General features: G+C 59.0%; 96 protein-coding genes, 1 tRNA gene and 1 pseudogene (1 of these 98 running past the window's edge). 44 read left to right on the top strand and 54 right to left on the bottom strand.

Going from position 1 to position 115,343, the window contains the following annotated elements:
• From QRN31_RS14570 to QRN31_RS14550, 5 genes are all read right to left on the bottom strand, one after another.
• On the bottom strand, window positions 1–2,350 hold the 5' portion of the coding sequence (locus tag QRN31_RS14570; RefSeq protein WP_285432679.1) for a TonB-dependent siderophore receptor. Its footprint begins 77 nt before the window's first position; the window shows 2,350 of its 2,427 coding nt (coding positions 1–2,350); its start codon is at window positions 2,348–2,350; the stop codon falls past the left edge of the window.
• A gap of 230 nt (window positions 2,351–2,580) precedes the next feature.
• A complete protein-coding gene (locus tag QRN31_RS14565; protein ID WP_285432677.1) occupies window positions 2,581–3,552 on the bottom strand; it encodes a FecR domain-containing protein in 972 nt (323 codons plus the stop codon).
• A complete protein-coding gene (locus tag QRN31_RS14560; protein ID WP_285432676.1) occupies window positions 3,549–4,067 on the bottom strand; it encodes an RNA polymerase sigma factor in 519 nt (172 codons plus the stop codon). The genes QRN31_RS14565 and QRN31_RS14560 overlap by 4 nt, the downstream gene beginning before the upstream one ends.
• Before the next feature lie 222 nt (window positions 4,068–4,289).
• The gene (locus QRN31_RS14555) at window positions 4,290–4,997 is read right to left on the bottom strand and encodes a 3'-5' exonuclease (protein WP_285432675.1); all 708 of its coding nucleotides are present in this window, start codon (window positions 4,995–4,997) and stop codon (window positions 4,290–4,292) included.
• On the bottom strand, window positions 4,994–6,928 hold the full coding sequence (locus tag QRN31_RS14550) for a putative nucleotidyltransferase substrate binding domain-containing protein (protein ID WP_285432674.1): 1,935 nt from the start codon (window positions 6,926–6,928) through the stop codon (window positions 4,994–4,996). The genes QRN31_RS14555 and QRN31_RS14550 overlap by 4 nt, the downstream gene beginning before the upstream one ends.
• Before the next feature lie 261 nt (window positions 6,929–7,189).
• Here QRN31_RS14550 and QRN31_RS14545 point away from each other — a divergent pair, with 261 nt between their 5' ends.
• A complete protein-coding gene (locus tag QRN31_RS14545; RefSeq protein ID WP_285432673.1) occupies window positions 7,190–7,654 on the top strand; it encodes a response regulator in 465 nt (154 codons plus the stop codon).
• Window positions 7,655–7,712: 58 nt separating this feature from the next.
• Here QRN31_RS14545 and QRN31_RS14540 read toward each other — a convergent pair whose 3' ends face one another.
• Window positions 7,713–9,890 carry a malate synthase G gene (locus QRN31_RS14540; RefSeq protein WP_285432672.1) on the bottom strand — a complete coding sequence of 726 codons (2,178 nt, stop codon included), beginning with the start codon at window positions 9,888–9,890 and terminating at the stop codon, window positions 7,713–7,715.
• 546 nt (window positions 9,891–10,436) lie between these two features.
• Here QRN31_RS14540 and QRN31_RS14535 point away from each other — a divergent pair.
• Window positions 10,437–10,955 carry a glycine cleavage system transcriptional repressor gene (locus QRN31_RS14535; protein WP_285432671.1) on the top strand — a complete coding sequence of 173 codons (519 nt, stop codon included), beginning with the start codon at window positions 10,437–10,439 and terminating at the stop codon, window positions 10,953–10,955.
• A 215-nt stretch (window positions 10,956–11,170) separates the two neighbouring features.
• On the opposite strand, the gene rarD is transcribed toward QRN31_RS14535, so the two are convergent.
• The 5 genes from rarD to QRN31_RS14510 all read right to left on the bottom strand — a co-directional run bounded on the left by rarD (window position 11,171) and on the right by QRN31_RS14510 (window position 16,997).
• The gene (gene rarD / locus QRN31_RS14530) at window positions 11,171–12,058 is read right to left on the bottom strand and encodes an EamA family transporter RarD (RefSeq protein WP_285432670.1); all 888 of its coding nucleotides are present in this window, start codon (window positions 12,056–12,058) and stop codon (window positions 11,171–11,173) included.
• Between the two features lie 203 nt (window positions 12,059–12,261).
• Window positions 12,262–13,236, bottom strand: coding sequence for a serine/threonine protein kinase (locus tag QRN31_RS14525; protein WP_222588735.1), 975 nt, complete (start codon window positions 13,234–13,236; stop codon window positions 12,262–12,264).
• 206 nt (window positions 13,237–13,442) lie between these two features.
• On the bottom strand, window positions 13,443–15,344 hold the full coding sequence (locus QRN31_RS14520) for a PhoX family protein (RefSeq protein ID WP_285432669.1): 1,902 nt from the start codon (window positions 15,342–15,344) through the stop codon (window positions 13,443–13,445).
• A gap of 58 nt (window positions 15,345–15,402) precedes the next feature.
• Complete coding sequence (locus QRN31_RS14515; RefSeq protein WP_285432668.1) at window positions 15,403–16,167, bottom strand: TOBE domain-containing protein; 765 nt, start codon at window positions 16,165–16,167, stop codon at window positions 15,403–15,405.
• Window positions 16,168–16,256: 89 nt separating this feature from the next.
• The gene (locus tag QRN31_RS14510) at window positions 16,257–16,997 is read right to left on the bottom strand and encodes a ComF family protein (RefSeq protein WP_285432667.1); all 741 of its coding nucleotides are present in this window, start codon (window positions 16,995–16,997) and stop codon (window positions 16,257–16,259) included.
• A 92-nt stretch (window positions 16,998–17,089) separates the two neighbouring features.
• Between QRN31_RS14510 and bioB the strand changes: the two genes are divergently transcribed.
• The 7 genes from bioB (at window position 17,090) to QRN31_RS14475 (ending at window position 24,178) form a co-directional block, all read left to right on the top strand.
• Window positions 17,090–18,145: a biotin synthase BioB gene (bioB, locus tag QRN31_RS14505; protein ID WP_285432666.1), complete on the top strand. Its 1,056-nt coding sequence runs from the start codon at window positions 17,090–17,092 to the stop codon at window positions 18,143–18,145.
• 156 nt (window positions 18,146–18,301) lie between these two features.
• Window positions 18,302–19,480, top strand: coding sequence for an 8-amino-7-oxononanoate synthase (gene bioF, locus QRN31_RS14500; RefSeq protein WP_285432665.1), 1,179 nt, complete (start codon window positions 18,302–18,304; stop codon window positions 19,478–19,480).
• Entirely contained in the window at window positions 19,473–20,204 is a 732-nt protein-coding gene (locus QRN31_RS14495; RefSeq protein ID WP_285432664.1) for an alpha/beta fold hydrolase, read from the top strand. Before bioF ends, QRN31_RS14495 begins: the two co-directional genes overlap by 8 nt.
• The gene (gene bioC, locus QRN31_RS14490) at window positions 20,197–21,009 is read left to right on the top strand and encodes a malonyl-ACP O-methyltransferase BioC (protein WP_285432663.1); all 813 of its coding nucleotides are present in this window, start codon (window positions 20,197–20,199) and stop codon (window positions 21,007–21,009) included. The genes QRN31_RS14495 and bioC overlap by 8 nt, the downstream gene beginning before the upstream one ends.
• Window positions 21,006–21,686, top strand: coding sequence for a dethiobiotin synthase (gene bioD, locus QRN31_RS14485; RefSeq protein WP_285432662.1), 681 nt, complete (start codon window positions 21,006–21,008; stop codon window positions 21,684–21,686). Before bioC ends, bioD begins: the two co-directional genes overlap by 4 nt.
• A 111-nt stretch (window positions 21,687–21,797) precedes the next feature.
• On the top strand, window positions 21,798–22,094 hold the full coding sequence (locus QRN31_RS14480; protein ID WP_285432660.1) for a pyrroloquinoline quinone biosynthesis protein PqqE: 297 nt from the start codon (window positions 21,798–21,800) through the stop codon (window positions 22,092–22,094).
• 278 nt (window positions 22,095–22,372) lie between these two features.
• Window positions 22,373–24,178 (top strand): phenylacyl-CoA dehydrogenase, encoded by a 1,806-nt coding sequence (locus tag QRN31_RS14475; protein WP_285432659.1) that lies wholly within the window; start codon window positions 22,373–22,375, stop codon window positions 24,176–24,178.
• A 75-nt stretch (window positions 24,179–24,253) separates the two neighbouring features.
• Here QRN31_RS14475 and QRN31_RS14470 read toward each other — a convergent pair whose 3' ends face one another.
• Entirely contained in the window at window positions 24,254–26,029 is a 1,776-nt protein-coding gene (locus QRN31_RS14470; RefSeq protein ID WP_285432657.1) for a hypothetical protein, read from the bottom strand.
• 1,129 nt (window positions 26,030–27,158) lie between these two features.
• On the opposite strand from QRN31_RS14470, the gene QRN31_RS14465 reads away from it, so the two are divergent.
• From QRN31_RS14465 to QRN31_RS14450, 4 genes are all read left to right on the top strand, one after another.
• Window positions 27,159–29,285 carry a cytochrome-c peroxidase gene (locus QRN31_RS14465; RefSeq protein WP_285432655.1) on the top strand — a complete coding sequence of 709 codons (2,127 nt, stop codon included), beginning with the start codon at window positions 27,159–27,161 and terminating at the stop codon, window positions 29,283–29,285.
• A gap of 146 nt (window positions 29,286–29,431) precedes the next feature.
• Window positions 29,432–30,721 carry a GGDEF domain-containing protein gene (locus QRN31_RS14460; protein ID WP_285432654.1) on the top strand — a complete coding sequence of 430 codons (1,290 nt, stop codon included), beginning with the start codon at window positions 29,432–29,434 and terminating at the stop codon, window positions 30,719–30,721.
• A gap of 90 nt (window positions 30,722–30,811) precedes the next feature.
• Window positions 30,812–32,608 carry an acyl-CoA dehydrogenase C-terminal domain-containing protein gene (locus QRN31_RS14455; RefSeq protein WP_285432653.1) on the top strand — a complete coding sequence of 599 codons (1,797 nt, stop codon included), beginning with the start codon at window positions 30,812–30,814 and terminating at the stop codon, window positions 32,606–32,608.
• A 187-nt stretch (window positions 32,609–32,795) separates the two neighbouring features.
• Window positions 32,796–34,574, top strand: a complete 1,779-nt coding sequence (locus QRN31_RS14450) for an acyl-CoA dehydrogenase C-terminal domain-containing protein (protein WP_285432652.1) — start codon at window positions 32,796–32,798, stop codon at window positions 34,572–34,574.
• 227 nt (window positions 34,575–34,801) lie between these two features.
• Here the strand turns inward: QRN31_RS14450 and QRN31_RS14445 are convergent, their stop codons facing one another.
• Window positions 34,802–35,731, bottom strand: a complete 930-nt coding sequence (locus QRN31_RS14445) for a LysR family transcriptional regulator (protein ID WP_285432651.1) — start codon at window positions 35,729–35,731, stop codon at window positions 34,802–34,804.
• Between the two features lie 169 nt (window positions 35,732–35,900).
• Between QRN31_RS14445 and QRN31_RS14440 the strand changes: the two genes are divergently transcribed.
• From QRN31_RS14440 to QRN31_RS14430, 3 genes are all read left to right on the top strand, one after another.
• Window positions 35,901–37,133, top strand: coding sequence for an aspartate aminotransferase family protein (locus QRN31_RS14440; RefSeq protein WP_285432650.1), 1,233 nt, complete (start codon window positions 35,901–35,903; stop codon window positions 37,131–37,133).
• Between the two features lie 251 nt (window positions 37,134–37,384).
• Complete coding sequence (locus QRN31_RS14435; protein ID WP_285432648.1) at window positions 37,385–37,705, top strand: helix-turn-helix domain-containing protein; 321 nt, start codon at window positions 37,385–37,387, stop codon at window positions 37,703–37,705.
• Window positions 37,706–37,788: 83 nt separating this feature from the next.
• Entirely contained in the window at window positions 37,789–37,947 is a 159-nt protein-coding gene (locus tag QRN31_RS14430) for a YqaE/Pmp3 family membrane protein (RefSeq protein ID WP_007904205.1), read from the top strand.
• Window positions 37,948–38,062: 115 nt separating this feature from the next.
• On the opposite strand, the gene QRN31_RS14425 is transcribed toward QRN31_RS14430, so the two are convergent.
• The 10 genes from QRN31_RS14425 to QRN31_RS14380 form a co-directional block, all read right to left on the bottom strand.
• On the bottom strand, window positions 38,063–39,895 hold the full coding sequence (locus tag QRN31_RS14425) for an alpha/beta hydrolase family protein (RefSeq protein WP_285432647.1): 1,833 nt from the start codon (window positions 39,893–39,895) through the stop codon (window positions 38,063–38,065).
• Entirely contained in the window at window positions 39,861–41,003 is a 1,143-nt protein-coding gene (pqqE, locus tag QRN31_RS14420; protein WP_285432999.1) for a pyrroloquinoline quinone biosynthesis protein PqqE, read from the bottom strand. The genes QRN31_RS14425 and pqqE overlap by 35 nt, the downstream gene beginning before the upstream one ends.
• Window positions 41,004–41,007: 4 nt before the next feature.
• On the bottom strand, window positions 41,008–41,283 hold the full coding sequence (gene pqqD / locus QRN31_RS14415; protein WP_285432646.1) for a pyrroloquinoline quinone biosynthesis peptide chaperone PqqD: 276 nt from the start codon (window positions 41,281–41,283) through the stop codon (window positions 41,008–41,010).
• Entirely contained in the window at window positions 41,280–42,032 is a 753-nt protein-coding gene (pqqC, locus tag QRN31_RS14410) for a pyrroloquinoline-quinone synthase PqqC (RefSeq protein WP_285432645.1), read from the bottom strand. The genes pqqD and pqqC overlap by 4 nt, the downstream gene beginning before the upstream one ends.
• A 139-nt stretch (window positions 42,033–42,171) precedes the next feature.
• A complete protein-coding gene (gene pqqB / locus QRN31_RS14405) occupies window positions 42,172–43,083 on the bottom strand; it encodes a pyrroloquinoline quinone biosynthesis protein PqqB (protein WP_285432643.1) in 912 nt (303 codons plus the stop codon).
• Between the two features lie 73 nt (window positions 43,084–43,156).
• On the bottom strand, window positions 43,157–43,231 hold the full coding sequence (pqqA, locus tag QRN31_RS14400) for a pyrroloquinoline quinone precursor peptide PqqA (protein ID WP_009045898.1): 75 nt from the start codon (window positions 43,229–43,231) through the stop codon (window positions 43,157–43,159).
• Window positions 43,232–43,386: 155 nt separating this feature from the next.
• Window positions 43,387–45,813, bottom strand: a complete 2,427-nt coding sequence (gene pqqF, locus QRN31_RS14395) for a pyrroloquinoline quinone biosynthesis protein PqqF (RefSeq protein WP_285432642.1) — start codon at window positions 45,811–45,813, stop codon at window positions 43,387–43,389.
• 48 nt (window positions 45,814–45,861) lie between these two features.
• Complete coding sequence (locus tag QRN31_RS14390; RefSeq protein ID WP_208671164.1) at window positions 45,862–46,656, bottom strand: carbon-nitrogen hydrolase family protein; 795 nt, start codon at window positions 46,654–46,656, stop codon at window positions 45,862–45,864.
• Between the two features lie 13 nt (window positions 46,657–46,669).
• Entirely contained in the window at window positions 46,670–48,352 is a 1,683-nt protein-coding gene (locus QRN31_RS14385) for a flavin monoamine oxidase family protein (RefSeq protein WP_285432640.1), read from the bottom strand.
• Between the two features lie 206 nt (window positions 48,353–48,558).
• Window positions 48,559–49,020 carry an Lrp/AsnC family transcriptional regulator gene (locus tag QRN31_RS14380; RefSeq protein ID WP_090179061.1) on the bottom strand — a complete coding sequence of 154 codons (462 nt, stop codon included), beginning with the start codon at window positions 49,018–49,020 and terminating at the stop codon, window positions 48,559–48,561.
• A gap of 174 nt (window positions 49,021–49,194) precedes the next feature.
• Between QRN31_RS14380 and QRN31_RS14375 the strand changes: the two genes are divergently transcribed.
• Window positions 49,195–51,549, top strand: coding sequence for a glucose/quinate/shikimate family membrane-bound PQQ-dependent dehydrogenase (locus QRN31_RS14375; protein WP_285432638.1), 2,355 nt, complete (start codon window positions 49,195–49,197; stop codon window positions 51,547–51,549).
• A 146-nt stretch (window positions 51,550–51,695) separates the two neighbouring features.
• Window positions 51,696–52,346, top strand: coding sequence for a zinc metalloprotease (locus QRN31_RS14370; RefSeq protein ID WP_285432998.1), 651 nt, complete (start codon window positions 51,696–51,698; stop codon window positions 52,344–52,346).
• 41 nt (window positions 52,347–52,387) lie between these two features.
• Here the strand turns inward: QRN31_RS14370 and QRN31_RS14365 are convergent, their stop codons facing one another.
• Both QRN31_RS14365 and QRN31_RS14360 read right to left on the bottom strand, forming a co-directional pair.
• Entirely contained in the window at window positions 52,388–52,828 is a 441-nt protein-coding gene (locus tag QRN31_RS14365) for a transcriptional regulator (protein WP_090179064.1), read from the bottom strand.
• A 266-nt stretch (window positions 52,829–53,094) separates the two neighbouring features.
• On the bottom strand, window positions 53,095–53,406 hold the full coding sequence (locus tag QRN31_RS14360) for a DUF3077 domain-containing protein (RefSeq protein ID WP_285432635.1): 312 nt from the start codon (window positions 53,404–53,406) through the stop codon (window positions 53,095–53,097).
• A gap of 447 nt (window positions 53,407–53,853) precedes the next feature.
• On the opposite strand from QRN31_RS14360, the gene QRN31_RS14355 reads away from it, so the two are divergent.
• Window positions 53,854–54,048 carry a hypothetical protein gene (locus QRN31_RS14355; protein ID WP_222588712.1) on the top strand — a complete coding sequence of 65 codons (195 nt, stop codon included), beginning with the start codon at window positions 53,854–53,856 and terminating at the stop codon, window positions 54,046–54,048.
• Window positions 54,049–54,701: 653 nt separating this feature from the next.
• Here the strand turns inward: QRN31_RS14355 and QRN31_RS14350 are convergent.
• The 5 genes from QRN31_RS14350 to rpsU form a co-directional block, all read right to left on the bottom strand.
• Window positions 54,702–54,778 (bottom strand) — tRNA-Ile (locus QRN31_RS14350).
• A 15-nt stretch (window positions 54,779–54,793) separates the two neighbouring features.
• Window positions 54,794–58,540 carry a bifunctional diguanylate cyclase/phosphodiesterase gene (locus QRN31_RS14345; RefSeq protein WP_285432634.1) on the bottom strand — a complete coding sequence of 1,249 codons (3,747 nt, stop codon included), beginning with the start codon at window positions 58,538–58,540 and terminating at the stop codon, window positions 54,794–54,796.
• Between the two features lie 124 nt (window positions 58,541–58,664).
• On the bottom strand, window positions 58,665–60,512 hold the full coding sequence (gene rpoD, locus QRN31_RS14340) for an RNA polymerase sigma factor RpoD (RefSeq protein WP_285432633.1): 1,848 nt from the start codon (window positions 60,510–60,512) through the stop codon (window positions 58,665–58,667).
• A 67-nt stretch (window positions 60,513–60,579) separates the two neighbouring features.
• Complete coding sequence (gene dnaG, locus QRN31_RS14335) at window positions 60,580–62,559, bottom strand: DNA primase (protein WP_285432631.1); 1,980 nt, start codon at window positions 62,557–62,559, stop codon at window positions 60,580–60,582.
• A 481-nt stretch (window positions 62,560–63,040) separates the two neighbouring features.
• Window positions 63,041–63,256 (bottom strand): 30S ribosomal protein S21, encoded by a 216-nt coding sequence (gene rpsU / locus QRN31_RS14330; protein ID WP_002551877.1) that lies wholly within the window; start codon window positions 63,254–63,256, stop codon window positions 63,041–63,043.
• Between the two features lie 199 nt (window positions 63,257–63,455).
• On the opposite strand from rpsU, the gene tsaD reads away from it, so the two are divergent.
• Complete coding sequence (gene tsaD / locus QRN31_RS14325; protein WP_285432629.1) at window positions 63,456–64,481, top strand: tRNA (adenosine(37)-N6)-threonylcarbamoyltransferase complex transferase subunit TsaD; 1,026 nt, start codon at window positions 63,456–63,458, stop codon at window positions 64,479–64,481.
• A 23-nt stretch (window positions 64,482–64,504) separates the two neighbouring features.
• On the opposite strand, the gene plsY is transcribed toward tsaD, so the two are convergent.
• Window positions 64,505–65,074, bottom strand: a complete 570-nt coding sequence (plsY, locus tag QRN31_RS14320; protein WP_285432627.1) for a glycerol-3-phosphate 1-O-acyltransferase PlsY — start codon at window positions 65,072–65,074, stop codon at window positions 64,505–64,507.
• 74 nt (window positions 65,075–65,148) lie between these two features.
• Here plsY and folB point away from each other — a divergent pair, with 74 nt between their 5' ends.
• Together folB and folK are read left to right on the top strand one after the other, a co-directional pair.
• Entirely contained in the window at window positions 65,149–65,505 is a 357-nt protein-coding gene (gene folB, locus QRN31_RS14315; RefSeq protein ID WP_008051601.1) for a dihydroneopterin aldolase, read from the top strand.
• A complete protein-coding gene (folK, locus tag QRN31_RS14310) occupies window positions 65,496–66,023 on the top strand; it encodes a 2-amino-4-hydroxy-6-hydroxymethyldihydropteridine diphosphokinase (RefSeq protein WP_285432624.1) in 528 nt (175 codons plus the stop codon). The genes folB and folK overlap by 10 nt, the downstream gene beginning before the upstream one ends.
• 75 nt (window positions 66,024–66,098) lie before the next feature.
• Here the strand turns inward: folK and QRN31_RS14305 are convergent, their stop codons facing one another.
• The 11 genes from QRN31_RS14305 to QRN31_RS14255 all read right to left on the bottom strand — a co-directional run bounded on the left by QRN31_RS14305 (window position 66,099) and on the right by QRN31_RS14255 (window position 80,288).
• The gene (locus tag QRN31_RS14305) at window positions 66,099–67,328 is read right to left on the bottom strand and encodes a multifunctional CCA addition/repair protein (protein ID WP_285432622.1); all 1,230 of its coding nucleotides are present in this window, start codon (window positions 67,326–67,328) and stop codon (window positions 66,099–66,101) included.
• Between the two features lie 63 nt (window positions 67,329–67,391).
• The gene (locus QRN31_RS14300; protein ID WP_222588704.1) at window positions 67,392–68,954 is read right to left on the bottom strand and encodes a SpoVR family protein; all 1,563 of its coding nucleotides are present in this window, start codon (window positions 68,952–68,954) and stop codon (window positions 67,392–67,394) included.
• A complete protein-coding gene (locus QRN31_RS14295) occupies window positions 68,951–70,222 on the bottom strand; it encodes a YeaH/YhbH family protein (protein WP_010467159.1) in 1,272 nt (423 codons plus the stop codon). The genes QRN31_RS14300 and QRN31_RS14295 overlap by 4 nt, the downstream gene beginning before the upstream one ends.
• 200 nt (window positions 70,223–70,422) lie before the next feature.
• Window positions 70,423–72,345 carry a PrkA family serine protein kinase gene (locus QRN31_RS14290; RefSeq protein WP_084318392.1) on the bottom strand — a complete coding sequence of 641 codons (1,923 nt, stop codon included), beginning with the start codon at window positions 72,343–72,345 and terminating at the stop codon, window positions 70,423–70,425.
• A gap of 296 nt (window positions 72,346–72,641) precedes the next feature.
• Complete coding sequence (glpE, locus tag QRN31_RS14285) at window positions 72,642–72,971, bottom strand: thiosulfate sulfurtransferase GlpE (RefSeq protein ID WP_285432619.1); 330 nt, start codon at window positions 72,969–72,971, stop codon at window positions 72,642–72,644.
• A 33-nt stretch (window positions 72,972–73,004) separates the two neighbouring features.
• On the bottom strand, window positions 73,005–73,889 hold the full coding sequence (locus tag QRN31_RS14280; protein ID WP_285432618.1) for a symmetrical bis(5'-nucleosyl)-tetraphosphatase: 885 nt from the start codon (window positions 73,887–73,889) through the stop codon (window positions 73,005–73,007).
• On the bottom strand, window positions 73,889–74,269 hold the full coding sequence (apaG, locus tag QRN31_RS14275) for a Co2+/Mg2+ efflux facilitator ApaG/CorD (RefSeq protein WP_285432616.1): 381 nt from the start codon (window positions 74,267–74,269) through the stop codon (window positions 73,889–73,891). Before apaG ends, QRN31_RS14280 begins: the two co-directional genes overlap by 1 nt.
• A 122-nt stretch (window positions 74,270–74,391) precedes the next feature.
• Window positions 74,392–75,210, bottom strand: coding sequence for a 16S rRNA (adenine(1518)-N(6)/adenine(1519)-N(6))-dimethyltransferase RsmA (gene rsmA / locus QRN31_RS14270; RefSeq protein ID WP_285432615.1), 819 nt, complete (start codon window positions 75,208–75,210; stop codon window positions 74,392–74,394).
• Window positions 75,207–76,196: a 4-hydroxythreonine-4-phosphate dehydrogenase PdxA gene (pdxA, locus tag QRN31_RS14265; protein ID WP_285432613.1), complete on the bottom strand. Its 990-nt coding sequence runs from the start codon at window positions 76,194–76,196 to the stop codon at window positions 75,207–75,209. Before pdxA ends, rsmA begins: the two co-directional genes overlap by 4 nt.
• Window positions 76,193–77,509, bottom strand: coding sequence for a peptidylprolyl isomerase SurA (gene surA / locus QRN31_RS14260; RefSeq protein ID WP_285432611.1), 1,317 nt, complete (start codon window positions 77,507–77,509; stop codon window positions 76,193–76,195). Before surA ends, pdxA begins: the two co-directional genes overlap by 4 nt.
• On the bottom strand, window positions 77,490–80,288 hold the full coding sequence (locus QRN31_RS14255) for an LPS-assembly protein LptD (RefSeq protein WP_285432609.1): 2,799 nt from the start codon (window positions 80,286–80,288) through the stop codon (window positions 77,490–77,492). Before QRN31_RS14255 ends, surA begins: the two co-directional genes overlap by 20 nt.
• 130 nt (window positions 80,289–80,418) lie before the next feature.
• Here QRN31_RS14255 and QRN31_RS14250 point away from each other — a divergent pair, with 130 nt between their 5' ends.
• From QRN31_RS14250 to QRN31_RS14240, 3 genes are read left to right on the top strand one after another with little or no spacing between them, the layout of a single operon-like run.
• Window positions 80,419–81,438 (top strand): aminoglycoside phosphotransferase family protein, encoded by a 1,020-nt coding sequence (locus tag QRN31_RS14250; protein WP_285432607.1) that lies wholly within the window; start codon window positions 80,419–80,421, stop codon window positions 81,436–81,438.
• Window positions 81,435–82,106: an N-acetylmuramate alpha-1-phosphate uridylyltransferase MurU gene (murU, locus tag QRN31_RS14245; protein WP_285432606.1), complete on the top strand. Its 672-nt coding sequence runs from the start codon at window positions 81,435–81,437 to the stop codon at window positions 82,104–82,106. The genes QRN31_RS14250 and murU overlap by 4 nt, the downstream gene beginning before the upstream one ends.
• A 1-nt stretch (window position 82,107) precedes the next feature.
• Window positions 82,108–82,875, top strand: coding sequence for a TerB family tellurite resistance protein (locus tag QRN31_RS14240; protein ID WP_285432604.1), 768 nt, complete (start codon window positions 82,108–82,110; stop codon window positions 82,873–82,875).
• Between the two features lie 141 nt (window positions 82,876–83,016).
• Here the strand turns inward: QRN31_RS14240 and QRN31_RS14235 are convergent, their stop codons facing one another.
• Window positions 83,017–84,009 (bottom strand): alpha/beta hydrolase family protein, encoded by a 993-nt coding sequence (locus QRN31_RS14235; protein WP_285432603.1) that lies wholly within the window; start codon window positions 84,007–84,009, stop codon window positions 83,017–83,019.
• 73 nt (window positions 84,010–84,082) lie between these two features.
• On the opposite strand from QRN31_RS14235, the gene QRN31_RS14230 reads away from it, so the two are divergent.
• The 10 genes from QRN31_RS14230 (at window position 84,083) to trpE (ending at window position 96,510) form a co-directional block, all read left to right on the top strand.
• Window positions 84,083–86,479: a PAS domain S-box protein gene (locus QRN31_RS14230; RefSeq protein WP_285432602.1), complete on the top strand. Its 2,397-nt coding sequence runs from the start codon at window positions 84,083–84,085 to the stop codon at window positions 86,477–86,479.
• A gap of 164 nt (window positions 86,480–86,643) precedes the next feature.
• Window positions 86,644–87,273 (top strand): response regulator, encoded by a 630-nt coding sequence (locus QRN31_RS14225; RefSeq protein ID WP_458508544.1) that lies wholly within the window; start codon window positions 86,644–86,646, stop codon window positions 87,271–87,273.
• 341 nt (window positions 87,274–87,614) lie between these two features.
• Entirely contained in the window at window positions 87,615–88,739 is a 1,125-nt protein-coding gene (locus QRN31_RS14220; protein ID WP_285432600.1) for an ABC transporter ATP-binding protein, read from the top strand.
• Between the two features lie 47 nt (window positions 88,740–88,786).
• Window positions 88,787–89,830 (top strand): ABC transporter substrate-binding protein, encoded by a 1,044-nt coding sequence (locus QRN31_RS14215; protein ID WP_222588693.1) that lies wholly within the window; start codon window positions 88,787–88,789, stop codon window positions 89,828–89,830.
• 169 nt (window positions 89,831–89,999) lie between these two features.
• Window positions 90,000–91,247, top strand: a complete 1,248-nt coding sequence (locus QRN31_RS14210) for an ABC transporter permease (protein ID WP_285432598.1) — start codon at window positions 90,000–90,002, stop codon at window positions 91,245–91,247.
• Between the two features lie 12 nt (window positions 91,248–91,259).
• Window positions 91,260–92,084 (top strand): ABC transporter permease, encoded by an 825-nt coding sequence (locus QRN31_RS14205; protein WP_090179144.1) that lies wholly within the window; start codon window positions 91,260–91,262, stop codon window positions 92,082–92,084.
• A gap of 142 nt (window positions 92,085–92,226) precedes the next feature.
• Window positions 92,227–93,375, top strand: a complete 1,149-nt coding sequence (locus tag QRN31_RS14200) for an iron-containing alcohol dehydrogenase (protein WP_285432597.1) — start codon at window positions 92,227–92,229, stop codon at window positions 93,373–93,375.
• Window positions 93,376–93,467: 92 nt separating this feature from the next.
• On the top strand, window positions 93,468–94,142 hold the full coding sequence (gene rpe / locus QRN31_RS14195; RefSeq protein WP_008035979.1) for a ribulose-phosphate 3-epimerase: 675 nt from the start codon (window positions 93,468–93,470) through the stop codon (window positions 94,140–94,142).
• The gene (locus QRN31_RS14190) at window positions 94,139–94,957 is read left to right on the top strand and encodes a phosphoglycolate phosphatase (RefSeq protein WP_285432596.1); all 819 of its coding nucleotides are present in this window, start codon (window positions 94,139–94,141) and stop codon (window positions 94,955–94,957) included. Before rpe ends, QRN31_RS14190 begins: the two co-directional genes overlap by 4 nt.
• A gap of 71 nt (window positions 94,958–95,028) precedes the next feature.
• Window positions 95,029–96,510 (top strand): anthranilate synthase component I, encoded by a 1,482-nt coding sequence (gene trpE / locus QRN31_RS14185; protein WP_285432595.1) that lies wholly within the window; start codon window positions 95,029–95,031, stop codon window positions 96,508–96,510.
• A 172-nt stretch (window positions 96,511–96,682) separates the two neighbouring features.
• On the opposite strand, the gene estP is transcribed toward trpE, so the two are convergent.
• Window positions 96,683–98,593 carry an esterase EstP gene (gene estP / locus QRN31_RS14180; protein ID WP_285432594.1) on the bottom strand — a complete coding sequence of 637 codons (1,911 nt, stop codon included), beginning with the start codon at window positions 98,591–98,593 and terminating at the stop codon, window positions 96,683–96,685.
• A gap of 407 nt (window positions 98,594–99,000) precedes the next feature.
• Here estP and QRN31_RS14175 point away from each other — a divergent pair, with 407 nt between their 5' ends.
• The 4 genes from QRN31_RS14175 to QRN31_RS14160 all read left to right on the top strand — a co-directional run bounded on the left by QRN31_RS14175 (window position 99,001) and on the right by QRN31_RS14160 (window position 102,289).
• Window positions 99,001–99,594 (top strand): aminodeoxychorismate/anthranilate synthase component II, encoded by a 594-nt coding sequence (locus tag QRN31_RS14175; RefSeq protein ID WP_285432593.1) that lies wholly within the window; start codon window positions 99,001–99,003, stop codon window positions 99,592–99,594.
• Window positions 99,595–99,603: 9 nt separating this feature from the next.
• On the top strand, window positions 99,604–100,653 hold the full coding sequence (trpD, locus tag QRN31_RS14170) for an anthranilate phosphoribosyltransferase (RefSeq protein WP_090179161.1): 1,050 nt from the start codon (window positions 99,604–99,606) through the stop codon (window positions 100,651–100,653).
• Window positions 100,650–101,486 (top strand): indole-3-glycerol phosphate synthase TrpC, encoded by an 837-nt coding sequence (trpC, locus tag QRN31_RS14165; RefSeq protein WP_285432592.1) that lies wholly within the window; start codon window positions 100,650–100,652, stop codon window positions 101,484–101,486. Before trpD ends, trpC begins: the two co-directional genes overlap by 4 nt.
• A 101-nt stretch (window positions 101,487–101,587) precedes the next feature.
• Window positions 101,588–102,289: a lipoate--protein ligase family protein gene (locus QRN31_RS14160; protein WP_285432591.1), complete on the top strand. Its 702-nt coding sequence runs from the start codon at window positions 101,588–101,590 to the stop codon at window positions 102,287–102,289.
• A gap of 9 nt (window positions 102,290–102,298) precedes the next feature.
• Here the strand turns inward: QRN31_RS14160 and crp are convergent, their stop codons facing one another.
• Window positions 102,299–102,943, bottom strand: coding sequence for a cAMP-activated global transcriptional regulator CRP (gene crp / locus QRN31_RS14155; protein ID WP_201116036.1), 645 nt, complete (start codon window positions 102,941–102,943; stop codon window positions 102,299–102,301).
• 233 nt (window positions 102,944–103,176) lie between these two features.
• On the opposite strand from crp, the gene QRN31_RS14150 reads away from it, so the two are divergent.
• Together QRN31_RS14150 and speD are read left to right on the top strand one after the other, a co-directional pair.
• Complete coding sequence (locus QRN31_RS14150; RefSeq protein WP_007941657.1) at window positions 103,177–103,599, top strand: OsmC family protein; 423 nt, start codon at window positions 103,177–103,179, stop codon at window positions 103,597–103,599.
• A gap of 238 nt (window positions 103,600–103,837) precedes the next feature.
• Window positions 103,838–104,632 carry an adenosylmethionine decarboxylase gene (gene speD / locus QRN31_RS14145; protein WP_222588682.1) on the top strand — a complete coding sequence of 265 codons (795 nt, stop codon included), beginning with the start codon at window positions 103,838–103,840 and terminating at the stop codon, window positions 104,630–104,632.
• A 67-nt stretch (window positions 104,633–104,699) separates the two neighbouring features.
• Here speD and coq7 read toward each other — a convergent pair whose 3' ends face one another.
• The 6 genes from coq7 to hemJ form a co-directional block, all read right to left on the bottom strand.
• Window positions 104,700–105,347, bottom strand: coding sequence for a 2-polyprenyl-3-methyl-6-methoxy-1,4-benzoquinone monooxygenase (gene coq7 / locus QRN31_RS14140; RefSeq protein ID WP_090179176.1), 648 nt, complete (start codon window positions 105,345–105,347; stop codon window positions 104,700–104,702).
• 135 nt (window positions 105,348–105,482) lie between these two features.
• A complete protein-coding gene (locus QRN31_RS14135; RefSeq protein ID WP_047534088.1) occupies window positions 105,483–105,821 on the bottom strand; it encodes a histidine triad nucleotide-binding protein in 339 nt (112 codons plus the stop codon).
• A 73-nt stretch (window positions 105,822–105,894) separates the two neighbouring features.
• Window positions 105,895–106,683 carry an SDR family NAD(P)-dependent oxidoreductase gene (locus tag QRN31_RS14130; protein WP_285432590.1) on the bottom strand — a complete coding sequence of 263 codons (789 nt, stop codon included), beginning with the start codon at window positions 106,681–106,683 and terminating at the stop codon, window positions 105,895–105,897.
• Between the two features lie 62 nt (window positions 106,684–106,745).
• Complete coding sequence (locus QRN31_RS14125; protein WP_285432589.1) at window positions 106,746–107,723, bottom strand: DUF805 domain-containing protein; 978 nt, start codon at window positions 107,721–107,723, stop codon at window positions 106,746–106,748.
• Between the two features lie 92 nt (window positions 107,724–107,815).
• Complete coding sequence (locus tag QRN31_RS14120) at window positions 107,816–108,784, bottom strand: NAD(P)H-dependent flavin oxidoreductase (protein ID WP_285432588.1); 969 nt, start codon at window positions 108,782–108,784, stop codon at window positions 107,816–107,818.
• A gap of 27 nt (window positions 108,785–108,811) precedes the next feature.
• Complete coding sequence (hemJ, locus tag QRN31_RS14115) at window positions 108,812–109,240, bottom strand: protoporphyrinogen oxidase HemJ (protein ID WP_090179192.1); 429 nt, start codon at window positions 109,238–109,240, stop codon at window positions 108,812–108,814.
• Between the two features lie 135 nt (window positions 109,241–109,375).
• On the opposite strand from hemJ, the gene argC reads away from it, so the two are divergent.
• A complete protein-coding gene (gene argC / locus QRN31_RS14110; RefSeq protein ID WP_222588679.1) occupies window positions 109,376–110,410 on the top strand; it encodes an N-acetyl-gamma-glutamyl-phosphate reductase in 1,035 nt (344 codons plus the stop codon).
• A 168-nt stretch (window positions 110,411–110,578) separates the two neighbouring features.
• Entirely contained in the window at window positions 110,579–110,929 is a 351-nt protein-coding gene (gene erpA, locus QRN31_RS14105) for an iron-sulfur cluster insertion protein ErpA (RefSeq protein WP_007947969.1), read from the top strand.
• A 67-nt stretch (window positions 110,930–110,996) separates the two neighbouring features.
• On the opposite strand, the gene QRN31_RS14100 is transcribed toward erpA, so the two are convergent.
• Together QRN31_RS14100 and QRN31_RS14095 are read right to left on the bottom strand one after the other, a co-directional pair.
• Window positions 110,997–112,088 (bottom strand): anhydro-N-acetylmuramic acid kinase, encoded by a 1,092-nt coding sequence (locus QRN31_RS14100; RefSeq protein ID WP_285432587.1) that lies wholly within the window; start codon window positions 112,086–112,088, stop codon window positions 110,997–110,999.
• 3 nt (window positions 112,089–112,091) lie between these two features.
• The gene (locus QRN31_RS14095) at window positions 112,092–113,516 is read right to left on the bottom strand and encodes a peptidoglycan DD-metalloendopeptidase family protein (RefSeq protein ID WP_285432586.1); all 1,425 of its coding nucleotides are present in this window, start codon (window positions 113,514–113,516) and stop codon (window positions 112,092–112,094) included.
• Between the two features lie 212 nt (window positions 113,517–113,728).
• On the opposite strand from QRN31_RS14095, the gene tyrS reads away from it, so the two are divergent.
• A complete protein-coding gene (tyrS, locus tag QRN31_RS14090; RefSeq protein WP_285432585.1) occupies window positions 113,729–114,928 on the top strand; it encodes a tyrosine--tRNA ligase in 1,200 nt (399 codons plus the stop codon).
• 122 nt (window positions 114,929–115,050) lie between these two features.
• Here the strand turns inward: tyrS and QRN31_RS14085 are convergent.
• Window positions 115,051–115,343, bottom strand: a pseudogene (locus tag QRN31_RS14085) (hypothetical protein); the annotation flags it as partial.

Genomic DNA, 115,343 nt, shown 5'->3' with positions numbered 1-115,343 from the left:
TGTAGTCCTTGTCCAACAGGTTGGTCGCGTTGAGGGCCAGCGATGCGCCTTTCAGGCTGTTGTCCAGACGACCGAGGTCGTAATGAACCGCGGCGTCGAACACGGTGTAGGCGTCGGCCTTGCCCAGGAAGGTGTTGGCCTGGTCGCCATAGGTGTTGCCGGTATAGCGGGCGCCGGCACCGAGGCCAAAGCCGTCGAGCACGCCGTTGTGCCAGGTGTAATCGGCCCACAGCGACGCTTGCTGGTTAGGTATCAGTTGCAGGCGATTGCCTTTGAAATCGCCTTTTTGCACTTCGGACTTGGCCAGGGTGTAGGCGGCGATGATTTTCAGGTTGTCGGTCACATCGGACACCGCTTCCAGCTCCAGGCCCTTGACCTTCACTTCGCCGGTCTGGCTGGTGATCGGCGTGGAGCCGACGGTGGTGGTGACGGAAACGTTTTTCTGCGTCAGGTCATACACCGCCGCGCTGAGCAGGGTTTTGCTGCCCGGTGGCTGATATTTCACGCCCAGTTCCCACTGCTTGCCTTCGGTTGGCTTGAACGATTCGGTGGACGAGGCCAGGGCGCCGGTGGTTGGCTGGAAGGATTCGGCATAAGACAGGTACGGCACAAACCCCGAATCAAACACATAGCTGATCGCCGCGTTGCCGCTGAAGGCCTTGTCGCGCTCGGTGTTGGTGGCGTCGCCCTTGTTGAAGAATGTTGTGCCGGTGTGAACCCAGTCCTCACGGCCGCCGAGGGTCAGGCGCCATTGGTCGAGGGCCATCTGGTCCTGCACGTACACGCCCGTCTGGTGGGTTTTTTGGTCGTAGTCGTAGAACGCGGAGGAACGCGGTGGACGAACGATTGGCTGGCCATAAATTGGGTTGTTGACGTTGGTGATCAGCCCGTCACCGAAAATCGAGGTGTAGTTGGTGTTGCTGCGTTGGTGGTCGAGACCGAGCAGCAGGGTGTGGCGCACATCGCCGGTGGCAAAGTCAGCCTGGAAATTGTTATCCACGGCGAACTGGCTGATGTCTTCGTCGACGGTGGTGCTGGTGCGCCCGACGTTTCCTTGATTATCCACCTGCGTAAACGGGTAAGAGCCGACGGTGAGTGCCTGGAACGACAGGTCCGATTTGGTGTAACGCAGGTTCTGCCTGAATTGCCAGACATCGTTCAGGCGATGCTCGAACGCATAACCCAGCGCGTAGTAGGTGCGGTCGTAGAATTCCCAATCCGGATCGCCCAGGTTCTTGTGATGGGACACCTTGCCAAACGGCATATCGATCTTGGTCCCTTGCACCGGCAGGAACTGGCTGGTGATGCCGGTATCGTCGCGGGTGAATTGCGTGAGCAGGGTGAACGAGGTGTCGTCGTCGATGTTCCAGGTCAGGCTCGGCGCAATGTTGTAGCGCTTGTTGTCGACGTGGTCGATCTGCGTGCCACTGTCGCGCACCACACCGCTCAGGCTGTAGAGAAACTGGCCTGCGTCGTCGATCTTGCCGGTGCTGGCGAAGTTGATCTGGCGCTGGTTGTCGCTGCCGTATTGCAGCTCGATCTCATGGCTGTCTTGCGCGGTGGGACGGCGGCTGACCATGTCCAGCAGGCCGCCCGGCGGGGTCTGGCCGTACACCGATGAAGCCGGGCCGCGCAGCAGGGCGAGGCGCTCAAGGTTCCAGGTTTCCTGTTTCGGGTTGGCATACACGCCTTTGGGCAGTGGCAAGCCGTCCAGGAACTGAGTCGGTTCGAAACCACGCACGCGCAACCAGTCGGCGCGGGTGTCACTGCCGTAGCTGCTGGCGACGATGCCGGGCATGTAGCGCACGGCGTCATCGAGGTTCTGTACGTTGCGATCGTCCATCTGCTGGCGGGTGGCAATCGAAATCGAGCGCGGCGCTTCGACCAGCGCGGTGTCGGTCTTGGTGCCAGCGGCGGTGCGGGTCGCCAGGTAGCCGTCCACCGGACCCCAGGCACTTTCGGTGTTTTCGACGCCGATGACGGCGGTTTCCGGCAGGGCCAGCACGCCCTCGGGAATGGCGACCAAACTGTAGGTGCCAGCGCTGCTTTGTTCCAGTTGCAGACCGCTGCCACGCAAGGCTTCACGCAGCGCGCCGGCGGCGTCGAACTGACCCTTCACCGGAGCCGAGGTCTTGCCCGCCGCCAGCGATGGATTCAACGACAGCGCCAGGCCGGCCTGGCTGGCGATCTGATTCAGGGTGCTGGCCAATGGCGCGGCCGGCAGGTCGTAGGCGCGAACGCTGGACGCCTGTTCTGCGGCGATCAGAGGGCTGCTGGCCAGAGGGGCACAAAGGGCAATGGCGACTGCCAGCAAGCTGGGACGCAACAGGGTGTCGAGCGAACGGGACATACAGCGGCTCCTGAATGGAAATATTTCTCAATTGCCTAGGTGCCGCACGAGATTCCAAAAGTGATAGGGCTGGATGAAAATAATTTGTATTTAGATAGCGATCGTTCCCACGCTCTGCGTGGGAATGCAGCCCGTGACGCTCCGCGTCACAGCCCGAAGCGGACGCAGAGCGTCCATTGATGCATTCCCACGCAGAGCGTGGGAACGATCATCATCAGGCGCAACAGCTCTCAGGGCCGGGTGTCAGCCTTCGCCACCGTCACCCACCACGGCGTGTGCTGTTCGATCTGCACCGGCAAGGTCGGCAGCAGCGCGTTCAAGGCCTTGTCGGTGTCGTGCAGCGGGAAGCTGCCGGTGATTCGCAGGTCGGCGATCTCCGGGTCCAGCCCCAGATGCCCGCGACGGTAGCGAGCGAGTTCACGCACCAGGTCTTCCAGCCGCGCGTTGTCCACCACCAGCATGCCGCGAGTCCAGGCATCGGCACCGAGGTTGAGCGCGGTGATCGGCCCCAGGCCATTGCCGCGCATCAACACTTGCTGGCCCTCACGCAGAATCTGCTCTTCGGAACTTGATTGCGGATGCGCGGCCACCGCTGACTGCAGCACGCTCAATCGCGTGCCGTCATCTTCGCGCCGGACGAGGAAGCGAGTGCCGAGTGCGCGCAGGCTGCCTTCGCGGGTCTCGACGATAAATGGCCGGGCATCGCCATGGCCGGTCTCGACGAGAATTTCCCCATCCTGAAGGACGATCAGCCGCTGCTTTTCATCGAAGCGCACGTCGATGGCGCTGTGGGTGTTGAGGTTGATCAGCGTGCCGTCAGTCAGGCGCAGGGTGCGTTGCTCGCCGGTGGCGGTGCGTTGGTCGGCCAGCCAATAGTCGATGGGCAGAAAACGATCACCGGCGAATAGCGCCAATCCGATCACTGCAACAAGGCTGGCCACGCCGCTGCCCAGTTTGCGAACCCGGCGGCGAATGCTTTCGCGCGACTGCAACAGTGCCGTGCGGGCCGGGCCGCTGGCGACGCTGAAACGCTGGTCGAGCATGCCCAGTTGGTGCCAGGCACGAGCATGTTCTTCGTGGGCAGCGTGCCATTTGGCAAATTCTTCGCGCTCCACCGGGTTGCCGGAATCGAGGGACAATTGCCAGGCAATCGCCGCGTCCAGCACATGGGCGGACACCGGTTTGGAACTGACCGGATTCATACCGGTTCACCGTACAACGCGATGTAGCACTGACGAATGCCTTGGGCCAGGTACTGGCGAACCCGAGGCACCGACACGCCCAGGCGTTCGGCGATGTCGGCATGGCCGAGGCCGTCGAGACGGTTAAAGAGAAACGCTGCCCGCGCCTTGCTCGACAGTTTGCCGAGCAGGCGGTCGATGTTTTTCAGGTCTTCGAGAATCAACAGCTGTTCTTCCACCGACGGTTGTTCGCCTTCGGGGATCAGCATCAATTCGGTGAGGTAGGCCTGTTCCAGCGCTGCGCGGCGAAAGTAGTCGAACAGCAAGCCTTTGGCGATCGCCACCAGAAACGCCCGCGGTTCGCGAGGTTCCTTCAGCCCATCACGGCCCAGCAACCGCACGAAGGTGTCCTGACTCAGGTCTTCGGCCCGTTGCGGACAGGCCACGTTGCGTCGTAGCCAGGCCAAGAGCCAACCGCGATGGTCGCGATATAACGCACCAACGAGCTCACTCTGAGGGCTTTGGACTGACGACACGCGGCATCACCGATTGGGAAGTATTAACTAACGAGAATTATTCGCGATTGTGGCAGAGGCGGGGGAGGTAAGCAATTGGCCACTGGTCAGGTGGACTGCGTTATCGTTCTTCGCGGCGATCCGACAAGCCACGCGTTGTGTCGATTGCAAAATTGGCGAACGACACAATCTCCCCTGTGGGAGCGGGCTTGCCGCGAAGGGGCTGGAACAGGCACAGACAATCTAAAAGGAAGGCGCGCGCTGCCGACGTTTCCACTGATTCACCCGCTGCTGCAAATTCAGCGGACTGTGAATCTGCTGCTGCCGCGCCCGGCTGAACAAAATCAACGCCAGCTCGGCAGTGGCCAGTGCATCGGCGCTGGCGTTGTGGCGTTCGAAGACTTCCAGCTTGAACCAGTCGATCCAGTCATCCAGCCCGGCGTCGCGAATGTGCGCCTGAGGGCACAGCAGCGGTGCGATGTCCGCCACATCCAGAAACGGATGTTGCAACTTGTAGCCCAGATGGTCTTTGAGCGCGCGTCCGAGCATGTGCTGATCGAACGGCGCATGAAACGCCAGCACGGGACTGTCACCGACGAACTCCATGAAATCGAGCAGCGCCTGCGCCGGATCGCTGCCAGCGGCAATCGCGCTGGGCCCCAGGCCATGAATCAACACGCTGGGGGCCAGTTTCAGGTCGGCGCATTGCAGCGTGCGTTCGAACTGCTGGCTGAAATCAATCGCGCCGTCCTCAATCACCACTGCACCGATGGACAGCACGCGATCCTTGTTCAGGTTCAACCCGGTGGTTTCCAGATCCAGCACCACCCAGCGTTGCTCGCGCAGGCTGCACTCACCGAGCTCCCGGGCCGAAGGCAACCGTTGCAGGCGTTGCTGAAGTTCTCCGGGAAGGCTTGGACCCGCCGGACGCAGCCATGAAAACAGGCTCATAGCTGATACCGCAGGGCCAGGCTGCTTTGCAGGCGTTGAGCCTGGCGCAGGGATTCACGCAGGATCCGTCGGTCCAGATGATTGAGGCTGTCCGGGTCGACACGGTTGGAGTAGGGCAAGTTCTCCCGGGTTTGCAACTGATGCTGTTGCATACGGGTTTGCTGGATGAAGTGGTAAGCCTCTTCATAGGCCGCGCCGTCCAGTCGTTCGATGACTTCCTTGGCGACCAATTGGCGAAAACGCTCCAGGGTATTGTTCGCCTCGATGCCGTGGGCCAATGCCAGTAATCGGGCGGCATCAACGAAGGGCGTCAGCCCTTGGACTTTCAAGTCCAGCGTGGCTTTCTCGCCATTCTTGCGCGCCAGCACAAACTCGCGGAAACGTCCTACCGGCGGCCGGTTGCGCAACGAATTCTCGGCCATCATTCGCTGGAACAATCGATTGTCGGCGACCTGATCGAGAATCCCTTTGCGCAATTGCTCGCAACCTTGCTCATCGCCCCAGACCACGCGCAGGTCGAAATAAATGCTCGATCCCAGCAGGTTCTCAGGTGTTGCCTCGCGGATAAAGGCTGCAAAACGCCGCGCCCATTCAGCACGCGACAAACACAACTCGGGGTTGCCGGCCATGATGTTGCCTTTGCACAGCGTGAAGCCACACAGCGCCAGGCTTTGGTTGATCTGCTGGGCGATGGGCAGCAATTTGCCACGAATCTCCGCCGCGTGAGCCGCGTCCCGGGCTTCGAACAGGATGCCGTTGTCCTGGTCGGTGTGTAACGTCTGTTCGCGACGGCCTTCACTGCCAAAGCACAGCCAACTGAACGGCACGCCCGGGTCGCCTTTCTCCGCGAGGGTCAGTTCGATCACCCGGCAAACCGTATGGTCGTTGAGCAGGGTAATGATGTGAGTGATCTGGGTCGACGAGGCGCCGTGCGCCAGCATGCGCTCGACCAATTGGCCGATCTCGCCGCGCAGCGCCACCAGGTTTTCCACTTTCTGGGCACTGCGAATGGTCCGCGCCAGGTGCACCAGATCCACCCGTTGCAGGGAAAACAGATCCCGCTCGGACACCACGCCGCACAGGCGATGGTCTTTCACCAGACAGACGTGGGCGATGTGCCGTTCGGTCATGGCGATCGCCGCATCGAAGGCACTGTGGTCCGGCGTCAGGAAAAACGGCGCCCGGGTCATGTGGCGCTCGATGGCCTCGTTGAAGTCATTGATACCGTCGGCCACTACATGACGCAGGTCGCGCAGGGTGAAAATGCCCAACGGCGCTTTATGCTCGTCGACGATCACGATGCTGCCGACCTGTTGCTCGTGCATCAGGGTCACGGCTTCACGCAACGGCGTGGCGCAACCACAGGTTACCGGGTGACGCATGGCCAATTCGCCCAGGCGTGTGTTCAGCGAGTATTGAGTGCCGAGGGTTTCCACGGCTTTTTGTTGAACCTGCTGGTTGATCTGATCGAGCAGGCTGCTGACGCCGCGTAAGGCAAAGTCGCGAAACGTGTGGGAAAGCGCGAACAGTTTGATGAACGCCAGCTTGTTCAGCTGTAGGCAAAAGGTGTCTTCGGCGGCCAGGTGTTCGGTGCGGGTCGCACGCTCACCCAGCAGCGCGGCGAGGGGGAAGCACTCGCCGGTGGTGATTTCAAACGTGGTCTCGGTGCCACCCTTGGCCGTGTGCGGGCGTTCACCCACGACCCGGCCTTGCTTGACGATGTAGAAATGCTCAACCGGCCCATCGGCGGGTTTGATGATGCTTTCGCCCGGGGCATAAAAACGTAGCTGACATTGTTCAACCAGGTACGCCAGGTGAGCGTGTTCCATCTGATTGAAGGGCGGGAAGCGCTGGAGAAATTGCAAAGTGCCCTGGATGTTCTGCAACACCGCGGTTTTCCCTGCCTGTGTGAAGGCGTCCGCTTTACTCATAACCTATTACCGCAGTCTTTTTTTGAATTGTTGTGGTGGGGTGACTCCGTCATGGTCGGCCCCTGCGCGCAGAGTGCCCATTGGACGTAAGTCTAGGTAGGCAGTACGGGTGTCGGAAGTTAGGAAATGTCTGACGCAAATACGGGAAAAACCCCCTACATTGGCTATAGGAAAAGTTTCCGACGAAGTGCACATTGAAGGTCTGCTTAGCGATGTCTGACGAAAGTGCTAGGGGATTGAATCGAAATCGTAGAGAAAGCCATGTCCGACCACGATATTTTGAGTGACGCCGAGCGCGAGGCGCTGAGTGCCGTCATGCTGGAACCCGATTTGCCGCCACAGCGAGTGCTGATCGTCGATGACGATAAGGACGCGCGGGAGTTGCTTTCGGAGATTCTCGCGCTGGATGGCATCCGTTGCATGACGGCAGCAAGTGGCGAAGCAGCCCTCAAGATGTTGAGCGAGAAACCAGCGATTGGCCTGGTCATCACTGACTTGCGCATGGGGCATATAGATGGCCTGGACCTGATCCGCCAGGTTCGTGAGTCGGTTCGGGCGGCCATGCCGTTCATCATTGTTTCCGGTGACGCTGACGTCAAAGACGCAATCGCCGCGATGCATTTAAGCGTGGTCGACTTCCTGCTCAAACCTGTCGATACCGGCAAGCTGTTGGCGCTGGTCAAGCATGAGTTGGGATTAGGAATGGAAGTGCAGGACCCGATTTGAAATAAAAAGGCCCTGATCTTGCGATCAGGGCCTTTTTTTGTCCGGCGTCAGCGTTCAGTTACAGGCCATTGGCAGCCTTGAACTCGCGACGACGACGGTGCAGAACCGGCTCGGTGTAGCCGTTCGGCTGTTTGGTGCCCTCAACCACCAGTTCGACCGCTGCCTGGAAGGCAATGTTGCTGTCGAAGTTCGGTGCCAGCGGACGGTACAGCGCGTCATTGGCGTTCTGACGGTCAACCACCGGCGCCATGCGCTTGAGGCTTTCCATCACTTGCGCTTCGGTGACGATGCCGTGACGCAGCCAGTTGGCGATGTGCTGGCTGGAAATACGCAGCGTCGCACGGTCTTCCATCAGGCCGACGTCGTTGATGTCTGGCACTTTCGAGCAACCCACGCCCTGATCGATCCAGCGCACCACGTAACCGAGAATGCCCTGGGCGTTGTTGTCCAGTTCGTTCTTGATCTGCTCTGGCGTCCAGTTCGGGTTGACGGCCAGCGGGATGGTCAGGATGTCGTCCACCGAAGCGCGCGCACGTTTGGCCAGTTCGGCCTGACGCGCGAACACGTCGACCTTGTGGTAATGCAGCGCGTGCAGCGCGGCGGCGGTTGGCGATGGAACCCAGGCGGTGTTGGCGCCGGCCAGCGGGTGAGCGATTTTCTGTTCGAGCATCGCGGCCATCAGGTCGGGCATTGCCCACATGCCTTTACCGATCTGGGCGCGACCTTGCAGGCCGGTGCTCAAGCCGATATCGACGTTCCAGTTCTCATAGGCACCGATCCACTTCTCGGCTTTCATGTCGGCCTTGCGCACCATCGGGCCGGCTTCCATGGAGGTGTGGATTTCATCGCCCGTACGGTCGAGGAAACCGGTGTTGATGAATACCACGCGCTCGCTCGCGGCCTTGATGCATGCCTTGAGGTTGACCGTGGTGCGGCGCTCCTCGTCCATGATCCCGACTTTCAGCGTGTTGCGTGGCAGACCGAGGACTTCTTCGATGCGACCGAACAGCTCGTTGGTGAACGCCGCTTCTTCCGGACCGTGCATCTTCGGTTTCACGATATAGACCGAGCCGGTACGGCTGTTCTTGCGCGAGCTGTTGCCATTGAGGCTGTGAATCGCCGCCAGGCTGGTCACCAGACCGTCGAGAATGCCTTCCGGCACTTCGTTGCCATCTTTATCGAGAATCGCGTCGATGGTCATCAGGTGACCGACGTTGCGCACGAACAGCAGCGAACGACCGTGCAGGCTCAGTTCCTTGCCGTCGACACCGGTGTAGGTGCGGTCGGCGTTCATGGTGCGGGTAAAGGTCTGGCCGCCCTTGGAGACTTCTTCCGACAGATCGCCTTTCATCAGGCCGAGCCAGTTGCGGTAGATCACCACTTTGTCATCGGCATCGACAGCGGCAACGGAGTCTTCGCAGTCCATGATGGTGGTCAGCGCCGCTTCCATCAGGATGTCTTTGACGCCGGCAGCATCGGTCTGGCCGACCGGGGTGCTGGCATCGATCTGGATTTCGAAGTGCAGGCCGTTGTTTTTCAGCAGGATCGCGGTCGGTGCCGAGGCATCGCCGTGGAAACCGATCAGTTGGGCATCGTTGCGCAGGCCGCTGTTGCTGCCGCCTTTAAGGGCGACGACCAGTTTGCCGTCAACGATCTTGTAGCCGGTGGAGTCGACATGGGAGCCGGCCGCCAAGGGCGCCGCTTCGTCGAGGAAGGCGCGGGCGAAGGCGATAACCTTGTCACCACGGACCTTGTTGTAGCCTTTGCCTTTTTCCGCGCCGTCGGCTTCGCTGATGGCGTCGGTGCCGTAGAGCGCGTCATACAGCGAACCCCAGCGGGCGTTCGAGGCATTGAGCGCGAAACGGGCGTTCATGACCGGCACCACGAGTTGCGGACCGGCCATGCGGGCGATTTCGTCGTCGACGTTTTGCGTCGTGACCTGGAAATCGGCCGCTTCTGGCAGCAGATAACCGATGTCTTGCAGGAAGGCTTTATAGGCCACGGCATCGTGCGCCTGACCGGCACGGGATTGGTGCCAGCCATCGATACGAGCCTGGATATCATCGCGTTTGGCGAGTAGGGCTTTGTTCTTCGGGGCCAGGTCATGAATGACCTTGTCGGCACCGGCCCAGAACTTATCGGCGGTGAGGCCGGTACCGGGAATGGCTTCGTTGTTCACGAAGTCGAACAGGACTTTGGCGACCTGCAGGCCACCGACTTGAACGTGTTCAGTCATTGCTTGCCTCACTCTGCTCAGCTATTTCGCTTTTCAGCTCTTCAAATTAACAATGAAGCCTCGGGCTATTTAAACCACAAACCCCTTCCACCAGTACATGCCATTTCGGGCGGCTGGGATGGAACCGATCAACGGCTTTGAGGCCTTGCTGATAGGGCTTTCAGGGATGCGACTGTGCCTGTGGCAGACATCGATCCAACGTTATGTAGTGCGCGCTGCGGCATACTACATGATGAATTGCGGTTGTGAAAATTAGACTAAATACGTCGTTCTGCGACCCCATGACGCATTGCAGTCACGACGGGACACGGGATGTTCTCAAAAAACTATTGGATTGTTCCAGTTAAATATAAAAACTTGTACACGATTTGTTTTCGGCAGGTTTATCTGTGGCGCTCCAATCGCGAGCAGGCTCGCTCCCACAGAATCGCGCAGGCCTTTGTGGGGGCGAGCCTGCTCGCGAAGATGTCCGAGGACTCAGCGCAGGATCAACCCTTGCCTATACTTGGTCATCTATAACAAAAGTCATGACTAGAGGGCTGCTCCATGGATCACCTCGTACTCACTGTTTTCGCTCCGGACAAGCCTGGGCAGGTCGAGCGCATTGCCCAATGCATTGCCGAGCACGGCGGCAACTGGCTGGAGAGCCGCATGTCGCGCATGGCCGGCCAGTTCGCCGGGATTCTTCGCGTGGGCGTGCCGGCCGAGGCCTACGATGAATTGGTCGATGCCCTGAAGGCGCTGTCAGCCCAAGGCATTCGCGTAATGATTGCCGAAAGCAGCATCGAGCAATCCTGCACCTGGAAACCGATTGCCATGGAACTGGTGGGCAATGATCGTCCGGGGATTGTCCGCGACATTACGCGTCTATTGAGCGAGCAGGGGGTGAACCTGGAGCGTCTGGTGACTGAAGTCCGCCCGGCGCCGATGAGCAGCGAGCCGCTGTTCCACGCCGAAGCGATTCTCGCCGTGCCGCTGACCTTGTCTCTGGACGTGTTGCAGTCGCGTCTGGAAACTCTGGCCGACGATCTGATGGTGGAGTTGGTACTGCGTAGCGAAACTTGAGCAGGTTATCCAAGTTATACGTGCACCTGCCTGTGGATAACCTGTAGAGACAGCCCGCCAGGCCAAACGGGCCGGGGCTCTTCAGGAATTGATCAAAAAACCAGCAGTTTCAATAAGTTGCACACAAACGCCGGGGATCACGTTGTGGATAACCTTGGGAAAGAACGATGCAGGCCACGGAGGACGTGGCCTGTAGAGGTTTGTACGTTTTCTGATCAGCTGCGGCGGCGCAGGCTGATCACGGCATCGACGCTGTAAACCGCCAGGCCGGTCCAGATAAAGATGAACGCCAGCAAGGTGCTCGGCGACATTTTTTCGCCAAACAGCAAGACGGCCTGCAGCAGCACCAATGTCGGCGCCACATACTGGAGAAATCCCAGCGTGGTGTAGGGCAAATGCCGTGCGGCGGCGTTGAAACATACCAGCGGCACCAGCGTCACGGGGCCTGCCGCCACCAGCCACCAAGCTTGGGAGGTAGTCCAGAACTCAGGCTGCGCGCTGGTAGCCGTCTGATTGAACAGCAACCAGGCGATGGCAATCGGCACCAGCATCCAGGTTTCCACCACCAGCCCCGGCAATGCCTTGACCGGTGCTTGCTTGCGGATCAATCCGTAGAAACCAAAGGTCAGCGCCAACACCAGTGACACCCACGGCAGAGTGCCGACCTGCCACACCTGTTGCGCCACGCCAATGGCGGCGAGTGCTACCGCCAGCCACTGCATGCGCCGCAGCCGTTCGCCGAGAATCAACATCCCCAGCAGCACATTCACCAGCGGGTTGATGTAGTAACCAAGGCTGGCTTCGAGCATCCGTCCGTTGTTCACCGACCAGACGTAAGTCAGCCAGTTGGCGGCGATCAGTGTCCCGCTCAGGGCCAGGATCGCCAGGCGTTTCGGGTTCTCGCGCAGCTCGCGCCACCAGCCCGGGTGTTTCCAGACCATCAGCAACAAGGTGCCGAACAGCGCGGACCAGAGCACGCGGTGGATGATGATTTCTACGGCCGGCACCGAGGCGATGGCTTTGAAGTAGAGCGGGAAAAGTCCCCAGATGATGTAGGCACTCAGGCCCAGGATGTACCCGCGACGCGGGTTGGCAGCTTGCATGCAGAATCCTTGCTTAGGCAGCTAACAAAGGGGGGATTGTAAGGAGATTTGTCGGCGAATGTCCTGCCTGAACAGGTTGGACAATTGTGAACTTGGAAACTGTGGGAGCGAGCTTGCTCGCGATGGCGGTGTATCAGACAAAAAATAAGTTACTGACAGATCGCCATCGCGAGCAAGCTCGCTCCCACAGGGTTTTCGGTGTGTCAAAAAAGCTTCAGCGGTTCTTCATTCAGGGCAGCAAGTTGCTCGCGCAACGCCAACACCTGATCGCCCCAATACCGTTCACTGCCGAACCACGGGAAACTGTGCGGGAACGCCGGGTCATCCCAGCGGCGTGCGAGCCAGGCGCTGTAATGCATCAGGCGTAAGGCCCGCAGCGGCTCGATCAGCGCCAATTCGCGCGGGTCGAAGTCATGAAACTCGTTGTAGCCGTCCATCAATTCCGACAACTGACCGAGACATTCCTGACGATCGCCCGCCAGCATCATCCAGATGTCCTGTACCGCCGGGCCCATGCGGCAGTCGTCGAGGTCGACGATGTGGAACATCTCGTCACGGCACATCATGTTGCCGGGGTGGCAGTCGCCGTGCATGCGGATGTTCTGGTGCGGCGTAGCCTTGTAGACCTCTTCGACTCGCTTGAGCAGGTCGCGGGCCACCGATTCGTAGGCCGGTAGCAGGCTTTTTGGGATGAAATTGCCTTCGAGCAAGGTGGTCAGGGAATCATGACCGAAGTTTTTTACGCCCAGCGCTTCACGATGCTCGAAGGGTTTGGTCGCACCGACCGCGTGCAGTCGTCCCAGCAATTGACCCAGGCGATACAGCTGATCGAGGTTGCCCGGCTCCGGCGCACGGCCGCCACGGCGAGGGAACAGGGTGAAGCGGAAACCGGCGTGTTCGTGAAGGCTGGCGCCGTTGTGAATCATCGGCGCGACCACCGGGACATCGCACTCGGCGAGTTCGAAGGTGAACTGGTGCTCTTCCAGAATCGCTTCGTTGGTCCAGCGCTGCGGACGGTAAAACTTGGCGATCAGCGGCTCGGAGTCTTCGATGCCGACTTGATAGACGCGGTTCTCATAGCTGTTGAGCGCCAAAATGCGCGCGTCGCTAAGAAAGCCGATGCTTTCGACGGCATCGAGCACGAGGTCTGGGGTGAGGGTTGCAAACGGGTGGGCCATGCTGACTCCTGCGCGCAGCAGGCTGCCGCGTCCGGCCAAGCATGTTAGCGCAGACGGTGCTTCTTTAGGGGGTGGGTTGAGATGTGCGGTGTTTGGACTGCCGCCATCGCGGGCAAGCCCGCTCCCACACGGGCCTGTGTTGTGCGCACGATTTGTGACACAAAGCAGATCCCGGTGGGAGCGGGCTTGCCCGCGATGAGGTCCGATCAGGCGCCGACGACCCCGCCATCTTCACGCGTAATGGCCATCACCGACGACCGCGGCTTGCCGTCAGGCAGATGCTCAGGGAATGTTGATCCGCCGTTTTCCCCCGGATGCTGAATCCCGACGAACAGCGTTTTTTGATCCGGCGAAAAACTGATCCCGGTGACCTCGCAGCCAATCGGCCCGACCATGAAACGGCGTATTTCCCCGGTCACCGGGTCGGCACACAGCATCTGGTTGTTGCCCATGCCGGCAAAGTCACCGGCATTGCTCGAGTCGCCATCGGTGAGAATCCACAAACGTCCGGCCTTATCGAAGCCCAGCCCGTCCGGGCTGTTGAACATGTTCTGCGGTGTGATATTCGACGAACCGCCCTTGGGCGTGCCCGCGTGGACGCCGGGGTTGCCGGCGACCACGAACAGGTCCCAGGCAAAGCGCTTCGAGCCGTGATCGTCCTTGTCAGTGCGCCAGCGCAGAATCTGCCCGTAAACGTTTTTCTCACGGGGGTTCGGTCCGCCCACCGGTTGGCCGTCCTCGCCGCGTTTGGCGTTGTTGGTCAGCGTGCAATAGACCTGTCCATCCTTGGGACTGACGACGATCCATTCAGGGCGGTCCATGCGTGTGGCTTTCACCACGCTGGCAGCGAGGCGCGCGTGAATCAGTACTTGGGCCTGATCGGCAAAACCACTGCTGGCGTCGATGCCGTTTTTGCCGTGGCTCAGTTCGATCCACTCACCTTGGCCTTTCGGGTGGTCGGCGTTGCCGTCGCCTGCGTCGAAGCGCGCCACGTACAAGGTGCCGTGGTCCAGCAAGTCGCGGTTGGCCTTGGGGTTTTTGTGGTTGATCTTGTCGCGGCTGACGAATTTGTAGATGAACTCGCCACGTTCGTCATCGCCCATGTACACCACGGCGCGGCCGTCATGGGTTTCGGCCAGGGCCGCGTTTTCATGTTTGAAGCGACCCAGGGCGGTACGTTTGATCGGCGTGGATTGTGGATCGAACGGGTCGATTTCCACGACCCAGCCGTGACGGTTGAGCTCGTTGGGGTTTTTCGCCAGGTCGAAGCGATCGTCGTATGGGTGCCAGTTGATCTCTTTGCTGGCGGCCACGGCGCCGTAGCGCTTTTGCGCGGCGTCGAATTTTTGCTCGGCATTGCTGCTGCCGAAGCAGTCGGTGAAGTTCTCTTCGCAAGTCAGGTAAGTGCCCCACGGCGTCTTGCCGTTGGCGCAGTTCTGGAACGTGCCGAGGACGTTCTTGCCGAGGGGATCTGTGCTGGTTTTAAGCAATTCATGGCCGGCGGCCGGACCGCTAAGACTGATCGGCGCGTTGCCGTGAATGCGCCGGTTGTAACGCGAGCCCTGGACGAATTGCCATTGACCGTTCTTGCGCTGCACTTCGATCACCGACACGCCTTCGCAGGCCAGCGCCTTGCGAACTTCTTCGGCCGATTGCGGCATGCCGCCGTGCGGGTAGAGGTAGCGGTAGTTGGTGTATTCATTGTTGATCGCCATCAGCGCCCGGTTTTTATCATCGGGAAACTCGAACAGGCTCATGCCGTCGTTGTTGTCGCCGAACTGGACTTCCTGCTGCTCGGCGGTGCCGTTGCCGCTGGGGTCGAACGCCGGACCGTCTTTGTGCAGCGGCTGGCCCCAACTGATCAGCACCGAAGACTTGTAACCCGGTGGCAGGCTGATGGCGTCGCTGGTGGCAGAGGGGATGCTGTCAAAGCCCAACAGTTTGCTGGTGCCGGCGCTGACGCTCGCGGCCAGTACGCTGCGGCTCAGCAGGTTGCCACCCAAAAACATGGCCGCACCGCAGAGGGCGCCGGCACTGATGAAGCCGCGACGGCTGAGGCCGACCATTCTTTCAAGGTCGGTGGACTGGTCTTCTTCTAATAGGCTCACATCAGGCTCCCTGCTGGTTTTTGCAGCCACCTTAAAGAGCCTCAATGAAGCTTTTGTTTCAGAGCGGTGTCCCGAGCAACACGTTGGAGGGCGCGAACTGCACCAGCACCGGCTTGTCAGGGGCCAGCCCAAGTGTCCTCAGGTGCAGCGATGCCGCCAGCGCGCAGAGTGTCTGGCCATTGGGCAGGCCGATGCGCACTTCGCTGGGGCCGTCCTGGGCATCGAGAATGGCTTCGACGGTGCCGTGCAGAATATTGTTGCCAGGTGTTGCCTGTTGATCCACAGCCAGCAATTCCAGCCATCCCGCCTTGATCAACGCCACGACTTCAGTGCCGGTTTCCAGTTCCAGACGCACGGTGCTGTCATGCGTGATCTGCGCATCGAGGGTCAAGCCTTCGGCCAGTTCAAGACGGATTCGATCGTTGTGCCCCTGGCTTTCAATTACCAGGACCTTGCCATGCAACTGATTGCGCGCGCTGGTCCTGAGCATCAGCCGACCGAGGAGGTCCAGATCGCTGGCCTCTTCGGCGGCTTCCAGCACCTGGGCCTGCAAGGCCTGGAGCTTTTGATACAGGCGCAATACGCGCTCACCTTCGCTGGAAAGTCTGGCGCCACCGCCGCCCTTGCCGCCGACGCTGCGCTCCACCAGCGGTTTTTGCGCGAGGTTGTTCAGCTCGTCAATGGCATCCCACGCAGCCTTGTAACTCAGCCCCGCGCTTTTCGCCGCACGAGTGATCGAACCCTGTTCGGCAATGTGTTGCAGCAACGCGATGCGCTGAGGACGGCGGACAATGTGCTGGGACAACAACGTAGGCAGGGACATGGCGAGGTGCTTTGACTGATGACGTTGTGAAGACGTTGGCGGCTTGGCGCGAGGGAGTCAAGTCAGGCCGCATTCCTTGTGGGAGCGAGTTAAAGGGTGTCACCGGGTTTAGGTGTGCGCGCCAGGCAATAGACATCAACCCGTGCAGCGCCGGCGTCCATCAGCAATCGGGCCAGGGCCTGCGCCGTGGCACCGGTGGTCAGCACGTCATCGACCAATGCCAGATGCCGCCCCTTGATTGGCGCGTCCGGCACCAAGGCAAAAGCATTGCGCAGGTTCTTTTTGCGAGCATCGGCAGTCAGGTCCTGTTGCGCACTGGTGTCCTGAACTCTCAGCAGCAGCCGTTCGTCACACGGTAGGTCAAGGCGGCTGCCAAGCCAGCGGGCGAGCATCGCCGCCTGATTGAAACCACGCTGGCGCAAGCGCCTGGAGGCCAGCGGCACAGGGACCAGCGCATCTGGCCGGTTCAGGTCCTCATCGAAGCGATGTTGCAGGAACTGGGCAAGAAGTTCGGCCAGCAGGTGGCCAAATGGCCACTTGGCTGAGTGTTTGAAACGGGTAATCAAGGTGTCCACCGGAAAGCTGTAAGTCCACGGCACGGCGACTTGCTCGAAGGCGGGCGGTTGATTCAGGCACTGGCCACAGGTCAGGCCGGCGGAGGGTAACGGCAGCGCGCAGGTTTGGCACTGATCACCCAGCCAGGGCAACTCGGTTTCACAGGCTATGCAGATGGGTGTGTCCTCATCGGCCTCTTCCGAGCAAAGCAAACAGAATTGTTTATTTTTTAACCAGATGTAAACCGGTCCTTCGTATCGTGGTTGACAGCGCATCGCTCTTCCTTAAATATGCCGAACATCCGTGTCGCGTCTGTGGGTATTCCATCCCTCAGCCGCTTGCCAAGCATAAAACAAAGGAAGCACCCATGAGCGCCAGCACCACTGCAACCCTGCGTCATGACTGGTCTTTGGCCGAAGTCAAAGCACTCTTCGTCCAGCCATTCAACGACCTGTTGTTCCAGGCGCAGACGGTGCACCGCGCGCACTTCGACGCCAACCGCGTCCAGGTGTCGACGCTGCTGTCGATCAAAACCGGCGCATGCCCGGAAGATTGCAAATATTGCCCTCAGTCCGGTCACTACAACACCGGTCTTGAAAAAGAAAAACTGATGGAAGTGCAGAAGGTCCTCGAAGAGGCCGCTCGCGCCAAGGCCATCGGTTCGACCCGTTTCTGCATGGGCGCGGCGTGGAAACACCCGTCCGCCAAAGACATGCCGTACGTGCTGGAAATGGTCAAGGGCGTGAAGGCCATGGGCCTGGAAACCTGCATGACCCTCGGTCGCCTGGATCAGGACCAGACCGAAGCGCTGGCCCAGGCCGGCCTCGATTACTACAACCACAACCTCGACACCTCGCCTGAGTTCTACGGCAGTATCATCACCACCCGCACCTACAGCGAGCGCCTGCAAACCCTGGCCTACGTGCGTGAATCGGGGATGAAAATCTGCTCCGGCGGCATCCTTGGCATGGGCGAGTCGCTTGATGACCGCGCCAACCTGCTGATCCAGCTGGCCAACCTGCCAGAGCATCCAGAGTCGGTGCCGATCAACATGCTGGTGAAAGTCGCCGGTACGCCGCTGGAAAACGCCGATGATATCGACCCGTTCGACTTTATCCGCATGCTCGCTGTCGCACGCATCCTGATGCCGCAATCCCACGTGCGCCTGTCCGCCGGCCGCGAAGCGATGAACGAGCAGATGCAAGCCCTGGCTTTCTTTGCTGGCGCCAACTCGATTTTCTACGGCGACAAACTGCTGACCACCGCCAACCCGCAGGCCGACAAGGACATGCAACTGTTCGGTCGCCTGGGCATCCTGCCGGAAGCACGCGAAGAGCATGCCGACGAGGTGCATCAGGCTGCGATCGAGCAGGCACTGGTTGAGCAGAAGAGCAGCGAGCAGTTCTATAACGCGGCTGTTTGAAGCCTTCCCGACCTTTCTGAACAAATGCAAAACCCTGTGGGAGCGGGCTTGCCCGCGATGACGGCGTCACTATCACCATAAATATCGGCTGATAGATCGCTATCGCGGGCAAGCCCGCTCCCACATTGAGTTTGTGATCTGACCGCCGAGGCCTGCATGTCTTTCGATCTCGCCGCACGCCTTGCTGCCCGTCGTGCCGAAAACCTCTATCGCCAGCGCCCGCTTCTCCAAAGCCCTCAAGGCCCGGAAGTGGTGGTCGACGGCCAGCCGTTGCTGGCGTTCTGCAACAACGATTACCTGGGCCTGGCCAATCACCCGCAAGTGATTGAGGCTTGGCGCGCCGGTGCGTCTCGTTGGGGTGTCGGCGGCGGGGCCTCGCACCTGGTCATCGGTCATAGCAGCCCGCATCACGCGCTGGAAGAAGCTTTGTCCGATCTGACCGGTCGACCGCGTGCGTTGCTGTTCACCACCGGTTACATGGCCAATCTCGGTGCGGTCACGGCGCTGGTGGGGCAGGGCGATACGGTGCTGGAAGACCGCCTCAATCATGCGTCTTTGCTTGATGCCGGTTTGTTGTCGGGTGCGCGTTTCAATCGCTATTTGCACAACGATGCGGCGAGCCTGGCCAAACGACTTGAGAAAGCGACCGGCAATACGCTTGTGGTTACCGACGGCGTGTTCAGCATGGACGGCGATATCGCCGACCTGCCAGCGCTGGCCCGGGAAGCCAAGGCCAAGGGGGCGTGGCTGATGGTCGATGATGCTCACGGGTTTGGCCCGCTGGGCGCCAATGGCGGCGGGATCGTCGAGCATTTCGGCCTGAGCCAGGAAGACGTGCCGGTGCTGGTCGGGACCCTCGGCAAGGCTTTCGGCACGGCCGGGGCGTTTGTCGCCGGCAGTGAAGAACTGATCGAAAGCCTGATCCAGTTTGCCCGTCCCTACATCTACACCACCAGCCAACCCCCGGCGCTGGCTTGCGCGACGCTCAAGAGTCTCGAGTTGCTGCGCACTGAGCACTGGCGACGCGAGCATCTGAAAACGCTGATCCGCCAGTTCCGTCATGGCGCCGAGCAGATTGGCCTCGAGCTCATGGACAGCTTCACGCCGATCCAGCCGATCATGATCGGCGACGCCGGGCGTGCGGTTCGGTTGTCGCAGATGCTGCGCGAGCGCGGGCTGATGGTGACGGCGATCCGGCCGCCCACCGTGCCTGCCGGCAGCGCCCGTCTTCGTGTGACCCTGACCGCCGCCCACAGCGAGGCGCAGGTGCAGCTATTGTTGAATGGACTGGCCGATTGTTTCCAACAACTTGGACCGGAGCCAAGCCATGCGTGATCGACTGATTCTGCTCCCCGGCTGGGGCCTCGGAATATCGCCGCTGGAGCCATTGGCAGCAGCGCTGCAAGGGCTGGACGAACACCTGCGGGTCGAGATCGAGCCGTTGCCGGAACTGGAGTCGAGCGATCTTGAAGAGTGGCTCGATGAGCTCGATTCAACGGTGCCGCAGGATACGTGGCTCGGCGGCTGGTCGCTTGGCGGCATGCTCGCGTCCGAGTTGGCGGCGCGGCGTGGTGATCGTTGCTGCGGTTTGCTGACGCTGGCGAGCAATCCTTCTTTTGTCGCCCATGAACAATGGCCGAGCGCGATGGCCGGCGAGACCTTCGATGCGTTTCTGGCCGGTTGCAAGGCTGATCCGCGCCTGACGTTGAAACGCTTTTCACTGCTTTGCGCTCAGGGTTCGCAAGACCCTCGCGGACTGTCGCGATTGTTGCTCGGTGGTGCGCCGAATACGTCCGCATCGATTCTCATGAGCGGTCTGGAGCTGCTTGCACAACTGGATACGCGCCAGGCGTTGCAGGCGTTCCGCGGCCCACAACTGCATTTGTTTGCCGGCCTCGACGGGCTGGTCCCGGCTGAAGCAGCGGGGGACTTGCTGGCGTTGCTGCCGGATGTCGAAATCGGCCTGATCGAACAGGCCAGCCATGCGTTTCTTCTGGAAGACCCCCACGGCGTGGCCGGGGCGATCCAGGCCTTTTTGCACGAGTCCGGTGATGACTGATTTATCTTTTCCCCATCTGCCCGGCGGCTTGCCAGACAAGCGCCAGGTAGCGGCCTCCTTTTCCCGTGCGGCGGCTAGCTACGACAGCGTCGCTCAATTGCAGCGCGATGTCGGCAACCAATTGTTGAGCCTTTTGCCGGGTGAGTTTGTTCCGCGTGTCTGGCTGGATCTGGGCTGCGGCACCGGGTATTTCAGTCGGTCCCTGGGCGAGCGATTCCCCTCGGGTGACGGATTGGCGATGGACATTGCCGAAGGCATGCTCAACCACGCCCGACCATTGGGTGGCGCCAGCCATTTCATTGCCGGCGATGCGGAGCGTTTGCCACTGCGGGATTCGACCTGCGACTTGATCTTTTCCAGCCTTGCGGTGCAGTGGTGTGCGGACTTCGAATCGGTGCTCAGCGAGGCGTTCCGGGCACTCAAGCCGGGCGGGATTTTCGCATTTGCTAGTCTTTGTGTAGGGACGTTGTTCGAGTTGCGTGACAGCTGGCGTGTGGTGGATGGCATGGTGCATGTCAATCGCTTCCGCGAGTTGGACGTTTATCAACAGCTGTGTGCGGCCAGTGGCTTGGGCATTACAAGTCTGCAGGCCCTTCCTCACGTGTTGTATTACCCGGACGTGCGCAGCTTGACCCATGAGCTCAAGGCGTTGGGTGCGCACAACCTGAACCCCGGTCGACCGGGTGGTTTGACCGGTCGGGCGCGTATCCTCGGCTTGATCGAGGCTTATGAGCAGTTTCGTGAGGCCAAAGGACTGCCGGCGACTTATCAGGTGGTCTACGCCGTGTTGGAGAAACCCGTATGAGCGCAGCCTATTTCATCACCGGCACTGACACTGATGTCGGCAAGACCACCGTTGCTGCAGGCTTGTTACATGCTGCGCGGTCGGCGGGCATGAGTACGGCGGCGGGCAAGCCGGTCGCCTCGGGCTGCGACGTGACGCCCAAGGGGTTGCGCAACGCTGATGCGCTGGCGCTGCTGGCCGAGTGCTCGTTGCCTTTGACTTATGCACAGGTCAATCCGGTGGCATTCGAGCCAGCGATTGCTCCGCATCTGGCGGCGCGGGAAGCCGGGGTGGCGCTGACGGTGCAATCACTGTTGACGCCCATGCTCGAGATTCTCGACATGCAGGCCGATTTCACCTTGATCGAAGGCGCTGGCGGCTGGCGCGTGCCGCTGGCGGATCAGGACAATCTGTCCGATCTTGCGAAGGCGCTGGACCTGCCGGTGATTCTGGTGGTCGGCGTGCGATTGGGTTGTATCAATCATGCGTTGCTGACAGCCGAAGCGATTGCCCAGGACGGTTTGCAGCTGGCAGGTTGGGTGGCGAATATCATTGATCCAAAGACCTCGCGGCTGGAGGAGAACCTTGCGACCCTCGCCGAGCGTATTCCCGCGCCTTGTCTTGGGCGCGTGCCGAAACTCAAATCGGTGACGGCCGAAGCGGTGGCAGAACATCTTCAGCTGGATTTGCTGGACTGACGTCGGTTCTCTCTATGACAAGGCACTGTGCCATTAGTGTTTTTGTCGGGTCTTTTATCAGTGGGTCTGTTTCAATGGCCACTGTTGATCCTTTGCAGGACGAGGTCCTTTATGGAAATCTCAGGAAACAGCGCTTTTTATGCCGGTCTGAGCACTATTCAGGCAGGGCAGAACCGTGTCGATCAGGCCTCTGGCCAAATCGCCGGCAATACTGTCGAGCGTTCGGTGACCAGCCAGTCTTCCGAGGCTCAGGTCGATCGTCTGCGTTCGGTAGACCGCAGTCAGCAATCGGACCTGGCCAGCAACATGGTCGAGATGGCCCAGGGCAAGTTCCAGGTCGAAGCCGGTGCCAAGGTCGCCAAGGCTTCCGATGAAATGCTGGGAACGTTGATCGATACCTTCGCTTGATCCCTCGCTGAATCCGTCTCTCCAAACGCCGCGACTGTTCGCGGCGTTTTTGTGCGTAAGTCCTTCTCTCTCAACTAATCTTTCCTACACGACGTGTTGCTCGGTCAACGGCGGTGCGCGTCCGCGCGCCGAGCATTTGTATGGCGTGATGACGAACGGCAAAAGATCGGCGCTTGACAAGATTTGGGCGTAAACGTATGTTTCAAACAACTGTTTGACCGTCACAACAAATCAACACGGTCGTTCATTCCCGGTTACATCAGCAGAGGTTTATCGCTATGCCTGACTACAAGGCCCCCTTGCGTGATATTCGCTTCGTTCGTGACGAACTGCTCGGCTACGAAGCGCACTATCAGAGCCTTCCGGCTTGTGCGGACGCAACTCCAGACATGGTTAGCGCCATTCTCGAAGAAGGCGCCAAGTTTTGTGAGCAGGTGCTGGCTCCGCTGAACCGCGTGGGTGACACCGAAGGCTGCACCTGGAGCGAGTCCGGCGTTAAAACTCCGACGGGCTTCAAAGAAGCCTACAAGCAATTTGTTGAAGGCGGCTGGCCAAGCCTGGCTCACGACGTAGAGCACGGCGGCCAAGGCCTGCCGGAATCTCTGGGTCTGGCCGTGAGCGAAATGGTTGGCGAAGCCAACTGGTCGTGGGGCATGTACCCAGGCCTGTCGCATGGCGCGATGAACACCATTTCCGAGCACGGCACGCCTGAGCAGCAAGAGGCTTACCTGACCAAGCTGGTGTCCGGCGAATGGACCGGCACCATGTGCCTGACCGAACCGCACTGCGGCACCGACCTGGGCATGCTGCGCACCAAGGCTGAACCTCAGGCCGACGGTTCCTACAAAGTCACCGGCACCAAGATCTTCATCTCGGCCGGTGAACACGACATGGCCGACAACATCGTCCACATCGTACTGGCACGCCTGCCGGATGCACCGGCTGGCACCAAGGGCATTTCGCTGTTCATCGTTCCCAAGTTCATGCCAAACGCAGACGGTTCGATCGGCGCTCGCAACGCTGTGAGCTGCGGTTCCCTGGAACACAAGATGGGCATCCACGGTAACGCCACCTGCGTGATGAACTTTGACGCGGCCACCGGTTTCCTGATCGGCCCGGCGAACAAAGGCCTGAACTGCATGTTCACCTTCATGAACACCGCACGTCTGGGCACAGCTCTGCAAGGTCTGGCTCACGCTGAGATCGGCTTCCAGGGTGGCCTGAAATACGCTCGCGATCGTCTGCAAATGCGTTCCCTGACTGGCCCGAAAGCGCCGGAAAAAGCCGCTGACCCAATCATCGTGCACCCTGATGTACGTCGCATGCTGTTGACCATGAAGGCGTTCGCCGAAGGCAACCGCGCGATGGTTTACTTCACGGCCAAACAAGTCGACATCGTTAAGTACGGCGTGGACGAAGAAGAGAAGAAGAAAGCCGACGCACTGCTGGCCTTCATGACGCCAATCGCCAAAGCCTTCATGACTGAAGTCGGCTTCGAATCCGCCAACCACGGCGTGCAAATCTACGGCGGTCACGGTTTCATCGCCGAGTGGGGCATGGAGCAGAACGTTCGCGACAGCCGCATTTCGATGCTGTACGAAGGCACCACGGGTATCCAGGCACTCGACTTGCTGGGCCGTAAAGTGCTGATGACCCAAGGCGAGGCTCTGAAAGGCTTCACCAAGATCGTCCACAAGTTCTGCCAGACCAACGAAGGCAACGAAGCCGTCAAAGAGTTCGTCGAGCCATTGGCTGCACTGAACAAAGAATGGGGCGAGCTGACCATGAAGGTCGGTATGGCTGCCATGAAAGACCGCGAAGAAGTTGGCGCGGCATCGGTGGACTACCTGATGTACTCCGGTTACGCCTGCCTGGCCTACTTCTGGGCTGACATGGCGCGCCTGGCTGCCGAGAAACTGGCTGCCGGCACTTCCGAAGAGGCGTTCTACACCGCCAAGCTGCAGACTGCGCGCTTCTACTTCCAGCGCATCCTGCCGCGTACCCGCACTCACGTTGCAACCATGCTGTCGGGCGCCAATAACCTGATGGACATGAAAGAAGAAGACTTCGCGCTGGGCTACTAAGCCTTAACGCGGTCCTTAAAAAACCGCCGCTTCCTCCGGGAGCGGCGGTTTTTTTGCGTTGAGGTCAGGCCTTGATCACCATGGCGTCGGATCCAGCGGGCCGACGCCAGTCGGGGTGCTCACGCCTTCGCCATTACGTATGAACGGCAGATGCCAGAAGTCGTTAGGCACTACAGGATCGCCAGGCTTGACGCCTTCCGGAAAGATGAACTCAAACACCGGTGCCACATACTGTCCGGCAATCAGTCCATTGGCGACGGTCAGCCTGCCCGCATTCTGGAGGCAACTGTCCACGGCAGTCTGGGATAAGCTCTGCTGCGGAACGCAAAGTGACCGCGCAACGACGCGCAAGGTACGTGTCGGCTGGCTAAGAAGCCCAGCGGGCGCTTTGGTCGCACGCAATCTGGCGCGTTGTGGCTGAGCACCCGTGTTCTGTGTGGTAATCCCACCCGAGGCTCCCAGGCAAGTGGTCGCAAGGCCCAGCCCAGGGTTGCATTCACCCGTCATCTCATAGGGAGTAATCCAGCGATTGGTTTGTACACCTGTCGATGGATTGACATCTATCAGATAGATGTCGACCGGGGTCTTGATGTCGGTGGTCGAGGCTTCAAGGAAAATCCGGTCCTGCGTCTCTTGGGCTACCCCGTTGATGGCCGTTGCGGCGGGGTCGGCCGTACCGATGCCAAATTCCCCGATAGCCATGTAGCTGGGCTGCGAGCCAGGCTGAGTGTAGATCCCGACATTCGCCTCGATCGTGTGTGCAGAGATGAAGTCCGGGGATCCCGCTGTTGCAGACTTGAACAGAGTGCCGGACCAACTGATGAAGTCGCCAACTTCGAAGGGGGCCTGTTGTGTCGGATCGGGGTCCGTCGCCGTGCGTGTAGCATCGCTGAATCTCTTCATGACGTACTGGCTGCAATAGACCTGGCCCACTGCGGGCGCCGAGAGTTCCCCACTGGCTGGAAGCGTGACACCGGCCTGGCTGAAATTGCGGCAGTTGTTGGTCGTGGTCGGGGTGACCACTTTTGGGCGGTTTTTCTGTGGGCAGAGCGCATCGTCCCCGGAAATCGTGCGTGGCACGCACATCGGGTAGCCGGTGGCTGCATGGATGGTCGGGTTGGCATCATCGACGGAGAAGCGTGGGTCGGGGCTTTGGGGACGGCCAAAACGTCCGCTAGGGTCGTTGATCTGAATAATCGTGGGTTGCGTCGGGTTCCCGCTGTCAACTTCAAGGTTGCCGTTGGTGTAGTCGATCCGGGTAATGAATCCGCTTCCCGCGTTGACTGATTGCTGGGAGACAAAGATCAGTCCGGCAATCTGCTTGTTGGAGACGGCATTGCCTACCACATGAATTTCGAACGAGGGGTAGGCCGCCGCTGATTTTCCGAGTGCCAGGGTTCCACCCCTGACGAACTCGGCCCAGGTCAGGGTGTTAGCCGGCATCTGTATAACAGTGTTGCAAGGAACCGTTATCGTGACGCCGTTTAATTGGACTGTCCCCCCAAAGCGGCCCGGGGCGCTGGTATTGGGGCAATTCGCATTGGTGGAGTCCAGCGTCATGTTCTGGATAAAGCCTGTAACGCTAAACCCATGAATCGCAGTCGGGTTGGTAAAAACCGGGTCGGGCAGTGTGGGTGTCGTGAACGGCGAGGGCACGCCAGGGGGCTTGGCAGTCCCGCCGCCACCACCACCGCCAGCTCCGTTTTTGGCAAATGCATCTCCGCCACCACCAATGGTCAATGCGACAGCGACGGCACTGGCGAGCAGTGCTTGGCGACTGAAGATGCCGTTGAATCGTTTGGCAGGCAGCAGCGGTATGCCGAGCGTTTTTTTGTACAAAGATAAGGTCATGGCTCACTCCAGTATCTTGCAAGACCAATTACCGGCCAATCGAGCCCGTAGATTTGCTGATGCGCTGAATCCTGCGCAGGGAAAACGCAAAGCCGTGAGTGTCGAATGTTGGCCCGATCCAGCGGGGTAAGTGCCTGTGTATGGTTGACACTTGCCGTTCGGATGCTTGCACCTGCGTTGCGTCGGCCGGTTACGGACGCAAACGCGAGAGGCATTTCCTTGAGCCTGAGCCACACGATGCAGTTGTCGTGCCTGCTTTGAAATAATTAGACACAAACAATCACCGGCGCACTCAGAATGCGGGGTGCGCGGCCAAGGATGGTATTGCGCACAACACTACCGAATTAATATCCACCAACATAGGGGGGGGTATATGCCCAAGTTTGGGAGTGTGCGAAGTGAAGTTTAGTATTTGCTGTATGGCTGTAAGCACTTCGTTTACAAGTGCTAAATGAGAAACGTTGTCTATATCTACTCCGGGCGGAATCATATTGCAAGAAAAATGTATTGGTCACAAAATTTGTTCTGATATTAATAAAAGCAATAGCTCACGCAGCGCAACTAGTGCACGCGCGAAGTATTGAATTCTTATAAAAGCTTATTTTCCTGAAGGCCTAACCTTGTCAACAAAGTCGTAAATTTTATTAGTTGCTATGAAGTGTGGGGAGCAATTGCTATGCCAGGTGTTTAATGAAATATTTATCTTTAAAATCATTAACTTGATGTTGTTTGTTAAATCCGGTGTTTGCATGCATTGGGGGAGATTACCCAGTATTGGGGGAAATTCACCATATTTGAGAGGCCTCCATAGTCTTTGTTGGTGCATGCTGTCAGGCGTGTTTGCGAGGCATTTTTATTTGTATCGATGTAGATAAAAATTTTTGATTTTTCCTGTTGAAATTATTTGTTACAGCTAAAGTTCGATTAGGCGCACCGTCGGTGCGACAGACCAGTGTCTTAATCAAGCCTGAGCCAAGAGAGTACTTTGCCAGTCAAGCTTTGCTTTGCCCTGAACCCTTTCGAGTGGTGTAACTACTGGTGCAAGCAGCAAGATGTGTGGCGATGAGTTCATCTCGTAACAGGAAAACCCCGGAGCCTGGCTACTCCGTACTGAATCGAGAATGTCATCATGGTGAAGCCCTTGAGCATCCTTCGTACTTCCAACTTTGCCTGCGCGATCGCAGTCAGTCTGGTTTGCAACTGCGCGTTTGCCGCGACAGCACCAGAGATTGTCACAACCGCGCCGGATGTCCCCACCTTGCAGTCGCTGCACGGGATCGTCCCGCCCGACCCTTCGGGAACTGAAGGCGGGCGAAAGGTCGATCTGATGACCGACTACGTGCTCAATCGCAGCGCGGCGGTCCTGTTGGGCAAGGCTCTTTTCTGGGACATGGAGATCGGCAGCGATGGCTCGACGGCGTGTGCGTCGTGCCACTTTCACGCGGGCGCAGATCACCGGATTACCAACCAGATCAACCCCGGCCTGGCGAACACCAACGCCAACGTCGCATCGATCTTCAACAAGCCGTTCATAGCGTCCAACATCCCTGGCGATGTGGCTTCCTATGCCACCCTGTCCGGCGGCAAGGGCGGCCCGAATTACACGTTGAAGAAAACCGACTTCCCGACCCATGTGCTGGCTGATCCGCTGGATCGCAATTCGCCGATCCTTCACTCGACTGACGACGTGGTTGGCTCACAAGGCGTGTTCGACGCCAACTTCGTCAAGCCGCGCCAGGCGCGTTTCGACAAGTGCACACAGCAACCGGACGGCATCTTCCAGGTGGGCGGCATCAACGTGCGCCGCAGCACCGGGCGCAATGCGCCTACCGTCATCAACGCCGTGTTCAACGTTCGCAACTTCTGGGACGGTCGGGCCAACAATGTCTTCAATGGCTTCTCGCCGTTCGGCAACCGTGATCCCGATGCCGGGATTTTCGTCACCAGCGATCGCAGCGGGGTGGCAACCAAAGTGCGGCTCGCCCTTAATGATGCCTCCGCGGCGTCCCAGGCCGTGGGCCCACCCGGCAGCCCGGTCGAAATGTCCTGCGGCGGGCGTACCTTCGCCGATATTGGACGGCGGATGCTCGACACGCTGATGCTCAAACAACAGCGGATTTCTTCCACCGATTCGGTTCTTGGCCCGGTCTCCGGCGCTCGCCGTCCCACCTACCGTGAACTGATCAAGGCCGCTTTCCATCCACGCTTGTGGAACGCAACCCAACAGGTTTCGCTGGGCGGTGCGCCGTACACCCAAATGGAGGCCAACTTCCCGCTGTTCTTCGGGCTGGCCATTCAGATGTACGAAGCCACGCTGGTCTCCGATCAGGCGCCGCTGGATACCTACTTGCAGGGTAATCAACAGGCACTGAACGCCCAGCAAGTCGAGGGCATGAAGCTGTTCCTCGGCAAGGGCAAATGCGTCAGTTGCCACGGCGGCGCCGAACTGACCAACGCCGCCAGCCGTTTGCTGTTTCATCCTCGCGAGCGTATCGAACGGATGTTGATGGCCGACAACCTGATCGCGCTGTACGACAACGGTTTCTACAACACAGGGGTGCGTCCGACCTCCGAGGACCTGGCACTGGGTGGGTCGGATGCCTGGGGCAACCCGCTGTCATTCACTCGTGAATACAACACTCAGCTCAAAGGCGGCAGTGTGCCCGATCCGCTGGACGTCGACGTGTGCAAGTTTGAGGTGCTGTTGAGCGCGGGACTGCCTTGTGATCCGACGCTCAAGCCCAATGTCGGATTCCACGATGCTGTCGATGGCGCATTCAAGACCCCGACCTTGCGCAACATCGCGCTGACCGGACCCTATTTCCACAATGGCAGCCGGGCGACGCTTAAACAGGTCATGGAGTTCTACAACCGCGGCGGCGACCGGCGTGGCTCGGAGGCAAACAACACCAGCGGATTCGATCATCCGAGTGCGAATCAGCACAACACCTCCAACCTCGATCCGGACATGACCCCGCTGAACCTGACGCCCGATGAGGTGGATGCCTTGGTCAAATTCATGGAAGTCGGGTTGACCGATCCGCGTGTCGCCTGGGAGCGGGCGCCATTCGATCACCCATCGCTGGTCATCCCACAAGGAGAGGTGGGTGACGAAAACTCTGTGTCGCTACGGCCAGTCAATCCGAAAATCACCACCCGCCAGGCGACGGATGCGCTGATAACGCTCAAGCAGGTAGGGGCCGAAGGGCGCAAAGTTGAAGAAGGACCGTTGCTGCCGTTCTACAACGACCTCTGATGGAATGACCGTTACTGGCCGCACCGTTGCGGCCAGTAACGCACTCGCTAAAAAAACCTGGCAATTGACTCAGCAAGTCAGCGTTTCTGCCGTTACAGTACGTGGGCACAATGCCATCTATTGTTATGACGGTCGGAGCTTTACCCTTGCCGCGTTCTTCAGCTGTACGTTTCAGCCATTTCCTACCGTCGTTACTGCTATTGCTTGCGGGGCTGGCGGCTGCCTACGTCAAGGATCTCAACGTCTTCTTCACCTCACTGTTCAACGTGCTGCCAACGTTGGTGCTGTTGCTCGGTGGTGCGTATTGCGCGGTTTACCGACGTCAGCGAGAGCTGTTTCTGATGGTCACGGTGTACATCGCCTACTTCCTGCTCGACACGCAGACCGACTATTACCGCGACAACGGCAAAGTCCGCGATGACGCTGCCGTGGTGTTTCACTTGTGTTGCCTGCTGTTGCCATTGATGTTCGGTGTGTTCGCTGCCTGGCAGGAACGCACCCATTTGTTTCAGGACATGGTGGCGCGCTTCGCTGTCTTGCTGGCCGTCGGCAGTATCGCGTTGGGCCTGGAGCAAAGTTACCCACAGGCTCTGCTGCTATGGCTGTCGGAGATTCGCTGGCCAGCCCTGCATGGCGCGTGGATGAGCCTGATCCAGCTGTCCTATCCGGTGTTCATCGCATCGTTCCTGTTGCTGAGCTGGCAATACTGGCGCAACCCGAGACCCTTGCACGCCGCGCAATTGGTGGGTTTGCTGGGTTTGTTCTGGGCGCTGCCGAAAACGTTCATCCTGCCGTTCACCCTGAACATCATGTGCAGTCAGGTGATGCTGATGATTGCGGCGGCGGTCGCCCACGAGGCCTACCAAATGGCCTTTCGCGATGAACTGACCGGTTTACCGGGGCGTCGTGCCTTGAACGAGCGGATGCAGCGGTTGGGGCGCAATTATGTGCTGGCCATGAGCGACGTCGATCACTTCAAGAAATTCAACGACACCCACGGACACGACGTCGGCGACCAGGTGTTGCGACTTGTCGCCAGCAAGCTGTCGAAAATCGGCGGGGGCGGTAGGGCGTATCGCTACGGTGGTGAGGAATTTGCGCTGGTGTTCGCGGGCAAGACGCTTGAAGAGTGCATGCCGCACCTGGAAGTCATTCGCGAATCCATCGCCACGTACAACATTCAACTGCGCAACCAGGACAGTCGCCCTCAGGACGATCAGCAAGGTCGTCAGCGGCGCTCGGGCCCGGGCGCTGCCAGTGTGTCGGTCACCGTCAGCATTGGTGTCGCTGAGCGAGTGGAACAGCGCACCCCTGAAAAAGTGCTCAAGTCCGCGGATGAGGCGCTCTACAGCGCCAAGGGTGCCGGGCGAAACTGTGTGGTGGCGTTCGGTCAGAGCCGTCGTGGCGCGGTACGCATGGACACCGCTGCGGGTTGAGTGATGATGGCGCATTCAGCGTCTGGACTGTGATTGTGAGGCGTGGTGGGCGGCAGTAGGTTTGAGCGATCTGCTGACGGAGAAATGACCATGCCCGAGTACAAAGCCCCCTTGCGCGACATGCGCTTTCTGATCGACCACGTCTTCGACTTCCACACCAACTACGCAGCGCTGGGCGCGACCGACGCCAGCCCGGACATGGTCAATGCGATCCTCGAAGAAGGCGCGAAGTTTTGCGAGAACGTCCTTGCGCCGCTCAATCGCAGCGGCGACGAAGAAGGCTGCCATTTCGACAATGGCGTGGTGACGACGCCTACAGGCTTCAAGCAGGCATTCGCACAATACGTGGAAGGCGGCTGGCATGGTCTGGCGGCTGATCCGGCGTATGGCGGCCAGGGCCTGCCGAGTTCGCTGGGGCTGGTTATCAGCGAAATGGTCGGCTCCAGCAACACCTCCTGGGGCATGTACCCTGGCCTGACCCACGGCGCGATGTCAGCCATCCACGCCCACGGCACCGAAGAACAGAAAAGCACTTACCTGAGCAAGCTCACCGCAGGCCAATGGACGGGCACCATGTGCCTGACCGAAGCCCATTGCGGCACCGACCTGGGCATCATCAAGACCCGTGCGGTGCCGGCGGCCGACGGCAGCTTTGCGATCTCTGGCAGCAAGATTTTCATCTCTGCCGGCGAACACGACATGAGCGACAACATCATTCACCTGGTGTTGGCGAAACTGCCGGACGCTCCGGCGGGCACCAAGGGTATTTCGTTGTTCATCGTTCCCAAATTCCTACCCAATGCCAAGGGTGAAGCGGGCGAGCGCAATGGCGTTTCCTGCGGCTCCATCGAGCACAAAATGGGTATCAAGGCGTCGGCCACGTGCGTGCTGAACTTCGATGAGGCCAAGGGCTTCTTGATCGGTGAGCCGAACAAAGGCCTGAACTGCATGTTCACCATGATGAATCATGCGCGGCTCGGCACCGGGATGCAGGGCTTGTGTCTGGGCGAGGCTAGCTTCCAGGGGGCGATCAAGTACGCCAATGATCGCCTGCAAATGCGTTCGCTCACCGGTCCGAAAGCCCCCGAAAAAGTCGCCGATCCGATCATCGTTCATCCCGATGTGCGGCGGATGCTGCTGACCATGAAAGCCTTCAACGAAGGTAATCGTGCGCTGACGTACTTCACCGCGCAGCTGTTGGACGCGGCGCATCTGAGCCCGGATGCATCCGCGCGCCAGGACGCCGAGGACCTGCTGGCGTTCCTCACACCCATCTGCAAAGCCTTCATGACCGACACCGGGCTGGAGGTGACCAACCACGGCATGCAAGTGTTCGGCGGTCACGGCTTCATTCGCGAATGGGGCATGGAGCAGTTGGTTCGCGACTGCCGGATTGCGCCGATCTACGAAGGCACCAACGGTATTCAGGCGCTGGATTTGCTCGGGCGCAAAGTGCTTGGCAGCCAGGGCAAGCTGCTGCGGGGCTTCACCAAAATCGTCCACAAGTTCTGCGCAGCGAACGCTGAACATCCGCAACTGGCCAGCTACGTGGCACAGCTCAACGAGCTGAACCAGCAGTGGGGCGAGTTGACTACCAAGGTCGGCATGGCCGCGATGAAAAATCCGGACGAAGTCGGTGCTGCATCGGTGGATTACCTGATGTACAGCGGTTACATCATCCTCGGCTATCTGTGGCTGCGCATGGCGCTGGTAGCCCAGGCCCAACTCGATGCTGGCAGTGGCGATGCCGATTACTGCAAGGGCAAACTGGCGACCAGCGAGTTTTACTTCAAGCGATTGCTGCCGCGCACCGCCGCTCATCGCGCCGCCATTGAAGCGGGCAGTGATTGCCTGATGAAGCTGCCGGCCGAGTTATTTGCGCTTTAATCCTTAAAACCGGTGACACAGGAGCCCGCGCTATCGCGGGCTTTTTCATGACTGTTTAGTCAGTGACTAAACATTACAAAATGGTCACCGGCTGACCCTATGTGTCACAAAAGTTGTTGGGGTACACTCTGACCCAACGAAAGCACTATTCCTACGAATCACCTGTAAAGATCTTGCGAGGTTTGCCATGGCTGACTACAAAGCGCCCCTGCGCGATATGCGCTTCGTCCTCAATGAAGTATTCGAGGTCGCCAAACTCTGGGCCGAACTGCCTGCGCTGGCCGATACCGTCGATGCGGAAACCGTCGAGGCCATTCTCGAAGAAGCCGGCAAAGTCACCAGCAAAAGCATCGCGCCGCTGAGCCGTGCGGCTGACGAAGAAGGTTGCCATTGGGCGGATGGTGCCGTCACCACGCCGGCGGGTTTCCAGCAGGCTTATCAGACTTACGCTGAAGGCGGCTGGGTCGGTGTCGGTGGCGATCCGACCTACGGCGGCATGGGCATGCCCAAGGCGGTTTCGGCGCAAGTCGAAGAGATGGTCAACTCCGCGAGCCTGTCGTTCGGTCTGTACCCGATGTTGACCGCCGGCGCCTGCCTGTCGATCAACGCCCACGCCAGCGATGAGCTGAAAGCCGCTTACCTGCCGAATATGTACGCGGGCGTCTGGGCCGGGTCCATGTGCCTGACCGAGCCACACGCCGGCACGGACCTTGGGATCATCCGCACCAAGGCCGAACCTCAGGCCGACGGTTCCTACAAAGTCAGCGGCACCAAGATCTTCATCACCGGTGGTGAACACGACCTCACCGAAAACATCATCCACCTGGTGCTGGCCAAGCTGCCGGATGCACCGGCGGGGCCGAAAGGCATTTCGCTGTTCCTGGTGCCGAAGTTCATGGTCAATGCCGATGGCAGCCTGGGTGCGCGCAACCCGGCGAACTGCGGTTCGATCGAACACAAGATGGGCATCCAGGCGTCCGCGACCTGTGTGATGAACTTCGACGAAGCCGTGGGTTATCTGGTCGGTGAGCCGAACAAAGGCCTGGCAGCCATGTTCACGATGATGAACTACGAGCGTCTGGGCGTCGGTATCCAGGGCCTGGCCACGGGTGAGCGCTCCTACCAGAACGCGATCGAGTACGCCCGCGACCGTCTGCAAAGCCGTTCGCCGACTGGCGCGCAGAACAAAGACAAAGTCGCTGACCCGATCATCGTCCACCCGGACGTGCGGCGCATGCTGCTGACCATGAAAGCTTCGAACGAAGGCGGCCGTGCCTTCTCGACTTACGTGGCGATGCAACTCGATACCGCCAAGTTCAGCGAAGACGCGACCACCCGCAAGCGTGCGGAAGACCTGGTGGCACTGCTGACCCCGGTGGCCAAGGCGTTCCTCACCGATCTGGGGCTGGAAACCACGGTCCACGGCCAGCAGATTTTCGGCGGCCACGGTTACATCCGCGAGTGGGGCCAGGAGCAACTGGTGCGCGACGTGCGTATCACCCAGATCTACGAAGGCACCAACGGCATTCAGGCGCTGGACCTCGTCGGACGCAAGATCGTCGGCACCGGCGGTGCGTTCTACAATCTGTTTGCTGACGAGATCCGTCATTTCACCGCCACGGCCAGTGCTGACCTGGCAGAGTTCACCAAGCCGCTGAACGATGCCGTGACCACCCTCGACGAACTGACCGCCTGGCTGCTGGATCGCGCGAAAAGTAACCCGAACGAAATCGGCGCTGCGTCGGTCGAGTATCTGCAAACCTTCGGTTACGTAGCCTACGCATATATGTGGGCGTTGATGGCCAAGGCAGCCGTGGGCAAAGAAGCGCAGGACGATTTCTACGCGAGCAAGTTGGGCACGGCGCGGTTCTACTTCGCCCGCCTGCTGCCGAGAATTCACTCGTTGAGCGCGTCGGTGAAGGCTGGCAGCGAATCACTGTTCCTGCTGGACGCCGCACAATTCTGACCCTGTAGCGTCATGTAAGCATTCTCTTACATGACGTACTGCTGTTCTCCCATATGCGAAGATTGGATCCAGAGCTAATCTACTTCACATGGACGTCGCGCAGGAAGCGCAAAGCAACAACACGGACACGTAGGATTCTGCCAGGACGGCGGAGTGAAATGGATGTCAGGGAAACAGTCTGCAAAGCCCCGCTTCGGCGGGGTTTTCTTTTGCCTGCAGAAAAGTATTCAGCTCAGTGCGTCGAGGGTTGGCGCGCTGTTCAAGCGGTCATCCGGCCCATTCATGACTTCCTCCAGCAATGTCCGCAACAGGGCCAGCGAAGCTTGTTGCCGTTGTACATCCCGGCACACCAACCCGACTTTCAGCGGCACCCGCGGCTCGGTCAGTGGTTTCCAAAGCAGTTCATTGTTGCCGAGCGCCTTTTGCGAGCGCCCGGGCAGGACCGTCGCCAGCCGCGTGTGGGGCAAGCTGTCGAGTATCCCCGCCATGTTGTTCAACTCCGCCTGCACCTGCGGACGCCGTCCCAGATTGGCCAGTTGTGTCTGCCAGATCTGCCGTACCTGAAACTCTTCACCGAGCAACAACATCGGCAATTCGGCGGCCTGACTCATCGAGACTTTCTTGAATTCACGCAACGGGTGGTCCGCCGGGATGACCAGCGTCAGTTCATCCTCGTACAGCATCACGCCGTGCAGACCCGGCTGACGGGGCGGCAAGTAGCTGATACCGATATCGAGGGAGCCATTGAGCAGCCGGCGTTCAATCTCCAGCCCGGTCAATTCATAAATCTGCACCACCAGGTGCGGCTGCGCCTTGCGCACACGTTCAAGCATCTGGGGCACCAGACTGCTGTGAACCGTTTGCAGCACGCCGATGGCCAAGGTGCGCAACGCCTGGCCCTTGAAATTGCCCAACGCCTCGCGCGCCCTTTGCAAGCCGTCGAGCAAGGGCAGGGCGTGGTTGTACAGCGTGTGCGCGGCCAGCGTGGGCAACAGGCGTTTGCTGCTGCGCTCGAACAGGCTCACATCGAGGTTTTGTTCCAGATGACGAATCTGCTGGGACAGTGCCGGTTGGGAGATTGAAAGTCGCTCGGCGGCCCGACCCACATGGCCTTCTTCGTAGACCGCGACGAAATAACGCAGTTGCTTGAAATCCATAAGGTGCGCTTATCGAAAATGCTCGGAAATCGAAATGGCTCAACGCCTTGTGTGGGCCTAGTCTAACCGCATTCACAAGGCTTACAGGGCCATAGAGCGCGATGAATACCGTTTATGTCGATAGTATTTGCATAGGCAAGACAAAAAATCTCAAGCGAGGTTTTTTTGTATGAATTTGTTCAGTTTGCGGCGCAATCCGCTAAGCCTTGATGATTTGGCCGTCGACACCTTCCAGCAACCGCGCAGCATCAGCCTTTCCAGTGAGTACCTGATGCCCAGTGTCGAGCGGCCGAAGCAGATATTCGTTCGAGGTCAGGGCTCGTGGTTGTGGGACAGCGATGACCGTGCGTACCTCGATTTCTCACAGGGCGGTGGCGCCAATAGCCTGGGGCACAGCCCTTCGGTGCTGGTCAACGCGATTTCGGAGCAGGCCCGGTCGCTGATCAATCCGGGATTCGGCCTGCATAACCGCGGCATGCTCAGCCTTTCCGAGCAACTCTGCGCCAGAACCGGCAGTGATCAGGCCTACCTGCTCAACAGCGACAGCGAGGCGTGTGATGCCGCAGTTCAACTGGCGCGTAAATGGGGTCAACGACATCGCGGTGGGGCTTCCCGGATTATCGTTGCCAGTAATGGCCGACGTCCGGGGATGGCATCCACTGGGGACTACCACCACGTCCCTTTCAATGACCTTGCGGCGATGCACGCGGCGGTCGATGCCCGGACCGTGGCAATCATGCTTGAACCGATCCAGAGCGAAGCCGGAGTGATTCCAGCCACCGAGTCTTACCTCAAAGGTGTCGAACGCCTGTGCCGGGAGCTTGGGATTCTGTTGATCCTCGACGAAGTACAAACCGGTATAGGCCGCTGCGGCACTCTGCTTGCCGAAGAGTACTACGGCGTTCGGGCAGACATCGTTGTCCTGGGTGGCGGGCTCGGTGGTGGCGTACCCTTGGCGGCGTTGCTGGCGCGAGGCAAGGCGTGCTGTTTCGACATCGGCGACTTGGCGGGCACCCATCACGGCAACGCGCTGATGACGGTCGCCGGGCTGGTGATCCTCGACAGTGTGCAAGACCAGGGCTTTCTCGATCATGTCGGGCAAACCGGCCAGCACCTGCGCGAAGGCCTGCAGCGTTTGTCCCATCGCTATGGTCACGGTGAGTTACGCGGGCAAGGATTACTTTGGGGACTGAGCCTGTCCGAAGATTCGGCTGATGCCGTCGTCAAATCAGCGTTGTACGAAGGCTTGCTGCTCGACGCCCCGCAACCTGACTGCCTGCGCTTTACCCCGGCGCTCACCGTCAGCAAGGCCAACGTCGACGAAATGCTCCTGCGACTGGCCCGCGCCTTCTCCCGAGTGCGCACCGCGCAATTGCAATGCCGCAAAGGGATCGCAGTCTGATCAGACCCGACCTACACGAATTTCCGAACCGTCTCGCGGTAATAACGCATCGCCCCACGTTTGATCTTTCGCGTGGGGCGTTTTTTTGTCTCTGCGTTTTGCCAGATGCAATAAGCGCTTGAGCGACCGTTCGATAAATGGCTTTTTGAGACAGTTGGCCGACTAGAGCGAGTTAGCCAAGTCATACGTTGGGCTGACCGAGATGGAAATCCAGCGCCTGCTGGATATGAAGGAATTCGTGGAGATAAATCATGAGTAAAAAATTCAAAAGTGAAGTGTCTGAATCGATACACGAATCGGCCAGTGCCCTGTTTGCTGTCGGAGCAATCAGCAAGGCAACCATGCGCGAATTCGACGAGTCGTGCCTTGCAACGATGCCAGAGTCAATTGATGCAGAGCAGATTAAAGCGCTGCGCGAGCGCAACAATGTCAGCCAACCCGTGTTCGCTCGTTATTTGAACACCAGTGCTTCGACGGTGAAGAAATGGGAGGCAGGCGATAAACACCCCAGTGGCATGGCGCTGAAGTTGTTGAGCATCGTGCAGAAACACGGTCTTGAGATATTGGCCTGATGGTCCGCACTGAACCCTGACGAATGACGCTGGTCGATTGACTGTGTGGCTCACACGAGCCAACTTCAATCAGGAGCTACCCCATGGACTTTATTCGAATCATCATTGCCATTCTGTTGCCGCCATTGGGTGTGTTTCTGCAAGTCGGTTTCGCCGGCGCGTTCTGGCTGAATATTCTGCTGACGTTGTGCGGTTACATTCCGGGGATCGTGCATGCGGTGTACATCATCGCCAAGCGCTGAGTTTAGCGACCTTAGATAGACCGCTATCGCGAGCAGGCTCACTCCCTGCAGGGATTTCTGCAACACCGCAGATCCAATGTGGGAGCGAGCCTGCTCGCGATGGACGCGCCGCTAATCAGGCATTGCCTCCAAGCGCCATCACCCGCCGATAAAACAACCCTTCCTGCTCAAGCGCATGTGCCTGGTTCCGCGCCTTGCGAAAACCGTGGCGCTCGTCGGCGTAGTAATGCGCTTGCACCAGAATCCCGTTGTCCTGCAGCGCGGTGACCATGTCGCGGGTCTGTTGCGGCACCACCACGGCGTCCAGTTCGCCCTGAAAGAAAATCACTGGCACGCTGATGTTCTGCGCATGCAGCAGCGGCGTTCGCGCAGCGTAGCGTTCGGCATCGAGCAGCGGATCGCCGATCAGCCAATCCAGATAATCGCCTTCGAATTTGTGGGTCGCGCGCCCCAATGCAACCGGATCGCTGACCCCGTAGAGGCTGGCACCAGCGCGGAAGACCTTGTGAAAGGCCAATGCGCAAAGCGTGGTGTAGCCGCCGGCACTGCCACCGCGAATAAATGCCTTGTCGCCGTCGATCAATCCGCGTCCGGCGAGATAAGCGACGACGGCGCAGGCGTCCTCCACATCCACCTCACCCCAACTCAAATGCAGGGCCTGGCGATACGCCCGGCCATAGCCGCTGCTGCCACGGTAGTTGAGGTCGGCCACGGCGAAACCGCGTTGCGTCCAGTACTGGATGCGTGGATCAAGCATCGGGTAGCAGGCCGAAGTCGGGCCGCCGTGGATGAACACCACCAGCGGCGGCGTTGCGTCTGCGGTCATCGCCGGATAGAAGAAACCGTGAGCTTCTCCCGCGCCGCTGGGGTAGCGCAGGGTTTGTGGGACGCTGATCTGTTCGGCGGGCAACGGGGCAATGCCTCCGGCCAATACGTTGACCTGCCGCGTAGTGCGGTCGATAGCAATGACCGCTGCGGGACTGACCGGCGAGGCGGCGATGCAGTAAATGAATTGCTCATCGAGGGCGAGATGGCGAAAGCGGCTGTAGTTGCCAGTGAAATCTTCACTGACGTCGCCACACAAACCCAAACGACCAAACCCGCCTTCCGTCCAGCTTGCCAGGTAGTTGCTGTCGCCCAGCGGCAACCAAGTGCTGCCACCCAACTGCCACGGCGCCGGTCCATGATCGGCGGCGGCGCTCGGCAGCGGGCTCAGGCCGTCTGCCGACTCCACCCAAGGCTGCCAATAACCGCCGCGATCGGTCAGGCAAAACAGACGGCCGCTGCTATCGAAACGAGGTTGTTGCAGCGACTCCTGAGCACCATCGCCCGCCACGCAACGCGATTGAGCGAAACCACCCTCGCTTTTACGTTCGGCAATCATCAATCGGGTCGCGGTCCATGGCTGATCCGGGCGGCTCCATTCGATCCACGCCAATCGTTGCGCGTCGGGACTCAGTGTCGGCGCGGCGTAGAAATCAGCGCCTTCGGCCAGCAGATGTCGACTGCCGTCCGCTACATCAATCGCCACCAGTCGATGCCGATCACGATGCTCTTCAACCGCCAGAACCTGACCATTGGCGAACTGCAGGTCGCCGTAACGGCACTCCCCCGACGTCAGCATTTCAGGCGCCTCGCCGGCCATGGATTGCTGATACAGCTGCTGATCCGCCTCGTTGACGAAAACAATCCCGTCATCGGTCAGGCAAAACGCGCCACCACCATATTCGTACACCCGACTGCGCACGCTGAAGCCTGCCGGTGTCAGGCACTGCGCCTGGCCATCGTGCCAATGCCAGATCCGGCAGGCGGCGTCTTCGGGACGGTACTCGTTCCAGAACAGGCCGTGTTTGCCGACCTGCAACTCGGCGAAGTCGATACCCGCCGCGACGGCCCGGGCTGCGCTGAAGGGTTCAGCTTTTGGCGATGAGTCGTGAGTTTCGTTCATTGCGAAAGGCCAGTTGTTCGATGGTCTGAGTCGCGTGCTCGGCTTCTTCGCGGGCCTTGAGGATCACGCCGTGATGTTCGGACTTGCTGCACACCGGGTCGGCATTGCTCGCGTCACCCGTGAGCATGAACGCCTGGCAACGGCAGCCGCCGAAGTCCTTTTCCTTCTCGTCGCAGGAGCGGCACGGCTCGGGCATCCAGTCGTAACCGCGAAAGCGGTTGAAGCCGAACGAGTCGTACCAGATGTGTTGCATGGTGTGGTCGCGCACATTGGGAAACTGCACTGGCATTTGTCGGGCACCGTGACACGGCAGTGCGGTGCCATCCGGCGTGACTGTCAGAAAGATGCTGCCCCAGCCGTTCATACAGGCTTTCGGGCGCTCTTCGTAGTAGTCCGGCGTGACGAAAATCAGCTTGCACGGATGCCCTTCGGCTTCGAGTTTGGCGCGGTATTCGTTGGTGATGCGTTCGGCGCGGACCAGCTGTTCCTTGGTCGGCAACAGGCCGACCCGATTGAGCTGCGCCCAACCGTAGAACTGACATGTGGCGAGCTCGACGAAGTCGGCCTCAAGGGCGATGCACAGCTCGATGATCCGGTCGATCTTGTCGATATTGTGCCGATGCGTCACGAAGTTCAGCACCATCGGATAGCCGTGGGCTTTCACCGCACGGGCCATTTCCAGTTTCTGCGCGAAGGCTTTTTTCGAGCCGGCCAACAAGTTATTCACTTGTTCGTCGCTGGCCTGAAAGCTGATCTGGATGTGGTCCAGGCCGGCCTTCTTGAAGTCGCTGATTTTCTGCTCGGTGAGGCCGATGCCGGAGGTGATCAGGTTGGTGTAGAAACCCAGGTTGCGCGCCTCGGCGATCAGTTCGGCGAGGTCCTGGCGCACCAGCGGTTCGCCGCCGGAAAAGCCCAATTGCGCGGCGCCCATCTCCCGTGCTTCGCGGAAAACCTTGATCCACTGCTCGGTGCTCAACTCTTTGCCTTGCTCGGCGAAGTCCAGCGGATTGGAGCAGTAGGGACATTGCAGCGGGCAACGATACGTCAGCTCGGCGAGCAGCCAGAGCGGCAAGCCGATTTCAGGTTTTGGCGGTAACGTGTCTGACACGGAATCAGACAAGTTCGATCCAGTGCTGAGCACGGGCGACCTCCATGAATTGCTCGATGTCTTCACCGAGTTCTGGCACGCCGGGAAATTTTGCGTCCAGCTCAGCGACGATTGCCGCGACGTCACGCTGGCCATCAATCAAACCGCCAATCAACGCGGCGCTCTCGTTGAGTTTGATCATGCCTTCCGGGTAGAGAAGGACATGGCCTTTCTGCGCCGGTTCGTATTGGTAACGGTAGCCAGGACGCCAGGTCGGGGTCTTGCTGCGATCGAAACTCATAAGGTGATTCCTTTATGCCAGACCCGTTGCCCGGTCACGCTGTGATACGGCGGGCGGTTCAGTTCGTAAGCCATGCTCATGGCATCGAGCATGCTCCAAAGAATGTCCAGTTTGAACTGGAGAATTTCCAGCATGCGTTCCTGGCCTTCGCGCGTGGTGTAGTGCTGCAAGGTGATTGCCAGACCGTGCTCGACATCGCGGCGCGCCTGGCCGAGGCGGGTGCGGAAATACTCGTAGCCGGCCGGATCGATCCACGGGTAGTGCTGCGGCCAGCTGTCGAGGCGCGATTGGTGAATCTGCGGTGCGAACAGCTCGGTCAGCGAACTGCTGGCGGCCTCCTGCCAACGAGCCCGGCGGGCGAAGTTGACGTAGGCGTCCACGGCGAAACGTACGCCGGGCAGGACCAGTTCCTGGGAGCGCAACTGGTCCGGGTCGAGGCCGACGGCCTGGCCCAGGCGCAACCAGGCTTCGATGCCGCCGTCTTCGCCGGGCGCGCCGTCATGGTCGAGCAGACGCTGAATCCACTCGCGGCGGATCTCGCGATCCGGGCAGTTGGCAAGGATCGCAGCGTCCTTCAGGGGAATGTTCACCTGATAGTAGAACCGGTTGGCGACCCAGCCCTGGATCTGCTCACGGGTCGCCCGGCCTTCATACATCGCCACGTGATACGGGTGATAGATGTGGTAGTAGGCGCCCTTGGCGCGCAAGGCCGCTTCGAATTCGGCGGGGGACATCGGGGTGTCAGTCATTTTGCTTCTCCGGGTACGACCGGTGGTTTCTTTGGTGTCAGGACCGGCCTCATCGCCAGCAGGCTGGCTCCCACAGTTGATCGCATTCCCCTGTGGGAGCCAGCCTGCTGGCGATAGACTGCGCCGCGGTCTTGAAGTCCTACAACACAATACTCATGCCGTCATACGCCACTTCAACCTTACGTCGAGCCAACTCCGCGCGCTCCGGCGAATCCTCATCGAGAATCGGGTTGGTGTTGTTGATGTGGATAAGCACCTTGCGCTGCTTGGGCAATTGCTCCAGCACTTCGAGCATGCCGCCGGGGCCGCTCTGCGCCAGGTGACCCATTTCCCGACCGGTGCGAGTGCCGACGCCACGGCGTTGCATTTCGTCGTCATCCCACATCGTGCCGTCCACCAGCAGGCAATCGCTGGCGGCCATGATCTCCAGCAGCGGCGCGTCGACCTTGCCCAGGCCCGGGGCGTAGAACAGTTTGCCGCCGGTGTTCAGGTCTTCGACGATCAGGCCGATGTTGTCGCCCGGGTGCGGGTCGAAGCGGTGCGGCGAGTAGGGTGGCGCGGCGCTGCGCAGGGGCAACGGGGTGAAACGCAAACTCGGGCAGGCCGGGATGGTGAAACTGCAATCGAGTTCGATGCGGTTCCAGTTCAGCCCGCCATTCCAGTGGGTCAGCATGGTGAACAGCGGGAAACCGGTGCTCAGGTCCTCGTGGACCATGTCGGTGCACCAGACCTGATGCGGGCAACCTTCGCGCAGGCTGAGCAGACCGGTGGTGTGGTCGATCTGGCTGTCCATCAGAATGATCGCGCTGATGCCGGTATCGCGCAGGGCGCGGCCCGGTTGCATCGGGGTGAAGCTTTGAAGCTGGGCGCGGATGTCCGGCGATGCGTTGCACAGGATCCAGTTCACGCCGTCATCGGAAATCGCGATGGACGACTGAGTTCGCGCCTTGGCCTTGAGGCTGCCGTTGCGAAAACCTGCACAGTTCACGCAGTTGCAGTTCCACTGGGGGAAACCACCGCCAGCGGCGGAACCTAGAATCTGGACAAACATGGCCGCTCCATCATTTCAGCACTGAAAATAAAAACGCCTCGGCAATACCGAGGCGCTGAACCACACGACAATCTTAGCGGCTTGCGAAGTACATAGTGACTTCAAAGCCGATACGCAGGTCGGTGTAAGCAGGTTTGGACCAGGACATGGGAGCGCTCCTCAGGGTGATGGGACGGTTGAGATCTATACATATAGTCCACCTCCAGTCGGAGATGTTCAGATAGTTAGGTGGCTATGTTACTCAAAATTACCGATTGATTGGCCTGCTATCTCGGAAAAAGCTAATTGCGCCAGCGGTAATGATCATTTTGTCACTTGCCAAGGCGCTTGCGGTTCCGAACTGCTGGCCAGGCAGCGCCAGCCACCTTCGGCGTTGCTCAGTCTATGCGCGGCGGCGACCAAGGCGTCGCGGTCGATGGCTAGAATCGACAAGGGCAGCTGCGTCAGGTAATCCGACGAACGGCCAGCCTGCTTGCCCTGCCAGAGCAGTTCGGCGGCTTGGGCCAAGGGTAATGCAGCCTCCTTGAATTGATCGGACAATGCCTGACGATGCGCGATAAACGTAGCCTCCTCGATTCCGTTGATCATGGCGGGCAAGTCACTCAGGAAGCGTTCCATGTGTTCCAGCAATTTCAATGGTGCGGTGCCCGGAGATTGCACACCCAACACAATACCGGTCTGCCCATGGATCTGGCGCAGTGCGCTGAACACTGCATAACCCAGTTGCAGCTCCACGCGCAGGCGCTGATAGATCGGGGTCTGACAGACGAGCGCCAACAAGCGCCAGACGGCTTCTTCGCCGATGTCCTGCGTTGCCGTCGGGCAGAACAGCACCAATGCATGTTCGCTGGAACCGGTGTCGAGCGTTGTCCACAGACGCTGCGAGTTGATCGAGGGTGGCGTAGACGGTTGGGTGTCGGCAACGCCGGGCACGCGGCTCAGGGTCAAACCCAAGGCCGCTTGAGTGTGAGCTGACAAGCCGACCGCCAAGCCTTCCCAGCGCGAACTCGACCACAATTGCTGCAAGTCGCCAGAGACGGCCGAGCGCGCGATGCAAAGATCGGGCAGTGCCTTGAGCAGGTGTTTAATCGGTATGAGTGCAGGGCTTTTCGGCACTTCCTGTGAGAAATCTCTGTCAGGCGTTGTCAGTGCTTTCAGCGCATGTTCGAGGGCAGTCGGCATCGGCGCCTGCAGCCCCGTCATCTTCAGCAACCATTCATTGCCTGAGGCGCTGAAAGACACATCAACGCCAGCCTGACGTGCATCTTCGCGCAACGACTGCAGGCCATTTTCCAGGTGGTATTGAAGGCGCGAGTGCGGCTTGGACTCGAGGCGCCAGCGCAGATAAATCGCACCGTGTTCCGTATTGTCCGGCAAGGCCTGGCTGAACTGCATTGGGGAGTTTTCCCGACGACTGCGCGAGCGGTCTTGGGCAAACGTTCTCAGGCCTCGGTGCTTACTGGTTTGCCCGCGAATCAGCCCGGCATTTTGCGCCGGTGCCTCGACGTGTAGAAACGGGTTGGACGCAGGCAGTTGCCAGTCGCCAATGAAGTTATCCACAGCGCCGATTTTCTTCAGGATATCCTTGAGTGCTACAACGCCTTGCTCGGTTAACCCGTCTTCAAGCTGTTCGCTGTCGAGCCGGGCCAATTCCAGTGCACTGCTGACCTGTTGCTGGCGCTGAAGCACGGTGGCGTACTCGTCGCGCAGACGAGCCCAGTCTTGCTGTGAGGCAAAAAAGCCCAGCCAATCCAGGAGTTTCTCGCGGATTACGCTCGCTGGCGCAGCCTTTGTCAGCTCGATGTGCAGTACGGCTTGTCCGGCAAAATGATACAGCAGTCTGGCGTTCAACTGTTCAGCCAAACCGCGCGAGCGCAATTCAGCCAGCAACCCACCGGGTTTCGCGGCGTTCAACCAATGGCACAGGAACGCCAACGCTTGGGCCGATGAAGGCAGTAGCGATTCGAAAGCAAACAGCAGATCGAGCCTGGCTTCGTTTGCCTGTTGATAATTTGTCTGTGAAGACTCCATCAGCGGCACAGGTGCCACTTGCGGGATGTTTGCTCCCGCAGGAATCGCCGCGCCGAAGCTCTGCGCCAATTGCTTGAGCTCTTCAATACTTTGCGGGCCGGCCATGCTCAGCGTCATCTGTCCGGTTCGATAAAACTGCTGATGGAAATCCTTCAGCGCTTGCTGAAACGGCAGTTGCTGCACGGGAAGGCTGTCGCGGTTACCGGCATGAAAACCACGCAATGGGTGACTCGGCGACAATCCGTCGAACAGCGCCAATTGCTGTTGCGCTCCCTCATCCTGCGACCAAGCGACAAACTCTGCATGCAGCACTTCCCGTTCCCGCTGCTGATCGTCCAGATTCATACGCGGATGAGCGAGCATGTCTGACAGACGCTCCAATCCTTCGTTGAATACCTGAGGTGGCAACTCGAAAAAGAAGTCGGTGGTGCGCTCGCTGGTCCGAGCATTCACCTGCCCGCCATGACCTTGTACGTAGGCCATCAGCCCTTGTTCTGCAGGAAAACGCCCGGTGCCAAGAAACAACAGGTGTTCAAGAAAGTGCGCCAGGCCTGGCCATGCCAATGGCACGTCATGACTGCCCGCAGCGACCCGCAAAACAGCCGCACAACGCTTCAGGTTCGGGGCATGACGCAGGGTCACCCGTAAGCCGTTTGCCAGGGTTTCAGTGTGGGGGCGAGGGGGATTCAGCACAGGCATGAGCACTTCCAGAACAGAGAAGTACTCATGCTAGCGGATAACGCTGACTCAGCGCTTGTTCAGTGCGCCGTAAAGCTCGGGACGACGATCGATCAAATAGCGGTTGGCCGCACGGGAATCGATCATTAACTGACGGTCCAACTCGCCGACAATCAGCGCTTCATCCAGGCCGGCCTGGGCGATGCGGCTGCCATCCGGCGCGGCGATGCTACTCTGGCCGCAGTATTGAATCTCGCCTTCCTGCCCGCAATAGTTGGCATACGCCACATAGCACTGGTTTTCGAAGGCGCGGGAACGCACGGTGACGTCGGCCACGAAGTCGAAGGGAATCATGTTCGCCGTCGGCACCAGAATCAGCTCGGCGCCAGCCAGAGCCAGGCGGCGAGCATTTTCCGGGAACTCCAGGTCGTAGCAGATCAGGAAACCGAGCTTCCAGCCGTTGAGTTCAACCAGCGGAAACTCGTCTTGCCCGGCGCTGAACATCGAGTGATCAAGGTCGCCAAACAGGTGCGTCTTGCGGTAGTTGCAAAGGCGCTCGCCGTTGGCGTCGATCAACTGCACAGCGTTGTAGATCTGCCCGTCCTCGGTGCGCTCGGGGTAGCCATACAAAATGGCGATCCCTGCCGTCTTTGCAATGCGCGCGATCTGCTGCGCCGATTCACCGTTGTGCACTTCCGCCAGCACGCTGACCGCATCGAGGCCGATGTTGTAGCCGGTCAGGAACATCTCCGGCAGCACCAGCAGGTCTGCGCCCTTGGCCTCCAGTGCCAGTTGATGCAAACGTTGCAGATTGCCGGCGACATCCAGGGGTAACGGTGGACATTGGTACAGGGCTACGCGCATTTCTCGATTCCTTTTACTCGGGCAGGGCGATCGGACCGATCTCGTTGAACACATCACCTGGACCCGGGTTCTCGGCGTGAGTTTCACCGCCGAAGTGTTTCATGATGCCCCACACCGCATTGAGCGAGGTCTGCACCGCGCCTTCGACCCACGCCGGCGTCCACGAAACGTCGTCGCCGGCAATGAAGATCCCGCGCTGCTCGGCCGGCATGTCGTCCTGCATGAAGTGGGCGTACATGCGCTGGTTGTAGCGGTAGTGACCGGGCAGGGCGCCTTTGAAAGCCCCGAGGAAATGCGGGTCGGCTTCCCACGACACAGTGATCGGATCGCCGATGATGCGCGCGGCGATGTCGACTTTCGGGTAGATCTTCTTCAACGCGTCCAGTGCCAGCTTCACGCGCTTCTCAACCGGGTGCGGGAGCATCTTCAGCGCATCGCTCATCCACGAGTACGACAGGCAAATCACACCGGGCTTGTCGTCGCCGTTGTCGAACAGATACGTGCCGCGGGTCAGGCGATCGGTCAGGGTCATGCTCATCAGGTCGCGGCCGGTTTCCGGGTCCTTGTCCTTCCAGAACGGGCGGTCGACCATCACAAAGGTTTTCGACGATTGCATGTAGCGGGTGCGATCCAGGGCCATCCACATCTTTTGCGAAAACAGCGTTTCGTCGCATTCGATCTGGGTGGTCAGCAGCCAGCTCTGGCAGGTGGTCAGCACCGCCGCGTATTCGCGGGTGTCGCCATAGGTGTCGGTGACGGCAAAACGGCCGCCCGGCGCGTGGGCAATTTTCTTCACCCCGGAGCGTGGCGCGCCCCGGTGCAACGAACTCAGGCTGGTGCCTTCAGGCCAGTGCACGCAACGCTCCGGCACATGGCGCCAGATGCCCAGCGGCACTTGTTCCACGCCGCCGACTACCAGGTGCTGGTGATCGTCGCAGTTGGTCATTACCACACGGAAGATTTCCAGCATCGAGTTCGGGAAATCCGAGTCCCAACCGCCGGTGCCGAAACCGACCTGGCCGAACACTTCGCGGTGATGGAACGACAGCTTGGCGAAGGCTTTGGAGGTGGCGACGAAGTCGTAGAAGGTGCGGTCGTCCCACAGCGGAACCAGAGTGTTCCACAGCTCTTTGAGGCGCGGCACATCGCGGTCGCGGATGGCTTGCTGGATATCGGAGAACTGCGAACCGGCTTCCAGTGCGTCCGCCCAGGCGTCCGCCACTTCCTGGAACAGTGCAGGAAGATCCGCCAGCTTCTGTGCGTAATGGGTTTTGCCTTCGATGTCGATCACCGTGCTACCCGATGCGGGCGTCAGCGGATTCGGGAAGGGCTTGGTTTGCAGGCCGAGCTTGTCGACGTAGTGATAAAACGCGGTGGACGATACCGGGAAGCGCATGCCGCCCAGCTCGGCGATGATGCCTTCGGCACCATTGAACGCCTGCGAGCGCAGACGGCCGCCCATTTTCGAGGCTTCGTAGACGACGGGTTTGAGACCCAGCTTCATCAACTCGTAAGCCGCTACGAGACCAGCGATACCCGCGCCGACAATCGCCACTTCGGCACCGTGGTTGTGCGCAGGAATACTGCCCAGGCCGGCCGGGTGTTCGATCCAGTCGTCAAAACCGAAAGGGAAGTCCGGGCCGAAAATAGTGACTGGTTTTTTACCGTCTGCAGGATGGCGATTGTTCTTGTTCATGGCTGACCTTGCTGGCGACCCGACGCGGAATGCGCATCTGAGTATAGGAAAAGATGGCAGCCATTCTAGAGAGCGTAGAACACGTTAATAAGACGCAATGTGTCGTCGTTTTGCCAAATAACTGATCAATATGACGGTCAGCTGCTACACACCGACCAATGTGGTAGCGATCCTGCTCGCGATGAGGTCCTCAAAGACGCTGCAAATCAAACCGGCTGGCCCCGATCAATCTTGCTGCTCAGGATGATCGAAGTCGTCGTCTTCTCCACCCCGTCCACACTGCCAATCTGATCGAGCAACTGATCCAGTTGCTCCGGCGAATCGGTGCGCAACCACGCCACGTAATCAAATTCGCCACTCACCGCACACAGTTGCTGCACCTGTGCCATGGCGCTGAGCCGGCGCAGCACTTCCTTGCCCGAGCGCGGTTGCACCGTGATCCCGACATACGCCTGCAAGCCGCCATCCACCACCCGCTGACCCAAACGCACGCCATAACCGGTGATGACTTTGGTTTTCTCCAGTCGCGCCAGGCGTGAGGTCACCGTGGTCCGGGCGATGCCCAGCTGGCGAGCGAGCATGGCCACGCTTTCACGAGCGTTGATCTGCAAGGCCGCGATCAATTGGCGGTCGATTTCGTCAAGAACAGGCGGGCGGGTGTCAGGCAAGGGTCGTCTCCAGCAACACAAAACATTGATTTGGCATGTTACAGCACGGCTCGCACAACGCAGGTTTGATCTGGCCTCAGTACCGTTCGGGACATTTTTATCTGCGACAAATTGCCATAAGTAACTAGGTAGTACATCATTTCGCGCTTGTCACAAATGGGGATAATTTCCGACATGAATAATTCTGGGGCTGCCGGCGGCGGCAAATGGTTGCTGTTGGGGCTGGGTGTCCTGATCGCGTTGATCGGACTCGGCCTGGCCGGCGGCGGTGGTTATCTGATGTCGCTCGGCGGGAGCGCGTACTTCCTGCTGATGGGCCTGGCGATGCTGGTTTCGGGGCTGATGATTGCCCGTTGCAAGCCGCAAGGCGCGTGGCTGTATGGCGTGGCGTTGATCCTGACAGCGATCTGGGCGGTATGGGACGGCGGTTTTGAATACTGGCCACTGGTCTCACGCGTGCTGACCTTTGCCGTGATCGGCCTGGACGTGGCGCTGATCTATCCGACGCTGGTGCGTGCTTCGGGCGCGACGGCGGGCCGTGGTGCATATGGCCTGGCCGGTATCCTCGGCGTCGGCGTTGTTGCAACGATGGCGTACATGTTCGTGCCGACTCACGTCGTCAAAGCCAGCACCGAGCCGGCTGTAACGCCGGTCACACCCGGCTCCGAACAGAAAGACTGGGCCCACTGGGGCAACACTACAGCCGGTAACCGTTTTGCCGCGCTGGATCAGATCAACAAAGGCAACATCGACAAGTTGCAGGTGGCGTGGACCTTCCATACCGGCGACATCCCGCAAAGCACCGGCGCCGGCGCCGAAGACCAGAACACGCCGCTGCAAATCGGCGACACGGTCTACACCTGCACCGCCTACGGCAAAGTCTTCGCCCTGGACGCCGACACCGGCACTCAGCGCTGGAAATTCGACCCGCAAGGCACCGCGCCTAACTGGCAGCGCTGCCGGGGCCTGGGCTATTCCGAAACCCCTGCGTCCTCGCCAACCCAGCCCACTGCCTGTACGAAACGTCTGTTTCTGCCGACCGGCGATGCGCGCCTGATTGCGATCAATGCTGATACCGGCAAGCCCTGCGAAGAGTTCGGCAACAAAGGCACGGTCGATCTGACCATCGACATGGGCGAAGTGAAGCCCGGTTACTACCAGCAGACGTCGACCCCATTGGTGGCGGGTGATGTGGTGATTGTCGGCGGTCGAGTTGCCGATAACTATTCCACCGGCGAACCGCCAGGCGTTGTCCGCGCATACGACGTGCGCAGTGGTGAACTGGTGTGGGCGTGGGATCCGGGCAACCCGAACACGACCAAACGTCCACCGGCTGGTGAGACCTACACCCGTGGCACGCCGAACGTCTGGTCGGCCATGTCCTACGACGCCAGACTCGGTCTCGTGTACCTGCCAACCGGCAACGCCACACCGGACTTTTTCGGCGGCCAGCGCACGGCATTCGATGACAAGTGGAACTCGTCCATCGTTGCCGTCGATGTGAAGACCGGTCAGGTGCGTTGGCACTTCCAGACCACTCACCACGATTTGTGGGACTTTGACCTGCCGGCGCAACCGCTGCTGTATGACGTGCCGGACGAAAAAGGCGGCATGCAGCCGGCCTTGGCGCAAGTCACCAAACAGGGCGAGATCTTCCTGCTCAACCGCGAAACCGGCGTCCCAATCGCCCGCGTCGAGGAACGCCCGGTGCCACAGGGAAACGTGCCCGGCGAACGCTACTCGCCGACCCAGCCGTTCTCGGTGGACATGCCGTCAATCGGCAACAAAACCCTGACCGAGTCCGACATGTGGGGCGCCACGCCGTTTGACCAGTTGATGTGCCGCATCCAGTTCAAAGGCATGCGCCATGAAGGCGTCTACACCCCGCCGGGCCTTGATCGTGCGTTGCAATTCCCGGGCTCGCTGGGGGGCATGAACTGGGGCAGCGTTTCGGTGGACCCGAACACGAACTACATGTTCGTCAACGACATGCGCCTGGGCCTCGCCAACTACATGATTCCGCGCAACAAGATTGCTGCCGGGGCCAGTGGTATCGAAATGGGCGTGGTGCCGCAGGAAGGCACGCCGTTCGGTGCCATGCGCGAACGCTTTCTGTCGGCGGCCGGCATTCCGTGCCAGAAACCGCCGTTCGGCACGATGTCCGCCATCGACCTCAAGACCCACAAACTGATGTGGCAGGTCCCGGTTGGCACCGTGCAAGACACTGGTCCGTTGGGCATCCGCATGCACCTGCCGATCCCGATCGGCATGCCGACCCTCGGCGCTTCGCTGGCCACCCAGTCGGGCCTGTTGTTCTTCGCCGGCACTCAGGATTTCTACCTGCGTGCTTTCGATACCGGCAACGGTAATGAGATCTGGAAGTCGCGTTTGCCCGTCGGTAGCCAGTCGGGGCCGATGACCTACGTTTCGCCTAAAACCGGCAAGCAGTACATCCTGCTCACCGTCGGTGGCGCTCGTCAGTCGCCGGATCGCGGTGACTATGTGATTGCCTACGCGTTGCCCAAGTAAAGTCTGAATCGCAGGTACGAAAAAGCCGCGCCATTGCGCGGCTTTTTCTATTGTGGAGTTCAACCCGGGTGGGGCGCGGATGCCGGGATGGACACCAACAGACAGTCATAGTCGAATGCGAAATCGAGGGATGCGAGGTGATGAATATGACGCAGAAAATGCCTTCCGCTGTACGGGATCATGCAGTGCAGATTGCCCATCACGAAATGGGGCACTACGTCGTTGCCCGCGCCTTAGGGTTTGAAACGGGCGGCGTGACCCTGAAAGTCACCATGGATTTGAGGCATCAAGCAGGGGCCTCCATTACCTTGGCGCGGTCAATGTCGTCGATAGATGCCGTACAGGACTATTTGGAGGCCCGGATGATGGTGCTCTTTGCGGGCGCGATGGGGCAGTCATTGGCCTCGGAACAGTCATCCGGCAAACGCGTCGATAAGCGCAAGGCAGCCACGATCCTGAAAGGGGAGCTGGGGGCGGAACAGGATTACGCAAAAATAAGGGAGTTAGGGCACTTGCTGCGCAACATCACTTACCCCGATACGAATTCGGCGTCGTCTGACCGTACAGCGGCCGAACTGAAAGAGATAACGGATCGCCTGTGGTTTCGGACTCAAACCCTCGTAGAAGAACTGGCCGATACGATTACCGGACTGGCGAGGATGCTGGTAGACGGCATGGTCATTGTGGAGCAATGGGGCAGGGCGGCGGATACGTATGAGGGGGTGTTGACGAGGGAGGTGCTGGAAGGGCTGCGGTTAGTGCAGGCGATTCCTGCGTCACGTATCAGAGCTTATTAACCCCGGCATTTCTGCCGGGGCTGTCAGCAATGTAGTCAGGCTCAAGCGCATACTTTTGCCTGATTGTGCCATTCGCCTTCGAACTCCAGATTCAATTTATAAAGGTCATGGTCCAGTTTGTTGATGGTATTGATAGCTGCCATGAGATCCGCTTCGCCAGTTTTGGCTTCAAGATAAAGACCACGCAAATACCGGTCGTTTACCATCGGAATTTTGTCGGTTTTTTCCCATATCGCTACGGCTTGACTCGTCAAACCGACGATCTCGGCGAGACTTTCCTGAGACAGCCCAAGCTCTTTCCTTAAAAATCTAAACTCAGCCCCCGTCAGCACTGAAGGTTTCTCAGCGATGGCCTTGCCGATTACGTCATGCAGGCCCTTCACATCCGTGATGGCGACAGACTCGCCATATGCGGTCTGTTTCACCACGAAGCCATTGCTAAGCCATACGTTCGGTAGGCCGCTTTCTACGTAGTGGTACATAAAATTCACCTTTTATTTTGACCCTCGACTTTAGTTTGCTGGCATGTCGAGGTGAACTCGTTTTGGGTAATTCAGATGCTTCTGACGGAAAAAGCGCTTGGAAAAGCTGAGCGCCAGAAACGGAAAAGCCGCGCATTAGCGCGGCGCCGGATAAGCGGGGAACCGTGAAAGGAAGGCAGATATACAGATTTGCTAGAAGCCTCTAGCAGCCATCCCAATCGTGATGACCCGCTCAAATATTGGGGAGCCCCATCAGAGATGGCTCGTTACTGTTCTTCGGATTCCGTTTCGGTCCGGGGAGGCCGAGGTGTCAACACCTTCACTACATCATCAATAACCGCCTTACCCATCGCCGTCAGATAGTGCGCGGCCCATGCGTGGCGGTCGGTGTCTTTTGCGTAGGCTGCGTCCTCGGCAAAAGATTTGGCGAGGAACAGCAAATCGGAGGCTTGTGACAACGCATCGACGATGGGGACACCAGCGCGGACGTTGAACAACGCCTGATCCGAGCAGTAGATGAGTGGGGTGAAACCGATGGTTTTCAGGTCTGATACTGCGGATGGACTTGTTTTATTCAAGGTAAAACTCCTGGGTTCGAGGAACTGCCACTTTCGTTACCACACGAAAGGGAGGCAGCTGTACGCAGGGTGGTAAACCGGGAACCAAGGAAACCGGCACGCCCGAAAGCGTCCCACGCACAGCCGCCATATCGAAACCACAGGATAAAAACCGCCTGTTTTCGTGATGAGTGCACTGTTGCGCTGGTTTCACCGGGTTACCACACCCGATCACTGCATTTGCAGCGACGTCCGGAGAGTATCCCGTCGAAGAGAACGCCAACAAGGCTGCAAAGTGCCCAAACGCACCCATTACGCAATTCTCGGAGTTTGCCTACAACCTTAGAGGACGTCATCCGATAACCCGACGATTGCGTAAAATATAACCTAAGGGCACAAAGGAAAATGACTCACGTTCCGCCGCGGAGCATTGCACAGGACGCGACCCGAGCCCCGATAGGATGACTGATGCTGCAAAATGACCGCGATAATCTGGAGCTCGATAAGCTTCAAGTCGAAATCCGGAAATTCATGGCCGAAACCCGCAAGTTTATGGCAGAAGAAAGCAAACTTAGGCAGGAGGCTTTTTGGTATCCATTTGCAGTGGGCGCTGGTCTGGTGACCGCCGTTGTCGCCGCCGTCGGACTGTGGTCCAAACTTTAAAATTCCAACACATGGAAGCGACCAATCATCGGGGATGCTTGAGTTTTACCGCTTAGCAGCTCACCTTACCTAACAAGGGTTAGCGCATAGGCGCGACCCGTGATCCCTGCAGGAAGACGCAGTATGTCCACACCTCCAACGACTCAGGCCAGCATTGAACAGTTACACCGTGACGTGGCCGCTTTGGCTGAAGACATGCGTAGCCCAACCCCAACCGCAACCCGAGCGATCCTTCTGCCGTTTGGCCTCGGTGCCGCGTTGGCTCTTGTAACTTTTGTTGCTGTCGCCTTTTTGGCTCGACTGGTCTGATCTCTTAGGCCAATCGTTAAGCTCAGAAAAACAGAAAGCCGCGCATTTGCGCGGCTTTCGTGTTTGGTGGGTCCACACGGATGAATCGTGGACTAAAGAACTATGAGTAGGTCTGTATTGGCTAGGGCAGAAACGAAAAAAGACGCCATAGGCGTCTTCTTCGATTTGGTAAAGCAGGTCCGGACACCACTTGCGAACCGCCTTGCGCGGTTACGGCTTTCGCCGCTGGGAAGCGCTCAATCTCATCCGGTCAGTCGCTTCGACAGCTCGAATCTAATGAAAGTCGATATTAGCGTCAATCATTAGATCTGAAGAACGCCGCGCATCAGCGCGGCTTTCTTGTTTGGTGGGCCCACACGGACTTGAACCGTGGACCAAAGGATTATGAGTCCTCTGCTCTAACCAACTGAGCTATAGGCCCTCAGTAGGCCGCGGATTATAGCGATGGTTTCTCGGCTGTGCTATCCGAAAAATCCGATACGGCTATATGAAGAAACGTCGCGGCGAATTCATCTGCGGGGAGAGGCAGGCTGACGATGTAGCCCTGGATCTGTTCGCAGCCTTCCTCAGTAAGGAATTGCTGTTGCGCCAAGGTTTCGACGCCCTCTGCGATGACCGTGAATTGCATGCTGCGACCCAAGGCAATAATGGCCCGGACAATCGCTGCATCGTGCGGATCGTCAGGCAGGCCACGGACGAAGGACTGGTCGATCTTGAGAATGTCCAGCGGCAGGCGCTTGAGGTAGCTCAGGGACGAGTAGCCCGTACCGAAGTCGTCGATCGCCAATTGCACGCCCAGGTGCTTGAGTTGGTGCAGCACTGTCAGTGCTTCTTCGGCCTGGCTCATGATGAAGTTTTCGGTAATTTCCAGTTGCAGAAAACCTGGCGCCAGGCCGTGGTCATTGAGCAGTTGTTCGATTCGTCCAAGCAGGTTCGGCTGACGTAATTGAGCGCCGGCGAGGTTCACCGACAGTGGGCCGACGCTTTCATACACCTGGTTCCATTCGTACATCTGCCGGCAGGCGGTTTCCAGTACCCAGTCACCGATTTGCAGAATCATGCCGTTTTCTTCTGCCAAGGGAATGAAGTGTTCCGGCGGCACCGCACCGAAGGTCGGGTGGTGCCAGCGTATGAGCGCTTCGGCGCCGACCAGTCGATGGTCCACGAGGCTGATTTTCGGTTGGTAGTACAGAAACAGCTCATTGCGTTCCATGGCTCGCCGCAATTCATGTTCCAGCGCCACGCGTTCGCTGGCCTGGGCCGTGAGGTCGCGGGTGTAGCTTTCGACCCGGTTACGCCCCTTGGCCTTGGAACGATACATGGCGGCATCGGCGTTCTTGACCAATGTGGCGACATCGCAGCCGTCCCTGGGGTACAGGCTGGTGCCGATGCTGGCGCTGATGAAAAACTCGTGTTCGCCGGCCTGGAAAGGGGCGGCGAAGCAGTTAAGCAACTTGGTCGCAATATTGTCTGCGTCGCTGGCCTGCTGCAGGCCGGGCAGCAGAATGATGAATTCGTCACCGCCCAGCCGCGCAACGGTATCGATATCGCGCAACTGCTCCTTGAGGCGCACGGCGATGCCTTTGAGCAGCAGGTCACCGACCGGATGGCCAAGGCTGTCATTGATGTGTTTGAAACGGTCGAGGTCGAGAAACAGCACCGCGCCCTGGCCGCCATTTTCCTGTTGGGTATTGAGTGCGGTCAGCAGCCGGCTCTCGAACAGCGTGCGGTTGGGTAGGCCGGTCAGCGGATCGTGGTGCGCCTGGTAGTCAAGTTTGGCTTGAGCGTGCTTGAGGCTGGAAATGTCGGCAAATACCGCCACAAAGTGGGTGATGAACTTTTCGCGGTTGCGCACGGCGCTGATGGTCAGCCAGCTTGGGTATAGCTCGCCATTTTTGCGCCGGTTGGAAATCTCGCCTTGCCAGTGACCCTCGGCCGTCAACTGGTGCCACATTGCCGCATAGAACGCGCTGTCGTGCAGGCCGGAGGCGAGCAGGCGGGGGGTGTGGCCCAATGCTTCGCTCTCGCTGTAGCCGGTAATCTCGGTAAAGGCGCGGTTGACCGCACTGATGTGCTGCTGGGTGTCGGTGATCAACACGCCTTCGGCGGTGCTCTCGAACACGGTGGCGGCCTGTTGCAGTTTCTCCTGCATCAGGTGCCGCTCGGTGATGTCCCGGGCAATGGTCAACATGCAGTCTTCATCGCCGATGGGCAGCGGGCGGCTGGACACTTCGCAGAGACGGATCTGCCCGTCGCTGCGGCGGATGTGGCAGGTGAAGTCGCGAACGAAACCATCGCGATGCAGCAAGTCGAGCATCTGTTTGCGTTCGTTCAGATTGACCCAAATCCCCAGTTCCAGGGCTGAGCGGTCCACAGACATGGCGCTGTTGAAACCTGTGATACGGCTGAAGCCTTCATTGACCTCCAGCAGCAACCCGTCGCTCTGTCGGGACAACAACAAACCGTCCGGGGAGGCATGGAAGGCCTTGGCGAATTTTTCTTCAGAGGTTTGCAGTTGTTGCTGGGTTTCCTTGAGCTGGCTGATATCGCGCACCACGACGACCAGGGCAGGCGTCGTATCGAGATCAAAAGGCTCAGCGGAAATCAGGCCGGTAAACACCTTGCCGTTGTTGCGCCGAAAGGGCATTTCCAGGTTGCGGATGCTGCCAGCCTGCAGGCGCTGCAACAAACCCGGGCCTACACCGGGTATGCCCCAGATATTGAGGTCGGTGGCGGTCTGGCCAATGACGTCTTCGGCCTTGAGGCCTATCTGCTCCTCGAACGCTTTGTTGACCTCCAGCAGGCAGCCGTCGGACAGCCGCGCAATCACCAGGATGTCCGGGCATTGCTTGAACACGGAGGCGAATTTTTGCTCGGAGAGGCGTAGTGCCTCTTCAGTGCGCTTGGCTTCGCTGATGTCGATCATCAAGCCGCGCAGCACCGGTTCATGACCATGCTCGATCAGGCTGACTATATCGCGCACCCAAAGGCACCGGCCATCAGCCGTGATGACCCTGTAATCAACGCTGTAATCGCGCCCGGCCAACACTTCGTGATCGCAGAATGTCTGGGTCCGGGTCAGGTCTGCCGGATGAATGATGTTGCGCCAGAAGCCTGGAATCAGCCAATGGGACAGGGGATAACCGAGCAGGGCTTCGGCGTGGGGCGACACGTAGCTGTAGGTGTAATCGCTCATCCGTGCTTCCCAGGCGATGGCCGAAAGGCTCTCTACCAGTCCACGGTAATGATATTCGCTACTGCGCAGTTCTTGCTCCAGATCGACTCGACGAGCAATTTCCGAACTCAATCGGCGGTTAATACGAATGACGATCGCCAGCATGAGTATCAAAAACAACAGCCCAGGCAGGCCATAAACCAGTAAGTCCGACCAGAAGGTTCGATGATCCAGGACATTGCCGACCCAATGCTCCTGAATGGCATTGACTTCACTTGGGGTCATATCCGCCAGGACTTTATCGAGGATGCCAACCAGTAGCTTGTTGTCAGGGGGCACGGCCATTGCCAGCTGATAGCGATAGGGTGTTTCGCCGCTGACATACAGGCCCTCGAGCTTGAGTTGACGCAGGCTCCAGACGCTGGAGGCGAGATCGCCCACAACGGCGTCTACTTTATCGGTAGCCAGCGCCTGCAAGGCCGAGCTGACATTGGGCATCGCCACCAGATTCAGGTCGGGGTGGTGCGTGCGCAACAGCTCATGGGGCGCATAGTTTTCTACCACGGCGATCTTCAACCCGTACAAGTCTTCAAGTTTGCGCGGTTGCGGGCCTCCGACATGGGCGAGGATGACGATCGGAAAGTCCAGGTAGGGACGGGTAAACGACAGGTACGATTGGCGCTCCGGGGTCGACATGATGCCCGGAAGGACGTCGAGTTTGCCCTGTTTGGCCTGCTGCAATACTTCGGTCCAGCTGATTGGCTCGATGGGTGTCAGCTTGATGGCCAGCCGTTGACGGATCACGTCGATGTAGTCTGCTGCCAAGCCTTGGTAGCGGCCTTGGTCGTCGCGAAATTCAAATGGCGGCCAGGATGCATCGACACCCAGGCGCAAGTCGGGGTGAGCCTTCAGCCAGCCACGTTCTTCGTCGGTAAGAGTCAGCGCGCCAGCCGTTGCGGTCCAGGTCATCAGAGACAGCAAAAAAAGCATGGACGGCAGTATGGGCATAACCGGTCTCGTTATGGCTCGGGGGGAATGTTTCGAGTGTAGACGGGCAATTCGGAGGGGGAGAGGTGCGGGGGATTTAATCTGTATAAAGCAAAACCCCCGGCCTGGGCCGGGGGTTTTGTGATCACTCGTCGAGGAAGGAGCGCAAATGCTCGCTTCTCGTCGGGTGGCGTAGCTTGCGCAACGCCTTGGCTTCGATCTGACGAATCCGTTCACGGGTCACGTCGAACTGTTTACCAACCTCCTCGAGGGTGTGGTCGGTATTCATGTCGATACCGAAGCGCATGCGCAGCACCTTGGCTTCACGGGCAGTGAGGCCGGACAGCACTTCGCGAGTCGCTTCTTTAAGGCTCTCAACGGTGGCGACATCGATTGGCGACTGCATGGTCGAGTCTTCGATGAAGTCACCCAGATGGGAGTCTTCGTCATCACCGATCGGGGTTTCCATGGAGATCGGCTCTTTAGCGATCTTCAATACCTTGCGGATCTTGTCCTCAGGCATTTCCATGCGTTCGCCCAGCTCTTCCGGGGTCGGTTCGCGACCCATTTCCTGCAACATCTGCCGGGAAATACGGTTGAGCTTGTTGATCGTCTCGATCATGTGCACCGGAATACGGATGGTGCGGGCCTGGTCGGCGATCGAGCGAGTGATCGCCTGACGGATCCACCAGGTGGCATAAGTCGAGAATTTGTAGCCGCGGCGGTATTCGAACTTGTCTACCGCTTTCATCAAACCAATGTTGCCTTCCTGGATCAGATCGAGGAATTGCAAGCCACGGTTGGTGTACTTCTTGGCGATGGAGATCACCAGACGCAAGTTCGCTTCAACCATCTCTTTCTTCGCGCGGCGGGCCTTGGCCTCACCGATCGACATGCGACGGTTGATGTCCTTGATTTCGGCGATCGTCAAACCGGTTTCGGTTTCCAGCGCTTTCAGCTTCTGCTGGCAACGAATGATGTCCGGTTGCAGGCGACCAACGGCTTCAGCATATTTGCTTTTGCCTTTGGCCAGTGCATCCGTCCAGCTTTCGTCGACTTCGTGGCCCGGGAACTGGCGCAGGAAGTCGGCACGCGGCATGCGCGCATCACGAACACAAAGCTGCATGATCGCGCGCTCTTGCTGACGCAGACGATCCAGGGCACTGCGAACACGCTCGACCAGGCCTTCGAATTGCTTCGGAACCAGTTTGATCGGCATGAACAGCTCAGCCAGAAGCACCAGCTCGGCGATTGCCAGCTTGTTGCCACGACCGTGCTTTTTCAGCGCCTTGCGGGTGATTTCCATCTGATCGGAGACAGCGCCAAAGCGCTGGGCTGCGATGACCGGATCCGGACCGCTTTCGGCTTCTTCTTCGTCATCCGTCGCTTCAGCGTCGTCGTCATCGGTGTCGTCGTCCGCTTTCACGGCTTTCGGATCGATTGGCGGCGGCACTTCTGCAGCAGGCGGCGCAATGCCGTCGTCCGGGTCGATATAACCGCTCAGGACGTCGGACAGGCGGCCACCTTCGGTGGTGACGCGAGTGTATTCGGAGAGAATATGGTCAACCGTGCCAGGGAAGTGCGCAATTGCGCCCATCACTTCGCGGATACCCTCTTCAATACGCTTGGCGATTTCGATTTCGCCTTCACGCGTGAGGAGCTCTACCGTACCCATTTCACGCATGTACATGCGCACTGGGTCGGTGGTGCGACCAATGTCGGTCTCGACCGCTGCCAACGCTGCTGCTGCCTCTTCGGCCGCGGCTTCGTCGGTATCGGCGTCAGCCAGCATAAGGGAATCCTTATCTGGCGCAACCTCGAATACGTTGATCCCCATGTCATTGATCATGCGGATGATGTCTTCCACCTGTTCCGGATCTGAAATATCCTCCGGCAGGTGGTCGTTGACCTCCGCGTAAGTCAGGTAGCCCTGCTCACGACCAAGTGTGATCAACTCTTTGATACGAGACTGCTGTTGCGCTTTTCCGGACATAACACCCTATCCACTGAAGGTCTTGGCGGGCAAAAAACAAGCCGAGGATTATACCTGAGCTATGACCTCACGCGCCAGTTGAGGTCGGGGTTGATACAGCCATATTGCGTTTTAATAGGTCGCGCATCTGATTTGCTATCTGATTTGCTTCCTCCGCGGTCAGTCCAGGCTGCCTTGCTTTTCTGATTAGTGCTTCCAGGCTATCGGTGTGTTGAGAGGCTGATAGCCTAGTAATGGTGTCTAAAAACTGTTGTTCAAGGTTGTCGCCCTCAATCAGCCATTCCTTTTCCGCCAGCGCCTTGAGCAAGCGCCCCTGTTCCGTCCCGTGCCAGCGTGCCATTAACTGGATTGAGTTTAGCTTAGGATTTTTTTGCACCGCCTCGATCAGCGCGACCAGCAACTGAGCATAGGTATTGCTTTCGTTGGCGAAGTGGTTGGCGGTTTCGACCTTGCCAGCCAGGTCCGGATGATGGATCAGGGTGCGCAGCGCAATAAGGGTCGGGGCTTCCACTGCAATCGGCGTGCGTGGGGCGCTCGGTTGATCGCGATCACCGCCGCGCTTGCCATTCTTGTCCCATGGCTTCTTGTCCCACTTCTTGCCGCCGGCGCCGGGTTTTTTCGGTGTCCATTCCTGCTGCGGCGCATACATTTCTTGTGCCTGCGGCTGATGGTAGTCGCCGTAATCCGGCATGGCGTCGTAATCGACGCCCGGGTCGTAGGTCGGCGGTGCATCCTGAGGCGCGCTTTGCACCAGTTGGCTCACGGCTTCGCCGCTGAGTCCGGTAATCTCGGTCAGGCGCTGACGCATCAGGATGCGCAGGTTCGCGCCCGGGACCTTGTCGATAAGCGGCGCGGCGAGGGTGGCCATATGGGCCTTGCCTTCGAGCGAGCGCGGATCGGATTCTTCCGTCAGCTGCTGAAAGAAATAATCCGCCAATGGCTGAGCGTGCTGGTTGATTCGCGCGCGAAAAGCGTCAGTGCCTTCGGAGCGAACCAGTGTGTCCGGGTCTTCGCCTTCGGGCAGGAACAGAAAGCGTGCGCGCCGTCCGTCTTGCAGGCACGGCAGCGTGGCCTCCAGTGCTCGCCATGCGGCGTTGCGGCCAGCCTGGTCGCCATCGAAGCAGAACAGTACGTTGGGCACCACACGAAACAGTCGTTTCATGTGTTCTTCGCTGGTGGCGGTGCCCAGGGTCGCGACAGCGTTGCGCAGGCCTTGCTGGGCGAGGGCGATGACATCCATATAGCCTTCGACAACGATGATTTCGTCGAGGTTGCGATTATTTTTTCGCGCTTCATACAGGCCGTAGAGCTCCTGGCCTTTATGGAATACCGGGGTTTCCGGCGAGTTCAGGTATTTCGGCTTGTCGTCGCCCAGTACTCGGCCGCCGAAAGCGATGATGCGTCCGCGGCTGTCACGGATCGGGAACATCACGCGATCGCGGAAGCGGTCATAGCGTTTGCCGGTTTCGGCGTTCTCGATCAGTAGGCCGGCATCGACCATGGCTTTCTGTTGCAGGGTGTCGCTGCTCAGGTGCTTGAACAGATTGTCCCAGCCGGGCGGGGCGAAGCCGAGGCCGAAGTCCCGGGCGATTTCGCCGGTCAAACCGCGACCTTTCAGGTAATCCACGGCGGCTTTGCGCGATGGATGACTTTTCAGCGCCTGACGGTAAAAGTCGGCAGCGGCGGTGAGCAGCGGATACAGCGGCGAATCGGTCGGCTGGCGCGGTTTGTGCGGCCGGCCGCTTTCTTCGCGGGGTATTTCCATGCCGGCGGCTTTGGCCAGTTCTTCAACAGCCTGGACGAAATCCAGGTTGTCGTGGTCCATCATGAAGCCGAGGGCGTTACCGCCAGCGCCGCAGCCGAAGCAATAGTAGAACTGCTTGTCGGGGCTGACGCTGAAGGATGGGGTTTTCTCTTTGTGAAACGGGCAGCAGGCGGTGTAGTTCTTACCGGCCTTTTTCATTTGCAGGCGAGAGCTGACCACATCGACGATGTCGGTGCGGTTCAGAAGGTCGTCAATGAAGCTCTGGGGAATTAGCCCGGCCATGGCGTTCTCGTCAACTGCGCTGAAATGGACCCGAAACGAAGGGCGGCCGAACGCGGGTCGTTTTTTGAGGCGCGCAAAACATGCGGCTCGACCGGTGTCGTCTGCGTAATCGCTGTCGGGAAGTGTATCTGCCGAAAATCCACTGACGTTAGTACCAATCAGTATTCGACTATGTGAAAGTATTGCGCTGAACTCCGCTGCGGCCAGTCGATAGCCTCGGATAGCTCATAAGCGGGCACGCAAGAAGGTGCCTTGGGCTGATCGTCGTGAGAGGAATCAGTGGGTGTGCTCGTCAGTAGCCTTGGAAGGCTCGTCAGAAAAGACGTGCACCGCTGGCAAAAGAGCCAGGTCTGACGCTGTGAAGCAGTTTGTCTCGGTCGCGTCTGCGGCTTTGACGGTGAAGCATCAAGCGTACTCCGCAAATGCCATTAGCCCGGCTGAGGGCCGGGCTTGGCAGAAGCTTGCTACGAACGTCTGTGTATTAGTACAGACGAACGGCGCGGCGCTGTTCGCGCTGTACTTTCTTGGCGTGACGCTTAACAGCGGCTGCTGCTTTACGTTTACGCTCAGAAGTAGGCTTCTCGTAGAATTCGCGGCTACGAACTTCAGCCAGTACACCGGCTTTTTCGCAGGAGCGCTTGAAACGACGCAGAGCTACGTCGAAGGGTTCGTTCTCTTTTACTTTGACGGCTGGCATCCAGAGCTACCTTCATTCATTACCGGGGTCAACATCCTCGTGGCAAAAGAGCACTTGAAGACGTCGGTTTTTAAGGGTTGCGGATGTTAACCCCTCATCGCTCGGAATGCAAAGCCTCTGATCGAAAACCGCTAGTCGGGGCATCACGTGGCGACTATTATGCGCGCCTTCGAATTCAGCCTAAACAAGGCGTAAACCCATGCTAGTACTGGGATTAGAAACCTCTTGCGACGAAACCGGTGTCGCACTTTACGACAGTGAACGTGGCCTTTTGGCCGACGCGCTGTTCAGCCAGATCGATCTGCACCGTGCCTATGGCGGCGTAGTGCCGGAGCTGGCCTCGCGCGACCATGTCAAGCGCATGCTGCCCTTGATCCGTCAGGTGTTGGCCGAGGCCGACTGCGTTCCGACCGAGATCGATGCCATCGCTTATACCGCGGGTCCCGGCCTGGTCGGCGCGTTGTTGGTGGGGGCCTCCTGTGCCCAGGCGCTGGCCTTTGCCTGGGGCATTCCAGCCCTCGGCGTACACCACATGGAAGGTCACTTGCTGGCACCGATGCTGGAGCCGCAACCGCCCGAGTTCCCGTTCGTCGCTTTGTTGGTGTCGGGTGGTCATACGCAGCTCGTTCAGGTCGACGGTATCGGCCACTACACGTTGTTGGGCGAGACCCTCGACGATGCCGCCGGTGAAGCGTTCGACAAGACGGCGAAGATGATGGGGCTCAATTATCCGGGTGGTCCGGAGATTGCCAAGCTGGCGCAGCAGGGCGTTGCCGGACGTTTCACCTTTCCGCGTCCGATGTGTGACCGACCAGGGCTGGCGTTCAGCTTCAGCGGCTTGAAAACCTTTGCCCTGAACACCTGGCAGCAATGCGTCAGCGCCGGGGACGACGGCGAGCAAGCCCGTTGCGACATCTCGCTGGCGTTCCAGGAGGCCGTGGTGGAGACTTTGACCATCAAGTGCAAGCGAGCCCTGAAACAGGCGGGCATGAAGCGTCTGGTGATCGCTGGGGGCGTCAGCGCCAACAAGGTGCTGAGGGCATCCCTGGAGAAAATGCTCGGAGACATGAAGGGCGATGTGTTTTATGCCCGTCCGGAATTCTGCACCGACAACGGCGCAATGATTGCGTTTGCCGGTTGCCAGCGCCTGCAGGCCGGTCAGCACGAAAGTCTGGCCATCAGCGTGCAGGCGCGTTGGCCGATGGAGCAATTGTCAGCGCTTTGATGAGCGGCACTCACGTGCCGGATTCAAAAATGCCGTTCGCGCCCGGCAAACAGGTCGCGTAGATTGCCGCGATGGCGCCATACAATCAGCCCCGTAAGTGCGGTCATGGGCAGCAGGGCCGCCGGTTCCTGCCAGGCCAGCAGCGGCAGGGTCAGTGGCGTTGCGATCAGCGCGGCCAGTGAGCTGGTGCGGGTCAGGTAGAACGTCAGCAGCCAGGCACAGACCGCCAGCAGGGCCGCAGGTGGATAGAGTCCCAGCAACATGCCGGCCGCAGTGGCGACACCTTTGCCACCGCGAAAGCGGAAGTACAGTGGAAACAGATGGCCGATGACGGCGCAGATGCCGATCCAGGCTTGCTCCTGAAGGGAAAGCCCGGCAAGACCTGCGATCAGCACCGGCAAAAGGCCTTTGAACAGGTCTCCGAGCAAAGTCAGGACGGCGAGCTTTTTACCGGCCAGGCGCAACATGTTGGTGGCACCGGCATTGCCCGAGCCACTCATTCGCGGATCGGGATTACCGGTCAGGCGGCTGAGCAAAATGGCGAAGGACAGCGAGCCGAGCAGGTAGGCGAGTGTCGCCAATAACCAAAACATGCTAACTATTCCGGGCGAGGACGCCCTGATTCTAACGGCGCATTGCGCCCTTGTCGTGCAGCGGAGAAAAGTGCTTGGACAGAGTGTTTATCGAGGGCCTGGAAGTCGACACCGTAATTGGTGCCTACGACTGGGAACGAGGCATCCGACAGTGCTTGCGACTTGATCTGAGTTTCGCCTGGGACAATCGCCCGGCCGCCGCCGGTGATGACCTGACCCTGGCGCTCGACTACGCGAGCGTTTCGTCACGCATCCAGGCCTTTGCCGAGCAGGCACAGTTCCAGTTGGTCGAAACCTTCGCCGAGCGTCTGGTGGAAGTGTTGATGAGCGAGTTCAAGATCACCTGGATGCGCCTCAAACTGACCAAGCCAGGCGCTGTCCCGGCGGCCACCGGTGGTGTGGGCGTGGAGATCGAGCGCGGATGTCGCTGACTCAGGTGTACCTAGGGCTCGGTAGCAATATCGAGCGCGAAACCCATTTGCAGGCGGGCCTGGAAGCCTTGGCGGCTTTTCTGGTGGATATACGCTGCTCGGCGGTGTTCGAAAGCCAGCCGGTGGGGATCAAGAGCGGACCGTTCTTCAATTTCGTGGTCTCGGCTTACACCGATCTGCCGTTGATGGAACTGGATCGTCGCCTGAAATTCATCGAGGCGGATAACGGTCGTTATGCCCCGGACCGCAAGGGCTTGCCGCTGGACATTGATGTGCTGCTGTTCGGCGATCTGGTAGGCAATTTCGATGGGCTGACATTGCCCAGGGCAGAGATTCTGAAAAACGCCTTTGTGCTGTGGCCGTTGTCGCTGATAGCGCCGGATCGGGTCCATCCAGGTGTAGGCAAAAGTTTTTCGACGTTGTGGCGCGAAGCGCAGATTGATCAGGTGTTGGCGCCAGTGGCGTTCGAGTGGCGTGGCCAGCAGTTGACCCCGACGAATTTACTGAGATCTGGCTGACGTAATTGCGGGCAAGTCCGCTCCCATAGGGATTTACATAGAACCTGTGGGGGGCGGGCTTGCCCGCGATGTTTTTCAGGCGGACGCTGCCTCTTTGTAGGCTTTCAGCGCCTTGAGCCGTTCACGTTTAATCGCCTCGCCCAGTTCCGGCCCTTTAAATCCCTTCTCAAGCAGCGGCTGAACCGCCACGCTGCGGGCCGCGGTCGCTGCGCCGCGCAAATAATCCGCCTGTGGATAACTTCGCTGCTCCAGCCCTTTGCGCCCGCGCGCATCCATTTCGCACGCCGCAATAAACTCTTCAAACCGTTGAGGTCGACGGTACACGTCAAAACTCTGCAGCAGTTCCAACAAAGTCGAAGGCTTCAGCTCCAAGGCGCGATGGCCGTGCGTGTGATATTGGCCCACCAGCAATGCCAGTTCCTGGCAGTCCTTGGGTGCCTTGAAGCGTTCATTGACCGCTTTGATCAGCTTCAGGCCCGTGTGTTCGTGGGCAATATGACGCGGCCATTCTTCTTCGGGTGTCAATCCTTTGCCCAGATCATGCAGCAGGCACGCCCAGCGCACGGTCAGCGGTTGTTTGTGCAGCGCCGCTTGTTCAAGGACGCTCAGGGTATGCACGCCGGTATCGATTTCCGGGTGATGGGCTTCCGGCTGCGGCACGCCGAACAGGGCGTCGACTTCCGGCATCAGCACCTTAAGCGCGCCACATTCGCGCAACACCTCGATAAATACCTGAGGCTGGTCTTCCATCAGCGCCCGGGAGATTTCTTTCCAGCTGCGTTCGGCGGTCAAGGCTTGCAGTTCGCCGGACTCGCTGAGCTGGCGCATCAGCTCCAGGGTTTCAGGCGCGACAGTAAATCCCAGGCCGTAATAACGAGCGGCGAAACGGGCAACGCGCAGGACTCGGAGAGGATCCTCTGCGAACGCGGGGGAAACGTGGCGAAGTATGCGCGCCTCGAGATCACGTTGGCCATGGTAAGGGTCAGTCAGATTCTGTTGATCGTCTTCGGCCATGGCGTTGATTGTCAGGTCGCGACGGATCAGGTCCTCTTCGAGGGTGACTTCGGGGCTGGCGTGAAAGGTGAAACCGCCATAACCGCGACCGCTTTTGCGTTCGGTGCGGGCGAGGGCGTATTCCTCACCGCTTTTAGGGTGAAGGAAAACCGGGAAATCCGCGCCTACCGGGCGATAGCCCTTGGCGAGCATTTCTTCAGTGGTGGCGCCGACCACGACCCAGTCGATATCGGTGACAGGCTTGCCCAGCAGGCGATCGCGTACCGCACCGCCGACTTTATAAATCCGCATAAAAAACCTCCGTTAGCTCGACAGAATAACCTTTGCATCGAGCTACCGGAGGCGTAAAGACGGTTAAAGATGAATGACGGCGAGGTCCAGTCGCCCGTAATCCCCTTCGCCGTGCTCGCTTCTGGGGGGAACATGATGGGTTTTCATCACCTGATCCCCTTGCAGGGTTTCGAGGTGAATATCGAAACCCCACAGCCGGTGGAGGTGCTTGAGCACTTCCTCGGTGGACTCGCCCAGCGGTTTGCGGTCGTGTTGCTGATGGCGCAAGGTCAGCGAGCGGTCACCACGCCGGTCGATGCTGTAGATCTGCACGTTGGGCTCGCGGTTACCAAGGTTGTACTGCGCGGCCAGGGTTTCGCGGATGATGCGATAGCCACCCTCATCGTGAATCGCCGGAACCAGCAAGTCGTCCTTCTGGTCGTCATCGAGAATGCTGAACAGTTTCAGGTCACGGATCACTTTCGGTGACAGGTATTGCAGGATAAAACTCTCATCCTTGAAGCTGCTCATCGCGAACTTGATGCTCGATAGCCAGTCGGTGCCCGCTATTTCCGGGAACCAGCGGTAGTCCTCCTCGGTAGGGTTTTCACACATGCGGCGGATGTCCCGGTACATGGCAAAACCCAGGGTGTAGGGGTTGATGCCGTTGTAGTAGGGGCTGTCGAAGCCGGGTTGGTAGACCACACTGGTGTGGGACGTCAGGAACTCCATCATGAAGCCGTCAGTCACCAGCCCTTCGTCATACAGGTCGTTCATCAGGGTGTAGTGCCAGAACGTGGCCCAGCCTTCGTTCATCACCTGAGTCTGGCGTTGTGGGTAGAAATACTGGGCAATCTTGCGCACGATCCGCACGATCTCCCGCTGCCAGGGTTCCAGTAGCGGCGCGTGTTTTTCGATGAAATACAGGATGTTTTCCTGAGGTTCGGCGGGGAAGCGTGCGTTGTCCTTGTCACTGAACTTGTCCGCTCCTTTCGGAATGGTGCGCCACAGATCATTGATTTGTTTCTGCAGGTGCTCCTCACGATCTTTCTGACGACGACGTTCCTCTTCCGCCGAGATCGGATAGGGGCGTTTATACCGGTCGACCCCGTAGTTCATCAGCGCATGGCAGGAATCGAGGAGATCCTCGACTGCGTCGATGCCGTGGCGTTCTTCGCACTGCATGATGTACTGCTTGGCGAAGACCAGGTAATCGATGATCGAGCTGGCATCGGTCCAGGTACGGAACAGGTAATTGCCTTTGAAAAAGCTGTTGTGCCCGTAGCAGGCGTGGGCGACGACCAGCGCCTGCATGCAGATGGTATTTTCTTCCATCAAATAGGCGATGCACGGGTCTGAGTTGATCACGATCTCGTAGGCCAGTCCCATCTGCCCGCGGCTGTAGGATTTCTCGGTGCTGAGAAAGTGTTTGCCGTAGGACCAATGGTGATAACCCAGCGGCATGCCGACGGAGGCGTAGGCATCCATCATTTGCTCGGCGGTAATCACCTCTATCTGGTTGGGGTAGGTATCGAGTGCGTAGCGAGCCGCCAGGCGACTGATTTCTTTGTCGTAGGCCTGGATCAGCTCGAACGTCCATTCGGAGCCGGTGGAAATGGGTTGGCGCTTCTGCTCTTTGGCGGTCATGTCACTAACCTGCGCTGGAAGAGTTCACGAAAGACCGGATAGATATCCCCGGCCGAGACCAGTTGCTGTTGGGCAAAAGTGTCAGAGAAGGCTTCGGCGATGCGTTCGTACTCGAACCACAAAGCCTGGTGTTCGCGCGGTGTAATCTCAACGTAAGTGTAGTACTGCACGAACGGCATGATCTGGTTGATCAGAATGTCGCGGCAGATCGGCGAATCGTCGTTCCAGTTATCGCCGTCGGAAGCCTGGGCGGCGTAGATGTTCCACTCGTTGCTCGGATAGCGCTCGGCCATGATCTCCTGCATCAGTTTCAGGGCGCTGGAGACGATGGTGCCGCCGGTTTCCCGGGAGTAGAAGAACTCTTCCTCATCCACTTCGCGGGCGCTGGTGTGGTGGCGGATGAACACAACGTCGATCTTGTCGTAGTTACGCTTCAGAAACAGGTACAACAGGATGAAGAAGCGCTTGGCGATGTCCTTGGTCGCCTGGGTCATGGAGCCGGACACGTCCATCAGGCAGAACATCACGGCCTTGGAGCTCGGGTTCGGCTGCTTGATCAGCAGGTTGTACTTGAGGTCAAAGGTGTCGAGAAACGGCACGCGATGGATGCGCGCACTGAGTTTTTCGATTTCCGCTTCGATTTCCTGAATATCGCCAAAGTTATCCGGTTCATCGCGCTTGAGCCGCAACAGTTCCTCTTTGGCTTCGCGCAATTTAGCCCGGCTGCTGCCAGACAGGGCGATGCGCCGGGCATGGGCCGAACGCAGCGTGCGGATGATGTTGATGCGTGAAGGGTTGCCTTCGTTGCTGATGCCCGCGCGCACGGTCTTGAAGGTGTCGGTGCCGGTCAGGTTGCGCTTGACCAGGTTCGGCAGCTCAAGGTCCTCGAACATGAACTCGAGGAATTCCTCCTGGGTGATCTGGAAGACAAACTCGTCCATCCCTTCGCCCGAGTTGCCAGCCTTGCCGGGGCCTCTGCCGCCTCCCCCTCCAGGTGGACGGGCAATGTGCTCGCCGCTGGTGAATTCCTTGTTGCCGGGGTGCACGACGGTCTGCTTGCCACCACGGCCATGGTGAAGCACCGGCTCGTCGATATCACGTCCGGGAATGCTGATTTGCTCGCCGTGCTCCATATCGGTAATGGAGCGCCGGCTGACGGCCTCTTCGACAGCCTTTTTGATGTGATCACGGTAACGCCGCAGAAACCGCTGGCGGTTCACCGTGCTCTTGTTCTTGCCATTGAGACGTCGGTCGATCACATAGCTCATGACTGCTCCTTAGAAGCTGTCCTGAAAGGGGCGAGCGGTTATGCAGCATCGACCGTGCCAAGGGATGTTCACGCTCCCCCAAGCGCTTTGAATACTGCCTGAACCTCGCACCGACTTTCGAACACCTTCCAGAGGCCTGTGTAACAGAAAAAGCGCACACAGGTCTCTGGCTGACGACAACCGGTCTGACCGGCAGCGGGTTACTGTGATTTTCTGACCCGCAGGTACCACTCGGACAGCAGCCGTACCTGTTTGTCGGTGTAACCCCGCTCGACCATCCGTGTGACGAAGTCGTTGTGTTTCTGCTGGTCCTCTTTGCTGGCCTTGGCATTGAAGCTGATGACCGGCAGGAGGTCCTCGGTGTTGGAGAACATTTTCTTCTCGATGACCACCCGCAGTTTTTCGTAGCTGAGCCAGGTCGGGTTCTTGCCATTGTTGTTGGCCCGCGCGCGCAATACGAAGTTGACGATTTCGTTGCGGAAATCCTTCGGATTGCTGATGCCAGCCGGTTTTTCGATTTTCTCCAGCTCTTCGTTCAGGGCGACGCGATTGAGGATCTCGCCGGTTTCCGGGTCGCGGTATTCCTGATCCTGAATCCAGAAGTCGGCGTACAGCACGTAGCGATCGAAGATGTTCTGGCCGTACTCGCTGTAAGACTCGAGGTAGGCAGTCTGGATCTCCTTGCCGATGAATTCGATATAACGCGGTGCCAGGTACTCCTTGAGGAAGCGTAGATACCGTTCACGAGTCTCGGCCTGGAATTGTTCCTGTTCTATCTGTTGTTCCAGCACATAGAGCAAATGCACCGGGTTGGCGGCGATTTCGTGCGGGTCAAAGTTGAACACCTTGGACAGGATCTTGAACGCAAACCGGGTCGACAGACCGTTCATGCCCTCGTCTACACCGGCGTTGTCGCGGTATTCCTGGATCGACTTGGCTTTCGGATCGGTGTCCTTGAGGTTCTCGCCGTCATACACCCGCATCTTGGAGTAGATGTTGGAGTTTTCCGGCTCCTTGAGACGCGAGAGCACGGTGAACTGGGCAAGCATCTTCAGGGTGTCGGGCGCGCAATGAGCCTTGGCCAGGGAGCTGTTGAACAGCAGCTTGTCGTAGATCTTCACTTCGTCGCTGACGCGCAGGCAGTACGGTACTTTGACGATGTAGATCCGGTCGATGAAGGCTTCGTTGTTCTTGTTGTTACGGAAGGTGTGCCATTCCGATTCGTTGGAGTGCGCCAGCAGGATCCCGGTGAAAGGAATCGCCCCGAGGCCTTCGGTACTGTTGTAGTTGCCTTCCTGAGTGGCGGTCAGCAATGGGTGCAGCACCTTGATCGGCGCCTTGAACATTTCGACGAATTCCATCAGGCCCTGGTTGGCCCGGCACAGTGCGCCCGAGTAACTGTAGGCATCGGCGTCGTTCTGTGGGTATTCCTCCAGTTTGCGGATGTCGACCTTGCCCACCAGCGCCGAGATGTCCTGGTTGTTTTCATCTCCCGGCTCGGTTTTGGCCACCGCGATCTGATTGAGGATCGACGGATAGAGCTTCACCACGCGGAACTGGCTGATGTCGCCGCCGAATTCGGCCAGGCGCTTGGTAGCCCATGGCGACATGATGGTGTTGAGATAGCGCCGAGGAATGCCAAAGTCTTCCTCGAGGATCGCGCCATCTTCGGTGGCGTTGAACAGACCCAGGGGCGACTCGAATACCGGCGAACCCTTGATCGCGTAGAAGGGCACTTTCTCGATCAGCTGTTTCAGCTTTTCGGCCAGGGACGATTTACCGCCACCGACAGGACCGAGCAGATAGAGAATTTGTTTCTTCTCTTCCAGCCCCTGAGCGGCATGGCGGAAATACGACACGATCTGGTCAATGCATTCTTCCATCCCGTGGAAGTCTTCAAAGGCCGGATAGCGGCGGATGACCTTGTTGGAGAAGATTCGCGACAGCCTCGAGTTGGTCGAGGTGTCGAGCAGCTCCGGTTCTCCGATGGCCAGCAATAGACGCTCGGCGGCGGAGGCGTAGGCGCTGCGGTCCTGTTTGCACAGTTCAAGATACTCTTGCAGCGTGAGTTCTTCCTGGCGTGTGGACTCGAATCGTTGTTGGAAGTGGCTAAAGATACTCATGACGTCACCTCGCTCGATACGTGGAGCCGACGCCGGATCATTCAGTCGATGCTGGCAGCAACCGGATATGCAGTCGCTGTTTACCCCCCAGAACTCTTTCGGATCTGACTACCCCGAAAGCTACTCCCGATGACCCGCGCGCCGGTGTACCGGCTCTCCCCTGTTTTGGATGGCCTGCGCTTAAGGATAGTTGGGAATTCGTGAGGTAAAGGCAAGATGCGTAATTAGTTGTGGCAGACCGTTCGTCTGCCACCGCGCTAACCCACGGGGGCCGGGGCTTGCGCGTTACAAAAAAATTATTCTGAGGTGCCTTGCGCCGTTTCCGCAGGAAAAGTGGTACGCCACAGCTCAAAACCGCCATCCATGCTGTAGACGTCGGAAAAGCCCTGGCTGATGAGGTAAGCCGCCGCGCTCTGGCTGGAGTTGCCGTGATAGCAGACCACTACCAGCGGTGCGTCGAGGTCGGCGCTGCGGATGAAATCGGCGATGGAGTGGTTATCCACATGCCGGGAGCCGGCAATGTGCAGCGCGGCGTAGGTTTGCGGGTCGCGGATATCGACCACCACTGCGCCTTGTTCGCGCAGGGCATGGGCCTGTTCCGGGGGAATACGTTTGAATTCGCTCATGGCGGGCTCCTGTGGCTCGGCTGGAGGCGCAGTCTAGCGCGGGGCGCTGGCTGGCGTTGGTTCGCTGGTTTGTGGGGCGACTGCTGGCTCGGCGGCATGGCCATGCTCGTCGCATTTGCAGGACAGGCGTTCTCCGCTATCGACATCCATCAGGGTCAGGGCACCGCCCCAGACGCAACCTGTGTCGAGGGCGGAGACGCCCGGTTCGTTGCACTGGCCTTCAAGCGCGGCCCAGTGCCCGAAAATGATTTTCACGCCCTTGGTCTTGCGTTCCTTATGCTGGAACCAGGGTTTGTAGCCAGGTGGCGCAGTGTCCACGCCTTCCTTGGTCTTGAGGTCCAGCTTGCCTTCGGCGGTACAGAAACGCATGCGGGTGAAATAGTTGGTGATCACCCGAAGGCGCGTGACACCTTTGAGGTCGCTGTCCCATTTCGCTGGATCATTGCCGTACATACCGTCGAGGTAGGGTGGCAGCAAATTATCGTCGCGCAGGGTCGTCTCGACCTCGGCGGCGCATTTCAGGGCTTTGCGCAGCGACCATTGCGGCGGGATACCGGCATGCACCAGCACAACGTTACGTTGCTCGTCGTAGTGCATGAGCTTTTGCTGGCGTAGCCATTCCAACAGGTCGGCACAATCGGGGGCTTCAATAATCTCGCGAAGGGTGTCGGTTTTCTTCAGGCGTTCGATGTTTTTTCCGGCGGCCAACAAGTGCAGGTCATGGTTGCCGAGCACGCACACCAGCGATTCGCGAATGCTATAGAGGAAGCGCAAGGTAGCCAGCGACTGCGGACCACGGTTGACCAGATCACCCACCAGCCACAGACGATCCTTTGTCGGGTCGAAGGCTACTTTTTTGAGCAGGCATTGCAGGGCTTCAAGGCAGCCTTGCAAGTCTCCGACCGCATACGTTGCCATCAGTGCAAGGCTCCGGGCACCGCCAGCCGGAAGGGCGCAATGACAGCATCGAAATGCTTACCGTCGTCGGCAAGCATCTGATAAGTGCCTTGCATCGTACCGACCTTGGTGGTCATCACGGTGCCACTGCTGTAGGTGTGTTCTTCACCGGCCTGGATCAAGGGTTGCAAGCCCACGACGCCGGCACCGCGAACCTCCTCGACATGCCCGTCACCGTCGGTGATCACCCAGTGCCGTGACAACAATTTGGCCGGTAGCTCGCCATTGTTGTGCACGGTGATGGTGTAAGCGAAGGCAAAGCGGTTGTGCTCGGGTTGCGATTGTTCTGCCAGATAGCGGGTGACGACGCTGACGTCGACCTGATAACGAGGATCGGACATGCAAGAGGCCTTAAATCAAAGCGGGACGCGGGGCGTAGCTGATACAAATCAGTCTAGGCCAAGTACCGGGTAGTAAACCAGACATCGCGTCTGGCGTCCCACCCGATAACGCTCATCGCCTGTCAGTCGGCGGCAGGCGCCAGCGAGACTTGTTCGCTGAGCTTGTCGGCCAGGCGCACGAAAGCGGCGAGGTCGAGCTGCTCCGGGCGCAGACTGCCGTCGACACCGGCGGCGGTGATCTCGTCGTTGCTCAGCAGCAACTTGAGGGTGTTGCGCAGGGTCTTGCGGCGCTGGTTGAAGGCTTCACGCACCACACGCTCCAGCAGTTTGTGATCCTTTGCCGGGTGCGGCAGCACGGTGTGAGGCACAAGGCGCACGATGGCCGAGTCGACTTTCGGTGGCGGATTGAACGCACCGGGGCCAACGTTGAACAGGTGCTCGACCCGGCAATGGTACTGAACCATGATCGACAGGCGACCCCAGTCACCGCCACCAGGTCCCGCCGCCATGCGCTGGACCACTTCCTTTTGCAGCATGAAGTGCATGTCGCGAATCAGGCTGGCGTTATGCAGCAGGTGAAAAATCAGTGGCGTCGAGATGTTGTACGGCAGGTTGCCGACGACCCGAAGGCTGCCCGGTGCCGCATTCAGGCTGTTGAAGTCGAACTTCAGCGCATCGCCTTGATGCAGGTTGAAATTGCTCTTGCCGGCGAACTGCTGATTCAGGATCGGGATCAGGTCCTTGTCCAGCTCCACTACGTCCAGTTGCGCGCCGCTGCCCAGCAGGCCTTGGGTCAACGCACCCTGGCCCGGGCCGATTTCCAGCAGGCGGTCTTCCGGTTTGGCGTGGATGGAGCGCAGGATGCGGTCGATAACGCCGGCATCGTGCAGGAAGTTCTGGCCGAAACGCTTGCGCGCACGGTGTTGGTAATGCTCGGTCATAAACGGGTCTCGGCCATCTGGTAGGCAGTTTCCAGGGCGACTTGCAGGCTGCCGGTATCGATTTTACCGCTGCCGGCCAAGTCCAGGGCGGTGCCGTGGTCGACTGACGTGCGGATGATCGGCAAGCCGAGGGTCACGTTGACTGCCGCGCCGAAACCTTTGTATTTCAGTACGGGCAGGCCCTGGTCGTGGTACATCGCCAGCACCGCGTCGCAGTGCTCCAGATATTTGGGGGTAAACAGAGTGTCGGCGGGCAGGGGGCCACGAAGGTCCATGCCCTCGCCGCGCAGGCGCTCTAATGTAGGTTCGATGATATCGATTTCTTCATGGCCCAAGTGTCCGCCTTCACCGGCATGCGGGTTGAGTCCGCAGACCAGAATGCGTGGCTGGGCGATGCCGAATTTTTCTTGCAGGTCGCTGTGCAGGATCCGCGTGACTCGTTCCAGGCGCTCCGGCGTGATCGCATCGGCAATCTCGCGAAGGGGCAGGTGAGTCGTTACCAGCGCCACACGCAAGCCTCGGGTGGCCAGCATCATCACCACTTGTGCGGTATGGGTCAGGTCGGCGAGAAACTCGGTGTGCCCGGAAAAAGCTATCCCGGATTCATTGATTACACCTTTGTGCACAGGGGCGGTAATCATCCCGGCGAAATGCCCGTCGAGACAGCCTTGGCCCGCACGGGTAAGGGTTTCCAGGACGAAAGCGGCATTCGCCTTATCCAGTTGCCCGGCAGTGACCGGTGCACTGAGGGGGGTATCCCAGACATACAGGCTATTGGCAGGCGCCGGCGCGTCCGGCCAACTGTCCGGCGTCACCGGAATCAAGTCGACAGCCACGCCCAGCTGCGCGGCCCGCTCAAGGAGCAGGTCACGGCTGGTAATGGCAATCAGGGGGTGGGGCTGGGCTTGCGCGGCGAGCAGCAGGCACAGGTCGGGACCTATGCCGGCCGGTTCGCCGGGTGTCAGCGCGAAACGTTTGGGTTTCACTGTGCTGCCTGGTCTGCACCAGGGAGTTTGATCTCTACATAAGCTTCGTCACGGATCTGACGCAGCCAGGTTTGCAGCTCTTCGTCGTATTTGCGGTTGCGCAGTACGGTCATTGCTTGCTGCTCACGAGCCTGGGTGGTGCTGTCGGTGGCGCGACGGCCAAGGACTTCCAGAACGTGCCAGCCGTATTGGGTCTGGAATGGCTTGGACAGCTGACCTTGCGGGGTCTTGGCCATTACTTCGCGGAACTCGGGCACCAGCGCGTTAGGGTCGACCCAGTTCAGGTCGCCGCCATTGAGGGCTGAACCCGGATCTTCCGAGAAGCTTTTCGCCAACTCGCCGAAGTCTTCGCCGGCTTCGATACGGGCGTAGAGCGATTGGGCCAGTGCCTTGGTTTTTGCTTCGTCGCGGATCGGACTCGGTTTGACCAGGATATGACGCACGTGCACTTCATCGCGTGTCTGGGTTGCACCGCCACGCTTTTCGAGGATCTTCAGGATGATGAAGCCGCCCGGTGTGCGCATGGGTTGGGTGATGTCGCCGACTGCCATGGTGCTCAACATGCGATCGAATGGCGGTGGCAATTGAGCAGCTTTACGCCAGCCCATATCGCCGCCTTCCAGTGCAGTTTCGCTGGCAGATTTGGCAATGGCCAACTGACCGAAGTCAGCGCCTTGCTTAAGCTGCTGGTAGACCGCGTCCGCTTGTTTGGCCGCATTCTGAATCGCATCGGAGTTGGCGCTTTCCGGTGTAGGAATCAGGATGTTCGCCAGACGAAACTCTTCGGACAGCTGCATCTTGCCGAGGTCGGAAGCGAGGAAGTTCTTCACTTCCTGCTCGGACACCTGGATGCGTTCGGCTACACGACGCTGGCGCACACGGCTGATGATCATTTCGCGGCGAATCTGTTCACGGGCGTCGTCGTAAGACAGACCGTCGTGAGTCAGGGCGGCGCGGAACTGATCAATCGACATGTTATTGCGCTGGGCAATGGTGCCGACGGCCTGGTTCAGTTCTTCATCGGTAATGCGGATGCCGGAACGTTCGCCGATCTGCAGTTGCAGGTTTTCGACGATAAGGCGTTCCAGCACTTGCTGATCCAGCACACTGGCAGGCGGTGCCGCAGCACCGCGTTTGGCGATGGTTTGCTGAACTTCGTGGACACGCTGGTCCAGTTGGCTCTGCATGACCACGTCGTTATCGACAATGGCCACCACTTTATCGATGGACTGCACTGCGGCGTTAGCCGCAGTACCCAGGAACATCGCGCCCAGCAATAGCGGGCGCAGACAATCAGAAAGCTTGGTCTTCACGTTCACGATAACCTTGGATGCCTTTGTCGAGGAAGCTCTCTACTTTAGCGCCGGTGAGGCCGCCGAGACCTTTCAGAACGATTTGTAGGAAGACGCCGTGGTCGCCTTTTTCGTTTTGCGGAGCTTCCTGACTGAATTCGTCGTAGGAAACCCAGTAACGGTTGATCAGGCGCAGTTTCCAGCAGCAGTTGTCGTACTCGAAACCACCAAAGGCTTCCAGGGTACGGTTGCGGTTGTAGTCATACTGCCAACGGCTGATGGCGTTCCATTGCGGCACGATCGGCCACATCACCGAGAAGTCGTGCTGCTTGATTTTGTAGTAGTCCTTCACGAAGCCAGGCTGGCCAGGGGTGCCGTAGTCACCGCCACCCACGGACCACTTACCGGTGTTCTGGTCATAACGAACCTGGTCATTGCGATAGCGATAGCCGGCGTTGATGATCTTGTTCGGGTTGTCTTCAGGCTGGTAGTGGAACATCGCGCTACCCGAGCGAGGGCTGCGGCTGTCCGGATCCCAGTTGTAATCGGCGGTGGTGCGCCAATCGTGGTTCCAGCGGTATTCGTATTCCAGCGCATACGGCGAAACGTTGGAATGCGCGTCGTCGCGGGTTTTTGGATCGATACCCGGCAGCTGGACTTCACGGTTCTTGAAGTACATGGCCTGGCCGACACTGATCCGTTGACGCTCGAAACCGTCGTCTTCAATCCAGCGGTTGGTGATGCCCAGGGACAGCTTGTTCTCGTCGCCGACACGGTCGGAGCCCGAGAATCGGTTATCACGGAACAGCGACGCGTAGCTGAAGGTGTACTCGCTGGTGTCGAAAACAGGGATGTTTTCCTGATCCTTCTCGGGTACATAGAGGTAGTACAGGCGCGGCTCAAGGGTCTGGCGATAGTTTTTACCGAACCATTGGGTATTGCGATCGAAGTACAGGCCGCTGTCGATGCTGGCGATGGGTACGCCGCGGCTTTGGTTGCTGCCGAATGTACCGTTGAGCTGGTCTTGTTCTGCGTTCTGCGCAGCAATCTGGGATTTGCCGATACTGTCCAGGTCCAGTTGGTACTGAGTGTACTGGTACTTCAGGGATGGCTTCAGGAAACCATAGGTGGCATTCATCGGATAGCTGATAACCGGGGCCACATTCAGACGATCGCCGGTCGCGCGCGCCAGGCCTTGAACGTTGGTGTCCAGACGTGGACTTACATTGCCGTTTGCATCAGTGAAAGTGCCATTTTTCAGGTCACGATCAAATCGCACTATTTCAGTTTCGTAAGCGAAATCCAGTCCGCCCGGATGCTCCGGCAACTGACCGTTGAAGGTGATCTGCGGCAGACGATCATATGGCGTGATGTTGGAAACGGTTGCCAGCTCGTAAGCCTGGGCATTGAGGCGGGCCACATAGCTGTCGCCACGGTAAGTGACGGAACCCTGCTGGTTTACATAGTCAGCGCTTTTCACGCCAATCTGGTCAGTCTGCAGATCCTGGAAGTAGTACGGATCGCTGATCTTGGTGTAATCGACCTGCGTTAAGACCCGCGAATCCAGACCGCCCTTGTGCTGCCAGTTATACATGTAGCGGTTTTTCTGATAATCGGTCTGCTTGCTGCGATCGGTATCTTCGTCGTTGAGGTACGCGGCACCAAACTGACCTTCGCTCGACTTGGTCAGGTAGCGGAACTCGCCTTCCATCAACAGGCCGTGCTTGCTCATGTAACGCGGGTACAACGTGGCGTCGTAGTTCGGTGCCAGGTTGAAGTAATACGGTGTGACCAGCAGGAAGCCGGTATCGCTGCCCGCGCCGATGGTCGGCGGCAGGAAGCCGGACTGGCGACGGTCGTCGATCGGGAAATAGATGTAGGGCGTGTACAGGACTGGAATGTCCTTGACCCGCAATGTCACGTTGGTTGCGGTACCGAAGCCGGTCGCCGGGTTCAAGGTGATGTTGTTGCCCTTGAGCTGCCAGGCGTTGCTGTTCGGTTCGCACGTGGTGTACGTACCGTCCTTGAGACGGATGATCGCGTTTTCGGCCCGTTTGGCGTACAGCGCGCTACCGCGGATGCGGGATTTATGCATCACGTATTCGGCGTTATCGACCTTGGCTTCACCGGTGTCGAGCTGCACGTCGGCATGGTCGCCGACAAGCAGCGCGCCGTTGTCGCGAATACGGACGTTGCCGCTCAGTTCGCCACGGCTCTCGGCCTGGTAAAGGTTGGCCTCGTCGGCTTCGACCTGCATGCTGCCTTGGCGCATGACGACGTCACCGGCGAGCGTGCCGACCTGATCTTCGGTGTTATAGCGCGAAGCCTTGGCGCCGATAAAGGTCGGGGCGTCACTTTTATTCGTCGTGTCATTCATGCCAGGACGAATCGGTTCGATATAGGAACCAGAGCAGTAAGGACCGGTCTCGGCCAATTGCGCAGCCGTGAGGTTTTCACGAGGAACCCAATCGAGGTGACTGTAGTCTGCACTACGCGACTTCAGGCCGCGGCCTTTGGCCTCGGTAACCAGCACAGGCTTGGCGCCGGTATCTTCACGGGGGCCGCCTTCGGGCGAGGCTTCGCCCGTGGCGGAAACTGCGCTGCCCTCATGGACGGGACGCGGAGGCAAGGCCGCCGCTGGCGATTTTGGCGCACAGGCCCAGGCGCCCGAAGCAGAGACTGAGCAGTCATACTGTTCCGCGGCGACCACGAATGAAGTGGCTAGGGGTTGCAGGGCCAGCAGACTGCCGGTAACCAACAACGGAAATTTTTTACGAAACGCGGGGGATTTCAATGCCATCTTATTAGTCCGGGCTTCCTGCGTGCCATCTGCCCGCGGTGTGGGCCGCACGCCTCTCGATGGTCTGAAAAAGATGCTGGATAATAAAGCATGACCCGCTTGACGGCTAGCGCCGTCGGAGACCCTTGCAATGCCTGACCAAGATGTACGTTTGCAACACCTGAAAGTTTGGCTCGATGAGCAGTTGGCCGTCCTTTTTGCAGAACAGGATTGGGGCGTTGTACCCCCGGCCACGTTGACTGCGGCCAGTAGTGATGCGAGTTTTCGGCGCTATTTCCGTTGGGAAGGCGCCGGCAGAAGTTTCGTCGTGATGGACGCGCCACCGCCCCAGGAAAACTGCAAACCCTTCGTGGATATCGCTTTTTTGCTGGCGAAATCCGGAATAAATGTGCCGAAAATTTATGCCGAAGACCTCGAACGCGGTTTTCTTTTGCTCAATGACCTGGGCAACAAGACGTATCTGGACGTGATCGACAGCGAAAACGCCGACGATTTGTTCAAGGACGCCCTGGATGCCTTGCTGGCTTTTCAGCAGTTGCCAATGGTTGCGCCGCTGCCCAGTTATGACGTGGCGCTGTTGCGTCGCGAGCTGGAATTGTTCCCCGAGTGGTACGTGAAGCGCGAGCTGGGCATCGAGTTCGACGCGGCGCAACAAATGCTCTGGCAGAACGTCACCGATGTGTTGATCGACAGCGCCCTGGCTCAGCCCAAAGTGCTGGTGCACCGCGACTACATGCCGCGCAACCTGATGCTCAGCGAGCCTAATCCTGGCGTGCTGGATTTCCAGGACGCGGTCTATGGCCCGGTGACCTACGATGTGACCTGCCTGTTCAAGGATGCCTTCCTGAGCTGGCCAGAAGAACGCGTACGCGGCTGGCTGGAAAACTACTGGCAGCAAGCGGGCGAGCTCGGTATTCCCGTGCAGCCTGACTTCGAAGACTTCCTGCGGGCCAGCGACCTGATGGGCGTGCAGCGCCACCTGAAAGTGATCGGCATTTTCGCGCGCATCTGCCATCGCGACGGCAAACCCCGCTACCTGGCTGATGTGCCACGCTTCTTTGCCTATATAGATGCAGTGATAGCCCGCCGCCCTGAATTGGCTGAGCTGGATGTGTTGCTGCTGAGTCTGCGCGCTGGAGTCCCGGCATGAAGGCAATGATTCTGGCAGCCGGCAAAGGCGAGCGCATGCGCCCGTTGACCCTGTCCACGCCAAAGCCGCTGGTTCGTGCCGGCGGCGTGCCCCTGATCGAGTATCACTTGAAGGCCCTGGCGATTGCCGGGTTCACCGAGGTCGTGATCAATCACGCCTGGCTTGGTCAACAACTCGAAAGCTACCTGGGCGACGGTTCGCAATACGGCATGCGTATTGAGTACTCGCGAGAAGGTGAGCCGCTGGAAACCGGCGGCGGGATTTTCCGCGCGTTGCCATTATTGGGTGACGAGGCCTTTGTGGTGGTCAACGGCGACATCTGGACCGACTACGACTTCAGCGTGTTGCATCAACCCATTGCCGGGCTGGCCCACCTGGTGTTGGCGGATAACCCGCTCCATCATCCAGCCGGCGACTTCACACTGGTTGACGGGCAAGTGCAAGACGCTCAACCGGGCGCCGCGACCCTGACCTACAGCGGCATTGCCGTGCTGCATCCGCACTTGTTCGACGGTTGCTCGGCCGGTGCCTTCAAACTCGCACCGCTGCTGCGCAAGGCCATGGCCGATGGGCAGGTCACGGGCGAACACCTGCGAGGGCATTGGGTGGATGTCGGCACGCACGAGCGTCTGGCCGAAGTTGAATCCTTGATAGAAGCGAGACGCTGAGATGCTGTGGCCAGGGACTCTGATTGGAGCCGGAGCGGGCTTTGCCATAGCCAGTATTCCGGGGGCCATGCTCGGCGCTTTGTTGGGGCAGGCACTGGATCGGCGCTTGCACTTGCAGAGCTGGGGACAATTGCGTGAAAAGCTCGGCGGTCGTCCGATGCTGCGCAACGATGAGCTGTTATTCGTGTTGCTGGGGCGCTTGGCCAAGAGCGATGGGCGTGTGGTGGATGGCCATATCCAGCAGGCCCGTCAGGAAATGCGTTCGCTGGAGATGACCGAGTCGGCGCAGCGACGTGCCATTGCCGCGTTCAATCGTGGCAAGTCGGGCAGTGACCGGTTACGCGGGTATCTGCGCCGATTGAGTGCGCAGCCCCATGCGGCGGAAGGTGTGTTGCGTGCCTGTTGGCGGATGGTCTGGGCCGATGGCCGTGCCGGAAACCGCGAGCGCGAGCTGATTGCGCAGTGGGGGAAATGGCTAGGCTGGACGCCCCATCAGGTGCAGGCACTGGCGGCCGACTATGAACAGCACAAGCGGCCGCAAGTCAGCGCCACCCTCACTTATCAGGATGCACTGCGGCTATTGGGTGTGTCGGCGACCAGTGAGCCGGCGCAGATCAAGCGTGCCTATCGACGCCTGCTCAGTCGCCATCACCCGGACAAGATTGCCGGCAGCGGTGCGACCGCGTTGCAGGTGCGTGAAGCGACTGACAAGACACGTGAACTGCATAGCGCCTACACGTTGATTCGCCAGCGACGGGATTTTCGGTAACCGGCGGCGATGCGCTGGCTGTGAGACCGCCATCGCGAGCAGGCTCGCTCCCACACTTGATCCAGGCCGAACACAAATGATGTGTTTACCGAAAATCCAATGTGGGAGCGAGCCTGCTCGCGATAAGGGGGACGCGGTCTTTCAGTCCGCCGCTTTCTGCGGATTCAACCAGCCGCGCACTCGACGCACCAATTGCTCTTGCTCCGCCGCGGCGTTACCGGGCAGTGCCTTGAGCGATACCTGGCTGAACGCCGAAGTCTTCAAGCGCTTGCTGGCCTGCATCCGCTCCAGCGCCGCCTTGCGATCCAGTGGTTTATCCACATAGAAAATGTCTGCCGTCGGCAGCTTCAGCGTCGGCGTCAACTCAACCAGATCGGGTTTCGCCGCCACCGGCGTCTGCACCGCGACCATCACGAACTTCTCCACTTGCGCGGGTTGCTTTTCGCTCAGATATCGCGCGGCCCAGTAAGCGCCAGTGCCATGACCCAACACCACAATGCGCCGAGCGCTCTGTTGCTCTGCATAGGCAATGGCGGCATCGATACGGGCGAAGATGCGTTCGGCGTCGGCCTTGGCTTGTTCCTCGGTGGTTTCGGCGATGGCCTTGTCGGCCACTTCCGCTTCGCCGCCGGCCGCTTGCTCGATGGGGGCTGTCGTGGTCGAGTCCTTGCTGCCGGTTTGCGGCGCCTTGAGCGTTGGCGGCATTTCAACGACGCGTGGCGCAATGGCATCGCTTTGCAGGTCCGGCAGGGTGATACTCAGGCTGCTCCACTGGGCGTCAGGTAATTTGCGCCGCAATGGACCGATTACTTGCGGCCAGTCAACGGTTTCTCCGGCGCCCGGGATGATAATCACCGCACCTTTGGGCTCGGCGGTATTGGCCGGTTTCCACAGCGCGAGGAAAGTGTCGGCACCGGCTTGCAGTTGTTGCTGTTCCTGAACAGGGATTTTTCGCTCAAGTGCTGTCGCTTCTTCCTGACTACGCTCAAGCAGCGGCTGGCGTTCGACCGGTTTTTCTTCTGCGGGTTTTTCCGCAGCCACAGGTGCCGGGTCAGCCGCTTCGACAGAAAAGGCGCAAGGCAGGATCAGCGACAGGCACAATGCTGGCAGTGCCAGGCGGTAGACAGGGGGCATCGGATATTCCAGGCCAGAAGTTATTCCGGCAGCCTAAAGGGTTGGTCAGTATTTGTCAGTGTGTGGGACTTCAATGATGCGTTTTCGCTGCCTGTGGGTTATCGGCTGTTTGTGGTTTCCCTTGATCAGTTGGGCGGCCTCCGCGCCAGCGGCGCACGTCGCGCCCTTGTCGGCCCGGCAACAACAGTGGCTGGCAGAGCACGGCGAGTTGCGTGTCGGGCTGGTGTTGCAGGCACCTTATGCGCAATACGATCGCCGTTTGCAGCGGTTGTCCGGGGTTAACGTCGAGTTGATGAAATGGCTGGCCAAAGCGCTCAAGGTCGAGCTGAGCTGGCGCAATTTCCCCGACCTTGAACAATTGGAAGCTGCCGCGCGCGAGGGTGAAATCGACATCGCCCCGGGGTTGACCCAAACCCCCGCCAGTCTGAGGCTCTGGCAATTCACCGACCCCTACATGCGCGTGCCGCAACTGGTGGTCAGTGACCAGAAAAGCGCTGGCGTGGTGGAACTGGAAAAACTCGACAGCCGAATCCGCGTTGCCGTGCGCATGCCAAGCGCCACGGCAGATTATCTGCGCAGCAACTATCCACATCTGAACCTGCAAGGCGTACCGATCGACCGCCAGGCGTTGCAGCTGTTACTGAGTCAGCAGGCCGGTTACGCGATTGTCGATGAGGCGCAGTTGGGGCGTTTGTCGATTGAGCCCGAGTTCGCCGGACTGGTCGTGGTGGGGGACATCGGTTTGCCGCAATTGCTGCGCGTGGCCACGCGCCGGGACTTGCCGGAGTTGGCCGGCATCGTCGAAAGCGCGCTACGGGCGATTCCGGCCAAAGACCTGGAACAACTGCATAACCAATGGCTGCAACCCAAGTACCCGCGTTTGACCGAATCACCGGGATTCTGGCAAAACCTCTGCCTGCTGATGGCGGTGTTGATGCTGACCAGCATGGCCATCGTGATCTGGCAGCGTCGCCAGCAGCACAGCCTGGAGCAGCGCCTGTTGGCGGCACGCGAAGACATTGCCCAGCGTGAGGCCAGTGAAGAGGCGTTGCGCCTGACGCAGTTTTCCATCGACCAGAGCACCGTCGGCATCCTCTGGGTCAATTGGGACAGCCACGTGCGCTATGCCAACCGAGCCGCCGAAACCATGCTTGGCTACCCGGCGGGCGGGATCATTGATCGGCCGCTGATCGACTTCGAACCCGGTTTGCATATGGACCGTTGGCTGAACCTGTGGAAGCGTGCGCGCGCCAGTGAAGAAGGGCCACAAAGCTTCGAAACCAACTGTGTGCGGGCCGATGGCAGCATCCTGCCGACCGATGTTTCGTTGAGTTTCCTGCGCTTTCGCGACGGCGAATACCTGGTGGTCTACCTCAATGACGTCACTGAACGGCGTCGCGCCCTGGCCGCCTTGCAGGAAAGTGAGGCACGGTTGCAGGGGATTGCCGCCAACGTTCCGGGACTGGTCTTTCGCCTGGAGCGGGCGCCGGTGACAGGTCAGATCGACTTTGCCTACATCAGTGAAGGCAGCGAGAGCCTGGTCGGTTATTCGCCGGCTACCCTGGCGCATCGCGACAAAGGCCTGCGCAGCCTGGTACATCCAGACGACAAGGCCAGCTATCACCAGACCCAGGATCATGCACTGGACACCGACAGTGACTGGTCGTGGCAGGGGCGGATTCTCACGCGTTCTGGCGAACAGCGTTGGGCCGAGATCAAGGCCATTACCCGCCGGCTCGAGGATGGCGCCTATGTCTGGGACGGGATTGTCTGGGACATCAGCGAGAGCAAGCGCATCGAACTGGAACTGGCCAGCTCCCGCGAGCAACTGCGTGAATTGTCGGCTCACCTGGAGAGCGTGCGGGAGGAGGAAAAGGCTCGCATCGCAAGGGAAGTTCACGACGAGTTGGGTCAGATGCTGACCGTGCTTAAACTGGAAACGTCCATGTGCGAACTGGCCTACGCCCAGCTCGACCCTGGTCTGAATGAACGATTGAACAGCATGAAACGCTTGATCGCTCAGCTGTTCCAGTTGGTGCGTGATGTGGCGACGGCGCTACGGCCACCGATTCTCGATGCCGGCATCGCCTCGGCCATCGAGTGGCAGGCCCGGCGATTCGAGGCGCGCACGCAGATTCCGTGCCTGGTGCAGGTGCCGGAAAACCTGCCGGTGCTCAGTGATGCCAAGGCGATTGGCCTGTTCCGGATCCTTCAGGAAGCACTGACCAATGTCATGCGCCATGCCCAGGCGCATACTGTTGAGCTGACGCTGACCCTTGAAGGCGATGAGTTGTGCCTGACCGTCAGCGATGATGGCGTAGGATTTGTTCCGGCTACTGGCCGGCCAACGTCCTTTGGCGTGGTAGGCATGCGCGAACGGGTGTTGATCATGGGCGGGGAACTGTCGCTTGAAAGTGAGCCGGGGGAGGGCACAACGTTGAGTGTGCGGGTGCCGGTGGAAGCAACCTGAATTTTTGTGGTGTCTGTACTGACGCTATCGCGGGCAAGTCGAATCGTCGCACCGCCGCTACCACAGAAATTTGTGAACGCTGCAGATCCAATGTGGGGGCGGGCTTTGCGGGCGGTGTTGCGACGATAGATCTTGGCTCTGACATAAGAACAATGGAGAAGAACGTGATCCGTGTACTGGTAGCCGAAGACCACACCATCGTCCGTGAGGGCATCAAGCAGCTGATTGGCCTGGCCAAGGATTTGCTGGTGGTGGGGGAGGCGAGCAATGGTGAACAACTGCTCGAAACTTTGCGTCATGTGCCCTGCGAGGTGGTGTTGCTGGACATCTCGATGCCCGGGGTCAATGGCCTGGAGGCGATTCCACGGATTCGCGCGCTGAACAATCCCCCGGCGATCCTGGTGCTGTCGATGCACGATGAAGCACAAATGGCCGCCAGGGCGCTGAAGGTTGGCGCTGCGGGTTATGCGACCAAGGACAGCGATCCGGCACTGCTGCTGACCGCGATCCGCAAAGTCGCGGCGGGCGGGCGTTACATCGACCCGGACCTGGCTGACCGGATGGTCTTCGAAGTCGGCCTGACCGATTCGCGACCGTTGCACGCCTTATTGTCGGAACGCGAGTTTTCAGTATTCGAGCGCTTGGCCCAGGGCGCTAACGTCAACGACATCGCCCAGCAACTGGCCCTGAGCAGCAAGACCATCAGCACCCACAAGGCGCGCCTGATGCAGAAGCTCAACATCACCTCCCTGGCGGAACTGGTGAAATACGCGATGGAACACAAACTTCTCTAAGACACACCACCGTTCACTGTGGGAGCGGGCTTGCCCGCGATGACGGAGGAACATTCAAGGTATATACCTACTGGCACACCGCAATCGCGAGCAAGCTCGCTCCCACAGGACAGCGGTGACATACCCATTTGCGACAGCCTCAATCAATACTTCTGCCAATTCTTGTGGCTTTTAGCTTCAAACCACCGCAGCACCTATCCAATCCCGCCATCCTTGTAGGGCAATCCCTACCCCCAACCTTCCAAACGGCTGAGGCGATTCTCTCCTGCGCCCCGATTTGCGCGCATCCCAGCGTCCACTAGGCTTAGTCCACAGCAGTCATCAATAACAAAGGTGTGGGTATGAGCCAGGTCGATTCAAGTACAGGGGCCAATGACATTCTGGTCAGCTTTCGTGGAGTGCAGAAGAGCTACGACGGCGAGAACCTGATCGTCAAAGACCTCAACCTGGATATTCGCAAAGGCGAATTCCTCACCTTGCTCGGGCCGTCCGGTTCCGGCAAGACCACCAGCCTGATGATGCTCGCCGGTTTTGAAACACCGACCGCTGGCGAAATCCTGCTGGCCGGGCGCGCCATCAACAATGTGCCGCCGCACAAACGCGACATCGGCATGGTGTTCCAGAATTACGCCTTGTTCCCCCACATGACCGTGGCCGAGAACCTTGCATTCCCGCTGACCGTGCGCGGCTTGAACAAGAGCGACGTCAGTGACCGGGTCAAGCGTGTCTTGAGCATGGTGCAGCTCGACACCTTCGCCCAGCGTTATCCCGCCCAACTGTCCGGCGGTCAGCAACAGCGTGTGGCCCTGGCCCGTGCGTTGGTGTTCGAACCGCAACTGGTGCTGATGGACGAACCGCTCGGCGCACTCGACAAACAACTGCGCGAACACATGCAGATGGAGATCAAGCACCTGCACCAGCGTCTCGGCGTGACCGTGGTCTACGTGACCCACGACCAGGGCGAAGCCTTGACCATGTCCGACCGCGTGGCAGTGTTCCATCAGGGCGAAATCCAGCAGATCGCCCCACCGCGCACCCTCTATGAAGAGCCAAAGAACACCTTCGTCGCCAACTTCATCGGCGAGAACAACCGTCTTAACGGGCGCTTGCACAGCCAGACGGGCGACCGTTGCATCGTTGAACTCGGTCGCGGTGAAAAAGTTGAAGCGCTGGCGGTCAATGTCGGCAAGACCGGCGAGCCGGTCACGCTGTCGATCCGCCCGGAACGCGTGAGCCTCAATGGTTCGAGCGAGTCCTGCGTCAATCGCTTCTCCGGGCGGGTGGAGGAATTCATCTATCTGGGCGACCACGTCCGGGTTCGTCTGGAAGTCTGCGGCAAGACCGACTTCTTTGTGAAACAACCGATTGCCGAGCTCGATCCCGCGCTTGCCGTCGGTGACGTGGTACCGCTTGGCTGGCAGGTCGAACACGTTCGCGCGCTCGACCCACTTCTAGAGGCGCATTAATCGCCCCGGCTACACCAACACCAACCTGCACGTGGAGAGAACAATAAATGTTGAGATCCCTGAAATTAACCGCTTTGGTCATGGGCATGATCGGTGCGGCACACGCGATGGCGGCGGGCCCGGACCTGACCGTGGTGTCCTTTGGCGGGGCGAACAAGGCCGCGCAGGCCAAAGCGTTCTACGCACCGTGGGAAGCGGCAGGCAACGGCAAGATCGTGGCGGGCGAATACAACGGCGAGATGGCCAAGGTCAAAGCCATGGTCGACACCAAGAGCGTGTCCTGGGACCTGGTAGAAGTTGAATCGCCAGAACTGTCCCGTGGTTGCGACGAAGACATGTTCGAGCAACTGGATCCGAAGTTGTTCGGCAAATCCGAAGACTACGTCAAAGGCGCTATTCAGCCGTGCGGCGTGGGTTTCTTCGTGTGGTCGACCGTGCTGGCCTACAACGCCGACAAACTGGCTTCCGCACCGACCAGCTGGGTTGATTTCTGGGACACCAAGAAATTCCCGGGTAAACGTGGCCTGCGCAAAGGCGCCAAGTACACCCTGGAATTCGCTTTGATGGCCGACGGCGTCGCGCCTAAAGACGTCTACAAAGTGCTGGCTGGCAAAGACGGTCAGGACCGCGCGTTCAAGAAACTCGATGAACTCAAGCCAAACATCCAGTGGTGGGAAGCCGGCGCACAACCGCCGCAATACCTCGCTTCCGGTGACGTGGTCATGAGCTCGGCCTACAACGGCCGGATCGCTGCCGTGCAGAAAGAAAGCAACCTGAAAGTCGTGTGGAATGGCGGCATCTACGACTTCGACGCATGGGCAATCCCGAAAGGTCTGGACAAGGCACGCGCTGAAGCTGCGAAGAAATTCATCGCCTTCTCGGTGGCGCCGCAGCAGCAGAAGACCTACTCGGAAAACATCGCTTACGGCCCGGCCAACACCCAAGCCGTACCGTTGCTGGCCAAGGATGTCCTGAAAGACATGCCGACCACCCCGGAAAACATCGCCAACCAGGTGCAGATCGACGTCAGCTTCTGGGCTGACAACGGCGAGCAACTGGAGCAGCGCTTCAATTCCTGGGCTGCGAAGTAAGCACGACCCTGTGGTTTGAACACCGCAATCCTTGTGGGAGCGAGCTTGCTCGCGATAGCAGTGGGGCAGTCAACATCGATGTCGGATGGAATGCCCCCATCGCGAGCAAGCTCGCTCCCACAGGTTGTTTGTATGCCTCTGTAACGATCAAAGATTTCCGGAGTACGCCATGGCCACCGCCATTCCCCTGAACGCGGGCGCTGACCCCACCTTGAAGCAGCGGCTCAAGCACGCCGAGCGGATCAACCGCTGGAAGGCACAGGCCTTGATTGCGCCCTTGGTGCTGTTTCTGTTGCTGGTGTTCCTGGTGCCCATCGTGGCGCTGCTCTACAAAAGCGTTGGTAACCCGGAAGTGGTCGGCGGCATGCCGCGCACCGTGGCGGCCATCGCCAGTTGGGATGGCCGCGGCCTGCCCGCTGAACCGGTTTACAAAGCAGCCAGCGAAGACCTCGCCGAAGCCCGCAAGAATCAAACCCTGGGCGATCTGTCCAAGCGCTTGAACATGGAGTTGGCCGGCTACCGCAGCCTGCTGACCAAAACCGCACGCGCCTTGCCGTTCACCACTGAGCCGGCCTCTTATAAAGAAGCACTCGAAGGTCTCGACGAGCGCTGGGGCGACCCGGCCTACTGGCAAGCGGTACGCCGAAACACAAGCAATATCACGCCGTACTACCTGCTGGCGGCCGTCGATCACCGCATCGACGACCTCGGTGAACTGGCCCCGGCCACGCCCGATCAGGCGATTTACCTCGACATCTTCGCCCGTACCTTCTGGATGGGTTTGATCATCACCGGCATCTGCCTGCTGCTGGCGTATCCGCTGGCCTACTTGCTGGCGAACCTGCCATCGCGCCAAAGCAACCTGCTGATGATTCTGGTGCTGCTGCCGTTCTGGACATCGATCCTGGTGCGAGTCGCCGCGTGGATCGTGTTGCTGCAATCGGGGGGCTTGATCAACAGCGGCCTGATGGCGATGGGCATCATCGATAAGCCGCTGGAGCTGGTGTTCAACCGCACCGGGGTTTACATCTCCATGGTGCACATCCTGCTGCCGTTCATGATTCTGCCAATCTACAGCGTGATGAAAGGCATCTCGCCGACCTACATGCGCGCCGCGATTTCCCTCGGTTGCCACCCGTTCGCCAGCTTCTGGCGGGTGTACTTCCCGCAGACCTATGCCGGTGTCGGCGCCGGTTGCCTGTTGGTGTTCATCCTCGCGATTGGCTACTACATCACCCCGGCGTTGCTGGGCAGCCCGAACGATCAGATGGTCAGTTACTTCGTCGCTTTCTACACCAACACCAGTATCAACTGGGGCATGGCGACCGCACTCGGTGGGCTGCTGCTGTTGGCGACTGTGGTGCTTTATCTGATTTACAGCTGGCTGGTGGGCGCCAGTCGCCTGCGCCTGAGCTAAGGGGAGAATGAAATGCTGAGTCCTTATATGTCGCCCATTGAACGGGTGTGGTTCTACAGCTTGCGGATTCTCTGCGGCCTGGTTCTGCTGTTCCTGATTCTGCCGGTGCTAGTGATCATTCCGCTGTCGTTCAACTCCGGCAGCTTCCTGGTGTACCCGCTGCAAGGTTTTTCGCTGCACTGGTATCAGGACTTCTTCGCTTCGGCCGAATGGATGCGCTCGCTGAAGAACAGCATCATCGTCGCCCCGGCGGCGACGGTGCTGGCGATGGTCTTCGGTACGCTGGCGGCGATCGGCCTGACCCGTGGCGACTTCCCCGGCAAAGCGCTGGTCATGGCGCTGGTGATTTCGCCGATGGTGGTGCCTGTGGTGATCATCGGTGTGGCGAGTTATCTGTTTTTTGCCCCGCTGGGGTTGGGCAACAGCTTCTTCTCGTTGATCGTGGTGCATGCGGTGCTGGGTGTGCCGTTCGTGATCATCACCGTGTCGGCCACGTTGCAGGGCTTTAACCAGAACCTGGTGCGCGCCGCCGCCAGCCTCGGTGCTTCGCCACTGACGGCGTTCCGCCGGGTGACGTTGCCGCTGATTGCGCCAGGCGTGATCTCGGGTGCGCTGTTTGCCTTTGCAACGTCGTTCGATGAAGTGGTAGTGACGCTGTTCCTCGCAGGTCCTGAACAAGCGACCTTGCCTCGGCAGATGTTCAGCGGCATCCGCGAAAACCTCAGCCCGACCATCGCCGCCGCAGCAACGCTGCTGATCGCTTTCTCGGTGATCCTGCTGCTGACCCTGGAATGGCTGCGTGGCCGCAGCGAGAAACTGCGCACCGCCCAGGTCTGATCCCCCCACAATGATCGTTCCCACGCTCCGCGTGGGAACGATCGGCAGTCGGGGCTCGGTCATTCACAGGCTGAATAGCAGACAAACCCCAATCCCCAGCTACTCTTGTGCCCAGCTCCCCTATTTATAAGAGGCTGCGCGCATGAGTCTTTCCTCTTTCAAAATCGCTCACAAACTGATCACCGGCGCTGGAGCCATCGAGCAACTGGCCGCTGAACTGAACCGCCTGGACATCGACAACCCGCTGATCGTCACCGACGCCGCCCTAGTCAAATCCGGTACGGTCGAGCTGGCGCTGGCGCAGTTGGGCGATCGAACCTACGAAATCTTCGATCGTGTATTGCCAGACCCGGAAATCGCCATCGTCGAAGACTGCATGCGGGTTTATCGCGAAGGCGGGCACGACGGTCTGATTGGCCTTGGCGGCGGCAGCGCCATCGACATTGCCAAAAGTGTCGCGGCCTACGCCGGTTACCACGGCGCGCTGGAGGATTTGTTCGGCGTCGATCAGGTGCCGCGCAAAGGTCCGCCGCTGATCGCCATCCCGACCACGGCCGGTACCGGATCGGAAGTGACCAACGTTGCCATCCTCTCCGACAAGGTCGCGCAGCTGAAAAAAGGCATCGTCAGCGACTATCTATTACCGGACGTCGCGCTGGTCAGCCCGCAAATGACCCTGACTTGCCCGCGCAGTGTCACCGCCGCCAGTGGCGTCGACGCATTGGTGCATGCCATTGAATCCTACCTGTCACTCAACGCCTCGCCGATTACCGACGCGCTGGCCATCGGCGCGATCAAGCTGATCGCCAAGGCACTGCCCAAGGCGTACTCCAACCCGTCCAACCTGCAAGCCCGCGAAGACATGGCCACCGCCAGCCTGATGGCCGGCATGGCATTCGGCAATGCCGGTGTTGGCGCGGTGCATGCGTTGGCGTATCCGCTGGGCGGGCGGTTCAATATCGCCCACGGCGTGAGCAATGCCTTGCTCCTGCCTTATGTCATGACCTGGAACAAGATGGCCTGCGTCGAGCGCATGCAGGATATTGCCGAGGCCATGGGCGTGAAGACCGCTCATCTGAGCGCCACTGACGCGGCCGACAAAGCCGTGGAAGCGATGACCGAACTGTGCGCCGCCGTGGAAATTCCGCTGGGCCTGCGCAGCTTTGGCGTTCCCGAGGATGCAATTCCGGCGATGGCCGTGGAAGCGGCAGGGATTGAGCGCTTGATGCGCAACAATCCACGCAAATTGAGCGCGATTGATATCGAGAAGATCTACCGCGCGGCTTACTAGGGGCTGGCCCAATCATCGCGGTCACGGTGCGCGCGCCAAAGCATGAGGTATACAATGCGCGCCATCGTGATTCTGTTCAAAAAAGGTGCGTCATGCAGCCCTTCGTCATTGCTCCATCGATCCTCTCCGCCGACTTCGCCCGCCTGGGTGAAGAAGTGGACAACGTCCTGGCCGCTGGCGCCGACTTCGTGCACTTCGATGTCATGGACAACCACTACGTGCCGAACCTGACCATCGGCCCGATGGTCTGCGCTGCGCTGCGCAAGTACGGCGTGACCGCGCCTATCGATGCACACTTGATGGTCAGCCCGGTGGATCGCATCGTCGGCGACTTCATCGAAGCGGGTGCTACCTACATCACCTTCCACCCGGAAGCCACGCAGCACGTCGACCGCTCCCTGCAGTTGATCCGCGAAGGCGGTTGCAAGTCGGGCCTGGTGTTCAACCCGGCGACGCCGCTGGATGTGCTCAAGTACGTGATGGACAAGGTCGACATGATCCTGCTGATGAGCGTCAACCCGGGCTTCGGCGGGCAGAAGTTCATTCCCGGCACCCTCGACAAGCTGCGTGAAGCACGCGCGCTGATCGATGCGTCCGGCCGTGACATTCGCCTGGAAATCGACGGTGGCGTCAACGTGAACAACATTCGTGAAATCGCGGCGGCGGGCGCGGACACCTTCGTCGCCGGCTCGGCGATCTTCAATGCACCGAATTACCAAGAGGTGATTGAAAAGATGCGTTCCGAACTGGCGTTGGCTCGTCCATGAGTGGCTTTGAGCAGCTGTTCCCGGGGCGTTTGCCGCGGCTGGTGATGTTCGATCTGGATGGCACGCTGATCGATTCAGTCCCTGACCTCGCGGCGGCTGTGGATAACATGTTGCTCAAGCTGGGGCGTGAGCCGGCCGGCATCGAGTCGGTGCGCGAGTGGGTCGGCAACGGCGCGCCGGTGCTGGTTCGCCGTGCGCTGGCCGGTGGCATCGACCATTCGACCGTCGATGACGGTGAGGCCGAGGGCGCGCTGGAGATTTTCATGGAGGCTTACAGCCAGAGCCATGATCTGACGGTGGTGTACCCCGGTGTGCGCGACACCCTGAAGTGGCTGAACAAGCAGGGCGTGGAAATGGCGCTGATCACCAACAAGCCGGAGCGCTTCGTCGCGCCGCTGCTGGATCAGATGAAAATCGGCCGCTACTTCAAATGGATCATCGGCGGCGATACCTTGCCGCAGCAGAAACCTGACCCGGCTGCGCTGTTCTTTGTGATGAAAATGGCCAACATCCCGGCCTCGCAATCATTGTTTGTCGGCGACTCGCGCAGCGACGTGCAGGCGGCGAAAGCAGCGGGGGTCAAGTGCGTCGCCCTCAGTTATGGCTACAACCATGGCCGGCCGATTGCCGAAGAATCGCCAGCGCTGGTGATCGACGATCTGCGCAAGCTAATTCCCGGTTGCCTGGATCCAGCCGCTGAGATAACGTTGCCCGACGTTGCTCAATCCCCTTCTGGAAACGCCATCGTGGTGGTCACTCGCAAACTCTGGATGAAAGTCATCAAGGCCCTGGCCCGCTGGCGTTGGCGCGCCTGACTCGATTCTGGCCGGCTCGCCGGCGCGTTTGCATACCTGACTGTTAGCACCTCAAGCCACGAGGCTACCCCATGATCCGTGAAGAATTCCTGCGTTTGGCCGCTGCCGGCTATAACCGTATCCCGATGGCCTGCGAAACCTTGGCCGACTTCGACACTCCGCTGTCGATCTACTTGAAACTGGCCGACGAGCCCAACTCTTACTTGCTGGAATCGGTACAGGGCGGGGAGAAGTGGGGCCGTTATTCGATCATCGGCCTGCCATGCCGCACCGTGCTGCGGGTTCACGATCATCACGTGAGCGTGACCCACGACGGCGTCGAGATCGAAAGCCATGAAGCCGAAGACCCACTGGCATTCGTCGAAGCATTCAAGGCCCGCTATAACGTGCCGACGATCCCGGGCCTGCCACGCTTCAACGGCGGGCTGGTGGGGTACTTCGGTTATGACTGCGTGCGGTATGTGGAGAAGCGCCTGGGCAAATGCCCGAACCCGGATCCACTGGGCGTGCCGGACATTCTGCTGATGGTGTCCGACGCGGTCGTGGTGTTCGACAACCTCGCCGGCAAGATGCACGCCATCGTTCTGGCCGACCCGTCACAGGCCGAGGCTTTCGAGCAAGGTCAGGCACGCCTGGAAGCGCTGCTGGAAAAACTCCGTCAACCGATCACGCCGCGCCGTGGCCTGGATTTCAGCAAGCAACAATCGGCTGATCCGGTGTTTCGCTCCAGCTTCACCCAGGACGATTACGAAAAAGCCGTCGACACCATCAAGGAATACATCCTGGCCGGTGACTGCATGCAGGTCGTCCCGTCCCAGCGCATGTCGATTGACTTCAAGGCTGCGCCGATTGATCTGTACCGCGCGCTGCGTTGCTTCAACCCGACGCCGTATATGTACTTCTTCAACTTCGGCGACTTCCATGTCGTCGGCAGTTCGCCGGAAGTGCTGGTACGGGTCGAAGACAACCTGATCACGGTGCGCCCGATCGCCGGCACCCGCCCACGCGGGGCCAACGAAGAGGCCGACCTGGCGCTGGAAAAAGACCTGCTGTCGGACGACAAGGAAATCGCCGAACACTTGATGCTGATCGACCTGGGCCGTAACGACACCGGTCGGGTTTCCGAGATCGGTTCGGTGAAGCTCACCGAGAAAATGGTCATCGAGCGTTATTCCAACGTGATGCACATCGTGTCCAACGTCACCGGTCAATTGAAGGCCGGGCTGACGGCGATGGACGCACTGCGGGCCATTCTGCCGGCGGGCACGTTGTCGGGCGCACCGAAGATTCGCGCGATGGAAATCATCGACGAACTGGAACCGGTCAAACGCGGCGTCTATGGCGGAGCGGTCGGTTACTTCGCGTGGAACGGCAATATGGACACTGCGATTGCGATCCGCACCGCAGTGATCAAGGACGGCGAACTGCACGTTCAAGCCGGTGGCGGCATCGTCGCCGACTCGGTGCCGGCGCTGGAATGGGAAGAAACCCTGAACAAGCGCCGCGCGATGTTCCGTGCCGTGGCCCTGGCCGAACAGACCCCGGACAGCTAAGTTTACGCAAAAAACCTGTGGGAGCGAGCTTGCTCGCGATGGCGATCTATCAGTCAACATAGATGTTGAATGTCCCAGCCTCATCGCGAGCAAGATCTCTCCCACATGGACTTTCATCAGCATAAAAAAATGCGGCGCCTGTGAGGGCGCCGCGTTTTTTGTTGCCTGGGATCTAGAAGTCCAGCGCAACCCCGAGATTAATGCCTTGCTGGGTGAAGTCATCATCCTTGCGAATGTCGTAGCTGGCGCGCAATGACAGGTCCTTGGTGAGGTTATGGCTGACGCCCAGGTTCAAGCGGTTCAGGTTGGACTGCGGGGTGTAGCCGGCCAGGGTGTAGTGGTTGTTTGGAAGACTGTTGAGGTTCATGGTCACATTCTGGGTGTCGTCGTTGTACTCGCGCTCGCGGGCCAGTTCGCCAAACACTTGGGTTTGCGTGGTGATCTGGTACTTGCCCTGGATTCCGAGGCCAAGACGCCGGGAAATGCGTGACTGGTCGTCATAGGTCAGCGCGGTGGAGTCGGCGCCGTTTTCCGAGTAACCATTCACTTCAACTTTCGAGAAGTCCGAGCTCACGAATGGCGACAAGTGCCACGGGCTGCTCGCCTCTGGCGCGATGTCGTAACCCAGGCGGCCACTGATGGCGACCAGGTAACCGTCGGTGTCGCCTTTCTCCCCGCGTTCGTTGACCCCCAACTGGAATTTGCGTTTGAGGCTATCGTAGTCCAGATGCCCGGCCGTCAGCGCCGCGTCACCCCAAATGCGATTCTGCTGGTATTGGGCGAAAGCGGTGCCCAAGTAGGTGTTGAGTTTGTAATCCGAATCTTTATCGCCGGCTTCGAGTTTCTGGTTATAGAAGCCCGCCGCCAAGCCAACGCGCCATGCGTCGTTGAGCCGATAGCTGCCACCAATGTTCACGTTGGCGCCATTGCCGTCAGCACTCGCCCCACTGCGCTGGCTGTCGAAATCCTGGTGTTGGCCGCCGGCGGCGACAATCGCCCGCCATTGACCCACGCCTTGCCAATTTTCCCAATCGGCCAGCCACTGGTTACGCAACTCGTCCTGATGAGAACGCAAAGTGCCCTGGGCCATTTGTGGCAACAGGCTTGCTTCCCATGGAGCGGACAGCAGCGAGTACGCGTAATCGGCAATCAAGCGTTGCCCGGCTTCGGTCGGGTGCACCGAGTCGTTGTAGATCAGTTTGGTCGGGTCCGGGGTGGCACTGTTGATGCCGTATCGGGCGTTCTCGGTGCAACTGTCGCCGCTGAAGCAGGTGGCACTGAGGTTCTGGTCGGTAGCCAGGCCGAACTGGCCAGGGTTGGCGAATGTCTCTTTGAGCAGTACCGGAATGTTCAGCGGGATGATGTTGGCGTTAATGCCCTGCAGTTGGCTGACCAGTTCAGTGTTGAACTGGGAACTGAGCTGGGACGTGAAGGCCTGCAAAGGTGTGCCGTTGAAGGCCGGGGTAAAGCCAATATCCGGCAGCAACCAGACCATGATGTAGCGGGCCCCGGCCTGCTGCAGGGTTTGCACGCTGCTGGCCAGGCGATCGGCGGCGGCGCTGGCTTGAGGCAGGCTGGTCACGCGCCCCTGCAGGAAGTCATTGCCGCCTCCCGAGAGGTAATAGAGCGCATTCGGGTCGGCGCGGAAATTGTTCGACGGCAGATAGCCCGCGCGGGTGCGTTCGCCGGTAGCGGAGGTGCTGGTGATCGAGTCGAGAATCTGATCGGTGCGATAACCGCCGACAGCCCAGTTGTTGCCATCGGGCAGGCCTTCGCTGGCACGTACTGCAGAGGAGGATGACGCCGTCTGATCCGGCGAGAACCCCAGTTTCCCTCCAAGGACCTGGGTGGCGTTGAGCGAACGGACTTCACCGCTGCCATCCAGATACACCGGCCCTGTACGGTTGGTATAGCGCTCCGTCGCCCCGGCGGGTCCGCCGGTATCGGCAAATGTGCCGGCGTCATTGAGGCTGTCGCCGAAGACGATGAAATTGGTGTAGGGATTAGGCGAGGCGTTCGCCTGGGCGCAGGCCATCGCGAGCAGGCATCCTGCGAGTGGTACAAACAACGTCTGTTTGATCATGAGCAAGTCCGTTTTATTTATTGTTTTAGTAAACGAAACGACAGTACCAAAAACTTCCAGCGTTTTGCCATCGGTCGCGAACCCTTCGATTGTTTCGCGAGCTGTCACTCCGGCCATATTGCACGCTCTGCCCAGCTAAGTTACTGTGCCGAGACGTATGAATGAGACCTTCCCCGTGTTGATCATCAGCAAACTCCTGGATCAAGTCATCAAGGCACATGCCCGCTGGCGTTGGCGCGCCTGAATCTTTTCTGCCGGCCTGGCCGGACCTGTACCGCTTTGCCTTCTTCACCCGTTAGACATACCGCTTTGCTGGCGCATCTTGCGACAGACAAAGTGCAGGACGCTGCGGGTAATCGTTCGAAGGCTGTCTTAAAAGTCAGTGAATTCAAGAGGTTCTAAACGCCATGTTGCTGATGATCGATAACTACGACTCTTTTACCTACAACGTTGTGCAGTACCTTGGTGAGCTCGGCTCCCAAGTCAAAGTCGTGCGCAACGATGAACTCACGATTGCCGAAATCGAAGCCCTTAACCCCGAGCGTATCGTCGTGTCCCCCGGTCCTTGCACCCCGACCGAAGCCGGCATCTCGATCGAAGCGATCAAGCATTTCGCCGGCAAGCTGCCGATTCTGGGCGTCTGCCTCGGCCACCAGTCCATTGGCCAGGCGTTTGGCGGTGATGTGGTCCGCGCCCGTCAAGTCATGCACGGTAAGACTAGCCCGGTATTCCATGAGGACAAGGGCGTATTCGAAGGCCTGAATCTTCCGTTGACGGTAACGCGCTATCACTCGCTGATCGTCAAGCGCGAAACCTTGCCCGATTGCCTGGAGCTGACCGCCTGGACCCAGCTCGAAGACGGCTCGATCGACGAGATCATGGGCCTGCGCCACAAGACGTTGAACATTGAAGGTGTGCAGTTCCACCCTGAGTCTATCCTCACTGAACAGGGCCACGAGCTGTTCGCCAACTTCCTCAAACAAACCGGCGGCACGCGCTAAGGACTTTCCATGAATATCAAGACAGCCCTGAGCCGTATCGTCGATCACCTCGACCTCAGCACCGATGAGATGCGCGATGTGATGCGCGAAATCATGACCGGGCAATGCACGGATGCGCAGATCGGCGCGTTCATGATGGCCATGCGTATGAAGAGCGAGAGCATCGACGAAATCGTTGGCGCCGTGTCGGTCATGCGCGAACTGGCAGACAAGGTCGAACTCAAGACCCTCGACGGTGTGGTCGATGTCGTCGGCACCGGCGGCGATGGTGCGAACATTTTCAACGTGTCGACGGCTTCCTCTTTCGTCGTGGCGGCTGCCGGTTGTACCGTGGCCAAGCACGGTAACCGTGCGGTATCCGGCAAGAGCGGCAGTGCCGACTTGCTGGAGGCCGCTGGTATTTACCTCAACCTGAGTCCGGTCCAGGTGGCGCGCTGCATCGACAACGTCGGCATCGGTTTCATGTTTGCCCAGACCCATCACAGTGCCATGAAGCACGCTGCCGGTCCGCGCAAGGATCTTGGTCTGCGTACCCTGTTCAACATGCTCGGCCCGCTTACGAATCCGGCCGGCGTGAAACATCAGGTGGTGGGCGTGTTCAGTCAGGCGCTGTGCCGGCCATTGGCCGAAGTCTTGCAGCGTTTGGGCAGCAAGCACGTGCTGGTGGTGCACTCCAAGGATGGTCTGGACGAGTTCAGCCTGGCGGCGCCGACGTATGTGGCAGAACTGAAGAATGACCAGATCACCGAATATTGGGTCGAACCTGAAGACCTGGGCATGAAGAGCCAGAGCCTGCATGGCCTGGCGGTAGAAAGCCCGGCGGCTTCCCTTGAGCTGATTCGCGATGCCCTGGGCAAACGCAAGACCGAATTTGGCCAGAAAGCCGCCGAAATGATCGTGCTCAATGCGGGTGCCGCACTGTATGCAGCCGACCTGGCGACCAGTTTGAAAGAAGGCGTTGCCCTGGCGCACGATGCGCTGCACACAGGCCTCGCCCGGGAAAAACTCGAGGAGTTGGGTGCATTTACCGCGGTATTCAAAGTGGAGAATGAGGGATGAGTGTACCGACGGTTCTGGAAAGCATTCTGGCTCGCAAAGTCCAGGAAGTTGCCGAGCGTAGCGCCCGTGTGAGTCTGGCGGAGCTGGAAAGCCTGGCCAAGGCGGCCGATGCACCCCGTGGTTTTGCCAAGGCATTGATTGCTCAGGCCAAGCTGAAACAGCCGGCAGTCATTGCCGAGATCAAAAAAGCATCACCGAGCAAAGGCGTGATTCGCGCGAATTTCGATCCCGCCAGCATTGCCAAGAGTTACGAGAAGGGCGGCGCAACCTGCCTGTCAGTGCTCACCGATGTCGATTTTTTCCAGGGCGCCGATGCTTACCTGCAACAGGCCCGGGCGGCATGCAAACTGCCAGTGATCCGCAAGGACTTCATGATCGATCCGTACCAGATCGTCGAAGCCCGTGCCTTGGGTGCTGACTGTGTGCTGTTGATCGTCTCTGCACTGGACGATGTGAAGATGGCCGAGTTGGCGGCCGTGGCCAAAAGCGTCGGCCTCGACGTGCTGGTGGAAGTGCACGACGGCGACGAGCTGGAGCGGGCCTTGAAAACCCTCAACACGCCGCTGGTTGGTGTGAACAACCGTAACCTGCACACCTTCGAGGTCAGTCTGGAAACCACCCTCGATCTGTTGCCGCGCATCCCTCGTGATCGCCTGGTGATTACCGAAAGTGGCATTCTCAACCGGGCCGATGTCGAGTTGATGGAAATCAGCGATGTGTATGCGTTCCTGGTCGGCGAGGCGTTCATGCGCGCCGAAAGCCCGGGCACCGAGTTGCAGCGCCTGTTCTTTCCTGAACGTGGTACTGCAGTGAGTGGTTCTACACTCGACTGACAACATCTTCGCAGGCAAACCCGATTCCCTGTGGGAGCGGGCTTGCCCGCGAAGAGGTCATCAAGCCCCCCCAAAAGACTTCATGTCTTACGGAATCGTCCATGTTCCAGCCAATCTCTCTGACTGTCGAAGCCGGCCTGCAAGCCGAGCAAGATCTGTTGGCTCATGTCTGCACCGGCGATTCGGACTTTGGCCTGCTGTTCTGGCAGCCCAATGATCGGGCGCTGGTGATGCCGCGCCGCTTGAATCGTCTGCCAGGTTTCGAAGCCGCCTGTGAAGTTTCGGCAGCGGCCGGTTGGCCAGTGTTGCTGCGAGAAACCGGTGGTGAGCCGGTGCCGCAATCCGCATCGACCATCAATATCGCTCTGGTCTACGCACCTCCGCGTCGTGAGGGTGACCAGAACCGGATCGAAACCGCCTATCGCCGACTCTGCGATCCGATTTGCCAGTTGCTTGATGAGTTGGGTGGCGTTTCGTCCCTGGGTGAAGTGGACGGCGCATTTTGCGATGGCCGTTTCAACGTCAACCTCGACGGTCGCAAGATGGTCGGCACCGCTCAGCGCTGGCGTCAGAGCAAGGGTGGTCAGCGTCCGGTGGGGTTGGTGCACGGCGCTTTGTTGCTCGATAACGAGCGAGAGTCGATGGTCGCAGCGGTCAATCGCTTCAATCAAGCGTGCGGTCTGGAGCAGCGGGTTCGCGCCGAAAGCCACATTGCCCTGCATGAGAAGTTTGCCGCGCCTGACGCATTGGAGCGGCTTGACGCGTTGTATCGCCAGTTGCTGGCAGACATGCTTGAGGCTTGAGTTTTCGAACTAGCGTGTACCGAAGACCACCATGGTCTTGCCTTTGACGTCCACCAGGTTGCGCTCTTCGAGATCCTTGAGTACGCGACCGACCATTTCACGCGAGCAGCCGACAATCCGGCCGATTTCCTGACGGGTCACTTTGATCTGCATGCCGTCAGGGTGAGTCATCGCGTCCGGTTGCTTGCACAACTCCAGCAGGCAGCGTGCGACGCGACCGGTCACATCGAAGAATGCCAGGTCGCCGACCTTGCGCGTGGTGTTGCGCAAACGTTGTGCGATTTGTCCGCTGAGTACGTAAAGAATGTCTGGATCTTGTTGGGACAGCTCACGGAATTTCGCGTAACTGATTTCCGCCACTTCACATTCGATCTTTGCCCGCACCCAGGCGCTGCGTTCCTGTTCAAGCCCCGCTTGTTCAAACAGCCCCAACTCACCGAAAAAGTCCCCGGAGTTCAGGTAGGCGATGATCATCTCGCGGCCGTCATCATCCTCGATCAGGATCGTGACCGAGCCTTTGATGATGAAGAACAGCGTGTCCGAGCGATCACCTGCACAAATGATGTTGCTCTTGGCCGCATAGCGACGGCGCTGGCAATGCATCAACAGCTTGTCGAGGTTCTTGATCTTGGGGGTTGGGGCAATAGCAACCATGGTTGTATCCCGAAAGGCTTCACGGTGTGTTTGGTTTTTTTATGAGTCGTTGACAAGGTTGCTGCAAAGCTGGCTATGCGCCAGCGAATTGGCGCCAGCTTAACAGACGCTTCCTGCATTTTTCGAGAAATTACCTACTGCCCGGAAGGTTATGCCCTACAAAGCCAGGGCACTGTCAATCACGGGCCCTGTGCTAAGCTGGCGACCCTTTTTTATACAGTGGAGTCTTGGCGATGAAGGCACGCATCCAATGGGCTGGCGAAGCCATGTTCCTCGGTGAATCCGGTAGCGGTCACGTCGTGGTCATGGACGGTCCGCCCGATGCCGGCGGTCGCAACCTGGGTGTCCGGCCAATGGAAATGCTCCTGCTGGGTGTCGGCGGTTGCAGTAATTTCGACGTAGTCAGCATCCTCAAGAAGTCCCGTCAGGCCGTCGAAAGCTGTGAAGCCTTCCTCGAAGCCGAGCGTGCGACCGAAGATCCGAAGGTCTTCACCAAGATCCACATGCACTTTGTGGTCAAGGGGCGCGGGCTCAAGGAAGCTCAGGTCAAGCGCGCGATCGAGCTGTCTGCGGAGAAGTATTGCTCGGCCTCGATCATGCTCGGCGCGGCCGGCGTAGCCATCACCCACGACTACGAGATCATCGAACTCGGTTGATGTGACATTCAACTATCATAAAAGCAGTGCAGAATCTGGCGATCTCAAGTTGACGTCTGCACAATGCGCCACTTTTTTCTGGGGCGTGGCCCGTCACCCGACAGGCCCCGCGCCCGAACAGATAACCAAAGTCGCCATCGCGAAGAGGTGTTAACCGTCCTACGCAGCTGCGTTGTTCGCATCTGACGGGCATGCTTGATCACGCGGCCCGGGCCGCATACATAGAGAGTCTTTAACGGTGAAAAGCAAACTCAAGCTCCACGGGTTCAATAACCTGACAAAGACCTTGAGCTTCAATATCTATGACATCTGCTACGCGGAAACCCCGCAAGACCAACAGGCTTACGTCGAGTACATCAATGAAGAGTACAACGCGAAGCGCCTGACGCAGATCCTCACAGAAGTTGTCGATATCATTGGTGCCAACATCCTGAACATTGCCAGTCAGGACTACGACCCACAGGGCGCCAGCGTCACGATTCTGATATCGGAAGAGCCGGTGACCCCGACTGAAAGCCAGATCGAAGAGTCCCCAGGCCCGTTGCCCGAAATCATCCTGGCCCACCTCGACAAGAGCCACATCACGGTGCACACCTACCCGGAAATCCATCCGGTCGACGGTATTGCAACCTTCCGTGTGGACATTGATGTGTCGACCTGTGGCGTCATTTCACCGCTTAAAGCACTCAACTTCCTGATTCACCAGTTCGATTCGGACATCGTGACTGTGGATTATCGCGTGCGCGGTTTCACCCGTGACGTTGAAGGCAAAAAGCACTTCATCGACCACGAGATCAATTCGATCCAGAATTACCTTTCCAAAGACACCCGCGACGCGTACCAGATGACCGACGTGAACGTGTATCAGGAAAACCTGTTCCATACCAAAATGCTGCTGAAGAACTTCGAACTGGACAACTACCTGTTCGGCGACGCGACCAGCAGCCTGTCTTCTGAGCAGCGCGCTCAGGTGACCGACCGTGTGAAACACGAAATGTTGGAAATCTTCTACGCGCGCAATATGTCGAGCTAAGATTTTCGAGCACAAAAAAGGCGACTACCTCACGGCAGTCGCCTTTTTTCATGATTGTGTCTACAGGTCAGATTCGATAAGTGCTCTTGGTCATCACTTTGGCCAACAGACTCATCCCGAATTTCACCGGCGCCGGAAAACGAAATCCTCCCGCATCCAGCGCGCTTTCTGCGTGATGTTCTTCATCAATACGCATCTGCTCAAGAATGGCCCGGGACTTCTCGTCCTCGGCCGGAAGTTGCTCAAGGTGTTCGTTCAGGTGCTTGCACACTTGATGCTCGGTCGCGGCAACGAAACCCAGGCTGACCTTATCGCTGATCAGTCCGGCCACCGCGCCGATCCCGAACGACATGCCATAGAACAGTGGATTGAGAATACTGGTATGGCTGCCCAACTGGTGGATGCGTTGCTCGCACCAGACCAGGTGATCGATTTCTTCTTCGGCCGCATGTTCCATGGCTGCACGCACGTGCGGCAGCTTGGCGGTCAGGGCTTGCCCCTGGTACAGCGCCTGGGCGCAGACTTCGCCGGTGTGGTTGATGCGCATCAGACCGGCCACGTGCCGGGTGTCTTCGTCGCTCATTTGCGCATCCGGCTGAACAATCGCAGGCGACGGACGGTACGGTTGGCCACTGAAGGGCAGCAAGGTACGCATCGCGGCATCGGCTTGCAGCAGTAGACGGTCAATCGGCGAGTAGTGACGTTGGGTAGTCATGCTGACCTCCGGGAAGAATCTCGGCGGTCAGTTTAACCCAATCGGCCGGGGAAGGTTTGCGCTGGGTCATTGTGAAGCAGGCGCATTGCCAAGAGCCCCTGTGGGAGCGGGGTTGCTCCCACAGGATGGCTGAAATCAGCCCGGCGGCCAGTGCATCTGGCGCTGGCCGAGCACATGCATATGAATGTGATAGACGGTCTGCCCGCCCAATTCATTGCAGTTCATGACCACGCGGAAACCGTCTTCGCAACCCAGCTCCTTTGCCAGACGCTGGGCGGTGAACAGAATATGCCCGGCCAGTGCCTTGTCGTCCTCGGTGAGGTCGTTAAGGGTGCGCACCGGTTTTTTCGGAATGACCAGAAAATGCACCGGCGCCTGTGGGGCGATGTCGTGGAAGGCCAGTACCTGGTCGTCCTCGTAAATGATCTTGGCCGGGATTTCCCGGTTGATGATCTTGGTGAACAGAGTATCCACAGCTGTTTTCTCCGTTGATTGGGCTGGCCTGAGTGTACTCATGGGTTATCCCCGAGCCCAGCCCTGCCTTTTATCAGCGCGGGCAGTAGGCCTTGTTGACCATGCCGGTAATTGTGCGGTTCAACCAGCGAGAGCCGAGCCGCGGCAGAAAGGCGCGCCAGCGGTTGCCTCGACCCGGAATGATGATCGCGCGATCTTTCTCCAGGGCCCGTACGGTATACAACGCTACCTCTTCCGGGCTCATCAGCATTTTACTGTCGGCCAGTTTGCCGGTATCCAGTTGCGCCGTACGGAAGAACCCGGTGCGAGTCGGGCCCGGGCAGAGCACCGAGACCTTGACCGCACATTTCTTCAGCTCGACGCGCAAGCCTTCGGAAAAGTGCAGTACATAGGCTTTGCTGGCGTAGTAAGTGCTCATCCACGGGCCGGGTTGGAATGCTGCCATTGAAGCGACGTTGAGAATCTGCCCGCCCCCCTGCAAGGCCATGCTGTTGCCAATGGCATGGCACAGGCGGGTCAGCGCCAGGATGTTCACTTCGATCAGGTCCTGCTCGGTCATCCAGTCCTGGGCCAGAAATGGACCGCAAGTGCCGATACCGGCGCAGTTGACCAGCAAATCGATTTGCCGGTCTCCTTCTTCCAGTTCCAGCAGGAACCCCGACAGCCGTAACGGTTCACCAAGGTCGCAAGCGCGAAACAACACTTCCACGCCAAACCGTTGAGTCAGCTCAATCGCAATACTTTCCAGCTGATCACGCTGTCGGGCCACCAGAATCAGGCTGCGGCCGCGCCGGGCCAGCGCTTCGGCCATCGCCAGGCCGATGCCGCTGGAAGCGCCAGTGATCAGAGCGTAACGGGTCATGCAGTTCTCCATCGCAACAGCTCCGCGCCGGCGACGCAGGTGTCACGGGCGGGGAGCGCTGTTCATTCTTTTGCAGAGTCTACAGGGGCCGGGGCTTCTTCGGCTTCATCGTCTGCGGAATCGGGTACTTGTTCAGCCTCTGCGGCGGGCTCTACTTCAACGTCTTCGGTGGTAACCGAGCTGCTGTCATAGCTGGTTTGTGCAGCGTTTTCGTACTCGTTCTGGATAGCAGTGATGCCGCCCGCCAGTGCGCCAATAAAAATGAGCGCGATGAACACGACCCAAAGTGAAGACAAGACCTTGACCGCAGTGCTGTTGGGCGGAGGCGGTGCGCCATAGCGATTGGCAATGTTGGTGCCGGGCACGACCATGATGACCAGTGGAAAGAAGCTGCCCACGAACGGTACAAGGTTCAACAGCCAGAGCCAGCCGGACCAACCGATGTCATGCAGGCGCTGAACACTGAACTGAACGCTGACGACCGCCAAGGCGATGAACAGGATAAAAGCAACCAGGCCTCCAAGAATAAGGCCTGCGGTGGAATCGGCGCTGATGATGGCAAAGGCGAAAATCGCCAATACCGAGCCGACGGCCAGTGTTACCAGCGTCAGGGCCATCGTCCAGGCGAGATAACGCAAGCGGCCGATGCGGCCTTCGATGCTGAAAGGCTTGAGTGTCGCGTAAGCGGGCAGGCTTTCGCCGACAGTGGACCGAGGCGGGGCGTACGGGGAAGCCGGGTCGGTGAAGACCGGCTGGCTGTTTGCGGGAGGGTGTTCGTGAGCGTCGGCCAGGTTCAGCTCGATGGACGGCTCGCTTTCTACCCGGGCATCGATGCCGGTTTTCTTCAGGGCCTGCAGGTAGGTTTGCGCGTCGGTGTGCGACAGGTCTTGTTTGAGCGTAACCGACTTGCCGGTGAACAGCCGTTCGACTGCAGCGACCTCGCTTTTGTACAGCGCGGCCAGATTCAGTTTGGCGGTTGTGACGTCAACACCTGGCAGCAAAGCGCCGTCGAATACGATCTTGAAACGGTTGTCGCTCATTGCGAGGCATCCTTGTCGCGAATAATTGAGTTTTAAGAGCTTGCGGGTGTTAAGTGTAAGGCCAGCCAGGGCGGACTGGCCAAGCTTTCATTTCAGCGCGGCCAGCGTTTTGGCAACTGTGCTGCCAGTTCCAGTGCCTTGCGGTATTCGGCGTCCAGCCGTGCGACCAATTCATCGACACTGGGCAAATCGTCGATTTCGCCGACGCCCTGGCCTGCGGACCATACGGTCTTCCAGGCTTTGGCTTCATCGTTCAATGGTTTGAGCTTGGAGCCGAAATCCACTTCACCTTTGGCTTGTAGCGCCTTCATGTCGAAACCGGCAGCTTCCAGGCTTTGGCGCATGAAGCTGGCCGGTACACCCGATACCGCTGGAGTATGAATGATGTCAGCGGCTCTGGACGTTAGCAGCATCTCTTTGTAGGCGTCAGGGGCATGACTTTCAGTGGTGCCGATAAATCGCGTACCGAAGTAGGCCAAATCCGCACCGAGCAATTGTGCCGCGAGAATCTCGTGGCCATGGTTAAGGCAGCCGGCCAGCAGCAAGGTCTTGTCGAAGAACTGGCGGATCTCGGCAATCAGCGAGAACGGGCTCCAGGTCCCGGCGTGCCCACCGGCGCCGGCGGCCACGGCGATCAGACCGTCGACACCGGCCTCGGCCGCTTTCTCGGCATGACGACGGGTTGTCACGTCGTGAAACACCAAGCCGCCGTAGCTATGGACGGCATCGACCAGTTCTTTCACGGCACCGAGGCTGGTGATCACGATCGGTACTTTGTGCTCGATACAGATCGCCAGGTCGTCTTGCAGTCGCGGATTGCTGTTGTGAACGATCAGGTTCACAGCGTAAGGCGCCGGGTTCTCCAGTGTCGCCAAGCCTGCTTCGATCTCTTCCAGCCAGGCCTTGAAGCCGCTGCTCTCGCGCTGGTTCAGCGCGGGAAAGCTGCCAACTACTCCATTCCGACAGCAGGCAAGGACCAGTTGCGGGTTCGAAATCAGGAACATCGGCGCTGCCACCACGGGCAATCGCAAACGTTGTTCGAGCAAAGCGGGCAGCGACATTGGAAGTACCCCGGTGAGTTGTGCTTTTTAGAATGGCCGAACGACGACCAGAATGACGATAGCCAGCAATATCAGAACCGGCACTTCATTGAACCAGCGATAAAAGACATGGCTGCGGGTGTTCTCGCCACGGGCAAAGCGTTTTACCTGTGCGCCGCACATGTGGTGGTAGCCGATCAGGATGACCACCAAGGTCAGTTTGGCGTGAATCCACGCGCCCGAACTGAAGATGCTTGGGTTAAGCCAGATCAACGCAATGCCGAAAATCAGGGTAGCGATCATCGCCGGGCCCATGATGGCGCGGTACAACTTGCGCTCCATGAGGCTGAAGCGTTCTTTGCTGACGCTGTCCTCGCTTTGCGCGTGATAAACAAACAGGCGCGGTAGGTAAAACAGGCCGGCAAACCAGCAGACCATGCTGACGATGTGAAGCGCTTTGAGCCACAGATAAAGCATTTTTAGTTATTCCCAGGTTCACGGTAGTCCGGATAGTAGAGGCTTGTTCGGCCACACGTCACCTAAGCGGTTGTCGCAGGGCCGCGCGGCCCCTATTATCGACGGCTTTCCAGTGGGTTCGTTGAGGGCAGGTTTATGGTCAAGGTCGGTATCGTCGGCGGCACGGGTTACACCGGTGTCGAACTGCTGCGTCTGTTGGCACAGCATCCGCAAGCAGAAGTGGTCGTGATCACTTCCCGATCCGAGGCCGGTCTGGCCGTGGCTGATATGTATCCGAACCTGCGAGGCCATTACGACGGCCTGGCGTTCAGTGTTCCGGATATCAAGACACTGGGCGCTTGCGACGTGGTGTTCTTCGCCACGCCGCACGGTGTTGCCCATGCGCTGGCTGGCGAGTTGCTGGCAGCGGGCACCAAGGTCATCGACCTGTCGGCGGATTTCCGTTTGCAAGACTCTGCTGAGTGGGCCAAGTGGTACGGCCAGCCGCACGGTGCGCCGGAGCTGCTGGAAGAAGCGGTCTACGGTCTGCCGGAAGTCAATCGCGAGCAGATCAAGGACGCTCGCCTGATTGCCGTGCCGGGGTGCTACCCGACCGCAACGCAATTGGGTTTCCTGCCATTGCTCGAAGCGGGTCTGGCTGACACCACACGTTTGATCGCTGACTGCAAATCCGGTGTGAGCGGTGCAGGGCGTGGCGCTTCGGTCGGTTCGCTGTACTCCGAAACATCGGAAAGCATGAAGGCCTATTCCGTCAAAGGTCATCGTCACTTGCCGGAAATCCGCCAGGGTCTGCGTCGCGCAGCGGGCAAGGACGTGGGTCTGACCTTCGTACCGCACCTGACACCGATGATTCGCGGTATTCATTCGACGCTTTACGCCACTGTCGTGGATCGTTCGGTGGATCTGCAGGCGTTGTTTGAAAAGCGCTATGCCAATGAACCGTTCGTCGACGTAATGCCAGCCGGCAGCCATCCGGAAACCCGCAGCGTGCGCGGTGCCAACGTTTGCCGTATTGCCGTGCATCGTCCACAGGATGGTGATCTGGTGGTGGTGTTGTCGGTGATCGATAACCTGGTCAAAGGCGCGTCGGGTCAGGCGGTGCAGAACATGAACATCCTGTTTGGCCTGGATGAACGTCTGGGCTTGTCCCATGCGGGCATGCTGCCTTAAGGCGTCATCTCGCACAGCAAAAAGGCCCGTCTGACGGGCCTTTTTGTATTTCGGGCTGACAAATGTGTTGATTGATATACCGTAACAATAGTTGACCAATTTTCTAGGAGAAGCGGATAATGCGCGTCATCACGCATTATGGCGGCGTAACGCCGGGAGATAGTTAGCATGAGCGTCGAATCCTTCACCCCCACGGCTTTGCAATTCACCCACGGTGCCGCGCACAAGGTGAAGAGCCTGGTCGATGAAGAGGGGAATGATCGCTTGAAGCTGCGCGTATTCGTTACGGGCGGTGGTTGTTCAGGTTTTCAATACGGCTTTACCTTCGATGAAGAAGTGGCCGATGACGACACCATCGTCGAGCGCGAAGGTGTGAGCCTGGTGGTCGATCCGATGAGCTTCCAGTACCTGGCGGGTGCCGAGGTGGATTATCAGGAAGGTCTGGAAGGTTCGCGCTTCGTAATCAAGAACCCGAACGCCAGCACTACCTGTGGCTGCGGCTCTTCGTTCTCGATCTGATCGCGCTTCACGGCATTATCAAGCGCCGCATGGCCTCCGGGCTATGCGGCGTTTTGCTGTGTGGCGTTTATGCCGGGTAGATAGCGCCGAGCACCCTCAGGCCTCGGGCGCCAGTGACGCTTGGGCGATTGGCGGCAATGCCTTCCAGGCAGCAATGGGCCAACCAGGCGAAGGCCATGGCTTCGACCCAATCCGGGTCCACCCCGTGCGTAGCGGTGCTGCCGACCTTCGCATTCGGCAACAGGGTAGCTAAACGCTTCATCAGCGTAGCGTTGTGCGCACCACCGCCACAGACCAGCAGTTCCTGAGTGTCCGACTGGGCGTGTTGCAGTGACTCGATGATGGTCAGTGCGGTCAGTTCAAGCAGTGTTGCCTGCACATTTTCGGCGGAGAAGGTTGGCAGTTTCGAAAGATGCTGCGTCAGCCATGGCAAGTTGAACACTTCGCGACCGGTACTCTTTGGGCCTTTGGTTACGAAAAATGGATCACTCAGCAACTCATTCAGCAGGATCGGTTCGACCTTGCCGCTGGCAGCCCATTGGCCGTCGCGATCAAAGTTTTCACCTCGCTGTTGGTGAATCCAGGCATCCAGCAGAACATTACCCGGGCCGCAGTCGAAACCGGCTACTGGCTTACCGGGTTCGATCAGGCTGAGGTTGCTGAACCCGCCCACGTTCAATACCGCGCGATTGCCTGCGTGCTCTTTAAACAATGCCTCATGAAAGGCGGGCACCAGCGGCGCGCCTTGTCCGCCGGCCGCAACATCACGGCTGCGGAAATCGCTGACCACCGTAATACCGGTCAATTCAGTCAGTAGGGCAGGGTTGCCGATCTGAACGGTGAAGCCGCGCGCCGGCTCGTGGCGGATGGTCTGCCCATGACTGCCTATCGCGCGAATGTGTTCAGGTTTCAGGTTCTGTTGGACGAGGAGAGCGTGAATGCCCTGTGCTGCCAGTTTCACCCAGTTCTGCTGAGCGATGGCGGAGCGGGCGATCTCGTCCGGGCCGCTGGCGCACAAGCCAAGCAGCTCGGCGCGCAGGGAATCGGGCATGGGGGTGTAGTGCGTGGCGATTAGATTGATCGCTGGAGTCAGCTCGATCAGCGCAATGTCCAGGCCATCGAGGCTGGTCCCGGACATCACGCCTATATAGAACGTCATGGCTTAGCGCTTGCTCGAAGCGAGCATGGTGGCCTTCTCTTGGTCCATGCGTGCCATCAGTGGTTGGCTTTGAGCCAGGAAACGCGCGCGTTCAGCTTTGGCGATCGGATCGGCCATCGGCAGCTTCTGGCCCAGCGGGTCTACGTGCACGCCATTGACCTGGAACTCATAGTGCAAGTGCGGACCGGTTGAGAGACCCGTCGTGCCAATGTAGCCAATCACCTGGCCTTGCTTGACGTTGCCGCCAGTCTGCACGCCTTTGGCGAAACCCTGCATGTGGCCGTACAGCGTCCTGTAGGTGTTGCCGTGCTGGATGATCACGGTATTGCCATAGCCGCCACGACGACCCGCCAACAACACTTTGCCGTCGCCCGCTGCCTTGATCGGTGTGCCGCGCGGTGCTGCGTAGTCGACGCCTTTGTGGGCGCGGATTTTGTTCAGGATGGGGTGTTTGCGGCCCATGGAGAATTTCGAGCTGATGCGGGCGAAGTCTACCGGGGTGCGGATGAATGCCTTGCGCATACTGTTGCCATCAGCGGTGTAGTAGCTGCTGTTGCCTTGTTTGTTGGTGTAACGCACGGCGGTGTACGTCTTGCCGCGGTTGGTGAAGCGTGCTGAGAGGATCGGGCCGTTGCCGACAGCTTTGCCGTTGACGACTTTCTGCTCATAGATCACGTCGAACTCGTCACCCTGGCGAATATCCTGGGCAAAGTCGACGTCGTAGCCAAACACGCTGGCCATGTCCATGGTCAGGCTGTGGGACAGGCCGGCACGCGCGGCAGACTGCGACAGCGAGCTGTTGATCACGCCATGAACGTAGGCAGATCGTACGGTGGGCTTGGCGGTAATTCGATTGAACGTGTAGCCCTTGTCGTTCTTGGTCAAGGTGATGCTTTCGAGGTCGCTGACCTTGCTGTGCAAGTTGGTCAACTGGCCATCGGGGTTGAGTTCGAATTCGAGTTTCTGGCCGTGTTTGAGCTGGCTGAACTGCTTGGCCTGCTTGTCGCTGGCCAGGACTTCATGCACAGAGGCGGCAGGGAGCCCGACTTTCTCAAACAATGTAGAAAGCGTATCGCCTTTGCCAACGATCACTTCCCTGTGGTTTGGTGCCTTCTTCGTTTCGGCTGCGTGCGCAGGTGCCGGTGCGGCCTGGGCGGTTTCCTGAGTATCTTCTGCACTGTTTTCGATCTGCGCGAAAGGGGAGACTGCTGGCTCATTTGTGGCTTGAACGGCTTCAGCAGCGTCTTGATCTTGTGTCAGTTGTTCTGCGGGGCTTTCCAGTTCAAGACTCAGGGTCGTCTTTTTGGCTTCTACATCACTGGAAGGGAATACCAGAAGCGCCAGACTCAATAGAGCGGCGATACCACTTGCGGCTAGCAGGTGGGTCTTCGGGTAAAGCGGGGGCGCTTTAGACGATTCTTTGGTCATAAGTAATTTTTGACTTTGAAAAAGATGAATTGGAAAAGATGAATGACATGATGAAGATGAAATAACTGTATAAAATATAACCAAATCATCTCTGAAGCAAGTCCGCGGACGCTCTGTCACCGGATTGGCGTCATTGCGCCGGCAAAACTTTGTATTTGACGCGTGATCTTGTATGGTTGGTTCCCTTTGAATTCGAGCCTTGCGGGTCTGTTATGAAGTCGGTTGAAGAGCAGCTAGCGCTGATTAAACGTGGTGCGGAAGAACTGTTGGTCGAGTCCGAGCTGATCGAAAAGCTCAAGCGTGGCCAGCCGCTGCGTATTAAGGCAGGCTTTGATCCGACTGCGCCGGATTTGCACTTGGGTCATACCGTGCTTATTAATAAGCTGCGCCAGTTCCAGGAGCTGGGGCATCAGGTGATCTTCCTGATAGGTGACTTCACCGGGATGATCGGCGATCCGAGTGGCAAGAGCGCGACGCGTCCTCCGCTCACTCGTGAGCAGGTTCTCGAGAATGCCGAGACCTACAAGACTCAAGTCTTCAAGATTCTTGATCCGGCCAAGACCGAAGTGGCGTTCAACTCCACCTGGATGGATCAGATGGGGCCCGCGGACTTCATTCGCCTGACCTCGCAATACACCGTGGCTCGGATGCTGGAGCGCGACGACTTCGACAAGCGCTACACCACCAATCAGCCAATTGCCATTCACGAGTTTCTCTATCCGCTGGTTCAGGGCTATGACTCGGTTGCATTGCGCGCGGATGTCGAGCTGGGCGGTACCGATCAGAAGTTCAATCTGCTGATGGGGCGTGAGTTGCAGCGCGGCTATGGTCAGGAAGCTCAATGCATTCTGACCATGCCTTTGCTCGAAGGTCTGGATGGCGTGAAGAAGATGTCCAAGTCCTTGGGCAATTACGTCGGTATCCAGGAAGCGCCAGGTGTCATGTACGGCAAGCTGGTTTCTATTCCGGATGCCTTGATGTGGCGCTACTTCGAGTTGCTCAGCTTCCGTTCCATGGATGAGATCAATACGTTCCGTGCCGATGTAGAGGCGGGTGCCAATCCGCGCGATATCAAGATCAAGCTGGCTGAAGAGATCGTTGCGCGTTTCCATGGTGACGAGGCTGCGGCCAATGCCCATCGTGCAGCGGGTAACCGTATGAAGGAAGGTGAGTTGCCGGATGATCTGCCGGAGATCGAATTGACTGCGGCGGAAGACATGCCGATCGCTGCTGTCCTTAATAAGGCGGGCTTGGTCAAGAACTCGGCTGTCGCTCGAGATCTTCTCGGCTCTGGTGGTGTGCGTATAGATGGCGAGGTCGTCGATCGCTCCTTTATATACGTACTGGGCGCGACCCATGTTTGTCAGGCTGGGAAGAAGGCATTTGCGCGTATTACGCTCAAATCTGAATAAAGCTGAAAATAGGTGTTGACGGCAGATTCTGGAAGTCTATAATTCGCCCCACTTCCGGCGCAGTCGAAAAGGAAAACTCCTTGGTAAACAAAGAGTTACGCAGTTTTCGACAGCGAGTTGCTTCAGGTCATCGAAGCCCAGAAGGAGTCGGTAAGGCAGGTGGGTTTGGCCTTATAGACGTTTCGATCTTCTCGGTCGAAAGCGGAGAAAAAGAGGTGTTGACAGCAGCGAGTAACGCTGTAGAATTCGCCTCCCGCTAACGAGAGATCGGAAGCGCAAGTGGTTGAAGTTGCAAAGGAAACTTTGAAAACTTCTGAAAATAACCACTTGACAGCAACAGAGGCTGCTGTAGAATGCGCGCCTCGGTTGAGACGAAAGATCTTAACCAACCGCTCTTTAACAACTGAATCAAGCA

The organism is Pseudomonas sp. fls2-241-R2A-110 (genome assembly GCF_030209165.1).
Taxonomy (GTDB): domain Bacteria; phylum Pseudomonadota; class Gammaproteobacteria; order Pseudomonadales; family Pseudomonadaceae; genus Aquipseudomonas.
This window is presented reverse-complemented; position numbering and strand designations above follow the sequence as displayed.

What these genes read in the sequence shown, in the direction of transcription:
- QRN31_RS14565 (WP_285432677.1), bottom strand. Translation starts at nt 3,552, where the DNA reads ATGAATCCGGTCAGTTCCAAACCGGTGTCCGCCCATGTGCTGGACGCG.
- QRN31_RS14555 (WP_285432675.1), bottom strand. Translation starts at nt 4,997, where the DNA reads ATGAGCCTGTTTTCATGGCTGCGTCCGGCGGGTCCAAGCCTTCCCGGA.
- QRN31_RS14550 (WP_285432674.1), bottom strand. Translation starts at nt 6,928, where the DNA reads ATGAGTAAAGCGGACGCCTTCACACAGGCAGGGAAAACCGCGGTGTTG.
- QRN31_RS14545 (WP_285432673.1), top strand. Translation starts at nt 7,190, where the DNA reads ATGTCCGACCACGATATTTTGAGTGACGCCGAGCGCGAGGCGCTGAGT.
- QRN31_RS14540 (WP_285432672.1), bottom strand. Translation starts at nt 9,890, where the DNA reads ATGACTGAACACGTTCAAGTCGGTGGCCTGCAGGTCGCCAAAGTCCTG.
- QRN31_RS14535 (WP_285432671.1), top strand. Translation starts at nt 10,437, where the DNA reads ATGGATCACCTCGTACTCACTGTTTTCGCTCCGGACAAGCCTGGGCAG.
- rarD (WP_285432670.1), bottom strand. Translation starts at nt 12,058, where the DNA reads ATGCAAGCTGCCAACCCGCGTCGCGGGTACATCCTGGGCCTGAGTGCC.
- QRN31_RS14525 (WP_222588735.1), bottom strand. Translation starts at nt 13,236, where the DNA reads ATGGCCCACCCGTTTGCAACCCTCACCCCAGACCTCGTGCTCGATGCC.
- QRN31_RS14515 (WP_285432668.1), bottom strand. Translation starts at nt 16,167, where the DNA reads ATGTCCCTGCCTACGTTGTTGTCCCAGCACATTGTCCGCCGTCCTCAG.
- QRN31_RS14510 (WP_285432667.1), bottom strand. Translation starts at nt 16,997, where the DNA reads ATGCGCTGTCAACCACGATACGAAGGACCGGTTTACATCTGGTTAAAA.
- bioB (WP_285432666.1), top strand. Translation starts at nt 17,090, where the DNA reads ATGAGCGCCAGCACCACTGCAACCCTGCGTCATGACTGGTCTTTGGCC.
- bioF (WP_285432665.1), top strand. Translation starts at nt 18,302, where the DNA reads ATGTCTTTCGATCTCGCCGCACGCCTTGCTGCCCGTCGTGCCGAAAAC.
- QRN31_RS14495 (WP_285432664.1), top strand. Translation starts at nt 19,473, where the DNA reads ATGCGTGATCGACTGATTCTGCTCCCCGGCTGGGGCCTCGGAATATCG.
- bioC (WP_285432663.1), top strand. Translation starts at nt 20,197, where the DNA reads ATGACTGATTTATCTTTTCCCCATCTGCCCGGCGGCTTGCCAGACAAG.
- bioD (WP_285432662.1), top strand. Translation starts at nt 21,006, where the DNA reads ATGAGCGCAGCCTATTTCATCACCGGCACTGACACTGATGTCGGCAAG.
- QRN31_RS14480 (WP_285432660.1), top strand. Translation starts at nt 21,798, where the DNA reads ATGGAAATCTCAGGAAACAGCGCTTTTTATGCCGGTCTGAGCACTATT.
- QRN31_RS14475 (WP_285432659.1), top strand. Translation starts at nt 22,373, where the DNA reads ATGCCTGACTACAAGGCCCCCTTGCGTGATATTCGCTTCGTTCGTGAC.
- QRN31_RS14470 (WP_285432657.1), bottom strand. Translation starts at nt 26,029, where the DNA reads ATGACCTTATCTTTGTACAAAAAAACGCTCGGCATACCGCTGCTGCCT.
- QRN31_RS14465 (WP_285432655.1), top strand. Translation starts at nt 27,159, where the DNA reads ATGGTGAAGCCCTTGAGCATCCTTCGTACTTCCAACTTTGCCTGCGCG.
- QRN31_RS14455 (WP_285432653.1), top strand. Translation starts at nt 30,812, where the DNA reads ATGCCCGAGTACAAAGCCCCCTTGCGCGACATGCGCTTTCTGATCGAC.
- QRN31_RS14450 (WP_285432652.1), top strand. Translation starts at nt 32,796, where the DNA reads ATGGCTGACTACAAAGCGCCCCTGCGCGATATGCGCTTCGTCCTCAAT.
- QRN31_RS14445 (WP_285432651.1), bottom strand. Translation starts at nt 35,731, where the DNA reads ATGGATTTCAAGCAACTGCGTTATTTCGTCGCGGTCTACGAAGAAGGC.
- QRN31_RS14440 (WP_285432650.1), top strand. Translation starts at nt 35,901, where the DNA reads ATGAATTTGTTCAGTTTGCGGCGCAATCCGCTAAGCCTTGATGATTTG.
- QRN31_RS14435 (WP_285432648.1), top strand. Translation starts at nt 37,385, where the DNA reads ATGAGTAAAAAATTCAAAAGTGAAGTGTCTGAATCGATACACGAATCG.
- QRN31_RS14430 (WP_007904205.1), top strand. Translation starts at nt 37,789, where the DNA reads ATGGACTTTATTCGAATCATCATTGCCATTCTGTTGCCGCCATTGGGT.
- QRN31_RS14425 (WP_285432647.1), bottom strand. Translation starts at nt 39,895, where the DNA reads ATGAACGAAACTCACGACTCATCGCCAAAAGCTGAACCCTTCAGCGCA.
- pqqD (WP_285432646.1), bottom strand. Translation starts at nt 41,283, where the DNA reads ATGAGTTTCGATCGCAGCAAGACCCCGACCTGGCGTCCTGGCTACCGT.
- pqqC (WP_285432645.1), bottom strand. Translation starts at nt 42,032, where the DNA reads ATGACTGACACCCCGATGTCCCCCGCCGAATTCGAAGCGGCCTTGCGC.
- pqqB (WP_285432643.1), bottom strand. Translation starts at nt 43,083, where the DNA reads ATGTTTGTCCAGATTCTAGGTTCCGCCGCTGGCGGTGGTTTCCCCCAG.
- pqqF (WP_285432642.1), bottom strand. Translation starts at nt 45,813, where the DNA reads ATGCCTGTGCTGAATCCCCCTCGCCCCCACACTGAAACCCTGGCAAAC.
- QRN31_RS14390 (WP_208671164.1), bottom strand. Translation starts at nt 46,656, where the DNA reads ATGCGCGTAGCCCTGTACCAATGTCCACCGTTACCCCTGGATGTCGCC.
- QRN31_RS14385 (WP_285432640.1), bottom strand. Translation starts at nt 48,352, where the DNA reads ATGAACAAGAACAATCGCCATCCTGCAGACGGTAAAAAACCAGTCACT.
- QRN31_RS14375 (WP_285432638.1), top strand. Translation starts at nt 49,195, where the DNA reads ATGAATAATTCTGGGGCTGCCGGCGGCGGCAAATGGTTGCTGTTGGGG.
- QRN31_RS14370 (WP_285432998.1), top strand. Translation starts at nt 51,696, where the DNA reads ATGACGCAGAAAATGCCTTCCGCTGTACGGGATCATGCAGTGCAGATT.
- QRN31_RS14365 (WP_090179064.1), bottom strand. Translation starts at nt 52,828, where the DNA reads ATGTACCACTACGTAGAAAGCGGCCTACCGAACGTATGGCTTAGCAAT.
- QRN31_RS14355 (WP_222588712.1), top strand. Translation starts at nt 53,854, where the DNA reads ATGCTGCAAAATGACCGCGATAATCTGGAGCTCGATAAGCTTCAAGTC.
- QRN31_RS14345 (WP_285432634.1), bottom strand. Translation starts at nt 58,540, where the DNA reads ATGCCCATACTGCCGTCCATGCTTTTTTTGCTGTCTCTGATGACCTGG.
- rpoD (WP_285432633.1), bottom strand. Translation starts at nt 60,512, where the DNA reads ATGTCCGGAAAAGCGCAACAGCAGTCTCGTATCAAAGAGTTGATCACA.
- dnaG (WP_285432631.1), bottom strand. Translation starts at nt 62,559, where the DNA reads ATGGCCGGGCTAATTCCCCAGAGCTTCATTGACGACCTTCTGAACCGC.
- rpsU (WP_002551877.1), bottom strand. Translation starts at nt 63,256, where the DNA reads ATGCCAGCCGTCAAAGTAAAAGAGAACGAACCCTTCGACGTAGCTCTG.
- tsaD (WP_285432629.1), top strand. Translation starts at nt 63,456, where the DNA reads ATGCTAGTACTGGGATTAGAAACCTCTTGCGACGAAACCGGTGTCGCA.
- plsY (WP_285432627.1), bottom strand. Translation starts at nt 65,074, where the DNA reads ATGTTTTGGTTATTGGCGACACTCGCCTACCTGCTCGGCTCGCTGTCC.
- folK (WP_285432624.1), top strand. Translation starts at nt 65,496, where the DNA reads ATGTCGCTGACTCAGGTGTACCTAGGGCTCGGTAGCAATATCGAGCGC.
- QRN31_RS14305 (WP_285432622.1), bottom strand. Translation starts at nt 67,328, where the DNA reads ATGCGGATTTATAAAGTCGGCGGTGCGGTACGCGATCGCCTGCTGGGC.
- QRN31_RS14300 (WP_222588704.1), bottom strand. Translation starts at nt 68,954, where the DNA reads ATGACCGCCAAAGAGCAGAAGCGCCAACCCATTTCCACCGGCTCCGAA.
- QRN31_RS14295 (WP_010467159.1), bottom strand. Translation starts at nt 70,222, where the DNA reads ATGAGCTATGTGATCGACCGACGTCTCAATGGCAAGAACAAGAGCACG.
- QRN31_RS14290 (WP_084318392.1), bottom strand. Translation starts at nt 72,345, where the DNA reads ATGAGTATCTTTAGCCACTTCCAACAACGATTCGAGTCCACACGCCAG.
- glpE (WP_285432619.1), bottom strand. Translation starts at nt 72,971, where the DNA reads ATGAGCGAATTCAAACGTATTCCCCCGGAACAGGCCCATGCCCTGCGC.
- QRN31_RS14280 (WP_285432618.1), bottom strand. Translation starts at nt 73,889, where the DNA reads ATGGCAACGTATGCGGTCGGAGACTTGCAAGGCTGCCTTGAAGCCCTG.
- apaG (WP_285432616.1), bottom strand. Translation starts at nt 74,269, where the DNA reads ATGTCCGATCCTCGTTATCAGGTCGACGTCAGCGTCGTCACCCGCTAT.
- rsmA (WP_285432615.1), bottom strand. Translation starts at nt 75,210, where the DNA reads ATGACCGAGCATTACCAACACCGTGCGCGCAAGCGTTTCGGCCAGAAC.
- QRN31_RS14255 (WP_285432609.1), bottom strand. Translation starts at nt 80,288, where the DNA reads ATGGCATTGAAATCCCCCGCGTTTCGTAAAAAATTTCCGTTGTTGGTT.
- QRN31_RS14250 (WP_285432607.1), top strand. Translation starts at nt 80,419, where the DNA reads ATGCCTGACCAAGATGTACGTTTGCAACACCTGAAAGTTTGGCTCGAT.
- murU (WP_285432606.1), top strand. Translation starts at nt 81,435, where the DNA reads ATGAAGGCAATGATTCTGGCAGCCGGCAAAGGCGAGCGCATGCGCCCG.
- QRN31_RS14240 (WP_285432604.1), top strand. Translation starts at nt 82,108, where the DNA reads ATGCTGTGGCCAGGGACTCTGATTGGAGCCGGAGCGGGCTTTGCCATA.
- QRN31_RS14235 (WP_285432603.1), bottom strand. Translation starts at nt 84,009, where the DNA reads ATGCCCCCTGTCTACCGCCTGGCACTGCCAGCATTGTGCCTGTCGCTG.
- QRN31_RS14230 (WP_285432602.1), top strand. Translation starts at nt 84,083, where the DNA reads ATGATGCGTTTTCGCTGCCTGTGGGTTATCGGCTGTTTGTGGTTTCCC.
- QRN31_RS14220 (WP_285432600.1), top strand. Translation starts at nt 87,615, where the DNA reads ATGAGCCAGGTCGATTCAAGTACAGGGGCCAATGACATTCTGGTCAGC.
- QRN31_RS14215 (WP_222588693.1), top strand. Translation starts at nt 88,787, where the DNA reads ATGTTGAGATCCCTGAAATTAACCGCTTTGGTCATGGGCATGATCGGT.
- QRN31_RS14210 (WP_285432598.1), top strand. Translation starts at nt 90,000, where the DNA reads ATGGCCACCGCCATTCCCCTGAACGCGGGCGCTGACCCCACCTTGAAG.
- QRN31_RS14205 (WP_090179144.1), top strand. Translation starts at nt 91,260, where the DNA reads ATGCTGAGTCCTTATATGTCGCCCATTGAACGGGTGTGGTTCTACAGC.
- QRN31_RS14200 (WP_285432597.1), top strand. Translation starts at nt 92,227, where the DNA reads ATGAGTCTTTCCTCTTTCAAAATCGCTCACAAACTGATCACCGGCGCT.
- rpe (WP_008035979.1), top strand. Translation starts at nt 93,468, where the DNA reads ATGCAGCCCTTCGTCATTGCTCCATCGATCCTCTCCGCCGACTTCGCC.
- QRN31_RS14190 (WP_285432596.1), top strand. Translation starts at nt 94,139, where the DNA reads ATGAGTGGCTTTGAGCAGCTGTTCCCGGGGCGTTTGCCGCGGCTGGTG.
- trpE (WP_285432595.1), top strand. Translation starts at nt 95,029, where the DNA reads ATGATCCGTGAAGAATTCCTGCGTTTGGCCGCTGCCGGCTATAACCGT.
- estP (WP_285432594.1), bottom strand. Translation starts at nt 98,593, where the DNA reads ATGATCAAACAGACGTTGTTTGTACCACTCGCAGGATGCCTGCTCGCG.
- QRN31_RS14175 (WP_285432593.1), top strand. Translation starts at nt 99,001, where the DNA reads ATGTTGCTGATGATCGATAACTACGACTCTTTTACCTACAACGTTGTG.
- trpD (WP_090179161.1), top strand. Translation starts at nt 99,604, where the DNA reads ATGAATATCAAGACAGCCCTGAGCCGTATCGTCGATCACCTCGACCTC.
- trpC (WP_285432592.1), top strand. Translation starts at nt 100,650, where the DNA reads ATGAGTGTACCGACGGTTCTGGAAAGCATTCTGGCTCGCAAAGTCCAG.
- QRN31_RS14160 (WP_285432591.1), top strand. Translation starts at nt 101,588, where the DNA reads ATGTTCCAGCCAATCTCTCTGACTGTCGAAGCCGGCCTGCAAGCCGAG.
- crp (WP_201116036.1), bottom strand. Translation starts at nt 102,943, where the DNA reads ATGGTTGCTATTGCCCCAACCCCCAAGATCAAGAACCTCGACAAGCTG.
- QRN31_RS14150 (WP_007941657.1), top strand. Translation starts at nt 103,177, where the DNA reads ATGAAGGCACGCATCCAATGGGCTGGCGAAGCCATGTTCCTCGGTGAA.
- coq7 (WP_090179176.1), bottom strand. Translation starts at nt 105,347, where the DNA reads ATGACTACCCAACGTCACTACTCGCCGATTGACCGTCTACTGCTGCAA.
- QRN31_RS14130 (WP_285432590.1), bottom strand. Translation starts at nt 106,683, where the DNA reads ATGACCCGTTACGCTCTGATCACTGGCGCTTCCAGCGGCATCGGCCTG.
- QRN31_RS14125 (WP_285432589.1), bottom strand. Translation starts at nt 107,723, where the DNA reads ATGAGCGACAACCGTTTCAAGATCGTATTCGACGGCGCTTTGCTGCCA.
- QRN31_RS14120 (WP_285432588.1), bottom strand. Translation starts at nt 108,784, where the DNA reads ATGTCGCTGCCCGCTTTGCTCGAACAACGTTTGCGATTGCCCGTGGTG.
- hemJ (WP_090179192.1), bottom strand. Translation starts at nt 109,240, where the DNA reads ATGCTTTATCTGTGGCTCAAAGCGCTTCACATCGTCAGCATGGTCTGC.
- argC (WP_222588679.1), top strand. Translation starts at nt 109,376, where the DNA reads ATGGTCAAGGTCGGTATCGTCGGCGGCACGGGTTACACCGGTGTCGAA.
- erpA (WP_007947969.1), top strand. Translation starts at nt 110,579, where the DNA reads ATGAGCGTCGAATCCTTCACCCCCACGGCTTTGCAATTCACCCACGGT.
- QRN31_RS14100 (WP_285432587.1), bottom strand. Translation starts at nt 112,088, where the DNA reads ATGACGTTCTATATAGGCGTGATGTCCGGGACCAGCCTCGATGGCCTG.
- QRN31_RS14095 (WP_285432586.1), bottom strand. Translation starts at nt 113,516, where the DNA reads ATGACCAAAGAATCGTCTAAAGCGCCCCCGCTTTACCCGAAGACCCAC.
- tyrS (WP_285432585.1), top strand. Translation starts at nt 113,729, where the DNA reads ATGAAGTCGGTTGAAGAGCAGCTAGCGCTGATTAAACGTGGTGCGGAA.